This window comes from Caballeronia sp. PC1 (assembly GCF_021353155.1).
In the GTDB taxonomy this organism is placed as follows: Bacteria; Pseudomonadota; Gammaproteobacteria; order Burkholderiales; family Burkholderiaceae; genus Caballeronia; species Caballeronia cordobensis.
In genome coordinates this window covers 624428-739770 of the sequence record NZ_JAJUBH010000001.1, presented here as the reverse complement: position 1 = coordinate 739770, position 115343 = coordinate 624428, and the positions used below count along the sequence as shown (strand labels likewise).

Here is a 115343-nt window from a genome sequence, read left to right as displayed (position 1 = left end):
CGCCGCCGGTCCGCTCACCGTGACGCGACAAGGCGTAGGGCTCGTGGAAGGCATCGACGTGCTGCCGATGGTCGATCCGCGCGGCATCGAGTATCACTGGCTGCGCTTTCAGCGCGGCCCGCGCCCGAACTCGCCCGATAGCGAAACGGCGGTGGTCGCGTCCGGGCGCGTGTCCGTCACGCCGCTGCATTTCGATCGCACCGACGAACGCACTTTCGCCACGCTCGAAGCGGCTCTGCGCTAGAACGTTTCCTCTCGGCCGAGTGCGGGCGCTTTCCCGTAAGCTCTCCCACGTCCAAACGAAGAACAAGGAGATGCAGATGAGCGGTTTCATCGGAGCGCGCCGGGTGGCCGGCGTGCTGCTGGCGATCGTGTCGGTGAGCGCCTTTGCGCAGACGACACCGGCGGGCACCTGGCAAACCATCGACGATGCCTCCGGCCAGCCGAAAGCGATCATCGAAATCACCGACAACGGCAGCGGTGAGTTGTCGGGCAAGATCGTGCGCGGCATCGGCAAGCTGGATCAGCCGGATAAGCGCTGCACGGCGTGCACCGGCGAGCGCAAGGATCAACTGCTCAGAAACATGACGATCATCAGCGGCATGCGCCGCGACGGCGATACGTGGCAAGGCGGGCAGATTCTCGACCCGGAAAGCGGCAAGCTCTACAAGTGCAAGATGACGCTCGAAGACGGCGGGCAGAAGCTCGTAGTGCGCGGATATATCGGCGTGTCGCTGCTAGGGCGCTCGCAGACCTGGCTGCGCCAGCCGTAAAGTCGCGAAAGGACATAAACGACAAAGCCGGCGGAAGACAAATGTCTTCCGCCGGCTTTGCTCATTTCGTCGCGGCTTGCTACGCGATCATGCGGCGCGCCGCCGATGTGCCGCATCCGCGGCTGCCTCTGCAGTGGCATCGTCGGGCAGGTCCGCGTTCTCGGGCCTGTGTTCACCCGGCACGCGCATGCGCGAGGTCATCAGCGAATAAAGCGATTCACCGGACGGCCCGAACAACTGCGTCATGACACGCAGCAGCACGCCCGACTCGTGCCATGCCTTGAACCGCCGGTGACACGTCTGATACGAAGGATATTTGCGCGGCAGCGTGGCCCACGACGCCCCGCTGTACATGACCCAGAGCACACCGTTCAGCACGGCGCGCGTGTTTGCGAGGGGCCGGCCTCGCAGCTCCGAACGGGGACGCAGTTCGGGAAGCAGCGGTGCGACCATCTGCCATTCCTCGTCGGACATGTCGCGATAGGGCTTCACGATAAAAATCTCCAATTAGCTGACTGATAACTGGTATCGACGATACCGAGTACCCCCAAGCCAGCAAATCGGAGTGGTCCGAATCTCTAAATTACCCGGAAAGGCTTACGCCGTTTGGCTAACCGCCTGTTTTTGATTCTCGTATTAAGTCAGCGAGATATCCGTGACGCGTCGCGGCGCCTCCAGATATTCCTTCGACTGCATTTCGACGATGCGCGAGACGGTCCGCGCGAACTCGTTGGCCATCGGGCCTTCCACGTAGAGTTCCTCGGCGGGCACGGCCGCGGACATGAGCAGTTTCACCTTGTGGTCGTAGAACACGTCGATGAGCCACGTGAACCGGCGCGCTTCGGACGCCATGCGCGGCGTCATCTGCGGAACGTCCGAGAGAATCACCGCGTGAAAGCGGTTCGCCAGTTCCAGGTAGTCGTTCTGCGAGCGCGGGCCGCCGCATAGCGTCGCGAAATCGAACCATACGACGCCGTCTGCCTTGCGCAGCGCCTTGATCTCGCGCTTTTCGATATGCAGGATCGGGCTTTCGTCGGGCACTGCCGCGAGCTTCGCGAAATCCGCGCGCAGCGCTTCGCTCGCCGCCGCGCCGAGCGGCGTGTGATACGCCTTCACCTGCGAGAGCGTTTGCCGGCGGTAATCGGTGCCGGCATCGACGTTGAGCACGTCGAGATGCTCCTTGATGAGTTCGATCGCCGGCAGCAGCCGATCGCGATGCAGCCCTTCCGGATACAGCGTGTCGGGCTCGTAGTTGGACGTCATCACGAACTGCACGCCGTTCTTGAAAAGCCGGTCCAGCAGGCGATAGAGAATCATCGCATCGGCGATATCGGAGACGTGGAACTCGTCGAAGCAGATCAGCCGGAAACGCCTGGCGATGCGTTTGGCCAGTTCGTCGAGCGGATCGGCCTGCCCTTTCAGCTCCTCCAGCTCGCGATGCACTTCCCGCATGAACTCGTGAAAATGCAGACGCGTCTTGCGCTGCACGGGTACGACCGCAAAGAAGCTGTCCATCAGGAAGCTCTTGCCACGCCCGACGCCGCCCCACATGTAGACACCGCGCGGCAGATCCGGATGCACGAGAAACTTCTTGAGCGCGTTGGAGCGGCGCGACTTGTACGCGACCCATTCCTCGTAGCAGCGCTGCAGGCGCGCGACGGCCGCGAGCTGCGCCTCGTCGGATCGATAGCCGCGCGTGCGCAGTTCGTTTTCGTAATACTCGGTGACGTTCATCTTCTGCCGTTTGAAGTGACGAAGGCGAGCGGTTTGATCCGCTCGCCTTCGTTTAGCGATGCCTATCGAAGGCGGGTCTTACATGTTCAACGCGCGCTTGTCGACGGCGAGCGCCGCTTCACGCATCACTTCCGACAGCGACGGGTGCGGATGGCAAATGCGGCCGATATCTTCCGACGCCGCCTTGAACTCCATCGCGACGACCGCTTCCGCGATCAGGTCCGATGCGTCCGCAGCGATCACGTGCACGCCGAGGATCTCGTCGGTCTTGGCATCCGCGATCATCTTGACGAAGCCTTCCGCCTTGCCGATGCCCAGCGCGCGGCCATTGGCCATCATCGGGAACTGGCCGGTCTTGATCTCGCGGCCCTCGGCCTTGAGTTGCTGTTCCGTCTTGCCGACCCACGCGATTTCCGGTTCCGTGTAGATGACCCACGGCACGCAGTTGTAGTCGATATGCGGCTTCTGGCCGTCGATGATTTCCGCCACCGCCACGCCTTCGTCTTCCGCCTTGTGCGCGAGCATCGGGCCGCGCACCACGTCGCCGATCGCGTACACGCCCGGCACGCTCGTCGCGCAATGGTCGTCCACGTCGATGAAACCGCGCTCGTTGGCCTTCAGGCCGATGCTTTCCAGACCGAGGTTGTCGGTGTTCGGCACGCGGCCGATCGACACGATCAGGCGATCCGCTTCCAGCGTCTGAGCGTTGCCCGCGCTGTCCGTGTAGGCGATCGACACGCCGTTCGCGGACGTCTTCACTTCGCCGATCTTCACGCCGAGATGAATGTCGAGGCCTTGCTTCTTGAACTGCTTCGCGGCCTCCTTGGCGAGCGATTCGTCCGCTGCGCCGAGGAATTGCGGCAGCGCTTCGAGCACGGTCACGTCCGCGCCGAGACGCCGCCACACCGAGCCGAGTTCCAGACCGATCACGCCCGCGCCGATGACGGCGAGCTTCTTCGGCACGGCGTCGAACGACAGCGCGCCTTCGTTGTCGGCGATCAGCGTGTTGTCGACCGGAATGCCCGGCAGATGACGCGCCTTCGAACCCGTCGCGATGATCACGTTCTTCGCCGTGACGACTTCCGTCTCGCCTTCGCCCGACACTTCGATCTGCACGCCGGAAGCGTTCTTGCCGGTGAACTTGCCGTGACCCTTGAGCCACGTGATCTTGTTCTTGCGGAACAGGAACTCGATGCCCTTCGTCATCTTTTCGACGATGCCGTCCTTGCGCGCGAGCATCTTCGACACATCGAGCTTCACGTCCGACACGCTGATGCCGTGATCGGCCAGATGCTTCGACGCATTCTCGAATTCTTCCGACGACGCGAGCAGCGCCTTCGACGGAATGCAGCCCACGTTAAGGCACGTGCCGCCGAGCTTCAGCGCGCCGGCCGGGTTCTTCCACTTCTCGATACACGCAACCGACTTGCCGAGCTGCGCTGCGCGAATCGCCGCGATATAGCCGCCAGGGCCCGCGCCGATCACGACGACATCAAATTCTTTGGACATGACTTTCCTTGGTCTATCTCCGCTCTTGCGGAGGAGCCTTTTAGAAAGGCGCGCGCGAGCCTATCGCGCGCGCCCGAAGGCACTGTGCTCTTACAGGTCCAGCAGCAGGCGGGCCGGATCTTCCAGCGCGTCCTTCATCGCGACGAGCGACAGCACGGCTTCGCGGCCGTCGATGATGCGGTGGTCGTACGACAGCGCGAGGTAGTTCATCGGGCGGATCACGATCTGGCCGTTTTCGACGACCGCGCGTTCCTTCGTCGCGTGCACGCCGAGAATCGCGGACTGCGGCGGGTTGATGATCGGCGTCGAGAGCATGGAGCCGAACACGCCGCCGTTCGAGATGGAGAACGTGCCGCCGGACATTTCTTCGATCGACAGCTTGCCGTCCTTCGCCTTCTGGCCGAATTCGGCAATCTTCTTTTCGATGTCGGCGAGGCTCATCTGATCTGCATTGCGCAGGATCGGCACCACCAGACCGCGCGGCGAACCAACCGCGATACCGATGTCGAAGTAGCCGTGATAGACGATGTCGTTACCGTCGATCGATGCATTCACGAGCGGGAACTTCTTGAGCGCGTGCACGGCCGCCTTCACGAAGAACGACATGAAGCCGAGCTTCACGCCGTGTTCCTTCTCGAAGCGGTCCTTGTACTTGTTGCGCAGGTCCATGACCGGCGCCATGTTGACTTCGTTGAACGTCGTCAGGATGGCGTTGGTTTGCTGCGATTCGAGCAGACGCTCGGCGATACGCGCGCGCAGGCGCGACATCGGCACGCGCTGTTCCGGACGGTCCTTGAGCCACTGATCGGCCGATGCCGGCGCGGCAACCGACGGCAGCGAAGGCTTCGCAGCGCGCGCGGGTGCGGCGGCGGGCGCAGCAGCCTTCGCGGAGGCGGGTGCGCCCGCCTGTGCGGCGAGCGCGTCGCCCTTCGTGATGCGGCCGTCGCGACCCGAACCCGGCACCTGATCCGCCGACACGCCCTTCTCGGCCAGAATCTTGGTCGCGGCAGGCGACGCCGCGCCGCCCACAGCGCCCGCTTGCGCGGCGACCGGGGCAGCGGCGACCGGCTCGGCTTGCGGAGCCGGCTTCACTTCGGCGTCGCCTGCAGCGGCGACGGCTGCCGGCGCTTCGCCCGCTTTCGCTTCGGTGTCGATCTTCGCGATGAGTTCGTCGGCGGTGACGATATCGCCGTCGTGCTTGATGACTTGCGCGAGCACGCCAGCCGACGGCGCGGGCACTTCGAGCACGACCTTGTCGGTTTCGATCTCGATGAGGATTTCGTCCTGGGCGACAGCCTCGCCCGGCTTCTTTTTCCACTGCAGCATGGTCGCTTCCGAGACCGACTCGGAAAGCTGGGGAACCTTGACTTCTACGATAGCCATTTCTGTATTGTCCTGATGCGTGTCTGGGTGGTCGAACATCGGGACGGGAAGCGCTTCGCCTCTGCCGTCCCGATCAAGCCGAATTACTTCGCGATGGTCTGCGCGCCCTTCAGGCGGCCGAACGCGCCTTCCACGAGCGCCTTTTGCTGCTCGTAGTGCTTCGCGTAGTAGCCGACCGCAGGCGACGCCGAAGCCGGACGGCCGCTATAGGCCAGCTTCATGCCCTCGCGCATGCCTTCGCGCAGATGGTGCTCGATGTAGAACCAGGCGCCCTGGTTCTGCGGCTCGTCCTGCACCCACACGACTTCCGTTGCGTTCTCGTACTTCTTCAGCTCCGCGTCGAACTGCTTGTGCGCGAACGGATACAACTGCTCGATACGCACGATGGCGACATCGTTGCTCTTCGCTTCGCGGCGATGCGCAACGAGGTCGTAATACACGCGGCCCGAGCACGCGACCACGCGCTTGACCTTCTTCGCTTCGATGGCTTCGTCGACTTCGCCGATGACCGGCTGGAACGAGCCCTTCGCCAGTTCCGACAGATCCGACACGGCTTCCTTGTGACGCAGCAGCGACTTCGGCGTGGCGATGATGAGCGGCTTGCGGAACAGGCGGATCATCTGGCGGCGCAGCAGATGGAAAATCTGCGCCGGCGTGGTCGGCTGAACCACTTGCATGTTGTGATCCGCGCACAGTTGCAGGAAACGCTCGATACGCGCCGACGAGTGCTCCGGACCCTGGCCTTCGTAGCCGTGCGGCAGCATCATCGTGAGGCCGGAGACGCGGCCCCACTTCACTTCGCCCGACGAGATGAACTGGTCGATCACGACCTGCGCGCCGTTCACGAAGTCGCCGAACTGCGCTTCCCACGCGACGAACGTGTTCGGCTCGGCCGTCGAATAGCCGTACTCGAAACCGAGCACCGCTTCTTCGGACAGCACGGAGTCGATGACCGTGAACTTGGCCTGGCCTTCCGCAATGTTCTGCAGCGGAATGTACGTGCCGTCGTTCCAGCGCTCGCGGTTCTGGTCGTGCAGCACCGCGTGACGGTGCGTGAACGTGCCGCGGCCCGAATCCTGACCGGTCAGGCGCACGGCGTAGCCCGACGCCACCAGCGACGCGAACGCGAGATGCTCGCCCATGCCCCAGTCGAGCTTGGCTTCGCCCAGACCCATTGCGCGGCGATCGTTGATGACGCGCTCGACCAGCGGGTGAACCTTGAAGTTCTCGGGAATCGTCGTGATGCGCTCGGCCAGACGCTTCAGTTCAGCGAGCGGGACAGCGGTATCCGCGGCATCGGTCCACTTGCGGTTCAGGAACGGCACCCAGTCGACCGCGTACTTGCTCTTGTAGTTCGAGAGCACCGGATCGACCGTGTGATGGCCTTCGTCCATCGCCTGGCGATATTCCTTGATGAAGGTGTCCGCGTCTTCGGCCGTGATCACGCCTTGCTGCACGAGCTTTTCGGCGTAGACCGCGCGCGTGCCCGGGTGCTTGGCGATGGTCTTGTACATCAGCGGCTGCGTGACCGCCGGCGTGTCCTGCTCGTTGTGACCCAGCTTGCGGAAGCAGATGATGTCGACGACCACGTCCTTGTGGAACTTCATGCGGAAGTCGATCGCCAGTTGCGTCGCGAGCACGACGGCTTCGGGATCGTCGCCGTTGACGTGCAGCACCGGCGCTTCAATCATCTTGACGACGTCCGAGCAATACAGCGTCGAGCGCGCATCGCGCGGGTCCGACGTGGTGAAGCCGATCTGGTTGTTGATGACGATATGCAGCGTGCCGTGCGTGCCGTAACCGCGCGTCTGCGCGAGGTTCAGCGTTTCCATCACGACGCCCTGGCCCGCGAAGGCCGCGTCGCCGTGCACTTGCACCGGCAGCACTTGCAGGCCTTCCTCGTCGCCGCGGCGGTCCATGCGCGCCTTGGCCGAGCCTTCGACCACCGGATTCACGATTTCCAGGTGCGACGGGTTGAACGCGAGCGACAGGTGAACCGGGCCGCCTTCGGTCGCGACGTCCGACGAGAAGCCCTTGTGGTACTTCACGTCGCCGGCCGGCAGGTCATCGACGTGCTTGCCTTCGAATTCGGCGAAGAGGTCCGCCGGCATCTTGCCGAGCGTATTGACCAGCACGTTCAGACGGCCACGGTGCGCCATGCCGATGACGATTTCCTGCACGCCGTTCTTGCCCGCGTGACGCACGACTTCGTCCATCGACGCGATGAAGCTCTCGCCGCCTTCCAGCGAGAAGCGCTTCTGGCCGACGTACTTGGTATGCAGGAAACGTTCGAGGCCTTCGGAAGCCGTCAGACGGTTCAGGATGTGCTTTTTCTTCTCGTTCGAGAAGTTCGGCGTCGAGCGGATCGACTCCAGCTTCTCCTGCCACCAGCGCTTCTGCTCCGGGTCGCTGATGTACATGAATTCAGCGCCGATCGTGCCGCAGTAGGTGTCGCGCAGCGCCTTGACGATGTCGCGCAGCGACGCCTGCTCGAAGCCGAAGTACAGGTTGGTCGAGTTGAACACCTGGTCCATGTCGGCTTCGGTGAAGTCGTAGAAACCGGGTTCGAGCTCGGGAATGGCGGGACGCTCGCGGCGCTTCAACGGGTCCAGATTGGCCCATTGCGTGCCCATGAAGCGATACGCGCCGATGAGGGACTGAACGTGGACTTGCTTGCGCGCGGTCGTGAGATCGCCGGTGCCTTCGCGGGGAATGAAGGCATTCGCCTTCGCACGCTGGGCGAAGGATTCGACGATGGGGCCGTGAGCCACGTCGTTGTGCGCCGTGCCGTCGGAGGCAGGCACGTTCTGCAACGCGTCGAAGTAGGCGCGCCAGGTCTCGGGCACTGACGCAGGATTATCGAGATATTGCTCGTACAACTCTTCGACGTACGGAGCATTACCGCCGAACAGATAAGAGTTCGACTGGAATTGCTTCATCATTTTACGCTCACCTTTCTTCGAGTTTCTCGAGGAAGTGCGGGTTACGAAACCTTCCGCGCCACGGCCTGACCGTTTAGCGGATTGCGCGAATCAAGTCTGCTTGGAAGGACCTAAAAAGCGACAGCTAATCTGCGAAGCATAGCACAGAACCAATGGTCATATGACCGAAGGTCGCATGTGCGCCCTGCCCGCGTTCCTTCTGCAACGGGCATTTGCGGGCGTTTTCGGGATTAGCAAGAGGCGGCGGCGGATAAACAAAAGCCGCCCGAAGGCGGCTTTTGTGCACCGAAACGCGCAGCTTACTCAGCGTTGGCTTCGCGGCTCGCGCGGCGACGCTCGTGCTCTTTCAGATGGCGCTTGCGCAGGCGAATGGACTGCGGCGTGACTTCCACGAGTTCGTCGTCGTCGATGAACTCGACCGCGTATTCCAGCGAGAGCTGGATGGGCGGCACGAGACGCACGGCTTCGTCAGTGCCCGATGCACGCACGTTGGTCAACTGCTTGCCCTTGATCGGGTTCACGACGAGGTCGTTGTCGCGGCTATGAATGCCGATGATCATGCCTTCGTACAGCGCATCGCCCGGCGACACGAACATGCGGCCACGATCTTGCAGCTTCCACAGTGCGTAGGCGACCGCCGCGCCATCGTCCTGCGAAATCAGCACGCCGTTGCGACGCTCGCCGACCGAGCCTTCTTTTACCGGCGCGTACGAATCGAACGTGTGGCTCATCAGGCCCGTGCCGCGCGTGAGCGTGAGGAATTCGCTCTGGAAGCCGATCAGGCCCCGCGCCGAAATCTTGTACTCGAGACGCGTGCGGCCACGGCCATCGGAGGTCATGTCGAGCATTTCGCCCTTGCGGCGGCCGAGCTCTTCCATCACGCCGCCCTGATGCTGGTCTTCGATATCGACAGTCAGGTTTTCATACGGCTCGCACTTCACGCCGTCGATTTCCTGCAGCACCACGCGCGGACGCGACACCGCGAGCTCGTAACCTTCACGGCGCATGTTCTCGACGAGAATCGTCAGATGCAGTTCGCCCCGGCCCGACACTTCGAACGTGGTTTCGTCCCCGGTGTCTTTCACGCGCAGCGCGACGTTGTGATTCAGTTCCTTCGTGAGACGGTCGCGAATCTGGCGGCTCGTCACGAACTTGCCTTCCTTGCCCGCGAGCGGCGACGAGTTCACGAGGAAGTTCATCGTGAGCGTCGGTTCGTCGACGGTGATCATGGGCAGCGCTTCGGGATTGTCCGGCGAGCAGATGGTCACGCCGATGCCGATTTCCTCGATGCCGTTGATCAGCACGATATCGCCGGCCTGCGCCTCTTCCACTTGCACGCGCTCCAGGCCGTGGAACGACAGCACCTGGTTGATCTTGCGGTTGATGATCGCGCCGTCCGGACCCGAGCGCACGGCAACCTGCATGCCGGGGCGGATACGTCCGCGCGCGACACGGCCCACGCCGATACGGCCGACATACGAGTTGTAGTCGAGCGACGTGATCTGCAGTTGCAACGGACCGTCCGGATCGGCCGGGCGCACCGGCACGTGCTCGAGAATCGCTTCGAACAGCGGACGCATGGTGCCTTCGCGCACGTCCGGATTCAGGCCGGCAAAGCCGTTCAGGCCCGATGCGTAGACGATCGGGAAATCGAGCTGCTCTTCGGTCGCGCCGAGTTTGTCGAAGAGATCGAACGTCTGGTTGATCACCCAGTCGATGCGCGCGCCCGGACGGTCCACCTTGTTGACGACGACGATCGGCTTCAGGCCGAGCGCGAGCGCCTTCTTCGTGACGAAGCGCGTTTGCGGCATCGGGCCTTCGACGGCGTCGACGAGCAGCAGCACGGAATCGACCATCGACAGCACGCGCTCCACTTCACCGCCGAAGTCCGCGTGTCCGGGCGTATCGACGATATTGATGTGCGTGCCTTCGTATTCGACGGCGCAGTTCTTCGCCAGAATCGTGATGCCGCGTTCCTTTTCGATGTCGTTCGAGTCCATGACCCGCTCGGCGACCTGTTGATTTTCCCGGAACGTGCCCGACTGGCGGAGCAACTGGTCGACGAGCGTGGTCTTGCCGTGGTCGACGTGGGCAATGATGGCGATATTGCGGAGGGCGCGAGTCATAGAAAGATGTCTTGGTTGTGCGCCGTCGGAGCGAGTCTCCTGAATGAGACTCCATGGCTCGGCAAGCCCCTCTCGATAGCGTCATGCAAGCATGACAAAACGGGCCCGGCGCGGTGAGAACCGTAAATTATAGCACGCACGAATGACGGTTCCTCGCAATAGGACGCAACCCGCAAAATCCGCCCGCCCTGCGCACGACCGCGGCGCCCGGGGATTGTTAAGCGTTTTCATAAATACTCTTGCCGTTTTCGATATACGGCGACTATAATGCTGCCTAGTCAACTATTGCATCCGCACCGTTATTTCGATGAGCGACACCCCGAAATCCTCGGCGATCGGCGATTACGTGCTTGCTGAAAGCGTCGGCTATCTGATCGGCCGAGTACGCTCGACCATGTGGAACATGGTCACGCAGCACACGTCGTCGGAGCTTGGCATCACCGGCACACAGGCAAGCATCGTCTTCATGCTGGCCGTCGGCAAGTGCTGGACAGCGGCGGATATCGCGCGCGAATACGGCATCGACGCCAGCGCGGTGACGCGCCTGATCGACCGGCTCGAAAAGCGCGGCCTGCTCTCACGCGTGCGCAGCGAGGAAGACCGGCGCGTCGTGCGCCTCGCGCTCACCGACGAAGGCCAGGCGACCGCCGAAAAGATTCCCGCCATCTTCGCGCGCGTGCTCGATCATCTGCTTCTGGGCTTCACGCCCGAGGAAGTCGGCTTCCTCAAGAGCATGATGAGGCGCATCCTCGCGAATTCCTGCGATCCGTCCGTCGCATCGCTGGTCGGCGGAAACGATAAGCCTGGTACGTAATTGCGGCGTCAAGCAAATCGTCGGCCCGAAGCCTACAAATTCATTGCAACGTCCACTTTTAACTCTCATCCCGAGAGACGAGTTATGAACTTCATCTCCCAGTCCGCGCAACGCTCGCGAAGCCGTGTGAAAAGCGCCGCGGCCGCGGCCGTCACGGCGTTCGCCATCGCCGGCTGCGCGAACTACGCGGGCATTTCGAGCGACAAGCAGATCGCGTCGGCGGACCATTTCGAAGCCGCGCAAAGCGTGCCCGGACAAGGCGGTCAGTGGCCGACGCTCGACTGGGCAAAGCAGTTCGGCGACCCGCAGTTGCCGCAGCTCATCGACGAGGCGCTCGCGGACAGCCCGAGCATCGCGCAGGCGCAGGCGCGCATCGCGAAGGCGTCTTCGTATATCGAAAGCTCGCGCTCGGCGCTTTATCCGAAAGTCACCGGCTCGTATTCGTGGACGCGCGAGCTGTACTCCGCCAACGCCCTCTTTCCGCCGCCCTACGGTGGCACGTGGTTCAGCGAGAACAACGCGCTCGCGAGCGCGTCGTGGGAACTGGATCTCTGGGGCAAGAACCGTTCGCGCCTGAACATGGCGGTATCGCAGCAAAAGGCCGCCGAGGCCGACATGCAGCAGGCGCGCGTGACGCTCGCGGCGTCGGTGGCGCGCACGTACAACCAGCTCGCGCTGCTCTACGCGCTGCGCGATGTCGCCGCGCGCGAGATCGCCAACCGGCAGGACGTGGGACGCATCACGGACGGGCGCGTCGCGGCCGGGCTCGACACCAACGTCGAGCGCCGCACGGCGGAAGGCAACGTCGCGACGAGCCAGACCAATCTTTCCGAACTCGACGGCCAGATCGAAACCGTCCGCTATCAGCTCGCCGCGCTGCTCGGCAAAGGCCCGGACCGCGGCCTGCAGATCGCCAAGCCGGTGATCGATCCCAAAGCGAACGTGACGCTGCCCGACAACGTGCCCGCCGATCTCGTCGCGCGCCGCCCGGATATCGTCGCCGCGCGCTGGCAGGTCGAGGCCGCGACGCACAACATCAAGGAAGCGAAGGCCGAGTTCTTCCCGGACGTCAATCTCGCCGCAGCCTTCGGTTTCGACGCGTTCGGCTGGAGCCGCTTCCTGCAGGCGAGCAGCCGGCAGATTCAGATGGGGCCCGCAATTCACCTGCCGATCTTCGACGCCGGCGCGTTGCGCGCGCAGTTGAAAGGCCGTTACGCCGATTTCGAAGGCGATGTCGCGAACTACAATCAGACGCTCATCAGCGCGCTGAACGATGTCGCGACCAACATTTCCGCGATTCGCGCGCTCGACCGGCAGGCGGCCGACGCTCAACGTGCGCTCACGGCGGCGACGAGCGCCTACCAGCTCGCGGTGATCCGCTACAAGGCCGGTCTGTCGCCGCAGTTGCAGGTGCTCAATGCCGACGAAAACCGGCTCGCCAACGAGCAGACCGTGACGAACCTGCGCCTGAAACGCACCGACCTGCAGATCGCGCTGATCAAATCGCTCGGCGGCGGCTTCGACGCGACGAGCACGAATCTCGCGATCGACGGCAGCGGGCAGCCCCAGGCATCGAATCAGGCCGCGCCGCAGTAAGCGACACGCAAGAACACGCATCAAGACCAATACGGAATATTCGGAGTCTTTCATGAGCGACCCTCAACAAACCGCAGCCGCGCCCGCGCCGAAGCAAAGCAACGGCAAACGCCGCCGGCTGATGACGCTGATCGTGCTCGTCATCATCATCGCCGCCGTCGCGTACGGGCTGTACTACTTCCTCGTCGCGCGCTTTCACGAATCCACCGACGACGCCTACGTGAACGGCAACGTCGTGCAGATCACGCCGCAGGTCGTCGGCACGGTGATCTCCGTGAACGCGGACGATACGCAAACCGTGAAGATCGGCGATCCGCTCGTCTCGCTCGATCCGGCCGACTCCAAGGTCGCGCTCGATCAGGCCGAGGCGAATCTCGCGCAGACCGTGCGTCAGGTGCGTACGTTCTTCGTCAACAACAACCAGTACGAAGCGCAGATCGCGCTGCGCCGCTCGGATTTATCGCGCGCGCAGGACGATCTTAAGCGCCGCATGCAGGTGGCGCAGACCGGCGCGGTCTCGCAGGAAGAAATCTCGCACGCCCGCGACGCGGTGCGCGGCGCGCAGGCCGCGCTCGACGCCGCTGAGCAGGAACTCGCGTCGAACCGCTCGCTGACCGCGAACACGACGATCGCCGATCACCCGAACGTGCTCGCCGCCGCCGCCAAGGTGCGCGACTCGTACATCAACTTCGCGCGTAACACGCTGCCCGCGCCGGTGACGGGCTATGTCGCGAAACGCTCGGTACAGGTCGGCCAGCGCGTGTCGCCCGGCAATCCGCTGATGGCGATCGTGCCGCTCAACGCCGTGTGGGTCGATGCGAACTTCAAGGAAGTGCAGTTGAAGCACATGCGCATCGGCCAGCCGGTCGAACTGACCGCCGACCTGTACGGCTCGGGCGTCGTGTTCCACGGCAAGGTGATCGGTTTCTCGGCCGGCACGGGTTCGGCGTTCTCGCTCCTGCCCGCGCAGAACGCGACGGGCAACTGGATCAAGGTCGTGCAGCGCCTGCCGGTGCGTATCGAACTCGATCCGAAGGAACTGGAGCAGCATCCGCTGCGCATCGGGCTGTCGATGAATGCCGACGTGACCATCAAGGACGAGCAAGGCGGCCAGTTGGGCAACGCGCAGAACACGGTCTATCAGACCAACGTGTTCGACAACTACGGCGCGCAGGCCGATCAGGAAATCGCGCGCATCATTCAGCAGAACGCGGGCACGGGCGCGGGAACGTCGTCGTCGGCCGCGCGCGGCAAGGCGACGAAGTCCGCATCGGCCGCGAAGCTGATGTAAGCGGACTCGCCTCATGTCTTCGCAAAACGTCGTTCATCCGCCGCTTTCGGGCGGCAAGCTCGTCATCGGGACGATCGCCGTGTCGCTCGCGGTGTTCATGAACGTGCTCGACACGTCGATCGCGAACGTCTCGATTCCGTCGATTTCGGGCGATCTCGGCGTGTCGTCGGACCAGGGCACGTGGGTCATCACGTCGTTCGCCGTCGCCAATGCCATTTCGGTGCCGCTCACCGGCTGGCTCACGCAGCGCATCGGGCAAGTGAAGCTGTTTCTCGGCTCGATCATCCTGTTCGTGATCGCGTCGTGGCTCTGCGGTCTCGCGCCGACGCTGCCCTTCCTGCTCGCCGCGCGCGTGTTTCAAGGCGCGGTCGCCGGCCCGATGATTCCGCTGTCGCAAACGCTGCTGCTCGCGAGCTATCCGCGCGAAAAGGCGCCGATGGCGCTCTCCATGTGGTCGATGACCACGCTGATCGCGCCCGTCGCCGGTCCGGTGCTCGGCGGCTGGATCTCGGACAACATTTCGTGGCCGTGGATCTTCTACGTGAACATCCCGGTGGGCATCGCGGCGGCCATTGCAACATTCGCGATCTTCCGCGACCGCGACTCGGCGATCCGCAAGGCGCCCATCGACAGCGTGGGTCTCGGGCTGCTCGTGATCTGGGTCGGCTCGCTGCAGATCATGCTCGACAAGGGCAAGGATCTCGACTGGTTCAACTCGACGACGATCGTCGTGCTCGCGCTGATCGCGGTGATCTCGTTCGCGTTCTTCATCGTGTGGGAGCTGACGGCGGAGCATCCGGTCGTCGATCTTTCGCTCTTCGAACTGCGTAATTTCACGGGCGGGACGATCGCGCTGTCGATCGGCTACGGACTCTACTTCGGCAATCTCGTGCTGCTGCCGTTGTGGCTGCAGACGGATATCGGCTATACGGCAACGAACGCCGGTCTCGTGATGGCGCCCGTCGGTCTCTTCGCAATCCTGCTTTCGCCGATCACGGGCAAGTTCCTGCCGCGCACCGACCCGCGCTATATCGCGACGGCCGCGTTCCTCGTGTTCGCGCTGTGCTTCTGGATGCGCTCGCGCTATACGACCGGCGTCGATACGTGGGCGCTCACGGTGCCGACGCTGATTCAGGGTATCGGCATGGCGGGCTTCTTCATTCCGCTCGTGTCGATCACGCTGTCGGGTTTGCCGGGGCATCGCATTCCAGCGGCGTCGGGGCTGTCGAACTTCGTGCGGATCATGTGCGGCGGCATCGGCACGTCGATCTTCTCGACGGCGTGGGAACATCGTTCGATCGTGCATCACGCGCAACTGGTCGAAGGTGCGAATTCGTATAACCCCGTGTTCGCGAACTCGATGCAGCAGATGCACGCGCTTGGCTACTCGCAGGAGCAGACCTACGGCCTGTACAACAGCATGGCCACCCAGCAGGCCGCGCAGCTCGGCGTGAACGACATGTTCTATATCTCGGCGGGGATTTTCGTCGCGCTGATCGTGCTGATCTGGATCACGCGGCCCGAGCGTTCTGGCAGCGGGGATTCCGCGGCGGCGGCTTCGGCGGCACATTGATCGCTCACTGCGCCTCGCCTTCGTCGGTATCGGCGTTGGCTTCGTGATCCATGGCCGTCGCAGCGAGTGTCCTTGCCTGCTCACCGCCCGATTCCTTGCGTTCGCTGTAACGATCCGTGAGGTAGTCGGAACGGTCGCGAATCAGCAGCGTGAACTTCACGAGTTCCTCCATCACATCGACGACGCGATCGTAGTAGGACGAAGGCCTCATTCGTCCTGCCTCGTCGAACTCCTGCCAGGCCTTGGCGACCGATGACTGATTGGGAATGGTCACCATGCGCATCCAGCGGCCGAGCACCCGCAACGCATTCACCGCATTGAAAGACTGCGAACCGCCGCAAACCTGCATGACCGCGAGCGTGCGGCCTTGCGTCGGCCGAATGCCCGCAGACTCCAATGGCAGCCAGTCGATCTGATTCTTGAACACGGCGGTGAGCGTGCCGTGCCGCTCCGGACTGCACCACACTTGCCCTTCGGACCACTCGGAGAGCTTGCGCAGTTCGACGACCTTCGGATGATCGGCCGGCACGCTATCGACCATCGGCAGGCCGGAGGGATCGAAGACGCGCGTTTCGGCCCCGAACGTTTGCAGCAGGCGTTCGGCTTCGTGCGTGAGCAGGCGACTGTAGGACGTCGGTCGCAGCGACCCGTACAGCAACAAGATGCGCGGCGCGTGCGTGGAGACCCATCGAGGGCGCAACTTCTCGTTGTCCGGGATGTCAGTGTGGGCGGCGCACAGGTTCGGGAGATCTGAAAACATGTCTTTGATAATCGATCAAGTGGCTTCGTACCAGCGTCGAGAGCGATTGACGACGCCCACCACCAGCAGCATGACGGGCACCTCGATGAGCACGCCGACGACCGTGGCGAGTGCCGCGCCCGAGTGAAAGCCGAAGAGGCTGACGGCGGTGGCAACGGCCAGTTCGAAGAAGTTGCTTGCGCCGATCAGACTCGACGGTCCGGCGACACAATGCGCGACGCCGAGGCGGCGATTGAGCAGATAGGCGAGGCCCGAGTTGAAGAACACCTGAATCAGGATCGGCACGGCCAGCATCGCGATGACGAGCGGCTCCCGCACGATCGCTTCGCCCTGAAAACCGAACAGCAGCACGAGCGTCGCGAGCAGCGCCGCGATCGACCACGGACCCAGGCGGGCGACCGTGTGCCGGAAGTGCGCTTCACTGCGTGCCAGCAAGCGCTTGCGCAGCCATTGTGCAAGCAGTACCGGAATGACGATGTACAGGCCAACCGAGGCGATCAGCGTTCCCCAGGGCACCGTGATCGAAGAAAGCCCGAGCAGCAGCGCGACCAGCGGTGCGAAGGCAACGACCATGATCGCGTCGTTGAGCGCCACCTGCGAGAGCGTGAAATAAGGATCGCCCTTGCACAGTTGCGACCACACGAAAACCATGGCCGTGCAAGGCGCGGCCGCCAGCAGAATCAGGCCCGCGATGTAGCTGTCGAGCTGGTCGGCAGGCAGCCAGCCGACGAAGAGGTGGCGCACGAAGATCCATCCGAGCAAGGCCATCGAAAACGGCTTGGCGAGCCAGTTCACGAATAAGGTCACGCCGATGCCCCGCCAGTGACGGCCGACTTGCGCGAGCGCGGCAAAGTCGATCTTGACCAGCATCGGGATGATCATCACCCAGATCAACACGCCGACGGGAAGATTGACCTGCGAGACTTCCATGCTGCCGAGCGCGCGAAAGAATCCCGGAAAGCGTTGCCCGAGCCCGATGCCCGCGACGATGCACAGCGCCACCCACAGTGTCAGGTAGCGCTCGAAAAAGCCGATGGACGGCTCGGTGTGACTGCGTGGCGTGTCGGTCGTGCTCATCGGTTTTTCGACGGGTTGCTTCTCGGTCTGCATGGCGCTGCGCTTCACGCCGAATCGCCGCAGCAGTTCGACGGCTTGCCGAGCTCGCATGGCGCGCCCGCGCAACAGTTTTCGGTCAGAAAACCGATCAGGCTGCTCATGGCCCCGAAGTTCGCCGTGTAAAAAACATAGCGCCCCTCCTGACGCGCGGTGACGAGTTCCGCGTGCGACAGATCCTTGAGGTGGAATGACAGGCTCGATGGTGCAAGGCCAACCTGCTGAGCGATCTCGCCGGCGGCCATGCCTTCTGGGCCGGCCACGACGAGCGCTCGAAACACCGCGAGTCGGGATTCATGAGCGAGCGCGCCGAGCGCGCGTACGACGAGGTTCGAGTCCATGTTCGCAACGTTAGCGTAGATGATTCGACATTTCAACAAATATCGAAACATCAATCGCGTTTCACAATGGAACAGACGAGAGACATATCTCTCGCCTTCTCTACACAGCCTGAATCATTGCGCCGTGACGACCAGTCTTTCCGGCGCCAGCACGCCCTCTCCGGCTTTCGCCACGCCCAGCAGGCGGCCGTCATTTTGCGCATAAACCCGCACGCGGCCTTCGTCGAGCCGCGTCGTCGCGACATCCGCGAGACGAAGGCGCTGGCCGTGGAGGAAGCGTCTCGCCGCTTCTTCGTCGAGACGGATTTCGGGAAACGTGGATAACAGCGCGTCCACCGGTTGCAGACGTTCGTCGCGCTCGGCTTCGCTCAGGATCGCCAGCTCATCGAGCGTCACGGCATGGTCGACCGTCAGTGCGCCGACGCCCGTGCGCCGCAACGCCGTCAGATGCGCGCCGCAACCGAGCACCTCGCCGATGTCCTCGGCAAGCGTGCGCACATAGGTGCCCTTGCTGCACGTCACGCGAAACGTCACGAGCGGCAATGCGCACGCGATCAACTGCAATGCGTGGATCGTCACCGGCCGGCCTTCGCGCTCGACGGTCTGCCCGGCGCGCGCGTATTCGTAGAGCGGTTTGCCGTCGCGCTTCAAGGCCGAGTACATCGGCGGCACTTGCACGATGTCGCCGAGAAACTTCGTCATCGCGTCGCTAACTGCCGCTTCGTCGCACGTCACGTCGCGCGTGTCGATGGCTTCGCCTTCGGCATCGCCGGTCGTCGTGCGGATGCCCAAACGCATCGTCGCTTCGTAGGTCTTGTCGGCGTCGAGCAGGTCTTGCGAGAACTTCGTCGCTTCGCCAAAGCACAACGGCAGCAAACCGGTCGCGAGCGGATCGAGCGTGCCGGTGTGGCCCGCCTTCTTCGCGAGATAGATGCGCTTCACCTTGATGAGCGCATCGTTGCTCGACAGCCCGAGCGGTTTGTCGAGCAGCAACACGCCGTCGAGCGCGCGGCGCGGAATCTTCGGACCGCCTTTCACTTATGCGCCTTCCTGATCGTCTTCAGCGTCTTTCGCGCGCGTCGCGTTCGCTTCGTCGATGAGGCGCGACATCTCGACGGCCTTTTCGATCGTCTGGTCGTAGTGGAAATGCAGCGTCGGCACCGTGTGAATGTGCAGGCGCTTGAACAGCAGATTGTGCAGATGACCCGCCGCGTGATTCAGCCCTTGCTCGGTCGCCTTCGGATCGCCTGTCAGCGTCGTGAAGTAGACCTTCGCGTGGGCGTAATCGGGCGTGAGTTCGACGCTCTGAATCGTCACGAGGCCGATGCGCGGGTCTTTCACCTCGCGCATCAGCTCCGAGAGATCGCGCTGGATCTGATCCGCAATCTGCACGTTGCGGTTGGTGGATGTCTTTCTTTTAGCCATGATGTCGTTCCGTTTTCTTAGCCGCCGCCGCTTCAAATGAAAAGGGCGGAGCGAGCCGCCAGGCCCACCCCGCCCTTTTCTCAGCGGCTAGCGCATTACAGCGTGCGCGCCACTTCCGTCACTTCGAAGACTTCGAACTGATCGCCTTCGACGATGTCGCTGAAGTTCTTGATCGACATACCGCACTCGAAGCCCTGACGCACTTCCTTGACGTCGTCCTTGAAGCGCTTGAGCGAATCGAGTTCGCCGGTGTGGATCACGACGTTGTTGCGGATCACGCGCACCGACGAGGAACGCTTGACCACGCCGTCCGTGACCATACAACCCGCGATCAGGCCGACCTTCGGCACGCGGATGACCTGACGCACCTCGACCGTGCCCGTCACCGTCTCGCGCTTCTCCGGCGCGAGCATGCCGGACATCGCCGCCTTCACTTCATCCACTGCGTCATAGATGATGTTGTAGTAGCGGATATCGATGCCGTTCGCCTCGGCCACCTTGCGCGCCTGTGCATCCGCACGCGTGTTGAAGCCGATGATGACCGCCTTCGAAGCGGTTGCCAGGTTGACGTCCGATTCGCTGATCGCGCCGACCGCGCTGTGCACGATCTGCACGCGCACTTCGTTGGTCGAGAGCTTCTGGAGCGATTGCACCAGCGCTTCCTGCGAGCCCTGCACGTCCGCCTTGACGATGAGCGGCAGGTTCTGCACTTCGCCTTCGCCCATTTGCTCGAGCATGTTTTCGAGCTTCGCGGCCTGCTGCTTCGCGAGCTTGACGTCGCGGAACTTGCCCTGACGGAACAGCGCGATTTCGCGCGCCTTGCGCTCGTCCGGCAGCACGATGACTTCCTCGCCCGCGGCCGGCACTTCCGACAGACCCTGGATTTCCACCGGGATCGACGGACCCGCCGACTTGGTCGACTTGCCGGTTTCGTCCAGCATGGCGCGCACGCGGCCATAAGCGCTGCCCGCCAGCACGACATCGCCGCGGTTCAGCGTGCCCGACTGCACCAGAATGGTCGCGACCGGGCCCTTGCCCTTGTCGAGCTTGGCTTCGATCACGAGACCCTTCGCGGCCGCTTCGACCGGCGCGGTCAGTTCCATCACTTCTGCTTGCAGCGACACGTTTTCCAGCAGATCGTCGATGCCCTTGCCGGTTTTCGCCGACACTTCGAGGAACGGCGAATCGCCGCCGTACTCTTCCGGCACCACGCCTTCCGCGACGAGTTCCTGCTTCACGCGGTCGGGATTGGCGTCCGGCTTGTCGATCTTGTTGATCGCGACGACGATCGGCACGCCGCCCGCCTTCGCGTGAGCGATCGCTTCCTTCGTCTGCGGCATCACGCCGTCATCGGCTGCAACGACCAGAATGACGATGTCGGTTGCCTTCGCACCGCGCGCACGCATCGCCGTAAAGGCTTCGTGACCCGGCGTGTCGAGGAAGGTGATGACGCCGCGCGGCGTTTCGACGTGGTAAGCGCCGATATGCTGCGTGATGCCGCCCGCTTCGCCCGCCGCCACTTTCGCGCGACGGATGTAGTCGAGCAGCGAAGTCTTGCCGTGGTCGACGTGACCCATCACCGTAACGACCGGCGGACGCGGCAGCTTTTCCGCCGTGTCTTCGGTAGCTTCGCCTTCGATCAGCAACGCTTCCGGATCGTCCAGCTTCGCCGCGACCGCGCGATGGCCCAGTTCTTCGACGACGATCATCGCCGTTTCCTGGTCCAGCACCTGATTGATCGTGACCATCTGGCCGAGCTTCATCATCACCTTGATGACTTCCGAAGCCTTCACCGACATCTTGTGCGCGAGGTCCGCCACCGAAATGGTTTCCGGCACGTGGATTTCGCGGATGATCGGCTCGGTCGGCGCCTGGAACGACGTCTGTTCCTGATGCTTGCCGCGTCCCTTCGGACCGCCGCGCCAGCCGCGATCGACGCCGCCGCTGGAGTCGCCGCGCGTCTTGATGCCACGGCGCTTCGATGCGTCGTCCTGCGACCAGCCGCCCTTGCCGCCGGCCTTCTTCTTGTCGCCAGCGCCTGCCGGAGCCGTCGATGCGGGCGCTGGCGCGCCGCCAGCCGCCGGCTTCTTCGCAGCGGGACGCGCAGCCTGCGCGCCTTCCGGCTTCGCGGGCTTGTGCAGCGTGCCCTTCGCTTCGGCTGCCTTCGCTTCCGCCGGCTTCGCAGCGGCAGGCGCGGGTTCCGGCGCCTTGACCTGCGCCTTGCGCGGCGTGTTCATCATTTCGCGGATCGCGCGCGCTTCCGCTTCCGCGGCCGCACGGCGCTTCGCGATGGCTTCCTGTTCCAGACGCGTCTTTTCGGCGGCGGCCTTCGCTTCCTCTTCCGCCTTCTTCGCGGCTTCGCGCTGCGCGGCGCGCTCGCTCGCGGCCTTTTCTTCCGCGGCCTTCTCGGCCTTGGCGGCGGCTTCGCGTTGTGCGTCTTCCGCTTGCTTGTCGGCCTGCTTGTCCGCTTGCTTATCGGCCGGCTTCGCTTCCGCCGCCGGCTGGGTGCGCGCTTCCTGACGCGCGGCCTGCGCCGCACGCGAGATTTCCGCTGCCTGAGCCGCAGCCGCAGCACGGCGCGCCGCCTCTTCTTCCTGCTTCTTGCGCTCGGCTTCCGCCGCTTCCTCGCGGGCGCGGCGTTCGGCTTCCTCGCGTTCGAGTTGCGCCTGGCGCTCCTTCAGCTCGCGCTCTTCGCGCTCGAGCTGCTCGGCGGCGTGGCGCGCTTCTTCTTCGCGGCGCTGCAGTTCGGCTTCGTCGACTTCCGGCTCTTCGACGTGATTCGCCGCCGCTTCGGTCTGCTCCAGACCGGCTTCGTCACGTTTCACGAAAACACGCTTCTTGCGCACCTCGACCTGAATGGTGCGAGCTTTACCCGTTGCGTCGGATTGCTTGATTTCCGACGTATGCCGGCGGGTCAAAGTGATCTTGCGCTTGTCGGCGTCGGCGGAACCGTGCGACTTGCGCAAATGATCGAGCAGACGCGCCTTGTCCGTCTCGGACAGGTCGTCGTTCGCGCTCGCTTTCTGGACGCCAGCCGCCTGCAACTGCTCGAGCAGGACGCCCGCAGGCATTTTGAGTTCCGCGGCAAATTGGGCTACGTTGTTACTCGCCATTCATTCCTCTTGATGCAAGGACATACCCTTGCGGTTAGATCGGGGTCACGCGGCCGAACTGGCCGCCAAATTTCAGTGCGCCATGGTCATTTCTCACTGGAACCAGTGTTCACGTGCTTTCATGATCAACGCCTTAGCGGCATCCTCTTCCATACCGGTCATTTCGACCAGTTCATCTACAGCCAGCTCCGCGAGGTCGTCGCGGGTCTGAATCTGGTGCTCCGCGAGCTTGGCCAGCAGCTCGTTGTCCATGCCGTCGAGACTCTTCAGATCGAGCGCGACGCCTTCGACTTTCTCTTCGTTGGCGATGGCCATCGTAAGCAGCGCGTCACGCGAGCGATTACGCAGCTCGTGCACGGTGTCTTCGTCGAAGGCTTCGATTTCGAGCATTTCGTTGAGCGGCACGTAGGCGATCTCTTCGAGGCTCGTGAAGCCTTCGTCGATCAGGATGTCGGCGACTTCCTCGTCCACATCCAGACGCGCCATGAACAGCTCGCGCAACTTGCCACGCTCTTCGTTCTGTTTCAACGCCGATTCGTCCGGCGTCATGATATTGATTTGCCAGCCCGTGAGCTCGCTGGCGAGCCTGACGTTCTGGCCGGCGCGGCCGATGGCGACCGCGAGTTCGTTCTCGTCCACGACGACGTCCATCGCGTGCTTTTCTTCATCGACGACGATGGACTGGACGGCTGCCGGCGCAAGGGCGCCGATCACGAACTGCGCGGGATCTTCCGACCATAGCACGATGTCGACGTTCTCGCCACCGAGCTCATTGCGCACGGCCTGCACGCGCGAACCGCGGATGCCGACGCAGGTGCCGATCGGGTCGATCCGCTTGTCGTAGGCGATCACCCCGATTTTCGCACGCACGCCGGGATCGCGCGCGGCGGCCTTGATTTCGAGCAGGCCCTGTTCGATTTCCGGCACTTCGAGTTCGAAGAGCTTCATCAGGAACTCGGGCGCGGTGCGCGAGAGCTCGATCTGCGGACCGCGCGCGGTGCGGTCGACCTTCGCGATGTACGCGCGCACGCGGTCGCCCACGCGCAGGTTTTCCTTCGGAATCAGCTGATCGCGGCGCAGCAGCGCTTCCACGCGGCCCGATTCGACGATGAAGTTGCCCTTGTCCAGGCGCTTCACCGAGCCGGTCATGATCTTTTCGCCGCGCTCGAGGAAGTCGTTCAGGATCTGCTCGCGCTCGGCGTCGCGCACCTTCTGCAGAATGACCTGCTTGGCGGCCTGCGCGCCGATGCGGCCAAATTCGATCGACGGAATCGGCTCTTCGATGAAGTCGTCGATTTGCGCGTCCGGCTTCTGCTCTTTCGCTTCGAACAGCAGGATTTCCTGATCCGGCTCCTGCAGGCCGGCCTCGTCCGGCACCACGCGCCAGCGGCGGAAAGTTTCGTGCTCGCCGCTTTCACGGTCGATCGCGACGCGGATATCCACGTCTTCCTCGAAGAGCTTCTTCGTAGCGGAAGCAAGCGCAGCTTCCAGGGCTGCGTACACGACGTCCTTGTTGACGTTCTTTTCGCGTGCCAGCGCATCCGCCAGCATCAGTACTTCGCGACTCATTGTTTGCGGCTCCTAAAGTCAACCTTGGGGACGAGACGAGCTTTATCGAGGTCCGCGAGCGTGAAATCGAGCATCGCGGCGCCGTCCTTCCCTTCAAATTCCAATCCGATCTTGTCGCCTTCGGGGGCGTGCAGGATGCCGCGGAACGATTTGCGTCCGTCCAGCGGCTTTTTCAATGTAATGGAGACTTCGCTTCCCGCGAAGCGCTCGAAATCGGCGAGCTTCTTGAGCGGGCGGTCGAGCCCCGGCGACGAAACCTCGAGCCGGTCGTAGTCGATGTTCTCGACTTCGAGCAGGTATTGGAGCTGGCGCGTGACCTTCTCGCAGTCTTCGATGGCGATACCGGCCGGCTGGTCGATATACACACGCAACATGCCGCCTCCCGAACGCTCGAGATCGACAAGCTCGTAGCCCAGGCCCGAGACCGTGGTTTCTATCAATTCCGTCAGTTGCACAGTAACTCCAAGGTGTTCGCGCGCTCCACGCCGAAAACACCTGCGGGCGAGCGCCTCTCATGCGGGCGCGCACCCCTCTCTCCCGAGATGCCGAACCGAAAAGCCAAAAAAAAATGGGCGCAACGCCCATCTTTTTCAACCGAGATCGCACTCAGGGCAGAAAGAAAACTACGTGCCCAGCGACTTCATGATTTTAGCCATTTTTCAGGATAAACGCAAACGTAAAGCGCGCTTTCGAGCGTGTTGAAGCCCGTTTCGCGCCAATTCCGCCTGCGTGGTCCCCGAACCGAAGCGCACGATTTTGCACCGCCGAAAGCGCGGCCGGGCGGAATGCTTTGCCCAAACACTGCTTCACGGCAGCTTTTTTGCACTTCGTTACGCTTCCCGTTCGCTCAACGACCGCGCGAGCGATTACGCGCGCCGCGCCCGGCGCCGGCCTTGCCCTGCCCCGTGCCTTGCTGCGCGCCGCCCTGACGATTGCCGCGCTGCGCGTTGCCGCCGGCCGTGCGCTTGCCCGCGCCGCCGCCCATGCCCTGCGGCGCGCCTTGCGGGCGGGCGCCGCGCGGGGCCGGACGGGCGCCATTCGCACGATTGCCGTTCGGTTCGTTGCCGATGCGGTTGCCGTTCGGTTCGCGTCCGCCGCGACGGCCCGTGCCGCCGGCATTGCCGGGACCCGCATTGCCGCCGCCAAAACCTCCCATGCCGCCCAGTCCGAAGCTGCCCGGCATGCCGCCGCCCGGTTGACCGCGCCGGCCGCCGCGTCCCGGCGTCTGCTGCGTCATGCGCGAATGCGAACTCAGCACCGGCTCGCGCGTGATGAAGCCCATCGACGTCTGCATCGGATCGGGTTGCACGCGCGGCGCGGCGCTGCGTCCGCCCTTCTCGGCCGTGGGCACTTTCAGCCCGACCGATTCCAGCAGGCTGCGCACCTGATTGTCTTCGAGCTCTTCCCAGCGGCCGCGCTTGAGTCCGCGCGGCAGGGCGATCGGACCGTGACGCGTGCGGATCAGCCGGCTCACCATGAGTCCCGCCGCTTCGAACATGCGGCGCACTTCGCGATTGCGGCCTTCCGCCAGCGCGACGTGATACCAGTGATTCGTGCCCTCGCCGCCGCCGTCCTGAATACGCAGGAAGTTTGCGGGACCGTCGTCGAGTTCGACGCCTTTCAGCAGCTTCTGCTTCATCGCTTCCGACAGCTGGCCGACCACGCGCACCGCGTATTCACGCTCGACGCTGTAGCGCGGATGCATGAAGCGGTTCGCCAGATCGCCCGACGTCGTGAGCAGCAGTAGGCCCTCGGTGTTGAAGTCGAGACGCCCGACCGCGAGCCACTTGGCCGTTTTCATCGACGGCAGCTTGTCGAACACGGACGGACGGCCTTCCGGGTCCGCGTGGCTGACGATCTCGCCCGTCGGCTTGTGATACAGCAGAATGCGCGGCGGCTTGCTCGCGAGCTTGCGCTTGAGCGGCTTGCCGTTGATGCGCACCTGGTCCGTCGGCATGATGCGCTGGCCGATGTGCGCCGGCTCGCCATTCACCGACACCCGCCCGGCGATGATCAGTTCTTCCATGTCGCGGCGCGAGCCCATGCCCGCGTCGGCGAGCACCTTGTGCAGCTTCGGCGCGTCCTCGTCCGGTTCCAGCACGCGCTTTTGCTGGGGCGCATTGCGGCCACGGCGCAGCATCGGCGCGCGCACGCCGCCCGAGCCGTTGTCGGCGTCGAAGGCGGGCGAGGTCACATAGGCGAAGACATCGTCGACGGCGGCGTGCGCGGCGCTCTCGACCGTCGCGGGGCCCGCGTCGTTGCGCTTGCCGCGCTTTTGCTGCGCGCCCTTGCGTTGTCCGCCTTCGCGGGGCGCGGGCGCGGCGACCTGCGCCACGGCTTCGTCGGGAGCACCGGCGCCGGCCTCAGCGGCGTCGGGGCGCGCGTTCTTGCGGCCACGCGGATTCGCGCCTTCGCTCTTGCGCGGCCGTGCGTTCGGGTCCTTGCGCGGCGTGCGCACCTGCGCGGCGACGACGCCATCGGGCGGCGTCTCGTTCACCGCGCCCGGAGCCGCGGGTTCGCCTTCGCCGCCCTTCGTCTTTGCGACAGCGCGTCGCCGCGCGATCAGGCTGCGCGGTCCGCGGCGCAGTCCGCGACGCGGACGGTCATCGCCCTCGCCGCCTTCCTCGGTGCGATCGGTGCGCGTGCGTTCGCCGGCGTCGGCCGACTCAGGGGCGTCCGCGGCGTGCACGGGGCGCGCGGATTCGGGCGAATCGCTGTCGTGGGAGTGTGTCAAAACAACCTCAAATGTCGAATCGCGCGCCCGTCGCGGGCGCGTCTAAAAATCCGCTGATCGCACCGGCTGGTCGTCTCGAAATGATCTTTATGGAGAGCCGGTTTGCGAAATCAGGGGCCATGCAATCTGCGTCAGGCGCGGCGCGCCCTCGGTTCTTCGGAGTCGTCGTCCAGTTCGTCGTCGTTCGATGGACTCGTGTCTTCCTGCTCTTCACGCGGCATCGGCATGGGCGCGGCCTGCGCCTCATGCACGTCGGGCGCATCTTGCGCGGCGCTCGACGGTTGCGCGTGAATCCCGGTAGGCAATGCGGCGCGCTCATCCTGCGCGTGCGCATGTTCCATTCCGGGCGTTTCCTGCGGTTCTTCTGTCTCTTCTTGGTCAGCGGCGATCACAACGGCCATGCTCGTACCGCGCTGATCGCTGTCGGGCGTCGCGGCTTCGGCCGGCGCAACCGCCTCGAGAGCGTTGACCTGCGCGGCGGCGTCGCGTTCCCCAACGGCCGGCGTTTCCTGCGGCTCGCTCGCCACGGGTTGCGCATCCCCCGCCACGCTGTCGGGGAATTCGATCGAATGCTGCGCGAGCAACGATGCTTCCAGTTGCGCCGACGGATTATCCAGCGCGGGCAACTCGTCGAGCGCGGTCAGTCCGAGGTCGTCGAGGAACTGCTTGGTCGTCGCGTAGAGCGCCGGGCGGCCCGGCACGTCGCGATGACCAATCACTTCGATCCAGCCACGGTCTTCGAGCTGCTTCACGACCTGCGTGTTGACCGTCACGCCGCGAATCTCTTCGATATCGCCCCGCGTTACCGGCTGCCGATACGCAATGATCGCCAGCGTTTCGAGTACGGCCCGCGAATACTTGGGCGGCTTCTCCGGATGCAGCCGGTCGAGATAGGTCCGCATCGCGGGCTTGCTCTGAAAGCGCCAGCCCGAAGCGAGCGCCACCAGTTCCACGCCGCGGCCCGACCAGTCGGCCTTGAGCGCTTCGAGCAGCGCGCGCACGGTATCCGCCGAAATGTCGTCGGCGAAGAGCTTGCGCAATTCATTCAGCCTGAGCGGTTCCTGCGCGCAGATCAAAGCAGTCTCGAGGACGATCTTCGCCTCTTGGGTATTCATGCAGCTTGAGTCAACCCTGTATGGTCAATGATTCAATTCAAAACGAGCTTGCGCGGGACCGAACGCAACCAAAATGGTGCGAACGATAAAACTGGACGCGGAGTTTCAAGACGCGCTCGCCCGATTGTAATCGGTCATATTGATTGGGAGCACGCACCGGGGAGAGGCGTATCGGGCGATCGGTGAGCGAATCGCGGGGCCATCCCAGCCGGACGAGGTGGCGCTTTCATAGGCGAAAGCGCGTGACTGAGCGCCATATTACGCAAAAACAACCGGGGCGTAAAGGTGATCGATTGATCACGCCCGGGCTCACTCGACGCCAGCTCCGCATGCCTGACGCCGAGCAGTGAGTTTCAGGCGGCGGCGCGCGACGCCAGGAAGCGCCGCAGACGCTCGACGCCAGCGTCGAGCCGCGCGGGGTCGCACGCGTAGCACCAGCGCACGAAGCCTTCGCCCTCCGGACCGAACGCGCTGCCCGGCGCGAGCCCGAGACCGACTTCGCGCACGAGCGCCTTGCACAGGTCGAGACTGTTTCGCGCTCCCGGCAGCGAAAAGAACACGTACATCGCGCCGTCGGGGGCGCGCACATCGACGCCGTCGATCGTCTGCAAGGCCTTCACGAGATGATCGCGACTCGCGCGCAGATCGGCGACGAGCGCCTCTGTGAAACGCCCGCCTTCCTCGACCGCGACGACGCCCGCCTGCTGCACGAACGACGGCGCGCACGAGGTGTTGTATTCGACGAGCTTGCCGAGATCGTCCATCAGCTGCGTCGGCGCGACGAGCCAGCCGAGCCGCCAGCCCGTCATGAGCCACGCCTTCGAAAACGAATTCACCGCGATCACGCGTTCGTCGCGCGCGGCGAGATCGAGAAAGGACGGCGCCGCCTGGCCGGGCGCGCCGTCGCCGTAATACAGGCGTTCGTAGACCTCATCGGCGACGATCCAGATGCCATGACGCCGGCAATGGTCGAGCACGATGCGCTGCTCGTCGCGCGTCATCGTCCAGCCGGTCGGGTTGTTCGGCGAGTTGATCATCAGCATGCGCGTGCCCGGCGTGAGTGCGGCGAGCAGGCGTTCGAGATCGAGCGTCCAGCCGCGCGGACCGTAGTCGAGCGCAACCGTGTCGACGCTCGCGCCCAGAATCTTCGGGATCTCGACGAGGTTCGGCCACAGCGGCGTCACCGCGACGACGCGATCGCCCGCGCCCGCGACGAGTTGCGCGGCCAGCATCAGCGCGTTCACGCCGGCGCTCGTCACGGCGATGTGCTCGCGCCCGGTCGGGCCGTGCAGCGCGCTCACGTAACGGGCAAGTGAATCGCGCAGCGGCGCGATGCCAAGATTGTGCGTGTAGAAGGTCGCACCGTCGGCGAGCGCGCGGCTGGCGGCATCGCGAATGAACTGCGGCGTCACGCGATCGGATTCGCCGAACCAGAAAGGCAGCACGTCCGCAATGCCGAAGCCCGCGTTCGCGACCTCGCGAATTTGCGACGGCCGCAGCGCGCGCACGGCGTCGCGCGCATTCGGCGCACCCGCTCCGTGGGCACCCGCCAGTTGGCTCAGTTCGCTGATCACCGCCCCTTCCGATTCACTCATCGCCGGCCCCGTCGACTTGTCTAAAAAATGAAGTCTAACGCGCGCGCCATCTTTTCGAGATGTGAAGACGCGTCATTCGAGGTCTTCCGCACGTCTCGGCAATGACGCGATCAGCGACCAGACGGACTCCGCCGCGGGCGAGAGCGAGCGATCCCGCCGCCGCACGAGCTCCACGGTGCGCTCGGCGCGCGGCTCGATCGGCAGCGCGACGAGGGACGATTCCGCCGGAAGCGGCAGCGCGAGCCACGGCAGAACGCTCACGCCGACACCCGCCTCGACGAGCCCGAACACCGTCGCCGAATGCCCGAGTTCCTGCACGACCTGCGCTTCGACGCCGTGCTCCTGCATCACGGCGTCGATGATCGGCCGGCTGCCGGACGCATGATCGAGCATCACGAGGCGCTCGCCGGCGAGCGCTTCCCACGGGACCGCCGTTTCGCGCCCGAGCGGGTGATCGCGCCGCGCCACGAGACAGAAGGAATCTGTCATCACGGGTTCGCCGTGCAATTCATCCGATGAAAACGGGCCGATCACGACGCCGAAATCGACCTCGCCGGATTTCACCTTGCGCAGGACATCGGATTGCACGTCGTCGCGCAGGCTCAGCGTCACCAGCGGAAATTGCCGCATGCAGGATGCAATGACGCGCGGCATCAGCCGGCAGGCCACCGTCGGGCTGGCCGCGACGATCACGCGTCCGCGCCGCTGCTGGCTCAGATCGCGCACTTCGCGCAGCGCTTCGTCGAGGTCGGCCAGAAGGCGCGATACGGTGCCGACGAGGTTCAGACCGACGTCGGTCAGTTGGACCTCGCGCGTGGTCCGGTCGATGAGCTTCAGGCCCATCTCGCCTTCCAGTTCGCGCACGCACCGGCTGACGGCCGACTGGGTGAGACCGATCTCGTCGCCTGCGCGACTGAAGCTGCGCAGCCTGGAGACTTCGATGAAGACGCGCAGTTGCCGCAACGTCACGTTAAAAGGCGCGTTCATTCGGAATGTTCATCAATGACACTGCTCTATGAGAAATCGTAACAGAGAAATGATCCGACTTGAGGCGCGAACGTACGTTTCGCTGCAGTGCAGCAGATTGCGGAAACGCACGTCAGATGGGCCTATTGCACTTGATTGGTGATTGTCCCGATTTCTTAATCAGTCTGTTTCGGGTCTGATACGGGCCATGCTGGCATCGCGTCAGCCTACTGCCATGCGGGTCTCCCGGATTTCGCGACATGCATGGCACGGTTCTCGCATTTCATTGCGCACAGAAGTCGGAGTCAAACGCGGTTACATCGAACAACGTCCGCCGCAACCGCTCCGGCCTTCCCTGGTATTCGTTCATCGGATTCCGACCAGAGTGCGCGGCGCGGGGCAGCGCACCGGGGTTAGCTTCGCTGAGGTGAGATATGGTGCTGTTCGACGATTTGAGAGATAACGAGTGGGCGCTGGTTGAGGCATTGTTTTGTGCCGAGCCGGCCCGTAGCGAACGGCGTGGACGTCCGCGCGTCGAGGCGCGCGCCGTGGTCAACGCGGTTCTGTGGGTATTGTCGACGGGCGAAGGCTGGTCGAAACTGCCCGGGCGGTATCCTTCGCCCCCGACCTGCCGCCGTCGCTTCGACGAATGGCAGGCGGACGGCACGCTGGCCGAGATCGTGAAGCGCCTTTCCAGCAACGGCCGCGAGGTGTCGCTGCGCGGGCGCATCGGATCGAGCGCTGCGAAGCCGCCTGCGCCGCCGAGCCGCGACCGCCTGCGTGGCGCTTTCTGGACCAACCCGGAATCCTGGCGCGCGCCGGCCAAGATGGCCTGAGCGATTTCGCTTGCAGCACCGAGGCCGGCGCTCGCCGGCTTCGCTCGACATGTCAGTTCTCGTGCGGGCCGCGGCCCGCGCGCCTCTCCACTTATTCCGCTCGACGCGCCCGGTCACGCTTTAACACAGCGGCGCGCCGCGCGTCCGGCACGAAACAACTCTTTACCATTCCTTACAGCGCTTTGGCGGCTCGAAGCTTAGCGTGGTGGTGATCGAACAAGCCTCACAAAGGCTTCGAGGATTTCGCCATGAAGGCATCGACTCTGCTCGTCAATGGCGCTCTTGCCGCACTCACGAGCACCGCGGCGATGAGCCAGGCCCAGCCGCCGCCTCCGGCATCCGATTTTCATGTGAGCACGAAGGCGTCGATGGCCGCTTCGCAGAATGCCGGCCGCACGCGCGATGCGTCGCCACCCGCGCCGCGCGGCGATCTGCGTGGCGACATCGCGAGTAATGTGCGCGCTCGCCCCGATTCGGATCGCGACGGGCGTTCCCGGCATCATTAAGCGCGTAGCGCGAGGTGGTTGCGCACTTGCGCGGAACCACTGCGGCGCATGTCAGTCACACCCTATGCCATGAGCACAGCGTGGCAACAGTGAGATCCGGTCTGCCCGTGTCCTTCGCGATACGGGCATTTTTTTGCTGGCTAGCGTAGGCCGATCGTCGGCGTCTTTCATACGGCGACAAGGCCCCCTCGACCCATGCGTCGACCGTCGACCGCACCCGGCAGTATCAGACGCGCGCCTCCAGAACCGCTTCCTGACCGCCAAAGGTGTAACGTTCCGAGCGGCGCAAATCCCAGTCGGTGGAGCGCTCGTCGCGGGAGAGCCGCGAGAATTCCTGCTTGCCGCGATCGGTGACGACCGCGATATCGACCGGCGCATGGAATCCGGGCGCGGGAGCCACGGTGCGTTGCCGGGCGAGTTCGAGCAGTCCGAGCGCGCGCAGAAGATCGAAAACGTTGGGGCGTTTCGCCCAGGGAACCTGACGATACTGCGCTCGGCGAAGTGCTTCGAGTACAACTTCGTTGGAATACGTGGTCATCTCGTTCTTTCTTCCTGTGCAGCCATGACGACGCTCGTGACGGTCGCAAGACGGTCCGCGACGTCGACTAAACGCGGCGCGCCGAATTTCGTCTGCCAGGTGAATTCATGCAGTCGAATGTTTGGCCGCCGCTTGCGTTAGGTGCTGCTTTCTATTACAAGCCCCCGTTGACAGCGCGCTGATCACGCGCTTTGCTGCGACACCCCGCCGATGCGTTCCGAAGCACGCGATGACGGAACGAATTGCCCTAAAACCAATACGTTACCCCAATCAAATTGGTTTCATTCACTTTATTGCTGCTTTTTTTTGCACTATTCGCGCTGTGGCGACGCCGCCGCATGCAAATCGCCATCGTCGTGGCGGCGCTTGTGTGGGCCATCGGCTCGGGGTGGTTCGCCAATCCTCTGCTCGATCTCGCCCAGCTCGGCTATCGTTACACGGACACGCCGACGTTCGCGCCGAAGACGACAATCGTGCTGATGGGCGCCGGCACCAGCCGCCGCGCGTCGGGCCTCGTTCCGAAGTCCGATGCGATGCCGCGCATCGCGGCCGTGGCGACGCTTTATCGGCAGTGCCGCGAAACCGGCGCGTCCTGCAAGGTGATCCTGAGCGGCGGGGATCCGCAGGATCACGGGCAAGCCGAAGCCGACAATTACGCGCCCTACGTGCTCGCGCTGGGCGTGCCTTCAGGGGATCTCGTGCGCGAGAACCAGAGCCTCAACACGTACGAAAACGCACGTAACGTGGCGAACATTCTGGGCCCTTCACATGACAATCGTTTGATCCTCGTCACATCCGCCTATCACATGCGGCGCTCGGTGCGCGCTTTCGAGGCGTTCGGCTATGCGCCCGTGCCCTATGTCTCGGATGTGCGGCATTACGGCGTCACGCTCTTGCCGCATAGGTGGGGCTTCTCGAACAGCGAACTCGCCTTGCACGAACTCGTCGGACTCGCGCGTTTCGACGTGTATCGCTGGCTGCATCTCTATTGAAGCAGTTGTGACCGGACACCCGCAATAGTAAGCAGTCTGAAATAACTGGAGCTTTGCGCATCATCATGAACTGCTAGCTGCAAATGAACGCGCGACACACCGATGCCCGATTCCGGGCTTATGATTGAGATTGTCTGACCGTCGAGTGCGGCGTCCGCGCCGACGGCTCGCGCTGCAGCGGGAGCGTTTTTTGCTCAGACTGACACCGTCGTTCCACCGGATCGGACAGGCGATTCCCGGGTTCAACTGCTATTAGGAGGTAAAAATGAAGAAAGTGTCCCTGGCTGTTCTGTTGTCCCTTGGCGTGGTCGCATCGGGCGCATTTGCCCAGAGCGATCAAGGCGTGACGATGAGCACCGATCCTTCGAAGATCGCTGACATCGAATCGCGCGCGCAGACTTTGCAATCGCAGCAGGACAACATGCAAAACACGCGCACGCAGACGCCTTCACACAAATCGACGCATCACAAGAAGTCGCACAGCAAGCCGATGTCCAGCTCCGGCCAATAACGCCGGGCTCGATATAGCGGCTTTACTTGCTCGGGCGCGGGGCCAATCACGCCGCCCTGGAGTCGACACACCGGCTTCAGGGCGGCGCGAGCATTTTCACTCGCCGCACGCGGCCGTTACGCTCGCGTCGCGCGATGCGTGACCCAGTCGCCACTCTCGATGCGCGGCAAACCTGAGACCGCCGAGGCCGCGACCGGATAAATCAGGCAGTCGATCCTGTCTTTCGTCCCCTCCACATCCACTTCGACATGCAGACGATGCGCGCGGAATAACCCCTCCACGCCCGGATACACGTCCTCGATTTCATCCAGCACGGGCACGAGCGCATCCTCGATCCGATACACATCGCCGCGAATCGGTGCGCCCTCCTCGTCGATCACAAGTCCCGGATACGTGCCGAAGTCGAAGAGCCGCCCCCGGACGTGCGCCGCGCCGATGCATTCGGGCGTTGCAATCGCGTGCCGCTCGGCCGCGCGGCTGATATCGTTGACTTCGCCCGCTCGCAGCGTGCCGTAGACAAAAACGTATTGCATCGGGAATCGCGCTCCTGTTATCCGAAAGTTGACCAATGGCATTATGCGCTGCACTTTCGGCTAACATCGGGCGTGAAACACATCATCCGAGCGAACATGCCTACGTTTGTCGAAGCGAGATCGTCGAGCGAAGAAGTCGAACATCTCGACATCCCCATCGAGCATTCGCCGACGCTCGATCATCCGATTCGCGTGCGCTCGCGGCCGGTTCCCTACGGCGTGCGCATTGCGCTGCATACGCACCCGTGGGCGCAGGTCGCCTATACGTCGCGCGGCGTGCTGCGCGTCGCGACCGTCGATTCGACATGGATGGTGCCGCCCTCGCGCGCGATCTGGGTACCGCCCAACGTGACGCATGAGGTCGTGATCGTCGAGGACGCGTATCTTCGCACGCTGTATGTCGATGCCAGCGTCGTGCCGGCCGGGCTCGGCGCGTGCCGGGTCGTCGAGGTGTCGCCGCTCCTGCGCGAGGTGATCGCCGCGCTCGACGAAGAGTCGATCTCCCGGCAGCGCGAACGGCTGCTTGGCACGCTCGCGCTCGATGAGATCATCCGTTCGCAGCCGCTGCCGCTCTCCGTGCCGATGCCCAACGAGAAGCGCCTGCGCGCGCTGTGTAATGCCGTCCTCGCCGATCCATCGCACTCGGATCTCGAACGATGGTCCTCGGAAGCCGGCGCAAGCACGCGCACGATCGCGCGGCTCTTTCGGCGTGAACTGGGCGTGAGCTTTTCGCAATGGCGTCAGCAGGCCGTGCTCGCGCGCGCAATTCCCCTGTTGAGTCAGGGGCGCCCGCTCGCGCAAGTGGCGCGCGAACTGGGCTATCAGAGCCAGAGCGCCTTCTCCGCGATGTTCCGCCGTGCGTTCGGTGAAAGCCCGCGCGCCTTTTTCGCGCGTGACGGCGGCGACAATCGTGATGGACGTGAAGAACGCGATACGGACGGCGCCTAGCACACGCCCGACGCGCTTCCATCAGATGCGCCGGACCATGTGACGGATCGCGCCGAGTTGCGCGAGGCGCGGCCCGGCCGGCCGGTAGCCGAGACGTATGTAGAGACGCGCCGCCGGGTTATCGACGAACACGCGCAACTGACACTCGGCGAGGCCGCGCGCCCTCGCCCAGCGATGCGCGGTGTTGAGCAGGAATGTGCCCGCCCCGCGCCCTCGATATCCCTGCGCGATCTGCACGTCGCGGATATGCAGCGAATTGTCTTCCTCGGTCACACGCATGACGCCGATCGGCATGCCGTCGGCCTGCAGGATGAAGTTCTCGGATTCGCGCCAGCTGGAAAGAAAGAGATCGCCGCGCCAGACGAGGTTGTGACGCCGGTAATAGCCGACCATGTTGTCGTGCGTGAGCGCTTCGGCGAAGGCGAAGTCCGCCATGGTCGCCTGGCGCAGTTGGTAGAGCGAGAGGTCTTCGGTCGGGTCGAGCATCGCACGGGCACGCGAACAAGTGCCTAAACACTAAGGCAGCGCGCGCGGGCTTGCAATGGGCTTATTGCCGTCGAGTGCGGATGGAACGTGTACGAAAGGGCGTTCGCCCGATTGACGGCGAGCGCGCCGGGAATGAAATGGCCAAAAAAAATCCAGCCCGAAGGCTGGATTTTTCTACGACTTTGGCGGAGCGGACGGGACTCGAACCCGCGACCCCCGGCGTGACAGGCCGGTATTCTAACCAACTGAACTACCGCTCCACTTCTTTTCATCGGATCGCAGTGTCGCCCGCGAACCTTGCAGCGCTTCTACTAGCAGCCGCCGATGTTCTGGCGTCCCCTAGGGGATTCGAACCCCTGTACTCACCGTGAAAGGGTGATGTCCTAGGCCTCTAGACGAAGGGGACTTCAACTTCTACTCACCTGCAACCAAGCCGCGGCGAAAAAAAACCGGCTCTCATTAGCCGGAGTGTTCCTGCTCGCAATCTTAGTACAACTGTTGGCGGAGCGGACGGGGCTCGAACCCGCGACCCCCGGCGTGACAGGCCGGTATTCTAACCAACTGAACTACCGCTCCACTTCTTTCCATCTGTTCGCGATGTCACTTGCGAACTTGCAGCGCTTTTCTAGCAGCCGCCGATGTTCTGGCGTCCCCTAGGGGATTCGAACCCCTGTACTCACCGTGAAAGGGTGATGTCCTAGGCCTCTAGACGAAGGGGACAGAAACTTGTGAATCTGTCTTTTACTACTGCTTCGCGTATCTGCCGACTTACTTGCCGCCGATCAGCGAAGACCGAAATTCTATACAACTTTGTGTTACTTGTGAAGTATTTTTTGCGGCTTCCGATCTTCCGGAGAAGATCTTCGCGCTACTTCAACTGTTCTTTGGTGGAGGTAAGCGGGATCGAACCGCTGACCTCTTGCATGCCATGCAAGCGCTCTCCCAGCTGAGCTATACCCCCTTGCAGAACAGAAACGAGATTGTATAGGGCGTTTTCGAAGATGTAAATACTGTCTAACGACTTAATCGAAATTTTTTTCGCCCGCTTCAAGCGATCGCGCGCAATGGATGACGCGCCGCTGCTTCGCGGAGGAAATTGGCGCGTCATCCATCCCTCGACTTCACCCTGCGGCCTTCTCCAGGCGCTTGCTCACGACATCGCGGCCGAACAGCATCAGCACCGCGTCGATCGACGGCGTGTGCGTCGTGCCCGCAACCAGCAGGCGCACCGGCATCGCCAGTTGCGGCATCTTCAGCTTGTGCGCGGCGAGCGTCGCCTTGAGCGCCGCCGAGATCGCCTCCTTGCTCCACTCCACGCTTTCGAGCGCCGCGCGCAACTCCGCGATGGCCGGCCGCACCGCATCGGTCACATGCTGCGCGAAAGCGTCCGGGGCGATGACGGGTTCGCGATAGAACATCGCGGCGTTATCGGCGATCTCTTTCACAGTCGATGCGCGGTCCTTCAGCAGCCCGATGACCTGATCGAGCGGCGCGCCGGCATCGATCGCGGCGGCGTCGATGCCCGCCTGCGCCAGGAACGGCTTCGTCAGTTCCGCGAGCCGGCCGTTGTCCGCTTCCTTGATGTAATGCGCGTTCAGCCAGTTGAGCTTGTCGTGGTCGTACTGCGCGGGCGATTTGCCGAGATGCTCGAGATCGAACCATTCGACGAACTGCTCGCGCGAGAAGATCTCCGCGTCGCCATGCGACCAGCCAAGACGCGCGAGATAGTTCACCACGGCTTCGGGCAGATAGCCGTTGTCGCGGTAGCCCGTCACGCTCATCGCGCCGTGACGCTTGCTCATCTTCTCGCCCTGCTCGTTCAGCACGGTCGGCAAGTGAGCGTAGACCGGCGCCTCGCCGCCCAGCGCGCGCAGGATGTTGATCTGACGCGGCGTGTTGTTCACGTGATCGTCGCCGCGAATCACGTGCGTGATCTTCATGTCGAGATCGTCGACGACCACGCAGAAGTTATAGGTCGGCGTGCCGTCCGGACGGGCGATCACGAGATCGTCGAGCTCTTCGTTCGAGATTTCGATATGGCCTTTCACCGCGTCGTCCCACGCGACCGCGCCCGAGAGCGGGTTGCGAAAGCGCACGACCGGCGCGACGCCCTCCGGAACCGGGGGCAGCACCTTGCCCGGCTCGGGGCGCCACGTGCCGTCATAACGCGGCTTCTCGCCCGCGGCGCGCTGGCGCTCGCGCAGTGCGTCGAGCTCTTCCGTCGACATGTAGCAGTGGTACGCGAGGCCCTTCTCCATCATCTGCGCGACGACCTCGCGATAACGGTCCATGCGCTGCATCTGATAGAACGGGCCTTCGTCGAAGTCGAGGCCGAGCCACGCCATGCCTTCGAGAATCGCATCGACGGACGCCTCGGTGGAGCGCTCCAGATCGGTATCCTCGATGCGCAGCACGAAAGTGCCCTTCATCTTGCGCGCGAACGCCCACGGATAGAGCGCGGAGCGGATGTTGCCGAGATGGATGAAGCCGGTCGGGCTCGGTGCGAAGCGTGTACGGACTTGGGTGGTCATTGCTGTTTGCTCGATGGTGGGCCGCGCGCGCCTTCTTGCTCGAATCGCGCTCGAAACCCGCTCAAAATGAGACGAAATTATACTCGCCGCCCGCATCGTGTCGGCCCGGGCGCCTTTTGTTTTATGATGTGCGCGCTTTTCCCGATCTCCCGGCACGCCCGCGAAGCCAAGCTTTTCGCGGACAGGTCGTCCGGGACCGCTGCATCGCCGGAGCACATCTTGAATTCATCTTCACCCCGTCTTTCGCGCCGCGCGTTTTCGCTCGCGGCCGTCTCGTCCGTTCTCGCCGCCTGCACGACCACGGGCGGCGGCTCATCCGTGTCGTCGGGCGGACCCGCAACCGGCGCGCCGGCCACGCCGACGAAGACCGAACCGCCGCGCCCGATGCGCATCGGGCTCGCGCTCGGCGGCGGCGCCGCGCGCGGCTTCGCGCATATCGGCGTGATCAAGGCGCTGGAGGCGCGCAACGTCCGCGTCGATCTCGTCGCGGGCACGAGCGCGGGCTCGGTCATCGCGGCGCTGTACGCGTCGGGGATGAACGGCATCGCCATCAACAAACTCGCCCTGACGATGGACGAAGCCTCGATCAGCGACTGGGCGATGCCCTTTCGCACGCGCGGCATCCTGCAGGGCGTGGCGCTCCAGAACTACCTGAACAAGACGCTCGACAACCGTCCGATCGAAAAGATGGCGAAGCCGCTCGGCATCGTCGCCACCGATCTGAAAAGTGGCCAGCCGATTCTCTTTCAGCGCGGCAACACGGGCGTGGCGGTGCGGGCGTCGTGCAGCGTGCCGTCGATTTTCGAGCCGGTGAAGATCGGCGAGCGTGAGTATGTCGACGGCGGTCTCGTCAGCCCGGTGCCGGCGGCGTTCGCGCGCAAGATGGGCGCCGATTTCGTCATCGCGGTCGATATTTCGGCGCGTCCGGAAAGCGGGCTCACGTCGAGTTCCTTCGACGTGCTGATGCAGACGTTCACGATCATGGGCCAGACCATCAAGGCCTATGAACTCGACAAATACGCGAGCGCGGTCATTCGCCCGAATCTCGCCGCGATGAGCAGCAGCGATTTCAGTCAGCGCAATGCGTCGATTCTCGCCGGCGAGGAAGCGGTCGCGAAGATATGGCCGACGCTGCAGCGTCAACTGGCGGAAAGCGGCGCGCGGGTGTGAGCGCTCTGGGACGCTGAATACGAAGAGGCCACGCGAATTGCGTGGCCTCGATCGTTTTAACGCAGGGACTTCACCTTGTCGGCGGTGACGTCGCCGGGCTGGCCGCCCCACGTCGCGCGCAGATAGTTCGCAAGCTGCGCGATCTGTTCGTCGCTATAGACATCGGCGAAACCCGGCATGCGCTGCATGTTCTCCACGCCCGCAAACCGCTGCGCCTCGATGCCGTCGAGCATCGACACGATCAGGTTGCGCGGGTCCGTGTGACGCAAGGTCGAGTTGCCGTCCATCGCCACCGCGACATGCGGCTTGCCCTGACCATCGAAGCCATGACAGCCCGCGCAGGAATCGAGAAACAGGTTCCGCCCCGCCGCCAGCCGCGCGGGATCGTCGATCTTGACGGTCGAGCGCGGCGCGGCGTTGGGCGGCACATCGCCGAGCAGATACGTCGCGAGCGCGCGCAGGTCGTCGGCACTCAGATGCTGCGTGCTCAGGTAGACCACGGGATGCATCTCGCCGAACGCCGAGCCCTGCCTGGCGAAACCGGTTGCAAAGAACGCCTGCAGGTCCGCGCCCGTCCAGCCGCGCGCGGCGAGTGCGGCGGGCGTGATCTCCGGCGCGCCGATGCGGCCGAGCGCGCCGCCCTGCAAGGTCTTCGCGCCGTCCATCTGGCCGAATGCGCCGCGCGGCGTGTGGCACTCCGCGCAATGACCCAGCGCGTTGGCGAGATAGCGGCCGCGCTTCCAGTCGGCGGATTGCCCCGGCGACGCATCCGGCAGCGTGTCCTTCAGGAACAACATGTCCCAGAAGCGCACGGCGAAGCGCATGTTGTACGGAAACTTCACATCGGCGTCGATGTTCGGCGTCGCTGCGGGCTTTTGCGCCATCAGAAAGGCGTAGATCGCGTCGCTATCTTCGCGCGACATCTGCCGGTACGACGTGTAGGGCATTGCCGGGTAAAGCTTGTGCTTCGGCGTCACGCCATCGTGCAGCGCGCCGTAAAAATCGTCGGTGCTCCATTTGCCGATGCCGTGCTTCGGATCGGGCGTGATGTTGGTGCCATAGAACGTGCCGAACTGCGATTCGAGCTTCACGCCGCCCGCGAACGGCGCGCCGTTGGACGCGGTATGACACGCGGCGCAATCGGCGGCATGCGCGAGATAACGGCCGCGCGCGATCTGTTCGGGTGAACTTTTCGGCGGCGTCGCGCCGTCGCCCGCGCCGCCGCATCCGGCGAGCACGAAGGACGCAACCGCGAGCAGCGCAACGAGGCGAGCGAGGATGGATCTCTTCATGCTGCGTCCTTCACGAGTCCGGGCGTGCCAAGCACGAGATCCTTCACTGCTTCGTAGTAGCGCACATAGCCGGTGCAGCGGCAGATGTGTCCGTCGAGCGCGTTCATGATCGTCGTTTCGATCTGGTCTTTCGCGATCGGCTCGCGTTTGAGCTTCTCGATCAGCACCGTCGTCGCATTGACGAAGCCCGGCGTGCAATAGCCGCACTGGAAGCTGAAGTGCTCCAGGAACTTCTGCTGCACTGGCGCAAGCTCGACGACCTCGCCGTGCTCGTTGCGCTTCGCGTGGCCCTCGACGGTGCGCACCGTCTTGCCGTCAAAGAAATGCGCGCCGTTGATGCAGGTGCGCACTTCCTCGCTCGTGCCGTCGGCTTTATCGACGATCACGACGCACGCGTGGCAGATGCCCTGCCCGCAACCGAGACGCGAGCCGGTGAGCCCGACATACTCGTGCAGGAAATCGATCATCGGCAGACCGGCGGGCACCTGCATCGGCCCGACCTTCTGGCCGTTGATCGTCATCGAGAGCGCGCGCGATTCGAGTCCCGCGGCGGTTTGGGTCGCCGTCATGCGAGCACCTCCTGAATGTTTTGCGACGTCACCGGCAGATCGGTGAAGCGATGTCCGATCGCATGCGCGATCGCGTTGACGATGGCGCCGACGACCGGAATCATCACCACTTCGGCGATGCCCTTCGGCGGATCGGTTTCGGTGAGCGGCGGCAGGACTTCGCTCGTCTGCTTCCACACGGCGACGTCGCTCGCGAGCGGCAGGTGATAGCGGTTGAAGTTCCACGTGCCGTTGCCCGGACCGTCTTCATAGAGCGGCAGATACTCGTGCAGCGCGTGACCGATGCCCATCGCGATGCCGCCCTGCACTTGTCCCGACACGAGCGCCGGCGAGAGCTGATTGCCGCACTCGAAGATCGAGTGATGCGCGAGCAGGTCGACCTTGCCGCTTCCTTCGTCGATCGCGAGCTCGACGAGCGTGCCCATCGCGCTGTAGTACGTGACGGCCGCGTTGTTGCGGCTCACCGGCGCGATGAACACCTTCTTGCGATCGAGCACCGCGTAGCCGTTGGGCGTGAGCGCGCCGTGCTTGACCGCGCCCGAGCGCAGCGAAAGCCCGTCGATGGGCAGACGCTCCGTGTTGCCGGCGATATCGAACAGCGCCTCGCTCCACTGCCAGCGGTTGAACGTGTGCACCGCCGCGCCCGTCGCGAGGCCAAGCTCGTGCGCCTTCTTCGCGAGCTGCTCGAAGGGCAACGGCGCCATGCCGCCGGCGGAGAGTGCGCCGTCGACCCAGCGCGCATCCTCGATACGCACCACGAACGACGCCGCCTGCCCGCCGCCGATGCCCTGCCCCCACAGCGCCATTGCGGCCGGCCAAAGTCCCTGGCGGAAGACGGCGCGCGCCGCTTCGCGCGTGGCGTGCGTGTAGTAGTAGGCCGAGTTCGTCGCGCTGGCGGGCGACGCGTAGGTCGGCGACCAGCGCGGGTTGGCGCTCAGACGATCCTGCTCGGCCTGCGACATGATGTACGGATCGCCGCTCGACACGACCGGCAGATCGGACCAGTCGGTGACGGCCATATGGACATCGACGGCCGGCTTGCCCAGCCACTTCGCGACCGCGAGCGCCTGCGCCGTCGAAGAACCCGTGCCGATTTCCGCGCCCGAATGGAACAGCGAGATGCGGCCGTCGGCGGTGAACTCGACCTTCGCGAACGCGCTTTCCGCGCCCGTGCCGAAGTCCTTCTGCACGCACGAGAAGCCCACGCCGTATCGCTTGCCCGGATGCGTGGCCTCGAAGTCGGTCTTGCGCTTCACACGGTCCGTCCACAATGGATGAACTTGCGCCTTCTTCAGCACTTCCTCGGCGCGCAGCACGCCCGCGGGAATCGCGCCTTGCGTGTTCTTCATGCCGGTGCGGAACACGTTCTTCACGCGCAGTTCGATCGGGTCGATACCGAGCTGCTCCGCGATATCGTCGATCATCATTTCGGTCGCGGCCATGCTTTGCAGCGTGCCGTAGCCGCGCGCCGAGCCGGCGTCGACCGCGCGCGAGGCCGTGGCGACCGCCGTCAGATCGCTCTTCGGAATGTTGTAGATCGATTGCGCGGCCGTGGCGCCGACCATCGCGACCGAAGGCGAGAAGTTGCAGCGGCCGCCGCCGTTCGCCGCGAAATCGCCCTTAAACGCCTGAATGAGACCGGTCTTTTTGTCGATCGCCATGCGATAGCGCATGTCGAACGCATGACGCTTGAGCGACGACTGAAACTGCTCGAAGCGGTCGTTGGCGAGACGCACCGGGCGGCCGTCGCCGTACATCGCCGCAACAAGGCCGTAGAACGGCATGTTGTAGTGATCTTTCGAACCATAGCCCACCGTGTAGCACGGATGCAGGAACAGCTTCTTCACCGCGAAATGCGACTTCGACGTCATTTCGATGACGCTCTGCGTGACTTCGGTCGGCCCCTGCGTCGGGATGACCATGTGCAGCGATTGCGTCGCGGCGTCGTACCAGCAGTTCGCATTGTCCGGTTCGAGCGCGGCCGTATCGACGGATTGCGTGCGATAGTGGCGATCGACGACGAGCCAGTCTTCCGGCGGATGGTCGAGCGCGTCGGCGATGTGCTGCGCGTGGAACATGCCCTGCTCGTCGAGCTTGCCGTGCTCGGCGGCATCGGCCCAGACCGGCTCGCGCTTTTTCATCATGTGCGGGAAAAGCGACGTGTCCTTGAGGCTCGAGAACGTGTCGTCGTCGTAAGGCGTTGTGCCGCCGACGCGCACGAAGCGAAACGCGGCCCACGGATCGCGTTCCAGCGGTCCGGTCGTCGCGCCGTAGCGGATCACGCCGTCGCGGAACTGGAGCTTTTCCTTCGCGAAGCGAAAGCGCGCGAAGTCGTGAAAGATCAGGATCGCGACGGCCTGCCCGAGATAGGCGGGTGTCTTGCCCGCGGGCAGCAGCATGTCGTCGCCATAGAAGGCCGGGAACGCGAGCTGGTCGCGCGCGAGGACATCGGCGGTGACGACGCGGTCCGGCGCGAGCCCGGCCGCATCGAGCAACGAGAGATCGATGCCTTCGTAGAGGCGGTCCGCGAGCGTCGTGCGCAGGATCAGCGCGTGCGCCTGCTCCTTGGGCCAGTGCGGCATGTCGGATGCGCGGATGTCGCGCGCGAACACCTTCGCGCCCGTCACTTTCGCAATGCCGTCGATGCGGAATCGCGCGTCGCCGTTCTTCGCATCCCACTGCACGGGCGTCAGGATTTTCTCTTCGAACAACGCGGCGAACGCGCGGCTGCCGAGCGGCGCGACAAACACCGAAACGCCCGCGAGCACGCTCGCTTTCAGAAAGCCGCGCCGGGACAGGCCGGGTTTCCCCATGAATTTCTCCTCAAATGATCGCCCGAAGGCCGTCTGCGCGCGACCCGGCCTCACGTCGCACGATCGGGGACGCGAGATTGATTTGCATTGCAAATTAGTGTTACGGGATTTCCGGATGCCGGTCGCGTAACGAGTGGATGCCTGGCGCTTCTTGCCAGGTCGCAGCGGCCGCGATTCTAAGTGCGTGACACTTCGACAACAACGCTCGGGGCGTCAAGTTTCGTCAAATCGGAAGTGACCGAAGTACGCAGGGTGCCGGAGATGGCGCACGTGCGCCCAAAAACAAAGCGGCGGCTTCTTGCGAAGCCGCCGCTCTTTGGCCGGCGCGTTCAGGCCGGCGCGGGAAATTTGCGATCGACGGATCAGTAGTCCGCGTCCTCGATCCAGGCCGCCTGGATCGCCTCCAGAATCTTCTCGTTGGATTTTTGCGGATCGTCGTCGAATCCGTCGAGTTCCGTCACCCAGCGATGCAGGTCGGTGAAACGCACATATTGGGGATCGATATCCTGATGCGCGTCGGTGAGTGCCATCGCGATCTCTTGAGTATCCGTCCACTTCATGGCGATTGCTCCTGTCAGTGATTTTCTTTGGCGTGATTGATGGAGTACCGCGGGATCTCGACCACCAGATCCTCGTCGGCAGGCACCATTGCCTGACATGATAACCGCGATGTCGGTTCGAGACCCCACGCTTTGTCGAGCAGATCGTCCTCGTCCTCTTCGGACGGTTCGAGCGCATTGAAGCCTTCCCGGATGATGACGTGGCACGTCGTGCATGCGCACGATTTCTCGCAGGCATGCTCGATTTCGATGCCGTGATCCAGCAGGTTGTCGCAGATGCTCTTGCTGACGTCGGCGTCGATCACCGCGCCGTCCGGGCACAGCTCCACGTGGGGCAGCACAACGATTTGAGGCATGTTCCGTATTTCTCGAATGGGGGTGATTTAGACGTCGTCGAGCTTGCGGCCCGCGAGCGCGCGGCGAATGCTCTTGTTCATGCGGCGCGCAGCGAATTCGTCGGTGCCGGTGGCGAGCGTCTTCGTGGCGTCTTCGATCTTTTCGACCGAATCGCCGTTCGCGATGGCCGCGAGGCCGGCCACGAGCGTCTGGATCTCTGCGCGCTCGTCGTCGTCGAGCAATTCGCCGTCGGCTTCGAGCGCGGCGTGCGTCGCCTCGATGAGACGTTCCGCTTCGACCTGCGCCTCGCGCAAGGCACGCGCGCGCATGTCGGTGTCCGCGGTCTTGAAGCTTTCTTCGAGCATGCGCGCGACTTCGTCGTCAGCCAGCCCGTACGACGGCTTCACGACCACCGACGCCTCCACACCGGAAGTCTGCTCACGCGCGAACACGGAGAGCAGCCCGTCCGCGTCGACCTGATACGTCACACGGATGCGCGCCGCGCCCGCCGCCATCGGCGGAATGCCGCGCAACTCGAAGCGGGCGAGCGAGCGGCAGTCGGAGACGAGCTCGCGCTCGCCCTGGACGATGTGAATCGCCATGGCCGTCTGGCCGTCCTTGAACGTCGTGAAATCCTGCGCGCGCGCCGTCGGGATGGTCGAATTGCGCGGGATGATCTTTTCGGTGAGACCGCCCATCGTCTCGACGCCGAGTGACAGCGGAATCACGTCGAGCAGCAGCCAGTCGTCCCCTTCGCCGCGACGGTTGCCGGCGAGCAGATCGGCCTGCACCGCCGCGCCGAGCGCGACGACCTGATCCGGATCGAGATTGACGAGCGGCGGCTGGCCGAAGTAACCCTCGACGGCGCGGCGGATCACGGGCATGCGCGTCGCGCCGCCGACCAGCACGACGCCCTTGATGTCCTTCGCTGCGACCTTCGCGTCGCGCAGCGCCTTTTTGGTCGGCGTAAGCGTGCGCGCGACGAGCGCCTCGGTGAGCGCGGCGAATTGCGTTTCGGTCACGGCGACGTCGATTTCGACGCCCGTGGACAGCGTGGCCTGCACGCGCGTTTCGGGCGTGGACGAGAGCGCTTCCTTCGCCGAGCGCACGCGGTCGAGCATGAGGCGCACGTCTTCCGGCGTGTCGATCGCGACGCCCGCCTGCGCCACGACATGGCGATACAGCGCGTGGTCGAAATCGTCGCCGCCGAGCGCGGAATCGCCGCCCGCCGCGAGCACTTCGAAAACGCCTTTCGTGAGCTTCAGGATCGACAGGTCGAAGGTGCCGCCGCCGAGATCGTAGACGGCGTACAGGCCTTCGGCGCCGTTATCGAGACCGTAGGCGATGGCCGCCGCGGTTGGTTCGTTGAGCAGCCGCAGCACGTTCAGGCCGGCGAGCTTCGCCGCGTCTTTCGTCGCCTGGCGCTGCGCTTCATCGAAATAGGCCGGCACCGTGATCACCGCGCCGACGAGATCCTCGCCGAGGGTGTCTTCCGCGCGATAGCGCAGCGTCGCGAGAATTTCCGCGGACACTTCGACGGGGCTCTTCACGCCATCGACCGTGCGGATCTGCACCATGCCGGGCGTGTCCAGAAACTCGTACGGCGCGTTCTCCGCGCCCTCGACCTCGCTCTTGCCGCGGCCCATGAAGCGCTTGACTGAAACGATCGTGTTGCGCGGATCGATGACGGCTTCTTCCTTCGCGGTGCGGCCGATGCGCCGTCCGCCCTTCTCCAGATAGCGCACGACCGACGGCAGCAGCACATGGCCGTCCTCGTCGGGCAGCGCTTCGGGCACGCTGTTGCGCACGGCCGCGACGAGCGAATTCGTCGTGCCGAGATCGATGCCGACCGCCACGCGCCGCTGATGCGGCGCCGGCGCCATGCCGGGTTCTGAAATTTGCAGTAAAGCCATCGTTGATCTTGTGGGGTGTGGTGCGGCGTGTTTATACGTGTTCGAGCCGCTCGATTTGCGCGCCGATCTCATGCGCCACGCGTTCGATGAACATCAACTGACGCACCGCTTCGCCCGCCGCCTGATCCGAGTTGCTGTCGATCAGCGCCGCGAGCTTCGTGAAGCGCACGCGCTCTTCGTCGCGCAGTTCGTCGAGCAATGCTTCGAGCGCGCCGATATTCTTCGCGCCCGCCGCATCCTCGATATTTTCGCGCCATTCCATCTGCTGCATGAGAAAAGCCGGTTCCATCGCGGTGTTGTTCTCCGCGCCGACATCGACGCCGCGCTGCTTCAACATGTAGCGCGCGCGCTTCAACGGATCGCGCAGCGTCTGATACGCCTCGTTTGCGTGCGTCGCCCATTGCATCGCGACGCGCTTCTGGGCGTCGCCGGCCGCGGCGAAACGGTCCGGATGCACTTGCGCCTGCACGGTGCGATAGGCGTCGTCGAGCTTCTCCTGATCGACGGCGAAGGTCGGCGGCAGATGAAAGAGATCGAAGTGACTGTCGGTGAGCGAGGCCATGCTGTCTTAAGGTTTTCAGTGTGCGCGAATGAAAAAGGCGGCACGCGCCGCCTCTTTTGCCGATGCCGCCGGCGTCTTGCACGTCATATGCGGAACGATTCGCCGCAGCCGCACTCGTCCTTCGCGTTCGGGTTATTGAACTTGAAGCCCTCGTTCAGGCCTTCGCGGGCGAAGTCCAGTTCGGTGCCGTCGAGATACGGAAGGCTCTTCGGATCGATGATGATCTTCACGCCCGCCGACTCGAACACGGTGTCCTCCGGCGCGAGCTCATCGACGTATTCGAGCTTGTAGGCCAGACCCGAACAGCCCGTCGTGCGCACGCCCAGCCGAAGGCCGACGCCCTTGCCGCGCCGCGTCAGATACTTTTGCACGTGTTGTGCCGCTTTATCCGTCAACGTGATTGCCATAGTCATCCGCTTCTCTTCGCGCTTCTCTTCGTCGGGGCGCCGCGAACGGCGCCCGTCGCTTACATTACGCTGCCGCTTGCTTGGCTTGCGCCGTCGCTTCCGGCGCCGCGGCGCCATGACGCTGCTTGTAGTCGGCGACCGCTGCCTTGATCGCGTCTTCCGCGAGGATCGAGCAGTGGATCTTCACCGGCGGCAGCGCCAGTTCTTCGGCGATCTGCGTGTTCTTGATCGTGAGCGCCTGATCCAGCGTCTTGCCCTTCACCCATTCAGTGACGAGCGAGCTCGATGCGATCGCGGAGCCGCAGCCGTACGTCTTGAACTTCGCGTCCTCGATCACGCCGTCCGCGCCGACGCGAATCTGCAGCTTCATCACGTCGCCGCATGCGGGCGCGCCGACCATGCCAGTGCCGACGGTGTCGTCGTCTTTCGAGAACGAGCCGACGTTGCGCGGGTTTTCGTAATGGTCCAGAACCTTGTCGCTATAAGCCATGATTCAAACTCTCCTTTATTCGGTGACGCGTGTCGCTTAGTGCGCGGCCCACTGGATGGTCGAGATGTCGATGCCGTCCTTGTGCATTTCCCAGAGCGGCGACAGATCGCGCAGCTTCGCGATCTTGCTCTTCAGCAGGTTGATCACGTAATCGACGTCCTGCTCGGTGGTGAAACGGCCGACCGTGAAACGGATCGAGCTGTGCGCGAGTTCGTCGTTGCGGCCGAGCGCGCGCAGCACGTAAGACGGCTCCAGCGACGCCGACGTGCACGCCGAACCCGACGACACCGCGACGTCCTTCACCGCCATGATCAGCGATTCGCCTTCGACGAAGTTGAAGCTGATATTGAGGTTGTGCGGCACGCGGCGCTCCATGTCGCCGTTGACGTACACCTCTTCGATATCCTGCAGCCCCTTGAGCAGGCGATCGCGCAGCATGCGGATTCGCTCGTTCTCGGTGGCCATTTCTTCACGCGCGATGCGAAACGCCTCGCCCATGCCGACGATCTGATGCGTAGCCAGCGTGCCCGAACGCATGCCGCGCTCGTGACCGCCGCCGTGCATCTGCGCTTCGATGCGCACGCGCGGCTTGCGACGCACGTACAGCGCGCCGATACCCTTCGGGCCGTAGGTCTTGTGCGCCGAGAACGACATCAGATCGACCTTGAGCTTTTGCAGGTCGATGGTGATCTTGCCGGTGGCCTGCGCCGCATCGACGTGGAAAATGATGCCCTTCTCGCGCGTGATCTCGCCGATCGCCTCGATGTCCTGGATCACGCCGATCTCGTTGTTCACGCTCATCACGGAAACGAGGATCGTGTCCGGGCGCAGCGCCGCCTTGAACTTGTCCAGGTCGATGAGACCGTCGTCCTTCACGTCGAGATACGTGACTTCGTAGCCTTCGCGCTCGAGCTCACGCGTGGTGTCGAGCACGGCCTTGTGCTCGGTTTTCACGGTGATGATGTGCTTGCCCTTGCTCTTATAGAAGTGCGCCGCGCCCTTGATGGCGAGGTTGTCCGATTCCGTCGCACCCGAGGTCCAGATGATCTCGCGCGGGTCGCAGTTGACGAGCGCCGCGACGTTCTCGCGCGCTTCCTCGACTGCACGCTCCGCATCCCAGCCGTACTGGTGGCTGCGCGAGGCCGGATTGCCGAACTGCTCGCGAAGATACGGGATCATCTTGTCCACCACGCGCGGATCGACGGGCGTCGTCGCGCTGTAGTCCATGTAAATGGGCAGGTGGGGAATATCGTTGTTCATCAGTCGCTCCGGAAAATCGGTCAAAGCTCTTGGCTGGGACGCTCGTTGTCTCTCGCGCACGGCGCGTGCCGGCGCGACGCGGTGGTCATCCGGCCAGGTTGAAAATGGAATTCGGGCCCTTGGGCACGACGCGCGCGGCTTCGGCGCCAGCGGATTCGGTGCGCCGGTCGCGCAGCACCGCCGACGAGCCTTCGCGTGCGCGCTGCTGGTCGACGAGATCCTTCAGCGAGACGGAGTCGAGATACTCGACCATCTTCTGATTGAGCGTCGCCCAGAGCTCGTGCGTCATGCAATGGCCGTCGTGCTGCTTCGTGCCTTCGCACGTGCCCTTGCCGCCGCATTGCGTAGCGTCGATCGGCTCGTCCACCGCGATGATGATGTCGGCCACCGTGACGTTCTCGGCGCGACGCGCGAGGTTGTAGCCGCCGCCCGGCCCGCGGACCGATTCGACGATCTCATGCCGCCGCAGCTTGCCGAAGAGCTGTTCGAGGTAGGAAAGCGAGATGCGCTGGCGCTGACTGATGCCTGCCAGCGTCACCGGGCCCTGCTCCTGGCGCAACGCCAGGTCGATCATCGCCGTGACGGCGAAACGGCCTTTCGTGGTGAGTCTCATAATTGGGGGCTACCGCTAATACTCGATGATTTTCGTCAAGTATAAATATCCCACAGTTTTAGTCAAGTATCTCGGGCGCGATAAGTAGTTTTTTAATTGAGTTTTTTCATGCCTGCGCGCGAGGCGTGCGCTAAGGCTGTCAACTCAAGCCGTCAATTGAGCGCGCAACGCCTTCAGCAGGCCTTCGCAGGCGTCTTCGCACTGATCGAGCACTTTTTCGAAGCCTTCCTCGCCGCCAAAGTACGGATCGACGACCACGCGGCTGTCGTCGCGCGTCGCGAATTCCATCAGCAGACGAATCTTGTCTCGATGCTCGGGCGGGCAGACCGCCGTCAGCGCGGTCGCATTAGCGTCGTCCATGACGATGAAGAGATCGAAACGCGCGAAATCGTCGGGGGCGACCTGCCGGCCGCGCAGGTTCGACAGATCGTAGCCGCGCTTTTTCGCCGCCTTGCGGGCGCGCTCGTCGGGCGGCTCGCCAATATGCCAGTCGCCGGTTCCCGCCGAGTCGATCACGATACGCTCGGCGAGCTTCGCGCGCTCGACGAGATCGCGCATCACCGCTTCCGCGCTGGGCGAGCGGCAGATGTTGCCGAGACAGACGAAGCAGACCGCGATCGATTTCATCAGGCAGAAAAAGTGGTTATGCGCGGCGCCCGGACGATGCCCGGAAGCGCCGCAATGCGTCCCGGATTATACAAAGCGGCACACTTTTCCGCCCGAACGCCCCTATTCGCCGCGGTGAATGTCGTGCGTGACGAAGCGCGATTCGCCGTTGGGCATGTCCAACCAGTCGCGGTGCGCGAGGGTGCGGCGAATGTCGGCGAGGCCGCTTTCCCAGTGCTCGCGCATCGTCGAGAAGCCGAACTGATAGTCCTTGTAGTGGCCCTCGTATTCTTTGTGCCGATAGATCAGGTGAATGATGTTGTAGCGCTTGGAGCACGCAAGGTCGGCGGCGAGCCGGCACCATTCGTCACGCTTGCGGACCTCTTCGGGCACGAGATCGAGCACGTGCTGCAAGACGTTGCGGTAGCGCTGGGCGCGCTGCATCTGATCCGTGACGAGGCGCGTGCGACTCGAAAACTGCACGTCCTTCATGCGCCCCATCACGTCGACGATGCTGTCCGGCAGCGGCCCGCGCGCGCTCCACAGATCGACCTGGAAAGCGAGCGTATCGCGGCGCGGCGTGGTCTGCGCGACCTCGTAGAGCGGCGTATTCGACATCAGGCCGCCGTCCCAGTAGAACTGGCCGTCGATCTCCACGGCGGCGAAACCCGGCGGCAGCGCGCCCGAAGCGATGAAATGCTCCGCCCGCAAGGTGATCTGTGTGTTGTCGAAGTAGGCGAAATTGCCTGTCGCGACGTTCACCGCACCGACCGACACCCGCGTCTCGCCGGAATTGATGCGATCGAAGTCACAAAGACGCTCGAGCGTCGCCTTGAGCGGCGTCGTATCGTAATAGCTCGCGGTTTGAGGCGAGCTCGACGTGATCGGCGATGGCGGCGGAAATCGCGGAACGAAAAAGCCCTTTTGCCCTTCGACGAGCGCGCCGAACGCCTGCAGCGCCGTGAACGCCTTGCGCACGTCGTCGGCGGAATCGAACAGCGCGCGCTCGATGAACGCCGGGAGCGGGAAACCGAAGGCGGGCTGGCAGATCGTCTCCCAGAATTCCAGAAGACGCGTCACGCGATGCTCCGGCGCATTGCCGGCGATGATCGCGGTGTTGAGCGCGCCGATCGAGATGCCGGCGATCCAGTTCGGGTGGATGTCCGCCTCGTGAAGCCCCTGATAGACGCCCGCCTGATAAGCGCCGAGCGCGCCGCCACCCTGAAGCATCAGCGCGATCGTTTCGTAGGGCGGCAAGTGGATGCATTCTTGCGGCTGCGTCCCTTGCAGGACGCCGGTTTGGTCGTTTTCTGCCATGCGTCCTCGCCTTGTTACTGCATGAACCAGCCGTGACTGACGACGAACGATTGCCCCGTCAGCGCCGCAGTCTCGAATGCGGACAGGAAGAGCACCGTCTGCGCGACATCCTCGACGGTCGTAAACACGCCGTCCACCGTGCCGCCCAGCATCACGCGCCGGACGACTTCTTCTTCGCTGATCTTCAGTTCCTTCGCCTGCTCGGGAATCTGCTTGTCGACGAGCGGCGTGCGCACGAAGCCCGGACAGACGACGTGCGAGCGCACGTTGTGCCGCGCGCCCTCTTTCGCGAGCACGCGAGCGAGGCCGAGCAGTCCGTGCTTCGCGGTCACATAGGCGGACTTGAGCGGCGAGGCTTCGTGCGAGTGCACCGAGCCCAGGTAGATCACGACGCCGCCGCGATCGTCCTTGTACATGTGCTTCAGCGCGGCTTTCGTGGTGAGGAACGCGCCGTCGACATGGATGGCCATCATCTTCTTCCAGTCGGCGTAGGCGTAGTTTTCGATGGGATTGACGATCTGGATGCCCGCGTTCGACACGAGAATATCCACCGCGCCGAATTCCGCGGCGACCCGATCGATGCCCTGATTCACCGCGTCCTCGTTCGTCACGTCCATCGCGAGGCCGATGGCCTTGCCGCCTTTGCCGCGGATTTCGGCCGCGACCGCGTCCGCGCCCGTCTGATTCAGATCCGCGATGGCGATTGCAGCGCCGGCATCCGCGAGCGTCAATGCGATCGCGCGGCCGATGCCGCTCGCCGCGCCCGTGACGACCGCGGTCTTGCCGTCGAGCTTACCGTTTGATGACATGCGAACCTCCTTAAGTCTGGTGGGACTTCCGAGTTTTCCGTTTGGCCGGCTATTGCGATCGTACGCGAGCGGCTATTGTGCATAAAGACGCGGTGCGCCGCAGCAAGGTACTGCGCACGGCGACATCGAACCGGAATGACGTCGGCTAAAATAGACCTCTTTCCTGCACGCCTTCATTCCGGCTTTTCATGCTTAGTTATCGTCACGCCTTTCATGCGGGCAATCACGCCGATGTGCTGAAACACGCGATCGTCATTCAGATGCTTCGCTATCTCGGCCTCAAGGACAAATCGTACTGGTACATCGACACGCACGCCGGCGCGGGCGTCTACTCGCTGACGGAAGGCTTCGCCACGAAGAACGCGGAGTTCGAGACGGGCATCGGAAAGCTATGGGATCGGGACGATCTGCCGCCGCTGCTGGCGGATTACGTCGATGAAGTGAAGGCGCTGAATCCCGACGGCGGTCTGCGTTTTTATCCCGGTTCGCCGTATCTCGCCTGGCGCACGATGCGCGAGCAGGATCGCATGCGTCTTTTCGAACTGCACAGCACGGAGATCGATGTGCTGCGCCACAATTTTCGCGACGCCGGCCGCCGCGCAATGATCTACGACGGCGACGGCTTCGACGGCATCAAGGCGATTCTCCCGCCGCCGCCGCGCCGGGCGCTCGTGCTGATCGACCCTTCGTACGAAGACAAGCGCGACTACGCGCGCACGCTCACGTGCCTCGAAGAAAGCCTCAAGCGTTTCGCGACGGGCACGTATGCGGTGTGGTACCCGATCGTCACGCGCATGGAATCGCAGCGCTTCGCCGATCAATTGAAAGCCGTGCAGCCGGACAACTGGCTGCACGCGTCCCTGACCGTGAAGAAACCGCCGACGGACGGCTTCGGCCTCTTCGGCAGCGGCATGTTCGTCGTCAATCCGCCGTACACGCTGACGAAGGCGCTGAAAGAGTCGCTCCCGTATCTCGTCGACGCGCTCGGTGAGGACGGCAACGCCTCATTCAGGCTGGAGCATCAGGGATAAGGCGTGCGCGGAACCCTGGGACGCCCCGGATATCCGGGCTGTACCGGGACGCTGTTCTGCCCGCCATATTCCACATAAGGCGAGACCACGATGGGTGGGTCCGGCTGCTGCGGCAGTCCGGGCAGCGTGGCCATCGGCACCATGCCGGGTCCGCCGAGCGGTCCGCTTTGAAGTACGGTTCCGCTCACGCCGCTGTGAATGCCGGTTTGCGTATCGAGCACGAGCGGCTCGCCGCCCGGCTTGGCCAGCGCCAGTTGCGAGCCGAGCAAAGCCACCGCGAACGCGGGGGCGATGCGCGCAATTCGCGCAAGGGAGTTACGCAAACGGCTATTCGTCGTGTCGTTGATGTGGCCTGGCATCGCGCGCTCTTTATATAGACGAAACCGCTTTACCTTACCCCGATGGCAAGCTTTAAGCTAGGCGTTCTAGCTCGGTACGAGCACGCGATCCGCCCCTCACAGGAGAAACGATGAAATCAACGAGAATTGCGCTTGCCATCTTCACCGCCCTCTGTAGCGCCAGCGCTCTCGCGCAAACCGCCGCGCCGGCAAGCGATGCGATGCCCGGCATGAACATGGAGCAACACGCGCCCAAGCCCACGGACACCTCGTCCACCGCGGCATTCCAGGCCGCCGATCAGAAGATGATGACGGGCATGTCCAGCATCGAATACACGGGCGACGCCGATCGGGATTTCGTCGCGCACATGATCCCGCACCATCAGGGCGCGGTGGAAATGGCGAAGGTCGAGCTGAAGTACGGCAAGGACGCGAAGCTGCGCAAGCTGGCGAAAGACGTCATCGCCGCGCAGAACAAGGAAATCGCGTTCATGAAGCAATGGCTGGAGCAGCATCCGCCAAAGCATTGAGGCCAAAGGCCCGCGTTGCGCCCGCCGCTGAACGGGCACCAAAACAAAAGCCCCGCGTTGCGGGGCTTTTCGATTTTACGTTCGGCGCCTGGCGCCAGGAACGAAACGCTTACGCGTTGTAGCCGTTCGTTTCGAGCGAGCGGATGCGCTGTTCGAGCTGGACGATGTCCGTCGATTGCGCAAGGAACGCTTCGCGGCGGCGCTGCTCGGCGGCTTCAAACCAGATGCTCAGTTTTTCGATCAGGAATGCAAACATGATGTTCTCCAAGGTCTTTAAAAGTCCCTGGCATTTCGGGGTCAGGGATTACCCGTACTAGGGAATACCCGGATTATAGAGGAGAACATCTGCGTTGTGGTAGTGAAATGCTTGAATAGTGTGCATTCGGTTTCGGAATGGTGCAGGCCGGATCCTTGCTTCAAGCGGCTGATTTCTCGGAGGATTACCCGTTTTTTCGCTCATCCATTGCACCCAATTTGGGCATCACTGCGCGAGCCCATCCAAAATCGGGCAATCCGGCCGCGTATCGCCGTGGCAGTTCTTTGCCAGATGCGACAGCGTGTCGCGCATTTCGGTCAGTTCGGCAATGCGCCGGTCCAGTTCCGCGACATGCTCGAGCGCGATGGACTTGACCTCGGCGCTCGCCCGCGACCGGTCCTGCCAAAGCGCCAGCAACTTCCGAATATCCTCGACGAGAAAACCGAGCCTGCGCGCCTGCCGCACGAAGCGCAGCGCGTGCACCTCCTGGTCGCCATAAACGCGATATCCCGACGACGTCCGGCCGACCGGATTGAGCAAGCCGACGCTCTCGTAGTAGCGAATCATCTTCGCCGTGACGCCCGAGGCGCGGGCCGCTTCGCCAATGTTCATGGTCTGCTCCGAAAAAATGTCATTCCGACTCTACACCTTCCCACGATGGCAAGGTATACGATGTCATCGATCGACGTCTTTTCAAGAGGAAACCGCAATGACCGAATTCGAAGTTCAAGGCATGAGTTGCCAGCACTGCGTCGCGGCCGTGACGCGCTCGATTCAGGAAATCGATCCGCAGGCGCAGGTTCGCGTCGATCTGGAGCGCGGCCGCGTCGCGGTCGAGTCGGCGCAATCGAACGATGCGCTGAAAGAGGCCATCGACGAGGCCGGTTATACGGTCGTCGGTATCGCGTCGGCATGAGGACGGGCGAGCGCTTTACTGTCGCACTCATCGGCGCGTCGGGGCTGCTCGGCCGCGCCATTGCCGGCGAACTGACGAGCGCGCCCGGCGCGAAGGACTGGCGCGTCGTGCAGACCGCCCGCAGCCGCGCCGACGCCCGGCGCGTGAAACTCGATTTGCTGGACCACGACGCGGTGCGCGCGTTTCTTCGCGAACTTGCGCCCGACGCGATCGTCGTCGCGGCAGCGGAGCGGCGTCCGGATATCTGCGAGAACGATCCGGCGCTCGCGCGCGCGTTGAACGTCGATGCCTTGCGCGTGATCGCGGCCGAAGCGCGCATGCTCGGCGCGTGGGTGTTGTCGATCTCGACCGACTACGTCTTCGACGGTGCCGCCCCGCCCTATCTCCCCGACGCCACGCCCGCGCCGCTCAACGCGTACGGGCAAAGCAAGCTGGACGGCGAACGCGCCCTGCTCGCGAGCGATCCCGCCGCCTGCGTGCTGCGCCTGCCGTTGCTCTACGGGCCGTTCACCGACTGGAACGAGTCGGCGGTGACGTGCCTCACGCCCGCCATCGTCAGATCCGCCGATCCGGCAAACCCGCCCGCGCCGATGGATGCCTGGGCGACGCGCTATCCCACCTTGACGTGCGATGTCGCCGTCGTGATCCGCGGCCTGCTCGAACATCACGCGAAAGGCGCGACGATCTCCGGCATCACGCACTGGTCCGGCGATGAACCGATGACGAAATTCGATATCGCCAGGCGCATCGCGCGTGTGCTGAACGTGGACGCGAAGCTCGTCGCGCAACACACGCCAACCGATGCGACGCCGCGCCCGCGCGACTGTCATCTCGATTCCGGCCGCCTGGAGACGCTCGGCATCGGCCGGCGCACGGCGTTCGACATCGCGATCGCCGGGCTGCTCGCAAATTATCCGGACGTGCCGGATCAGTGAAAATCGCGGCTCGGCGCGGCCAGGCGGCCGAGCAGCGCGCTATGGTCTTCGAGCCGCTGCGCCACCAGATGCCGCACCTCGCCTTCCATTTGCCAGACGCCGTGCACGCCGAGCAGCGACGCCCCTAGCAGCACCTTGCGCTGCTTCTCGACGAGCCCCGGCCAGACGATCACGTTGATCGCGCCGGTTTCGTCTTCGATCGAGACAAAGATCGTGCCGTTCGCCGTGCCCGGCCGCTGCCGCACCGTCACGATGCCGCATGCCCGCACGAAGCGCCCGCTCTTGTGATGAGCGAGTTCCTCGGCGGTCTTGAAGCGCATGCGCGCGAGTTTCGAGCGCAAAAGCGCAAGCGGATGACGATTGAGCGTGAGCCCGAGACTCGCGTAGTCATCGACGATTTCGCGGCCTTCCGGTGCTTCCGGCAGCAAAAGCGGCGCTTCGGTCATCGGCGCGTCGCGCAGCAATTCCGGCGCGCGCTGCTGCGCCGTGACCGCCCACCACGCCTGACGCCGATGCCCTGCGATGCTCGCGAGCGCATTGCCCGCCGCGAGCGCTTCGAGATCGCGGCGCGACAAGGCGGCGCGGCGCGTGAGATCGTCGACATCGATGAATGGCGCCTGTGCGCGCGCGGCCATGATGCGCTCGGCGGCGGCTTGCTGCAGACCCTTGATGAGACTCAACCCGATGCGCACGCCCGGCCCGCTCGCGCCGTATCGGCGCCCATCCAGTTCGACGCGCTTTCTGAGCCTGCGCGCGCCGCGCCGCACGGTCTTGCGAAACACCTGATCCGGCAACGGCATGCCATAGAACTGCTGGCGCCGCCGCTCCTTGCCGTCATCGAACGCGATGCGCTCGCCTTCGCCCGCGCGCGTTTCCAGCACCGATTCCCAGTCGCTCAGTGAAACATCGGGCGCGAACACCGCCACGCCGTGACGCCGCGCGTCCTGCACGAGTTGCGAAGGCGAATAAAACCCGAGCGGCTGGCTGTTCAGCAGGCCGGCCAGAAACGCCGCGGGTTCGTAACGCTTGATCCACGCGCTGAGATAGACGAGCAGCGCGAAGCTCGCCGAATGACTCTCCGGAAAGCCGTATTCGCCGAAGCCCTCGATCTGCTTGCACACGCGCGAGGCGAAATCGTGCTCGTAGCCGCGTGCGAGCATCTTCTTCATCAGATCGGCCTGATAGGCTTCCAGGTAGCCGCCGCGACGCCAGGCGGCCATCGCGCGGCGCAATTGATCGGCCTGTTCCGCCGTGTAGCCCGCCGCGACCATCGCGAGCTTCATCACCTGTTCCTGAAAGATCGGCACGCCGAGCGTGCGGCCGAGCACCGGCCGCAATTCCTCTTTCGGATACTCCTCCTCTTCGAGCCCCTGCTTGCGACGCAGATACGGATGCACCATGCCGCCCTGAATCGGGCCGGGCCGCACGATCGCCACTTCGATCACGAGGTCGTAGTATTTCTGCGGCCGCAAGCGCGGCAGCATGCTCTGCTGCGCGCGCGATTCGATCTGAAACACGCCGATCGTGTCCGCGCGGCAGCACATCTCGTAGACGGCTTTGTCTTCGCGGCGGATGTGCTGGATGCCGAAGCCCGGCACGCCGCGCCGCAGCGCGACGAATTCGAGCGCGCGCCGGATCGCCGAGAGCATGCCGAGCGCGAGCACGTCCACTTTCAGAAGTTTCAACTGATCGATATCGTCCTTGTCCCACTGGATCACGCAGCGGTCTTTCATCGCCGCGTTTTCGATCGGCACGAGCCGCGACAGACGTTCCCGCGCGATCACGAACCCGCCGACGTGCTGCGACAGATGCCGCGGAAAACCGCGCAGTTCGCGCGTCAGCCGGATGAGATGCTTCGTGACGTGCGAGTCCTCGCTAAAGCCCGCTTCCCTGAGATAGCCCGCCACCGCCGACGGCCCGTCCCACCACTGCTGCGACTTGCCGATCCGCTCGATCAGCGATGCATCGAGCCCGAGCGCACGGCCGACATCCTTCAGCGCGCTGCGCGTGTGATACGTGATGACCGACGCTGCCAGCGACGCGCGATGTCGTCCGTACTTCCGATAGATGTACTGGATGACCTCCTCGCGCCGCTGATGCTCGAAGTCGACGTCGATATCGGGCGGCTCGTTGCGCGCCTGCGAAATGAAGCGTTCGATCAGCAGGTCCATTCGAACCGGGTCGAGCTCGGTGATGGAAAGGCAATAGCAGATGATCGAATTCGCCGCCGAGCCGCGCCCCTGACACAGAATCCCCTGACTGCGCGCAAAAGCGACAATGTCGTAGACCGTCAGAAAGTACTTCTCGTATTCCAGCTTCGCGACGAGCGCCAGCTCCTTTTCGATGAGACCGATGGTCTCGGCATCCATGCCGTTCGGCCAGCGCCTGAGCGCGCCCGCGATCACCTGTTTGCGCAGATAGCTCGCGGGCGTTTCGCCGGGCGGCACCAGTTCTTCGGGGTATTCGTACTTGAGCTCGTCGAGTTTGAAAGTGCAACGAGCGGCCACCTTCAGCGTTTCCCTGATCGCCTCTTTCGGATACAGCGCGCCGATGCGCAGCCGCGTGCGCAGATGCCGCTCCGCGTTCGCTTCGAGCGCATAACCGCATTCGGCGAGCGACCGGTTCAGGCGAATCGCGGTCAGCGTGTCCTGCAAAGGCTTGCGCGAACGCGCATGCATGAGCGCGCCGCTTGCCGCGACGAGCGGCAATCCGCTTGCTTCGGCGATTACGCGCGACGAGGCGAGACGCTCGTCGTCGCTGCCGTCCTGCCACAACTCCAGCGCGAGCCACGCGCGGCCCGCCGCAAAACCGGCCAGCCAGTGCGCGCGATCGAGCGTGTCGGCGAGCGTCGCTGCGCGCTGCGGCACGAGAATCAGCAGGCAATCGGGCAAGTGCTTCAGATGCGCGATATCGCCCCGCAGGTCTGCCGTATCGGAGGAGGCGGCGGGATTGGTGAAGTCTTCCGGACCGATCCTGTATGTGCCCTTGGGCGAGCGCGAGCGCGCAAGCGAAATCAGCTCCGACAGATTGCCGTAGCCCGCGCGATTCGTCGCGAGCGCGACGAGCGTGCAGAACGGCTCGCCGTTGGCATCGGTGAGATGCAACTCGCTGCCGATGATCAGCTTCAGGTTCTGCTTCTTCGGCGGCGGCTCGCCGGCCTCCCGCGCCGCGTCAGCTGCGGCTTGCGCTTTCGCTTCGATGTCCTTGATCGCGGCATGCGCGCGCACGACACCCGCGAGCGAGCATTCGTCCGTGATCGCGAGCGCGGTATAGCCGTGTTCGAGCGCGGCCGCGGCCAGCTCCTGCGGATGCGACGCGCCGCGCAGGAACGAGAAGTTGCTCAGGCAATGCAGCTCGGCATAGTCGGGCAATAGCGCCGACGCCGACATCGAGCCGGGAAACCCAGTGTCTTCATCCAGTCCGATGATGTCGTTCAGATCATCCATCACGCATCATCCGAAAAAACCGTGCAGGAACCAGTCACCGCTGAGACGCTCGCGATACAGCCAGAACATGCGGCCGCGGTCGTCGGCGGCGACGTAGTAATCGCGCTGCACGCCGTTGCCGTCCCACCATCCCGCCTCGATGCGCTCGGTCCGGCTGATCAGCTTCAACGGACGGCGATAGAACGGCCGCTCGTTGCGCAACATCAGCTTTTGCGGCATTTCGAGTATCCACGCCGGGCGCGGTTGCTGAGGCACCGCGACATCGGGGAGTTCGAGTGGTTCGCCGGGTTGGATTTGCGTTTCCTCCGGTTCGGGCTCACTGGCTTGTGTTGCGATTGTTGCCGGCGTCTTTTTTCCGCGTTTCGGCTTGGTCTCACGCGCAGGCTTATAGGCTTCGACCGTCATCGCCGCTTCGGGCCTGTGATCGTCCCGCGCGACCAGTTGCACGACATTCTCCGCGCCGAGCCGCGCGCTCAGGCGTTCGAGCAGTTGCGCCATCGATTCGCTGTCGGAACCGGGCATCGGAAACAGGGTGTCGGGCGGCGGTGCGTGCTCGCTGATTTTGTCGGCAAGAAGCCTCATCTCGATCACGGGCGCTGCGAGCGCCGTCTGATTCAGCTTCTCGCGCAGCAGCCAGAGGATGTGATCGGCTTCGCGCGTCGGCACGGCCCACGCGACTTTGAACATCGATGTTTTCGGCGCATGGCGAGCAGCCAGTTCATGTTCGAGCAGCAACGAAAATTCACTGACCGCCGCATGATGCGCGCAGAGCCAGCCGGAGAGTTGCAGCACGAGACGGCGGGCGGCGAACAGCAGCGCGTCGGCGCTTTCCACGCGCGCCTGCAATTCGAGGCGCGCTTCGAAGGACGCTGGCGCGCAGAACGCCTCGCGCGGATCGGGCGCCTGCCCGTACGCTTGCGCGAGCCATTGCAGGACGCCTTGCCCGAAGCGCCGCGCGACGCCCTTGCGCGGCAAACGGCGCAAATCGGCGAGCGTCGCGCAGCCGATCTGCTCGAACACGTTGCCGTGCGAATGCGCCGACGGGACGAGCGACACGGGCAGCGCATCGAGCACATGTATCAACGTCGTCTCTTTCACGATCCGCACGCGCCGCGCGACACGGCGCGTGCGTGCGTGCGCCAGCAACCACGCGCCCCACGCGGTCGGCGCGCAGCCTGAGCGCGAAGTGAAACCGCATCCTTTCACCGTCGATGCGACCTTGGACAGCAACGCGCGCAATCCACCGAAGAGCCGCATGCTCGCACCGACTTCGAGCAGCACCGTATTCGCATGCGCGAGCACGACCTTGGGCGTGAACGCGAGCAGCGCCAGCGCGACGGCTTCGAGCGCGCGTTGCTCTTCGCGGATATCGACGGCGAGCAGCGTCAGTTGCGGCGCCAGCGCGAACGCATGCGCGCGCGTGCTGCCGGGCCGCACGCCGAGCCGAAACGCGACGAGATCGGGCATCAGGATGCGAGCGTGATCGGCAAGCGCGAAGCATGGCTGATCGATATCGTCATTCGCCGTCGAGCTCGCTCCAGGCGATGTCGAGTTCGCCGGCGCTGAGGGCATCGAAGGCGGCTTGACGGCTTCGAGCGATAAAAGCGGCAATGTCACCGCTATCCACAACATGTTTGACCTCTCGTGCTTTCCTGCCGACGTGCGCGCGGCGAATAGGTTCGGGCAGCGCGGGCAACTGCAACGGCAAGTTCAACCGCAACGGCTTTTCCAGCAGCGGACCACGCCGCTTGATGATGTCGATTTCGAGCATGACGGCCTGCATCCATTCGCGGCGATTCATCGTCTGCGCGTTGGCGGGAAGGATCGGCTTGCAGACCATGCGCAATGGCGCGGCGGACGATTGCTTCGCCGCTTTGAGCGGGCGAAAGAGAAACGCCAGCGACTGCGCTTCCTGAGCCGCTACTTGCAGCCTTCGCAGCGCTTCGGGACGCACTTGCGGCAGCCAGATCAACACAGCGCCGATGCCGTCCTGTTTCAAGGATTGCTCCGCAGCCCAGAGCACCTGATCCTCGGGCGCCTTGACCCAGACCAGTTTCTCCACCGTGATGTTCATCGTCCGAAACGCAGCCAGATTGGGCTTCCACGGCGGCGCAACGAAGATGACCGAGCGGCCTTTGTTCGCCGTCAGTTCCCGAAGCGTGCGAGCGAGTAGCCTGATTTCGCCTACGCCGCTTTCCTCGATCAGCAATTCGGTGACTGAACCGGGCATCCAGCCCGCACCGGGCAAGGCGACATCGAGCGCCGGAAAGCCGCTCGATGTGATGTTCGAGTCAGGGTCGTGGATCGGATTGCCCTGCCAGACCTGACGCTGCAGATGCGATGTCAGCCCGATATCGAGCAGTGAAAGTGCGGCACCCATGAGTTTCCCCCGTCCAGCGCGAATGCAAGGGCCTGCTCATGGCTTCGAGCATACAATGGCCTATGGCTTTTACTGTATATTTATACAGTATTTTGACGGGGGAAGGTAAACCGCTGACAGGCGTGCGCTGACGGAGGGAAGGAGCACGCTGGAGAGTCGCGCAAACGGCGCGCCCAACGCAAAAACCCCACCTTTGCGGGGTGGGGTTTTTGTTTGCGGCATGAGGAGCCTGACGATTACCTACTTTCACACGGGTATCCGCACTATCATCGGCGTGGAGTCGTTTCACGGTCCTGTTCGGGATGGGAAGGGGTGGTACCGACTCGCTATGGTCATCAGGCATGACTTGTTGCTGTGTCGTCTTGGGGACGCGACAGCCAATCTGGGAAGAAGTAGCAGTGTTTGGGGTGGTGATCGTGGCACAACGATACTCAACCAGGAAGACACACTGGTTATAGGATCAAGCCTTACGGGCAATTAGTATCAGTTAGCTCAATGCATTACTGCACTTACACACCTGACCTATCAACGTCCTGGTCTGGAACGACCCTTCAAGGGGCTCGAAGCCCCGGGGATATCTCATCTTAAGGCGAGTTTCCCGCTTAGATGCTTTCAGCGGTTATCTCTTCCGAACATAGCTACCCGGCGATGCGACTGGCGTCACAACCGGTACACCAGAGGTTCGTCCACTCCGGTCCTCTCGTACTAGGAGCAGCCCCCTTCAAATATCCAACGCCCACGGCAGATAGGGACCAAACTGTCTCACGACGTTTTAAACCCAGCTCACGTACCTCTTTAAATGGCGAACAGCCATACCCTTGGGACCGGCTACAGCCCCAGGATGAGATGAGCCGACATCGAGGTGCCAAACACCGCCGTCGATATGAACTCTTGGGCGGTATCAGCCTGTTATCCCCAGAGTACCTTTTATCCGTTGAGCGATGGCCCTTCCATACAGAACCACCGGATCACTATGACCTGCTTTCGCACCTGCTCGACTTGTCGGTCTCGCAGTTAAGCACGCTTATGCCATTGCACTATCAGCACGATTTCCGACCGTACCTAGCGTACCTTCGTACTCCTCCGTTACACTTTGGGAGGAGACCGCCCCAGTCAAACTGCCTACCATGCACTGTCCCCGATCCGGATCACGGACCAAGGTTAGAACCTCAAACAAACCAGGGTGGTATTTCAAGGACGGCTCCACCAAGACTAGCGTCCTGGTTTCATAGCCTCCCACCTATCCTACACAGATCGGTTCAAAGTCCAATGCAAAGCTACAGTAAAGGTTCATGGGGTCTTTCCGTCTAGCCGCGGGGAGATTGCATCATCACAAACACTTCAACTTCGCTGAGTCTCGGGAGGAGACAGTGTGGCCATCGTTACGCCATTCGTGCAGGTCGGAACTTACCCGACAAGGAATTTCGCTACCTTAGGACCGTTATAGTTACGGCCGCCGTTTACCGGGACTTCAATCAAGAGCTTGCACCCCATCATTTAATCTTCCGGCACCGGGCAGGCGTCACACCCTATACGTCCACTTTCGTGTTTGCAGAGTGCTGTGTTTTTATTAAACAGTCGCAGCCACCAGTTTATTGCAACCCTTTCACCCTCCTGGCGCAGGCCAGTCAAGCTACAAGGGCGTACCTTATCCCGAAGTTACGGTACCAATTTGCCGAGTTCCTTCTCCCGAGTTCTCTCAAGCGCCTTAGAATACTCATCTCGCCCACCTGTGTCGGTTTGCGGTACGGTCACTATTAGACTGAAGCTTAGAGGCTTTTCTTGGAACCACTTCCAATTGCTTCGCTTCCGAAGAAGCTCGCGCCACACCCTTGAATTACGTGCCCGGATTTGCCTAAGCACCTTCTCCAATGCAGCGACCGGGACTTCCAACACCCGGACAACCTTCCGCGATCCGTCCCCCCATCGCATCTAACAATGGTGCAGGAATATTGACCTGCTTCCCATCAGCTACGCATTTCTGCCTCGCCTTAGGGGCCGACTCACCCTACGCCGATGAACGTTGCGTAGGAAACCTTGGGCTTACGGCGAGGGGGCTTTTCACCCCCTTTATCGCTACTCATGTCAGCATTCGCACTTCCGATACCTCCAGCATGCCTTTCGACACACCTTCGCAGGCTTACGGAACGCTCTCCTACCACACGCACTTACGTGCGCATCCGCAGCTTCGGTGACTGGCTTGAGCCCCGTTACATCTTCCGCGCAGGACGACTCGATCAGTGAGCTATTACGCTTTCTTTAAAGGGTGGCTGCTTCTAAGCCAACCTCCTGACTGTTTTAGCCTTCCCACTTCGTTTCCCACTTAGCCAATCTTTGGGACCTTAGCTGGCGGTCTGGGTTGTTTCCCTCTTGACACCGGACGTTAGCACCCGATGTCTGTCTCCCGTGATTGCACTCTTCGGTATTCGGAGTTTGCTATGGCGTAGTAATCCGCAATGGACCCCACAACCATGACAGTGCTCTACCCCCGAAGGTGATACACGAGGCACTACCTAAATAGTTTTCGGAGAGAACCAGCTATTTCCAAGTTTGTTTAGCCTTTCACCCCTATCCACAGCTCATCCCCTAACTTTTCAACGTTAGTGGGTTCGGTCCTCCAGTACGTGTTACCGCACCTTCAACCTGGCCATGGATAGATCACTTGGTTTCGGGTCTACGCCCAGCAACTGATCGCCCTATTCGGACTCGCTTTCGCTACGCCTGCCTTAATCAGTTAAGCTCGCTACTGAACGTAAGTCGCTGACCCATTATACAAAAGGTACGCCGTCACCCCTTGCGAGGCTCCGACTGTTTGTATGCATGCGGTTTCAGGATCTATTTCACTCCCCTCCCGGGGTTCTTTTCGCCTTTCCCTCACGGTACTGGTTCACTATCGGTCGATCACGAGTATTTAGCCTTGGAGGATGGTCCCCCCCCATCTTCAGACAGGATTTCACGTGTCCCGCCCTACTTGTCGTACCCCTAGTTCTTCCATCCTATTTTCGTCTACAGGGCTATCACCTGCTATGGCCGCACTTTCCAGAGCGTTCGACTAATACGATAGATAAAGAGTACAGGCTGGTCCCATTTCGCTCGCCACTACTTTGGGAATCTCGGTTGATTTCTGTTCCTGCGGTTACTTAGATGTTTCAGTTCACCGCGTTCGCTCCACGCAACCTATGTATTCAGTTGCGGGTGACCCATACGGGCCGGGTTTCCCCATTCGGATATCGGAGGATCAAAGCTCGTTTGCCAGCTCCCCTCCGCTTTTCGCAGGCTACCGCGTCCTTCATCGCCTGTGATCGCCAAGGCATCCACCACATGCACTTGTTCGCTTGACCCTATAACGAGTGTGTCTCTCGACTCACCACGTCATAGGCTGAGTATTCGCGTTGTGCCGTATTCCAAAGCAATCTTTCGATTACCTTTTCATACTTGATACAATCACTACCCTGACTACCCGACTCGCACCCATCTCTAAGTGCTTTTAGATAGTCTCTTTACTACTTCTTCCAGATTGTTAAAGAACGTTTAGCCGACAGGATCACTTCAATTCCTGCAGCATCAACTGGCTTCAATCGCCAATGCGCAGTGCTTCACGAAACACTGTGCATTGAGGATTGGTGGAGGATGACGGGATCGAACCGACGACCCCCTGCTTGCAAAGCAGGTGCTCTCCCAGCTGAGCTAATCCCCCAAGTCTCTCGAGTCTGCTCGATCACGCGATCGACTCATCCTGACCGTGGTGGGTCTGGATGGATTCGAACCATCGACCCCCGCCTTATCAAGACGGTGCTCTAACCGACTGAGCTACAGACCCAAAGCCTGTCTTAAACAACAGCCGATAAGCGTGAGCGCTTAACTTAAAGTGCGAAGCTCGAGAAAGGAGGTGATCCAGCCGCACCTTCCGATACGGCTACCTTGTTACGACTTCACCCCAGTCATGAATCCCACCGTGGTAAGCGCCCTCCTTGCGGTTAGGCTACCTACTTCTGGTGAAACCCACTCCCATGGTGTGACGGGCGGTGTGTACAAGACCCGGGAACGTATTCACCGCGGCATGCTGATCCGCGATTACTAGCGATTCCAGCTTCACGCAGTCGAGTTGCAGACTGCGATCCGGACTACGATCGGTTTTCTGGGATTGGCTCCACCTCGCGGCTTGGCAACCCTCTGTTCCGACCATTGTATGACGTGTGAAGCCCTACCCATAAGGGCCATGAGGACTTGACGTCATCCCCACCTTCCTCCGGTTTGTCACCGGCAGTCTCCTTAGAGTGCTCTTGCGTAGCAACTAAGGACAAGGGTTGCGCTCGTTGCGGGACTTAACCCAACATCTCACGACACGAGCTGACGACAGCCATGCAGCACCTGTGCGCCGGTTCTCTTTCGAGCACCCCCACCTTTCAGCAGGGTTCCGACCATGTCAAGGGTAGGTAAGGTTTTTCGCGTTGCATCGAATTAATCCACATCATCCACCGCTTGTGCGGGTCCCCGTCAATTCCTTTGAGTTTTAATCTTGCGACCGTACTCCCCAGGCGGTCAACTTCACGCGTTAGCTACGTTACTAAGGAAATGAATCCCCAACAACTAGTTGACATCGTTTAGGGCGTGGACTACCAGGGTATCTAATCCTGTTTGCTCCCCACGCTTTCGTGCATGAGCGTCAGTATTGGCCCAGGGGGCTGCCTTCGCCATCGGTATTCCTCCACATCTCTACGCATTTCACTGCTACACGTGGAATTCTACCCCCCTCTGCCATACTCAAAGCCTGCCAGTCACCAATGCAGTTCCCAGGTTAAGCCCGGGATTTCACATCGGTCTTAACAGACCGCCTGCGCACGCTTTACGCCCAGTAATTCCGATTAACGCTCGCACCCTACGTATTACCGCGGCTGCTGGCACGTAGTTAGCCGGTGCTTATTCTTCCGGTACCGTCGTCCTCCATCCATATTAGGGACGAAGTTTTCTTTCCGGACAAAAGTGCTTTACAACCCGAAGGCCTTCTTCACACACGCGGCATTGCTGGATCAGGGTTGCCCCCATTGTCCAAAATTCCCCACTGCTGCCTCCCGTAGGAGTCTGGGCCGTGTCTCAGTCCCAGTGTGGCTGGTCGTCCTCTCAGACCAGCTACAGATCGTCGCCTTGGTAGGCCTTTACCCCACCAACTAGCTAATCTGCCATCGGCCGCCCCTATAGCGCGAGGTCCGAAGATCCCCCGCTTTCTCCCTTAGGTCGTATGCGGTATTAATCCGGCTTTCGCCGGGCTATCCCCCACTACAGGACACGTTCCGATGTATTACTCACCCGTTCGCCACTCGCCACCAGGGTTGCCCCCGTGCTGCCGTTCGACTTGCATGTGTAAGGCATGCCGCCAGCGTTCAATCTGAGCCAGGATCAAACTCTTCAGTTCAAACCTGTTACTGTTTTCGGTTCCGTTAAGAACCGGTCGCTCACTCAACGTACTGACGATGATTATTCTGTCCTAAAACAGAAAAACCTTCCTCTGATACTTCGTGTGAGACTCTTGATACTTTTGCTATGACTGATCCCGAAAGACCAGCCGCACTCGCTATCAAGCGCCCACACTTATCGGCTGTTAGTTTTTAAAGAGCACATCGCAAGACATCCAACCTCACCACCGTCTTGCGTCGCTGCGTTGTCTGCAGCAGAGAAACGAGATTATGAACAACGCTTCGGTTACTGTCAACAAGAATTTCGAAGTTTTCTTGCCGACTGACTGCGCCTCAAACCACCGCAAGGCACACCAACCGATGCCGCTCTCCCGCTCCCTTCGCGTTCATCGAATCGCGAAGGAACGGAATTCTAGTGAGTGATTCGAGCCTCCGCAAGGGGTGTGGAAAAATAACTTTTCGATCCTTCCAAGAACGCGATCCCGTACGGCAGATGGCCCCGCTGCAGCGCCATACGGTAAAAGCGCGCGCGGAGCGACTACAATTAAAGGTTCACCGCACCAATAACTCTCGTATCGATATGCGCTCGCGAATCGCAAAACGTATTCCCCCGGATGCCGACAAGCTCGTCAGCCTCTCTCTCGCGCTTTTCGCGTCCGGCAGCCGTGTCGAGGACCGCTTCTGGGAAGCGCGCCTCGACACCCTCATCGCCAAGCTCGTGCGCAACGGCAATCAGACGACGCTCGACGCCGCGCTCGACCATCTGCAGCAGAATCATCCCGATGCCTACGGGGCGCTCGCCGACATGGCCGAGACGCACAGCGAGTCGTTCAGGATCGACATCGACGGTGCGCCTCACGAAGCGTTGCTCATGGCGGCGCCCGTGCTCGCGTGGACGCGCTATGCGATCCCCTCGGGCGCGCTCAAGGGCGACGCCGTCGATGCGCTGCGCACGCAGATGCAGGCGCACGTCCTGGCCGCGGGCGCGCGCGTGGCGATCGCGCCTTATCTCTACAGCATCGATCAGTTGCCGCGCCACCACGTCGACACGGCGCGCCTCGCGCAACAGCTGCTGCAAACCGTCCTGACCGGCAACGCCGCGCGCCTGAACCTGGCCGATCTTCCCGAGACCTCGCCGATTCTCGCCGACCCGCGATTCCTGCTGGCGCTGGTCGTCGTGCCAGCGGGCGGGGCCTTGTTCCGCTGGCAGGAAGACGAAAACGGCGGCCGCGTCGAACGAAGTCAATGTCTTGAGCAGTGGGCCGCGCAAGGCGGGCCGAGCTTCGCCGCCATCCTGCCCGGCTGCGAATTCGAGTGCCTGCTTCCCGACGCCTACTATTCGGCCTGCCGCGACGCGGACGAACAGGTTCGCCCGCACACCGTGCGCACCGCCGTGCGATATCTGTTCGATACGCTCGGCACCGCGCCGCAGGATCTGCGCGCGGTCATCGCCGGTTTCGGCGAGCGGCGCATCGACGAATATCGCATCGGTTTCACGCGGCGCGGCAGCAACGACGTGATCTACGGCGTCGTGTGGCCGCTCTACGGGCGTGAAAACGGCGAGCTGGGCATGGAAGAGGATGCGGTCGATCTCGAAGGCGCCAACGGCCCGGTCGAAGAGATCGTCGAATTGCTGAAGAAGGCAGGCGTCTCCGATGTGCGCCGTCACGCCGGACGCTTCGAACCGGAGTTCTGCGACGACTGCGGCGTGCCGCTTTATGCCGATCCGCTGGGCGAGATCGTCCATGCCGAGATGCCCGAAGACGCCGAGCCCGCGCAGCCTCATTTTCACTGAGCCCATAAGGCTGCCTAAAAGCAACAAACCCCGCCCTCGCGCGGGGTTTTGTGTATTTATGCCTATGCCGTTCGGATAGGGGGCCAAATCACCGGAAATTTGTCAATATAGCTATTGCCGCCGGCAAGTCTGGCGGCATGAAGTCCCGAAGCCGTTGGCTACGGGTGTATTGACAAGAGGTAAAGCATGATAATCAACATTATTGGTGCCGACGCGGAGCGCCGGGCGGGCCTTAAAACATTGCTGCGCCGTATTGCGCGCCAGGCGCAATTCACCGAGGCAAAGGACTGGAGACAAGCCCGCACCGCCTTGAAACGCTCCACCCCAGACATGATCGTGGTCGACTGGGCCCCCAACCTGCGCCTCGGCGACTTGCAGAACCTGCTCGACGAAGTGCCCCGCGTGCCCGCGTCCATCATGGTCGACCGCTGCGGCGCCGCGCTGGTCTATGCGCTTCTGAATGCCGGCGCAATGGGCGTCATTCCTCGCGCGCTCGACCCGATCCTGATTCTTCGCGCGCTGGAGATGGTCCTGCTCGGTGGCCATTACATCCCATCCGACGTCGTCGACCCGGAGCTGACACTCGAACTCGCCGCGCGCCGTGCACAAGGCGTCGCAAGGCTTCCGCGCACGACTCGCCTTCTTCCGACCTTATCGCCCCGGCAGCAGCAGATCATGCGCTGCGTACACATGGGCAGCACGAATAAGGTGATTGCAAAGACGCTGGGCATCAGCGAAGGCACGGTGAAGATTCACCTTGCGAGTATCTTCCAGCAATTGGGCGCGGCGAATCGGGCCGCCGCGGTCGCGATTTACAACGGCGTGCAGAACTCGCACCTCGAAATCCTGCGCAGCGGCAACGAGAGATCGAGGCGCGTGATATCGGGCGAGCCGGGAATCATTCCGCTGCGCAGACCGAAGACGCGTTATCCGTCGCTTCTCGACAACGACGCGGCCGCGCTCCCGATGGCCGCTGAGCCGGAAGCGACGTTCTAGCAACAAACGAGGCAAACGGGTCCGTCCTTTGCGCACACGTTTTACGCGCAACGAGTAATATGCAAGGCATGGGGTTCTTCTACACACCGCTACCGCTTTGGCTTACCGTCGGCAGCTGGATCGTCGCCGCGGGACTGCTCGCGCCCGCGCTGCTGCAGCGCCCCTTCGCGCGCCTGCAGGACGCCACCTTGCAGAATGTGTGGCTCGGCATCATCGTCGCGGTTTCGGTGCTGTGGGCATGCAACGCATGGTTCGACGACGGACCCGTGATTCATCTGCTCGGCGCGACGCTCATGGTCACGCTGTTCGACTGGCGGCTCGCGCTCATCGGCACGGCAGCGACCACGGGACTCGCCGCCGTCGTGCTCGACGCTTCATGGCTCTCGGTCGCGACCACGTACATCCTCTTCGGCGCGCTGCCGGTTGCGGTCTCCACCCTTCTGCAACGCCTGAGCAACGTCCTGTTGCCGCGCAACCTCTTCACGTTCATCGCCGGGCACGGCTTCATCACGTCGGCGGCCGCGGTCGCGGCGGCATGCGGCGCGACCGTGCTGCTCGAGATGGCGCTTGCGGGAGGACCGGTCGTGATTCCTGCGGCATTTACGCGCGGCTCCCTCTTGCTCGGTGCAGGCGAAGCGCTTTTCACCGGCCTGCTCATCATTCTGATCACGGTGTACAAGCCCGCGTGGATCACCACGTATGACGTGCGCCGGTATCGCCTCGATCGCGGTCCGCGCGTCTAGTTTTCGCGAATCGAAGCGCGCCATCGTCACGGGCATCGCCGGTTATCGGATTTCCGGCCATCGGCATGCGCGCAAAGTACGATAAGATTGAACTCCTCCCCTACACGGCGCATCTTACTTGCCCGTGTCTTCTTAGCGCCCAGACTTGATGGAAAGTAACTACGCACCGCGCCGGCTATTGCGGCTCGTCGGCCGGTTGGCGGTATGCGCATCGTTGGCATGCGCGGTGTCCGCTTTTGCCGATTCGCTCGACGAGCGCAATGAACTGATTCACCACTTCGTCATCGACTTCGAGGCCAATCCGCTCATCGCCGATTGCGCTGCGCATGGCAACTTCATCGCCAGCACATCTTCGGCCTTCGATCGCGTCGAGTTTCCCGCCACCTCGTTCGACGCCGCTCATTCCAGCATCGAACCGTGGAACGATTCGTTCGACGAGAAGAAGCAGCGAATCAAGGTGGACAACGTCGTGACCGTCGAAGGTCAGGGCATGCCGAAAAGCGGCGAGCGCGATCCCACGCCGCTCAAGTTCCGCTGCGGCTATGTGGGCAGTCAGATGCTCGCCTTCGGCTGGAACGATCCCGTGCCGCCGCTGCGCGCACGCGCCGAGCCGCATCCGGCGCGCAGCACGAAGGGCAAGCATGGCGCGAAGAGCACGGCGTCATCGGGCGAGACGAAGAGCGCGGCCAAGAGCACGTCGAAGTCTTCGACCAAGTCGACGAAGAAGACAACCAAGAAGCACTGACCGCTGCTCATCCGCGCAAATCCGCGCGCAAGACATCGCGAAAAAGGGCGTGGCCGCACGAAGCGGCCACGCCCTTTTCACATGCCCCGAAAGCGCATGCCCCGAAAGTCGCCGGCCTTCAGGCGTCGAACGATTGAAGATGCCACAGGATCGCCTGAAGCATCGACGCGCCGAGCGCCGCGCTGCGCGCGCCGTTCCAGCCGACGCTCTCATCCGGCAGATTGGCGTTGTCCTTGAACGGCATCTCCAGCGTGAGCGAAAGGCACTTGTACTCGTTACCGATGTACTTCGACGCGAGCTTGAGCGCATCCGTCTGATACTTGCTCGACTCGTAACCGTACACGGTCTGGAAATCCGGGCTCGCCTGCTTGAAGAAATCGACGAATGCCTTCTGCTCCTTCGCCTGCTGCTCGGTGAAGCCCGGCAACATCTCCGAACCCGCGACGAACACATACGGAATGGCTTCATCGCCGTGGATATCGAAGAACAGGTCGCAGCCGGTCTCCTCGATGGCCTCGCGCACGGCAAGCACCTCCGGGCTGCGCTCGGCACTCGGTTCCATCCATTCGCGATTCAGGTTCGCGCCCGCCGCGTTGGTGCGCAGGTTGCCGAGCACGCTGCCGTCGGGATTCATGTTCGGCACGATATGGAAGATCGCGCGATCGAAAAGCGTGCGCGCAACCGGGTCGCCCGCCCAGTCGCCAAAGCCCGCGAGCCGCTTCACGAGTCCTTCGACGAACCATTCCGCCATCGTCTCGCCGGGATGCTGGCGCGCGATGATCCAGACTTTCTTCTTCGGCTCGGCGTCGCCAAAATCCGGTATGCCGAGCGAGAGCACCGACATCGGCCGGCCCTGCACCGTGCTGCCGAGCTCGGTCAGCGTCGCGAGCGGCATCTGCTGAACCGCGCCGAGAAATTCCGAATGGCGCTCCTCGCTGTACGGCTCGAAATACGCGTAGTAGATGCGGTCGAAGTCCGGCGTGTGATCGATCTTCATCACCTGGCCGTCGTACTCGGTCGATACGCGGAACCAGTTCACGCGGTCATAGCTCGCAACCGCTTCATAGTCGCGCCAGCCTTCGGGAAACGCGCACTGCGCCGCGTTCTCGAAGGTCATCACGAGACGCTCGCCGCGCGCGCCGGACACTCGGTAGTAAAACCATTGCGCGAAATCGGCGTGCGAGTCGGGGCGCACGCGCAGACGGATGTCCGCGGGATCGTCGGCGTTGATGACTTCGATCGCGCCCGCGTCGAAGTTGCTGGAGATGGAGAGGCTCATGTGCGGTTCCTTGCGTGCTTGCCGTGCGGGTCTCATTCCGCGACGCGGCGTCGAAATACGTATGTCGTGTCGTTCGACGCCTTCGCGTCGAACGTATAGCCTTCGCTGTCGAAGCCTTTGAGCGCCTGCGGCTCGTCGATGCGGTTCTCGACCGCATAGCGCGCCATCAGGCCGCGCGCGCGCTTCGCGTGAAAGCTGATGATCTTGTAGCGCCCGCCCTTCCAGTCTTCGAACACCGGCGAGATGACGGGCGCGGTGAGCAGCTTCGGCTTGACGGACTTGAAATATTCCTCTGACGCGCAATTCACCAGCACGCGCGCGCCGCGCTGCTTCTTGAGTTGCTCGTTGAGCGCCGCCGTGATGCGGTCTCCCCAGAACGCGTACAGATCCTTGCCGCGCGCGTTCGGAAATCGCGTGCCCATTTCGAGCCGGTACGGCTGCAGCAGATCGAGCGGCCGCAACAGGCCATACAGCCCCGACAATACGCGCACGTGGCTCTGCGCGAAATCGAGATCGCTCGCCGAGAGCGTCTTCGCGGCGAAGCCTTCGTACACGTCGCCGTTGAACGCCAGCACCGCCTGCTTGGCGTTGCTCGCATCGAACGTCGTCGACCAGTCGGCGTAGCGCTGGAAATTCAGCGCCGCCAGTTGATCGGAAATGCTCATCATGCCGCCGATCTGCTGCGGCGAGAGTTCGCGCAGGCCCTCGATCAGCTCGGCCGCGTCATCGACGAATTGCGGCAGCGTGTGCTTCTTGATATGAGGGGGCGTCTCGTAGTCGAGCGATTTGGCGGGCGAGAGAACGATTATCATGGAGGCTCGCCGGCACGCCGCCGGCGATCATTGGCATAAACCCCCGATTGTATCGAATGGACAATTCCGCCGCGCCGCCGCCACCGATGCGCGTGGTGCTCGATTCGAATGTGTGGATCGACATCCTCGTGTTCGACGACCCCGCCACGCGCCCGATTCACGCGGCCCTCGTTGCCCGCACGCTCGAAGCGCTGATCGACGAGCGCTGCTTGAGGGAGCTCACGCACGTGCTCGACTACCCGCAGTTCGTGCGCATGGAAGTCGATAAGGCCGCCGCGCTCGCGACCCTCGCGCGTCTGTCGACGCTCGTCGCCGCGACGCTCGATGAAAGCGAACGTCCGTTACCGAAATGCAAAGACCGCGACGATCAGAAGTTCCTGGAACTCGCGCACGCGTCGGGCGCCGCCTGGCTCGTGTCGAAAGACCGCGCCGTGCTGAAGCTCGCGCGGCGCATCGCGCGCGACTTCGCGTTTCGCATCGCCGAGCCCAGGCCGTTCGTCGTCGAACTCGACGCGACCACGGCCATCGGCTGACGCTGTCTTAAAATAACCGCGTGCCACTTTTCGCCCACACGACCATGAACGCCACGCACGAATTGCCGCCGACACCGCCCGAGCTTTCTTTCCCGTCGCGTCTGCCCGATGTGGGCACGACCATCTTCACCGTGATGAGCGCGCTCGCGACGCAAAAAGGCGCCGTGAACCTCGGTCAGGGTTTCCCCGATTTCGATTGCGACGCGCGCATCGTCGATGCCGTCGCGAACGCGATGCGCGAAGGCCACAACCAATATCCGCCGATGGCGGGCGCCGCGCCCTTGCGCCATGCGATCGCGCGCAAGATCGACGCGCTCTATGGCCGCGCGTACAACCCCGACACCGAGATCACCGTGACCGCCGGCGCGACGCAGGCCCTGCTCACGGCCATTCTGTGCTGCGTGCATCCGGGCGATGAAGTCATCGTGATCGAGCCGATGTACGACAGCTACGTGCCGTCGATCGAGCTCGCGGGCGGCAAGCCGGTATTCGTGTCGCTCGAAGCGCCGGACTACGCGCTGCCGTTCGACAAGATCGCCGCCGCGATCACGCCGAAAACGCGCCTTCTGATGATCAACACGCCGCACAATCCGACCGGCCGCGTGTGGCATGCGGACGACATGAAGAAGCTCGAAGAAATCGTGCGCGGCACCAACGTGCTGATCGTCTCCGACGAAGTCTACGAGCACATGGTCTACGACGGCGCGCCGCACGAGAGCGTCGCGCGCTATCCGGAACTCGCCAAACGCAGCTTCGTGGTGTCGAGCTTCGGCAAGACCTTCCACGTGACCGGCTGGAAAGTGGGCTACGTGGCCGCGCCCGCCGCGCTGAGCGCCGAATTCCGCAAGGTGCATCAGTTCAACGTGTTCACGGTGAACACCCCCATGCAGATCGGGCTCGCGCATTACCTCGAAGACCCGAAGCCGTATCTGGATCTGCCCGCGTTCTATCAGAAGAAGCGCGACTTCTTCCGCGCGGGCCTGGCGAAGACGCGCTTCTCGCTGTTGCCGTCCGAAGGCACGTATTTCCAGTGCGTCGATTACTCGAAGATCAGCGACATGCCCGAGGCCGAATTCTCGCAATGGCTCACGAGCGAGATCGGCGTGGCCGCGATTCCGGTCTCGGCGTTCTATCACGAGAGCCATGAATCGGGCGTCGTGCGCTTTTGCTTCGCGAAGAAGGAAGAGACGCTCGCGCTCGCGCTCGAACGTCTCGCCAAGCTCTAACGCAACGGCGCGTCTCGCCGGATCGGTTCACCGCCGGGACGCGCGCACACCGCGCGCGTTCCATCCTTTTGAGGAGCAGAGCCGCATCATGAGTCAGCACGAATACAGGATCGAGACGCTCGGTATTGTCGGCAGCGGTGCGATGGGGCGCGGCATCGCGCAGATCGCCGCGCTCGCCGGGCTCGACGTGCGCCTCTACGATACGAACCCGAACGCGCTCGCCGCCGCGCGCGCGTATCTCGCCGAGACGTTTGCGAAACTCACCGCGAAGGGCAAGCTCAAGGAAGCGGACGCGCACGCGGCGCTCGCGCGCATTCGCGATGCGGGCGACAAGAGCGAACTGTCCGATTGCGACGCCATCGTCGAGGCGATCGTCGAGAATCTCGACATCAAGCGCGAACTGTTCCGCGAGCTCGAAGCGGTGGTCGGCGAGCATTGCGTGCTCGCGTCGAATACGTCGTCGCTGTCGATCACCGCGATCGCCGCGGGTTGCGCGCATCCCGAACGCGTCGCGGGCTTTCACTTCTTCAACCCCGTGCCGCTGATGCGCGTCGTCGAAGTCATCGACGGACTGCGCGGCGACCCGCGCGCGGGCGATGCCCTGATGGACCTCGCGCGCCGCATGGGCCACACGCCGGTGCGCGCGAAGGACATGCCGGGCTTCATCGTCAATCACGCCGGGCGCGGCATGAACACCGAAGGCCTGCGCGTGGCGAGCGAAGGCGTCGCGAGTTTTGCGGATATCGACCGCATCATGCGCGAACAAGCGGGCTTTCGCCTCGGGCCGTTCGAGCTGCTCGATCTCACCGCGCTCGACGTCTCGCATCCGGTGATGGAATCGATCTATCACCAGTTTTATGAAGAGCCGCGCTTCAAGCCGTCGCCGATCACGGGCACGCGGCTCGCGGGCGGGCTCATCGGGCGCAAGGCGGGCGAAGGGTTTTACCGCTATGTCGACGGCAAGCAGGAAGTGCCGCCCGAGCCCGCCGCGCCCACGCAACTGCCGACGCGCGTGTGGATCAGCCGCGCCTCGCACGCCGGTCGCGAGGACGTGCTGAAGCTGATCGCCCGCTGCGACTGCTCGGTGCATATCGACGGCGGTCACACGCCGGAGCCGGATTCGCTGATCATCGTGACGCCGCTCGGCCTCGATGCGACGACCGCCTCCGTCAACGAGCATCTCGACGCGACGCGCGTCGTCGCCGTCGATACGCTGTTCCCGCTCGATACGGTCGCGCGGCGCACCATCATGACGACGCCCGCGACCACGCCCGCGATGCGCGACGCCGCGCACGCCCTCTTCGCCTTCGACGGCGTGCCCGTCACCGTGATCCGCGATTCGGCCGGTTTCGTCGCGCAACGCGTCGTGGCGACGATCGTGAACATCGGCTGCGATATCGCGCAGCAGGGCATCGCGACGCCCGAGGATATCGATCTCGCCGTGATGCTCGGCCTCGGTTATCCGCACGGCCCGCTCGCGCTCGGCGACACGCTGGGCGCGCCGACGATTCTCACGATCCTGCGCAACATGACCGCCGTGCTCGGCGATCCGCGCTACCGGCCGACGCCTTGGCTCACGCGCCGCGCGCAGCTCGGACTTTCGCTTACCCATACCGAGGAGCTCAGATGAGCGCCGAACTACTGACAGACCGTCCCGCGGGCAGCGACACCACGCTCGTTCTCAAGCTCTCCAATCCCGGCGCGCGCAACGCGCTGCATCCGGACATGTACGCGGCGGGCATCGAAGCGCTCAACACCGCCGAGCGCGACAACAGCGTGCGCGCGATCGTGCTGACGGGCGCCGACAACTTCTTCTGCGCGGGTGGCAACCTGAATCGCCTGCTGGAAAACCGCGCGAAAGATCCGTCGGTGCAAGGCGACAGCATCGGTCTGCTCGGCGAGTGGATCAGCGCGCTGCGCGCTTCGACCAAACCGGTGATCGCCGCCGTCGAAGGCGCGGCGGCCGGTGCGGGCTTTTCGCTCGCGCTCGCCTGCGACCTGATCGTCGCCGCCGATGACGCGAAGTTCGTCATGTCGTATGCGCGCGTCGGCCTCACGCCGGATGGCGGCGCATCGTGGCTGCTGGCGCGCGCGGTGCCGCGCACGCTCGCGAGCGAAGTGCTGCTCGAAGCGAAGCCGATCGGCGCATCGCGGCTGCATGAAGTCGGCGTCGTGAACCGGCTGACGAAAAAAGGCATCGCGCTCGATGCGGCCATTGCGTGGGCCGACGATCTCGGCAGCGTGTCGCCCAAAGCGATGGCGCGCATCAAGTCGCTCATCAACGCCGCCGACGTGCAGCCGCTCGCCGCGCATCTCGACATGGAGCGCGACAGCTTCGTCGATGCGCTCCATCACGGCGACGCGCTCGAAGGCATCAGCGCGTTTCTGGAGAAACGCCAGCCGAACTATCGGTAACGCACACATGGCCCATTACGAACTGCCGAAGCGCCGGCGCATCTTCCTGATGCGGCATGGCGACGTCACTTATTTCGACGATAGCGGCCGCGCGATCGACCCTGAAAGCGTGCCGCTCAACGAGCAAGGCCGCGAGGAAGCGAGCGCGGCGGGACGCGAGTTCGCCGCGCAGAACGTGCGCTTCGATCGTGTGATCGCAAGCGGCCTGCCGCGCACGATCGAAACCGCGCAACGCGTGCTCGAAGCGACGGGACAGCGCATCGACATCGAAACGTGGCCCGAATGGCAGGAGATTCGCGGCGGCAAGCTCAAGGACCTCACGGTGTCGGACATCGAACGCGCGTTCCTCTCGGTGTTCGACGGCGTCGTGGCGGAAGAGACGCGGTTTCTCGGCGGCGAGACCATCGGCGAGTTGCTCGATCGCGCGCTGCCCGCGATCGCGCGCCTGCGTGAAGACCGTTCGTGGGACACGGTGCTGCTCGTGTTGCACGGCGGTGTCAACCGCGCGCTGCTCTCGCATGCGATCACCGCGGGCGGGCGGGCTTTCTTCGGGCATCTGTCGCAAGCGACGGGCTGCATCAACGCGCTCGATGTGGGCGACAAACCCGGCGACTGGGTCGTGCACGCGATCAATCATTCGCCGCCCTCGCCGCTTCACGCCGGCGTGCGCAACACGACGATGGAACTGCTCTACGCTCAATTCGTACGCTACAAGGCCGGCGGCATGTCCTGACCAAGCCGCCTGGAGGAGACGATGCAAAACAACGAGACACGCAGCAACGAGACACAGACGCCGTCCGATTTCTCCGCGTTCGAAGGCACGCGCCCCGTGCAGGACGCACAGCGCTTCGATACCGGCGCGCTGACCTCATGGCTCGCGGCGAATGTCGATGGCTTCGACGGCCCCTTGAGCATCGAGCAATTCGCCGGCGGCCAGTCGAATCCGACGTTCAAGCTGGTCACGCCCGGCCGCAGCTACGTGATGCGCGCGAAGCCCGGCCCCGCGGCGAAGCTGCTGCCCTCCGCGCACGCGATCGAGCGCGAGTATCGCGTGATGGACGCCCTCGCCCCGACCGATGTGCCCGTCGCGCGCATGCTCGCGCTGTGCGAGGACGAAAGCGTGATCGGCCGCGCCTTCTACGTGATGGAGTTCGTGCAGGGCCGCGTGCTGTGGGATCCCTCGCTGCCCGGCATGACGCCCGCCGAACGCGCGGCGATCTACGACGAAACGAATCGCGTGATCGCCGCGCTTCATACCGTCGATGTCGAAGCCGCCGGCCTGTCGACGTATGGCAAGCCGGGCAATTATTTCGAGCGTCAGATCGGGCGATGGAGCAAGCAGTACATCGCCTCGGAAACGGAAAAGATCGACGCGATGCATCGTCTGATCGAGTGGCTGCCGCGGCGCATTCCTGTGTCACACAAGGCGAAGGTCAGCGTCGTGCATGGCGATTTCCGGCTCGACAACCTGATCTTCCATCCGCACGAGCCGCGCGTGCTCGCCGTGCTCGACTGGGAGCTCTCGACGTTCGGCGATCCGCTCGCCGATTTCGCGTACCACTGCATGGCGTGGCATGTCGATCCGTCGCAGTTTCGCGGCATCGCGGGACTCGACTGGGCCGCGCTCGGCATTCCGGACGAGAGCGATTACGTGAAACGCTATTGCGAGCGCACCGGTTTCACGATCGAAGGCGACTGGAACTTCTATCTCGCCTACAACATGTTCCGCATCGCGGCGATTCTGCAAGGCATCATGAAGCGCGTCGTCGATGGCACCGCCGCGAGCGCGCAAGCCATCGATGCGGGCAGGCGCGCGCGTCCGATGGCCGAGCTCGCATGGCAGTACGCGCAAAAGGTGGAGAGCCAGGCATGAACTTCGACTACACGCCCAAAGTAGCGGCATTGCGCGAGAAGCTGCTCGCCTTCTTCGATGCGCACATCTATCCGAACGAGCGCGCCTATGCCGACGAGATCGCCGCGAACCGCGCGTCGGGCAATGCCTGGGTTCCGACGCGCCTCATCGAAAGCCTGAAAGAACGCGCGCGCGCCGATGGCTTGTGGAATCTCTTTCTTCCGTCATCGGAACGCGGCGCGGGTCTCACGAATCTGGAATATGCGCCGCTCTGCGAAATCATGGGCCGCGTGCCGTGGGCGCCGGAAGTGTTCAATTGCAGCGCGCCGGACACCGGCAACATGGAGACCATCGAACGCTACGGCACCGATACGCAGAAGGCGCAATGGCTCGAACCGCTGCTGCACGGCGAGATCCGCTCGGCGTTTCTGATGACGGAACCGGAAGTCGCTTCGTCGGATGCGACGAACATCCGGTGTAGCATCGCGCGCGACGGCGACAGCTATGTGATCGACGGCCACAAGTGGTGGTCATCGGGCGCGGGCGATCCGCGCTGCAAGGTCTATATCGTGATGGGCAAGACCGACACGCAAGCGCCGAAGCACGCGCAACAGTCGATGATCCTCGTGCCCGCCGATGCCCCCGGGATCACGGTGCATCGTCCCTTGAACGTCTTCGGTTACGACGACGCGCCGCACGGCCATATGGACATCACGCTCGACAACGTGCGCGTGCCCGCGGCGAACCTGCTGCTCGGCGAGGGCCGCGGCTTCGAGATTGCGCAGGGCCGCCTCGGGCCCGGACGCATCCACCATTGCATGCGCCTGATCGGTCTCGCGGAACGCGCGCTCGAACTGATGACGAAGCGCACGCTTGCGCGCGTCGCGTTCGGCAAGCCGATCGCGCAGCATGGCGTGACGCAGGAGCGCATCGCCGAAGCGCGCATCATGATCGAGCAGGCGCGGCTTCTGACGCTCAAGGCCGCGTACATCATGGACACCGCCGGCAACAAGGGCGCGCGCGGCGAGATCGCGATGATCAAGGTGGTTGCGCCGAACGTCGCGTGTCAGGTCATCGACTGGGCGATTCAGGCGCACGGCGCGGGCGGCGTCTGTGACGATTTTCCGCTCGCGTATGCGTATGCATCGGCGCGCACGCTGCGTCTCGCCGACGGTCCCGACGAAGTGCACCGCAATGCGATCGCGAAGCTCGAACTCGGGAAGTACGCGTCAGGCGCTTGAAGAATCCGGATTGCGCAGACCGAAGAGCGCGGCGGAATCCACCGTCAGCACGAGCTCGCCGCGCTGATTGTGCGCCTCCCAGCGCGTCTGCACGATGCCGCGGTCCGGCTTGCTCTTCGACACGCGCTTGTCGAGCACGCGCACGGTGAGCCGCACCGTGTCGCCGACGCGCACGGGTTTGATCCAGCGGATGTTGTCGAGGCCGGGCGAGCCCATCGAGGTCGAATCGCCGACCATGTCGCGCACGAGAATGCCCATCATCGCGGAACACGTGTTCCAGCCGCTCGCGACCAGCCCGCCGAAATGCGAGGCTTCGCCCGCCGCGTCCGACAGATGAAACGGCTGCGGATCGTAACGCGTCGCGAATTCGACGATCTCCTCGCGGGTGAACGTGTGCGCGCTCAGCGTCACCGCGCTGCCGATGTCGAAATCTTCATAAGCGTAGGTCATGCGGTTCTCCTTCCCGTGACGGCGAATGTTGGCGACGAAAAAATGGAGAACGGCGGTGCGCGGCGTCTCCAGTCCTGGCTCGCTCCGGAGCCTGTGGAGACGCCGCGCGCAAGCGTTACTGCAGCGGCTCTTTCAATGCGTCCGGAACAGGCAACGGCATCACGTCGATGCCTTCTTCGAGCAAGGCATGTGCATCTTCCGGCGTCGTGACGCCGCGAATGTTGCGCGCCGGCGCCTCGTTGTAGTGAATGCGCCGCGCCTCTTCGGCAAACCGGTCGCCCACGTTTTCGGTCTTCTCGATCAGTTCGCGCATGAACTTCAACGCGCGCGCCTGCAAGGCGGCCGCTTCAGGCGCGGCCGCCGCCTGCGCTGCATTCGGCGCGTGTTGCGCCGGCGACGCATCGCCTCGCGCCGACGACAAATTCAGGCGCGGCGCGGACGGCATGCGGCTCACATCGGTCGCCGCGCACACCGGACATGCGACCAGCTTGCGCGACAACTGCGACTCAAACTCTTCGGTCGAGGCGAACCAGCCTTCGAACCGATGTTCATGCGAGCACTTTAAATCGAGGACCTTCATGCTGATGGGCTTCGCTGAAGTTTATCTCAAATTCGAGATTTTTGAACGGTCGTTCGCAACGTCGGACGAATGGAACGGCGCGGTCAATAGGTTAAACATCCATTCTAGCCGCTCGCCCCTGACGACGCTTTTGGTGGCGCAAATACGACGAAAGCGGCCATCGAGGCCGCTTTCGCTGAGTGCATGTTCTTGCGACGAGCGTTTCAGTCGAGCTTCCACGCGCCCGAGCGGATCTTCTCCAGCCAGAACACGCCGATGATCGTCTTCACGTCGCTGATGCTGCCGTCCTTCACCCAGTCCATCAATTGTGTTTCGTCGGCAATGAAGGTTTCGAGAAACTCGCCTTCGTCGAGTCTCGCATCGCCGGCGGTGAGGCCGCGCGCAAGATAGATATCGATGAATTCCGTCGAATACGAAATCACGGGGTGAATGCGCGTCAGGAAGGTCCATTCACGCGCCGTATAGCCCGTTTCCTCCTGAAGCTCGCGCTTCGCGCACGTGAGTTCGTCTTCGTTCGGATCGAGCTTGCCTGCCGGAAACTCCAGCAGCACGCGGCCCACCGGATAGCGGAACTGGCGCTCGAGCAGCACGCGGCCGTCGTCGAAGACCGGCAGGATCATCACCGCGCCGGGATGCTCGACAAACTCGCGCGTCGCGTGCTTGCCATCGGGCAACTCGACGGTATCGCACTTGAGCGTGAGGAATTTCCCTTCGTGCAGCGTGACGCTCTCGACCTTCTTTTCGATGAGGCCGTCGTCCGTGCCGGGAATCGAGGAATGATCTGCCATCTTGAGCCCTGTGCTTTGAAGCAAACAAGCCGCCAAGGGCGCGAGCCCTTAGCGGCGTTTGACGAGATACTGGAACGTGAAGCCCGGAAAGGCGAGCACCACGAAGAGACTGAAGGTAATGGCGTAGAACTGCCATTCCTGATCGAACCGGTTGCCGGCGCGCGCTTCGAGCATGAAGCCGAGCGCGCCGACCACGAAGTACAGGACGATCAGTTCGCCGATGCGAATCCAGGCGCTCTTCTTCGCCGCCTTGTGTCCCGTCGGCGCCGGAAGCGGCAACGGGACAACGGCGAAGAGGCGCTGATTCAGGAACGGCACGTTGGCGAAAACGAGCGCCAACAGCACGATGAACCAGCCTGCCGCCGACATTACAGCGGCAGCGTGTGCGAGATCGCCGTGAGGCAGGCCGTCATCAGCGGACCCGGCACCAGGCCGAGCACGAGCACGGCAAGACCATTGAACGCGAGAAGCGAACGGTTCAGGCTGCCGGCGACGATCGGCGATGCGTCGGTCGGCGCATCGAAGTACATCAGCTTCACGACGCGCAGGTAGTAGAACGCGCCCACGAGCGAGGTCATCACGGCGAGCACGGCAAGCCACGTGAGGCCCGCGTTCATCGTCGCTTCGAGCACGGCGAGCTTCGCGTAGAAGCCGACCGTCGGCGGAATGCCGGCGAGCGAGAACATCATGACCATCATGACGAATGCGAACACCGGGCTGCGCTGGTTCAGGCCTTTGAAGTCTTCGAGCATTTCGGCTTCGAAGTCCTTGCGTGCGAGCAGCATGACCACGCCGAAGCTGCCGAGCGTCGTGACGAGATAGATGATGCTGTAGAACATCGCGGAGCTATACGCGCCCGCCGCGCCATCGACCTTGTCGTTCACGACGCCGGCCAGAAGCCCGAGCAGCACGAAGCCCATGTTGGAGATGGCCGAGTAAGCCAACATCCGCTTGATGTTCTTCTGCACGATACCCGTGATGTTGCCGACGATCAGCGACAGCGCCGCGAGGATCACGAGCATCTCCTGCCAGTCCACCGCGAGCGGCAGCAGGCCCATCACGAGGAAGCGCAGACCCCACGCGAACGCCGCGACCTTCGGGCCGCCGCCGGTGAGCAGCGTCATCGCGGTCGGTGCGCCTTGATAGACGTCGGGCACCCACATATGGAACGGCACCGCGCCCATCTTGAACGCCACGCCCGCGACCACGAAGATCACGCCGAACAGCAGGACCGCGTCGTTGATGCGGCCGGACGCCACCGCCTTCAGCACTTCGTTCAGTTCGAGCGAGCCGGTCGCGCCGTAGAGCATCGAGATGCCGTAGAGCAGGAAACCGGAAGCGAGCGCGCCAAGCACGTAATACTTCATCGCCGATTCGTTCGACTGCGGCGCGTCCTTGCGCAGCGCGATGACCGCGTAGAGCGACAGCGACATCAGTTCGAGGCCGAGATACAGCGTGAGGAAGTTGTTGCCCGAAATCATCACGCACTGGCCGAGCAGCGAGAACAGGCCGAGCAGGAAGAAGTCGCCGCGGAACAGGTCGCGGTCTTCGAGATACTTCTTCGAGTAGATGATCGACACCGCGTAGCCGAGGCAGACCACCGCCTTCATCGCGCTCGCGAACGGATCGACGATATACATGCGCGTGAAGAAGTAAGCCGGCGTCGGATTGAGCGCGGTGAAGGCGAACCACACGCCGACGACGATCGTCGAGACGAGCGCGATCAGATACGTCGTGCCACGGCTCTTCGGGCCGAATACCGTGTCATTGAGCCAGGCGATGACGACCGCGGCCATCAGGATCGCGTCGGGCCACAACATACTCATGGGAGCGTTTTGCATGATCTTTTAGTTCCTCCTCACGACGTTACTGAGCCAGCGGCAGCTTGGACTGCGCGACGTGGGAGAGCAGGTTTGCCACCGATTCGTGCATCACGTCGGTGAAAGGCTTCGGATGCAGGCCCATGTACAGCGTGAACACCGCAAGGATGGCGAGCATCAGGAATTCGCGCTTGTTGATGTCCGCGAGCTTCGCGACGTGGTCGTTCGCGACCGCGCCGAAATAAACGCGCTTGTACATCCACAGCGTGTACGCCGCGCCGAGAATCAGCGTGAACGTGGCGAGGAACGCGATCCAGAAGTTGTACTTCACCGCCGCGAGAATCACCATGAATTCGCCGACGAAGCCCGAGGTGCCCGGCAAGCCGCAGTTGGCCATCGCGAACAGCATCACGAACGCGGCGAACTTCGGCATCGTGTTGACGACGCCACCGTAATCCGCGATCTGACGCGAGTGCACGCGGTCATACAGCACGCCGATGGAAAGGAACATCGCGCCCGACACGAAGCCGTGCGAGATCATCTGGATGATCGCGCCTTCCATGCCGAGCTGGCTCGACGGGCCGAACATGAAGAAGCCGAGCGTGACGAAGCCCATGTGCGCGATCGACGAATACGCGACGAGCTTCTTCATGTCGGTCTGCACCATCGCGACCAGGCCGATGTAGATCACCGCGATCAGCGACAGCGTGATGACCACGGGCGCGAGGAAATGGCTCGCGTCCGGCGCGATCGGCAGCGAGAAGCGCAGGAAACCGTACGCGCCGAGCTTCAGCATGATCGCCGCCAGCACGACCGAGCCACCCGTCGGCGCTTCGACGTGCGCGTCCGGCAGCCACGTGTGCACCGGGAACATCGGCACCTTCACGGCAAACGCCAGGAAGAACGCGATGAAGAGCAGCACCTGCGGCGTCATGTCGAGCTTCGCGGCCTGCCACGTCGCGAGATCGAACGTGTGCGTCTGCGTGTAGAGATACAGCAGTGCGACCAGCATCAGCAGCGAACCGGCCAGCGTGTACAGGAAGAACTTGAACGCTGCGTACACGCGATTCGGGCCGCCCCACACGCCGATGATGATGTACATCGGAATGAGCGTGGCTTCGAAGAACACGTAGAACAGCAGGCCGTCCGCCGTCGAGAACACGCCGATCATGATGCCCGAGAGGATCAGGAACGCGGCCATGTACTGCGACACGCGCTCGGTGATCACTTCCCAGCCGGCGATCACGACGACCACCGTGATGAGCGCGGTCAGCACGACGAACCACATCGAAATGCCGTCGACGCCGAGGTGATACGTGATATTGAAGCGCTCGATCCACGGCGACAATTCGACGAATTGCAGCGCGGCCGTCGACGTATCGAAGCCGGTGATGAGCGGAATCGTGACGATCAGCCCGAGCACCGAGCCGATCAGCGCAATCCAGCGCGCCGGCGCCGGATTGCGGTCGTTGCCTACAGCGAGAACCAGCAAACCGAAAACGATCGGCAGCCAGATCGCGACACTGAGAATCGGAAAAGAGTGCATAGGTCCCCTCGCCTTATTTGCCGCCGAGCGTCACAAACAGGGTCAAGAGCCCCAGCATGCCGATAATCATGGCGAACGCGTAGTGATAGATGTAACCGGATTGAAGGAAGCGGATCACACCGGCGAACCAGCCCATGAACCGCGCACTGCCGTTGACGATGCCGTCGATGACGACCACATCGCCTTCTTTCCACAGACCGCGGCCGATCGCGACCGCGCCCTTCGCGAACACGACTTCGTTGATCTTGTCGCAGTAGTACTTGTTGTCGAGCAACACGTAGATCGGGCGGAACGTGCGGGCCACGACGGCCGGCAGGTCCGGGCGCTTCATGTAGAAGAACCACGCGACGATCACGCCGAGTGCCGCCAGCCACACCGGGCCCGGCGTGATGATGCCGTGCAGCGCCATCGCAACCCAGCCGTGGAACTCTTCGGCCATTTCCTTCAGGCCTTCGTGGTTCTCGGCGATGTAGATCACCTTGTCGAACACCACGCCGTGAGAGAAGAAGTCGCCGTAGATCATCGGGCCGATCATGATCGCGCCGATGATGATCGACGGAATCGCGAGCAGCACGAGCGGCAGCGTCACCACCCAGGGCGTTTCGTGCGGCACATGAGCGTGACCGTGGCCATGATCGTCGTGACCGTGACCGTCGTCATGACCATGACCGTGACCATGCGCTTCGGCCTGGCCCATCGGCGAGTCGGGATGCTTCGGACCGCGAAAGCGCTCTTCGCCGTGGAACACCATGAAATACATGCGGAACGAGTACAGCGACGTGACGAACACGCTCGCGACCACCGCGAAATAGGCGAAGCCCGAGCCCGCCAGATGCGAGTACTTCACGGCCTCGATGATCGAATCCTTCGAGTAGAAGCCCGAGAAGAACGGCGTGCCGATCAGCGCGAGCGAACCGATCAGCGAGGTGATCCACGTGATCGGCATGTACTTGCGCAGGCCGCCCATGTTGCGCATGTCCTGATCGTGGTGCATGCCGATGATGACCGAGCCCGCACCGAGGAACAGCAGCGCCTTGAAGAACGCGTGCGTGCCGAGGTGGAACACGGCAACCGGATACGCCGACACGCCGAGCGCGACCGTCATGTAGCCGAGCTGCGAGAGCGTCGAGTACGCGACCACGCGCTTGATGTCGTTCTGCACGACGCCGAGAAAGCCCATGAACAACGCCGTAATCGCGCCGATGACCGTCACGAACGACAGCGCCGCATCCGAATGCTCGAAGAGCGGCGACATGCGCGTCACCATGAAGATGCCGGCCGTCACCATCGTTGCCGCGTGAATCAGCGCGGAGATCGGCGTCGGGCCTTCCATCGAGTCGGGCAGCCACACGTGCAGCGGGAATTGCGCCGACTTGCCCATCGCGCCGATGAAGAGGCAAATGCACGCGACCGTCAGGAGGCCCCAGTCCGTGCCGGGGAAGGTCATCGCCGCGAGCTTGTCGCCTTGCGCGAAGACGTCGCCGTAGTTCAGCGATCCCGAGAACGCGAGCAGCAAGCCGATGCCGAGCAGAAAGCCGAAGTCGCCCACGCGGTTCACGATGAACGCCTTCATGTTGGCGTAGATCGCGCTTTCACGCGTGAAGTAGAAACCGATCAGCAGATACGACACGAGACCCACCGCTTCCCAGCCGAAGAACAGCTGCAGGAAGTTGTTGCTCATGACGAGCATCAGCATCGAGAACGTGAAGAGCGAGATGTACGAGAAGAAGCGCTCGTAGCCGACTTCCTCGTCCGCCATGTAGCCGATCGTGTAGATGTGCACCATCAGCGAGACGAAGGTCACGATGACCATCATCATCGCGGTGAGCGAGTCGACCAGGAAGCCGACTTCCATCTTCAGCGGGCCGACGTTCATCCATTCGTAGATGGTCGCGTTGAAGCTCGCGCCGTGCATCACGTCGTTGAAGACGATCGCCGAGAGGATGAACGAGATGAAGACGCCGAGGATCGTCACGCGATGCGCGCCCTTGCGCCCTACCCACTTCGCGAACAGCCCCGCGATCAGACAGCCGGCCAGCGGCGCCAGCGGAACCGCGAGCAGGAGGTTTTCATTGAGTGTCGTGGACATAACAGCCTTGCCTGAAATTAACCTTTGAGCTGATCGAGGTCCTCGACGTTGATCGTGTCGAGGCTACGGAACAGGGTCACGAGAATCGCGAGACCGATCGCGGCTTCAGCCGCGGCCACGGTCAGCACGAAGAACACGAAGATCTGGCCGTGCACATCGCCCAGATAGTGTGAGAACGCGACGAAATTGGTGTTCACCGCGAGCAGCATCAGTTCGATCGCCATCAGGATGATGATGACGTTGCGGCGGTTCAGGAAGATGCCGACGATGCTGATCGCAAAAAGGATCGCACCGAGCACGAGGTAATGGGCAAGACTCAACATATTCGATTTCTCCTTCGCGCTCAGCCCTTGTTGTCGACCGCGCCCGCGCCGATGTTGCCGGTCACGGCCGGTTCCGTGGTGGCATCGGGCGCATCTTTTTCCGCCTGCATCTTCACGAGACGCACGCGGTCTTCGCGGCGCACCTTGACCTGCTGGCTGACGGTTTGCGTCTTCTTGTCCTTCTTGTCGCGGATCGTGAGCGAGATCGCCGCGATGATCGCGACGAGCAGCACGAGGCCCGCGATTTCGAACGCGAAGATGTAGTCCGTGTAGATGACCTTGCCGATGAGCTGCGTGTTCGGCATCAGCGCCGCGCCGGAGACGCCCGCGCCGGCGGATGCGTCGCGCAGCGGCGTAGTCGTCGCGCCGTAGCCGTGCCACAGGATCAGTGCCGTTTCGATCACGATGATGGCGCCGACGATGCTCGCGATCGGCACGAAACGCTTGAAATCGCGCCGCAGGACATCAATGTTGATATCGAGCATCATCACGACGAAGAGGAACAGCACCATCACCGCGCCGACATAGACGAGAACCAGCAGGATCGCGAGGAATTCGGCTTGCAGCAGCATCCAGATCGCGGCCGCGTTGAAAAACGCGAGCACGAGAAAGAGCGCGGACGACACCGGGTTGCGCGAGGTGATCACCTTCAGCGCGGACACGGTCAGCAGCAGCGCGAAGATATAGAACAGTACGGTTGTGAATTCCATGATTACCGGTTCATCGTTAGGCCATCATCAGGCATGGTGTGTCGGCGTTTTCGGGCAGGAGCCGCCCTCGGCGCGCGCCGCAGTGTGCCAAACAGCAACAACAAAATCGCTTCGGCCCGACGCCGGAACCCAGAGGCTAAAGCCCAAGGCTCCGGCATCTGCCTTCAATCAACGATAAGGCGCGTCCGCTGCCTTCGATGCGGCGATTTCCGTTTCGTAACGGTCGCCCACCGCGAGCAGCATGTCCTTCGTGAAATACAGGTCGCCGCGCTTCTCGCCGTGATATTCGAGGATGTGCGTCTCGACGATCGAATCGACCGGGCAGCTTTCTTCGCAGAAACCGCAGAAGATGCACTTGGTCAGGTCGATGTCATAGCGGGTCGTGCGGCGCGTATTGTCCGCGCGCGTTTCCGATTCGATCGTGATCGCCATGGCCGGGCATACCGCTTCGCACAGCTTGCAGGCGATGCAGCGCTCTTCGCCGTTTTCATAACGGCGCAGCGCATGCAGGCCGCGGAAACGCGGCGAGATAGGCGTCTTCTCTTCCGGGAACTGCACGGTGATCTTGCGCTGGAACGTGTAACGGCCCGTCAGCGCGAGACCCTTCAGCAGCTCGGTCAGGAAGAAGGTCTTAAAGAAGTTTTGGATTGCGTTCATGATGGTTTCGTGTGCGCGCTTCTCGTTACTTCCAGATGTTGAGCGGCGACATGATCCAGAAACCGACCACGACCACCCAGATCACCGATACCGGCAGGAACACCTTCCAGCCCAGACGCATGATCTGGTCGTAGCGGTAACGCGGGAATGTCGCGCGCGCCCAGATGAAGACCGACAGCAGCAGGAAAACCTTGAAAACGAACCAGAATACGCCCGGAATGAACGACAGGAAGCCGAACGGCGCATCCCAGCCGCCGAGGAACAGCGTCGTGGCGATCGCGGAGATCACGATCATGTTGATGTACTCGGCGAGGAAGAACAGCGCGAACGCCATGCCGGAGTAATCGATCATGTGGCCCGCGACGATTTCCGATTCGCCTTCAACCACGTCGAACGGGTGACGGTTCGTTTCGGCGATGCCCGAGATGAAGTACACGACGAACATCGGCAAGAGCGGCAGCCAGTTCCACGACAGGAAGTTGACGCCCCAGCCCGCGAACATCCCGCGCTGCTGCGAGTGCACGATTTCCGACATGTTCAGCGTGCCCGCGACCATCAGCACCACGACGAGCGCGAAGCCCATCGAGATTTCGTAGGACACCATCTGAGCCGCCGCGCGCATCGCGCCGAGGAACGCGTACTTCGAGTTCGACGCCCAGCCGGCCAGAATCACGCCGTACACGCCGATCGACGAAATCGCCATGGCGTACAGCAGACCCGCGTTGATGTTGCCGAGCACCGCTTCCGCCTGGAACGGAATGACCGCCCACACGGCGAAAGCCGGAACCACGGTCATGATCGGCGCGATCATGTAGATCCAGCGGCTTGCCTGCGTCGGCTGGATGACTTCCTTCAGCAGCAGCTTCAAGACGTCCGCGATCGGCTGCAGCAGACCCGCCGGGCCGACGCGGTTCGGGCCGAGACGCACGTGCATCCAGCCGATGAGCTTGCGTTCCCACAGAATCAGGTACGCCACGCACAGCAGAATGACAACCGCCACCACCAGGATGCGGACCAGCGCCCACACCGTCGGCCATGCGACGCCCAGAAGCTGCGTGCCACCTGCGTTGATCGTATCGAACAAGCCCATTTTTACGCCTTCTCCACTACCAGTTCACCGAACAGGCCGCCGAGCGCGGCGCCAGCCGTCGTGCCCGCCGACACGCGGACCACCGATTCCGCGAGATTCGCATCGCGGACCGCGGGCAACGTCACCGACAGGTTGCCCTGCTTGATACGCACTGCTTCGCCATCTTTCAGGCCGAGCTTGTCGTAGAGCGCGGTCGGCAGGCCGGCCACGTTCGCATCGCGGGCGGCCGCCGTCAGATGCAGCGACGGCGCGCGGCGCACGAGTGCGTCGGCGTGATAGATCGGCACATCGGCGAGACGCTGCAGGCCGCTGCCGTTCAGCACGACGTTCGACGCGGCGCGCTTTGCCTGCACCGACGTCTTGTTCGACAGACGCGCGGACAGATCGCCCGTGCCGAGTGCGGCGATGCGCACTTCTTCAGCCGTGTCGTAGTCGAAACCGGACAGGCCGAGGATCGTGCCCAATACGCGCAGCACCTTCCAGCCCGGACGCGTATCGCCCAGCGCGCGCACGACGCCGTTGAACGACTGTGCCGTGCCTTCCGCGTTGACGAACGTGCCCGACGTTTCCGTGAACGGCGCGATGGGCAGCAGCACGTCCGCGTAGTCCATACCGTGCTTGAACGGCGACATCACGACGACCATTTCCGCCGCCTTCAGCGCGGCGATGGCTTGCGCCGGGTTCGCGGTGTCGTATTCCGGCTCGGCGTTCAGCAGCACGTAACCCTTGCGCGGCTGCTCGAATGCTTCGCGTGCGTTGAGACCGCCCTCGCCCGGCAGCGCATCGACGAGATGCGCGCCGACCGAATTCGCGCCTTCCGTGAGGAAGCCGAGCGTCGCGCCGGTATTGTCGGCGATCCACTGGGCGGCTGCCTGAATCTGTGCAAAGTCCGGATGCTGAACGGCGAGATTGCCGAGCAGCACGACGCGCTTTTCGCCCGCCGACAGCGATGCCGCCACGTCCTTCGCCGCCGCCGATACTTCGCGGCCCGCGAACGCGTCCGGCAGCGCGACGCCGCGCGCTTCGGATACGGCCGCCGCGATACCCGCGAGCTGATCGAGCCATGCCGACGGCGCCGCGACCAGGCGATGCGCGGTCGGGATCAGCGAATCGTCGTTGCTGGCGTTGAGGAACGTGATCTTGGCGCCGCTCTTTGCGGCCTGACGCAGACGCGCGGCGAACAGCGGATGATCGCGGCGCAGGAACGAGCCGATCACGAATGCGGTGTCGACGAGCGACAGATCTGCGATCTTCGAGCCGAGCCACGGCGCACCGACGCCCACCGGCGCGGAGAAATCGTTCTGGCGCAGACGGAAATCGACGTTCGGCGTACCGACGCCTTCCGCCAGTTGCTTCAGCAGATGCAGTTCTTCGACCGTGCTGTGCGGCGTGGCCAATGCGGCGATCGCGTTCGCGCCGTGGTCGGCCTTGATGCCCTTGAGACCCTTCGCCACGTATTCGAGCGCGGTCTGCCAGTCGGTTTCGATCCAGTTGCCGCCCTGCTTCAGCATCGGCGTGGTCAGACGCTCGTCGCCGTTGAGGCCTTCGTACGAGAAGCGGTCTTTGTCCGAGATCCAGCATTCGTTGATGGCTTCGTTTTCCATCGGCAGAACGCGCATCACGCGGTTGTTCTTCACCTGCACCACGAGGTTCGCGCCGACGGAATCGTGCGGGCTCACCGACTTGCGGCGCGACAGTTCCCACGTACGCGCGCTGTAGCGGAACGGCTTGCTCGTCAACGCGCCGACCGGGCACAGGTCGATCATGTTGCCCGACAGTTCCGAATCCACGGTCTTGCCGACGAACGAGGTGATTTCCGAATGTTCGCCGCGGCCCAGCATGCCGAGTTCCATCACGCCGGCCACTTCCTGGCCGAAGCGCACGCAGCGCGTGCAGTGGATGCAGCGCGACATCTCTTCCATGGAGATGAGCGGACCGACGTTCTTGTGGAACACCACGCGCTTTTCTTCGCTATAGCGCGACTGCGACTTGCCGTATCCGACGGCCAAGTCCTGCAACTGGCATTCGCCGCCCTGATCGCAGATCGGGCAATCGAGCGGATGGTTGATCAGCAGGAATTCCATCACCGACTGCTGGGCCTTCACGGCCTTGTCGGAGGTGGTGCGCACGATCATGCCGGCCGACACGGGCGTCGCGCAGGCGGGGACGGCCTTCGGCATCTTCTCGACTTCGACGAGGCACATCCGGCAGTTCGCCGCGATCGATAGCTTCTTGTGATAGCAGAAGTGAGGAATGTACGTATCGACCTTGTGCGCAGCCTGGATCACCATGCTGCCTTCAGGCACCTCGACCGTCTTGCCGTCAATTTCTAGTTCAACCATGATGGATAGAGATCCTCAACCCTTGTCTCTCGACTACTTTCCGCGCATCTGACTGTGCGCGCCTGATTACGCGGTAAGCGCTTCGGTGCGCGCGTGATGCGCATGCCCGCCGACGAGACAATGCTTGTGCTCGACGTGATACTCGAATTCGTCCCAGAAGTGCTTGAGCATGCCGCGCACGGGCATGGCCGCCGCATCGCCGAGCGCGCAGATCGTGCGGCCCATGATGTTTTCCGCGACCGAATTCAGCAGATCCAGATCTTCCTTGCGGCCGAGACCGTGCTCGATGCGATGCACCACGCGATACAGCCAGCCGGTGCCTTCGCGGCACGGCGTGCACTGGCCGCACGACTCTTCGTAATAGAAGTACGAGAGGCGCAAGAGCGAGCGCACCATGCAGCGCGTCTCGTTCATCACGATGACCGCGCCCGAGCCGAGCATCGAGCCTGCCTTCGCGATCGAATCGTAGTCCATGTCGGTGGCGAGCATCATGTCGCCCGGCACGACCGGCGCGGACGAACCGCCCGGAATCACCGCCTTGATCGACTGGCCGCGCACGCCGCCCGCCAATTCCATCAACGTCGAGAACGGCGTGCCGAGCGGAATTTCGTAGTTGCCCGGACGATTCACGTCGCCCGACACCGAGAAGATCTTCGTGCCGCCGTTGTTCGGCTTGCCGATCTCGAGATAATTCTGCGGCCCGATTTCCAGCAGGAACGGCACCGCGGCGAACGTCTCGGTATTGTTGATGGTGGTCGGCTTGCCGTACACGCCGAAGCTCGCCGGGAACGGCGGCTTGAAGCGCGGCTGGCCCTTCTTGCCTTCCAGCGATTCGAGCAGCGCGGTTTCCTCGCCGCAGATGTACGCGCCGTAACCGTGGTGCGCATACAGTTCGAACGAAAAGCCCGAGCCGAGGATGTTCGCGCCGAGATAACCGGCCTGGCGCGCTTCTTCGAGCGCCGCCTCGAACACGCGATAGACCTCGAAGATCTCGCCGTGGATGTAGTTATAGCCGACGGTGATGCCCATCGCGTACGCGCCGATAGCCATGCCTTCGATCAGCGAATGCGGGTTCCAGCGCAGGATGTCGCGATCCTTGAACGTGCCCGGCTCGCCTTCGTCCGAATTGCAGACGAGATATTTCTGGCCCGGGAACTGACGCGGCATGAAGCTCCACTTCAGGCCGGTCGGGAAGCCCGCGCCTCCGCGGCCGCGCAGACCCGACGCCTTGACGTCGGCAATGACCTGCTCGGGCGGAATCTTTTCTTCGAGAATGCGGCGCAGCTGCTTGTAGCCGCCGCGCGCGACGTAATCTTCGAGATGCCAGTTCTCGCCGTTAAGGCCAGCGAGGATCAGCGGCTTGATGTGACGATCGTGGAGTGACGTCATTTCGAAAGGTCCTCGATCAACTGGTCGATCTTCTCGCGGCTCATGAAGCTGCACATGCGATGGTTGTTCACGAGCATCACGGGTGCGTCGCCGCACGCGCCGAAGCATTCGCCTTCTTTCAGCGTGAATTTGCCGTCCGGCGTGGTTTCGCCGAAATCGATGCCGAGCTTCTGCTTGAGATACTCCGCGGCGCTGTCCGAACCGCCGTCCGGACCGAGCTGGCAAGGCAGGTTCGTGCAGAGCGTGATCTTGTGCTTACCGACCGGCTTCAGTTCGTACATCGTGTAGAACGTGGCGACTTCCTGGACCGCGACGGGCGGCATGCTCAGGTAATCGGCCACGAACTGCATGATGTCGGGCGAGAGCCAACCATGCTCTTCCTGAGCAACGGCGAGCGCCGCCATCACCGCCGATTGCTTTTGCTCGGCGGGATACTTCGCGACCGCGCGATCGATTTCTTTCAGGCCTTCAGCTGAGATCATTTTCAGACACGACTCTTTCAATTCCTACCGAACGAAAACCCGCCGCGTCCTTCGTGTTGCGGCAGACCTGGCGTTCCTGCGGGTTCCTGTAATTGCATTCGCGCTTGGCGCGCATGGGGCCTTCGCAGCGCGCCATGCGGCCGGCGGTGAGATCAGCGATCGATCTCGCCGAACACGATGTCTTGCGTACCGATGATCGTCACAGCGTCGGCGATCATGTGGCCTCGCGCCATTTCGTCGAGCGCTGCGAGGTGCGCATAGCCCGGCGCCCGAATCTTCAGGCGATACGGCTTGTTCGCGCCATCCGACACCAGGTAGATGCCGAACTCGCCCTTCGGATGCTCGACCGCCGCGTACGTTTCGCCTTCCGGCACATGGAAGCCTTCGGTGAAGAGCTTGAAATGGTGAATCAGCTCTTCCATGTTGCTCTTCATGCCGACGCGCGACGGCGGCGCAACCTTGTGATTATCGACCATCACAGGGCCAGGATTCTTGCGCAGCCACGCAATGCACTGTTCGGCGATGCGCGTCGACTGGCGCATTTCTTCCACGCGCACCAGATAACGGTCGTAGCAATCGCCATTCACGCCGACGGGGATATCGAAATCGAGCTGGTCGTACACTTCGTACGGCTGCTTCTTGCGCAAATCCCACTCGATGCCCGAGCCGCGCAGCATCGCGCCGGAAAGGCCCATCTGCAACGCGCGCTCCGGGCTCACGACGCCGATGCCCACGAGACGCTGCTTCCAGATGCGGTTGTCGGTGAGCAGCGTTTCGTACTCGTCGACACAGCGCGGAAAGCGCTTGAAGAAGTCTTCGATGAAGTCGAGCAGCGAACCCTGACGGGTCTCGTTCATCCTGTCGAGCGCCTTGGCGTTGCGGATCTTCGACGCCTTGTACTGCGGCATGGCGTCCGGCAGATCGCGGTACACGCCGCCCGGACGGTAGTACGCCGCGTGCATGCGCGCGCCCGACACCGCCTCGTAGACGTCCATCAGATCTTCGCGCTCGCGGAACGCGTAGAGGAACACCGCCATCGCGCCGACGTCGAGCGCGTGCGAGCCGATCCACATCAGGTGGTTCAGCACGCGCGTGATTTCATCGAACAGCACGCGGATGTACTTCGCGCGAATGGGGACGTCGATGCCGAGGAGCTTCTCGATGGCGAGCACATAGCCGTGCTCGTTGACCATCATCGACACGTAGTCGAGACGGTCCATGTACGGCACGGACTGAATGAAGGTCTTGGTTTCGGCGAGCTTCTCGGTCGCGCGATGCAGCAGACCGATGTGCGGATCGGCGCGCTGGATCACTTCGCCGTCGAGTTCGAGCACGAGGCGCAGCACGCCGTGCGCTGCCGGGTGCTGCGGGCCGAAGTTCAGCGTGTAGTTTTTGATCTCTGCCATGACGCTCTCTTAATGTTTCAGACCGCCATAGCGATCTTCGCGAATCACGCGCGGCGTGATTTCGCGCGGCTCGATCGTCACAGGCTGATACACGACGCGCTTCTCTTCCGGGTCGTAACGCATCTCGACGTAGCCCGAAACCGGGAAGTCCTTGCGGAACGGATGGCCGATGAAGCCGTAGTCCGTGAGAATGCGGCGCAGGTCCGGATGACCTTCGAACACGATGCCGTAGAGATCGAATGCCTCACGCTCGTACCAGTTCGCCGACGACCAGACATCGACCACCGAAGGCACGATAGGCACTTCGTCGTCCGGAGCGAATACGCGCACGCGCACACGCCAGTTATGCGTGATGGAAAGAAGATGGCTGACCGCCGCGAAACGCGGACCGTCGTAGACGCCGTCGCCGTAGGTCGAATAATCGACGCCGGACAGGTCCATGAGCTGTTCGAAGCGCAGCGAGGTGTCGTCGCGAAGCTGCTTGCAGACGTCCAGATAATTGGCCGCCTTGACGACGATTGTCACTTGCCCAAGCGACTCCGTAACGCTCTGGAGACGGTCGCCAAACGCCGTCTCGAGGTTCGCTTTGAGGGTCTCGAGTTTGCTTGCCATAATTGGGGAGGCTCAGCCCTTACTGACGGGCGATGGTGTTGGTGCGGCGAATCTTCGCCTGCAGCTGGATCACGCCGTAGACCAGGGCTTCGGCGGTCGGAGGGCAACCGGGGACGTAGACATCGACCGGCACGATCCGGTCGCAACCACGCACGACGGAATACGAGTAGTGGTAATAGCCGCCGCCGTTCGCGCACGAACCCATGGAGATAACCCAGCGCGGCTCGGCCATCTGGTCGTACACCTTACGAAGCGCGGGCGCCATCTTGTTGCACAGCGTGCCAGCGACGATCATCACGTCGGACTGGCGCGGGCTCGGACGGAACACCACGCCGAAACGGTCCAGGTCATAACGGGCGGCGCCCGCATGCATCATCTCGACCGCACAACACGCGAGACCGAACGTCATCGGCCACAAGGAGCCGGTGCGCGTCCAGTTGATCAGCTTGTCAGCCGTGGTGGTGACAAAGCCTTCCTTCAAGACCCCTTCGATACTCATTTGTTTTCCACTCCAGATGAGCAGCCAGCCAAAGCCGCCCATGAATCCGGTGATCTAACTGTCATTCCCAGTCGAGTCCGCCTTTTCTCCAGATGTAGGCGAAACCGAGCAAAAATTCGAGCAGAAAAATCATCATTGCGATGAAGCCAGGCCAGCCGATATCGCGCAGGGAAACACCCCACGGAAACAGGAACGCCGTCTCAAGATCGAAAATGATGAAAAGAATCGCGACGAGATAGTAACGCACATCGAACTTCATACGCGCGTCTTCGAACGCTTCGAAGCCGCACTCGTACGGCGCGTTCTTTTCGGTGTCGGGCTTGTTGGGACCGAGAATCTTGCCGATACTGACCAACGCTATACCTAAACCAAGGCCCACCACAAGAAACAAGAAGACGGGGTAATAGGGTGCGAGGTTCAAGGCTATCCTCAGATCGGTAGATATGGTCTGTTATTGATTGGAGCGCTTCAGCCGGGACGGACCACCCGGCGGGAGAATCACTTGGGACCGCTCACGATATCAGCACACTGTGACATCTGCTTTGACGATGCCGGTGCCGCTATGAAAACGTAAGCGTACTCCAGAAGTGACAATGCCAGCCGAAGCGATGCAAGCGGCTGGCATTGGATAACTGTTGGTGCCGACGGCGAGACTCGAACTCGCACAGCTTTCGCCACTACCCCCTCAAGATAGCGTGTCTACCAATTTCACCACGTCGGCACTGTACTGCAATCCGGGAAAACTACTTCTTAATTGCCGCGAATCGCTTCAAGACTTGAATTATAACTGGGCCCTACGAATTGTTCAACGCACAAAATGCAGATTTCGCGAAAAATTCGTTCTGCCGTTATTTGGGCACATCGGCGCCCGGCGCGGACGATGCAACCGGTGCCGATACAGGCGCGGATGCCGCCGCGGCCGGCGCGGAGGCAGGCACGGGGGCCGCGCCGCCGAGCACGCCCGCCGACGTCTGCGGCTTATAGCTGCCGAGATAGGTCAGCGCGAGCGTCGTGATGAAGAAGATCGCCGCCAGCACCGCCGTGGTACGCGACAAGAAGTTGGCCGAGCCGGTCGCGCCGAAAAGGCTACCCGACGCGCCGCTGCCGAAGGCCGCGCCCATGTCCGCGCCCTTGCCATGCTGAAGCAGCACGAGGCCGATAACGCCCAGCGCCGACAACAACTGAACGACGATAATCAATGTCTTCAAATACAGCATTTCAACTCACCTGGTTCCTGATGTTTCCGTGACACCTTCGTGTCGCAATGTAGTCTTTCGCCTGCCCTGCCCGCTCGCCGTTCGATGCTCAATGCAACACGGTTTGCGCGGCCCGGCAGATCGCCAGAAAATCCTTCGACTTCAGCGACGCGCCGCCGATCAGCCCGCCGTCGATGTCCTTCTGCCCGAACAGTTCTTCCGCGTTCTCGGGCTTCACGCTGCCGCCGTACAAGAGCGGCACGTGCGCTACCGACGCCCCCTTCTCCAGCAGCTTGCGGCGCAGGAATGCGTGAACGTCCTGTGCCTGCAGCGGCCGCGCGGTCTTGCCCGTGCCGATCGCCCAGACGGGTTCGTAGGCGACCACGATGCCAGCCGCCTGCTCTTCCGTCAGCACGAGCAGAACGGCGTCGAGTTGCGTGCCGATGACCTGCTCCGTCTGCGCGGACTCGCGTTCTTCGAGCGTCTCGCCGACGCAGACGATCGGCGTGAGACCCGCCTCGATCGCGCGCTTTGCCTTCGCCGCGACGAGTTCCGGACTTTCGCGATGATACGCGCGTCGCTCCGAATGCCCGACGATCGCGTAGGTCACGCCGAAGTCCGCCGCCATTTCGGCTGCGACTTCGCCGGTGTAGGCCCCACCCTCATGCGCCGACACGTCCTGAATGCCCCACTGCACGACCGAACCCGCGAGGAGCGCCTGCGATTGCGCGAGATACGGGCACGGCACGCACACACCGACGCGCACGCCCTTTTGCAAAGCCGATGCACCTGCGGCGACTTCGGTCAGCAAGGTCGCGTTGTCACCGATGCGGCCGTGCATCTTCCAGTTGCCCACCACCAGTTTCGCTCGTTCTCTGGACATAAGTCTCGTCAGTCGGCGGCGGCTTCGATGAGCCGCCCTGTTATAGGAATGAACCCGCTACGAACTGCAAACTGCTTGCAAAACAGGCGATTTTACTGTGTTAAGAGGAAACCGGTCAAACCGCCAAAAGCGGGCCGCAACGCTTTGGCGTCGCGGCCCGCGAACGAGCTCACGCTTTCTCGCGCCAGTCCAGCACGATCTTGCCGACGTGCGTGCTGCTTTCCATGAGCGCATGCGCGGCGGCAGCTTCGGCTGCCGGGAAGACCTGGTGAATCACCGGCTTGATGCGTCCCGCCTCGATCTCCGGCCAGACGCGCTCCTTGAGCTTCGCCGCGAGCTTCGCCTTGAACGCGACAGGACGCGGACGCAGCGTGGAACCGGTGATGACGAGACGCCGGCGCAGCACGTCGTTGAGATTGATCTCCGCCTTCGCGCCGCCAAGAAGCGCGATCACGCAAATGCGTCCGCCGTCGGCCAGCGCCTTGAGCTCGCGCTGAAGATAATCGCCCGCGACCATGTCGAGAATCACGTCGACGCCGCGATCGTTCGTCAGCGACTTCACCACGTCGACGAAGTCTTCCGTCTTGTAGTTGATCGCGCGCTCCGCGCCGAGCGCTTCGCACGCGCGGCACTTTTCATCGGTGCCGGCCGTGGCGAAGACGCGAAAGCCGAGCGCCTTCGCGATCTGAATCGCCGTCACGCCGATCCCGCTCGAACCGCCCTGAACGAGCAGCGTCTCTTCCTCGCCGTTTTCGCCCAAACCGAGCTGGCCGCGCTCGAAGACATTGCTCCACACGGTGAAAAACGTTTCGGGCAACGATGCCGCTTCGATATCCGACAGGCCCTTCGGCGCCGGCAGGCATTGTTCGAGCGGCGCGACGGCGTACTCGGCATAACCGCCGCCCGCGAGCAGCGCACACACGCGATCGCCCTTTTTCAGACCGAACGGGTTGTGCTTCGGATCGAAATCACCGTCGACGATTTCACCCGCAACCTCCAGCCCCGGCAGATCCGACGCGCCCGGCGGCGGCGCATAGGCGCCCTTGCGCTGGAACACGTCCGGGCGGTTCACGCCGGAGGCCGCCACCTTGATGAGAACCTCGCATTTTCCCGGCGTCGGGGTCGGCCGCTCGCCCAGCTTCAGAACTTCGGGTGCGCCAAACTCGGTGATTTCGATGGCCTTCATGACATCTCCCTGTGCCGATCAGAGTTAGTGTGCATCCGAACCGGATGGCACTGCGCGCGCTTAAAGCAATCCGCGCTCCACACTGCCATCGGGTCCGACGACGCATCGGACAATGCATAGCGTCCCAAGCGTCATACATGAAAACGGCCGGCTCGCATCCGCGGCCGGCCGTCTACACATTACCGCATTACTGCTGCGGGTGCGTGGGTTCCGCCTGCTGCGCGCCTTCGTTCAGCAGCGCCTTCGCCGACAAGCGCACGCGGCCCTTTTCGTCCGTCTGGATGACCTTGACCTTCACGATCTGGCCTTCCTTCAGGTAGTCGTTGATGTCCTTCACGCGCTCGTTGACGATTTCCGAGATGTGCAGCAAACCGTCCTTGCCCGGCAGGATGTTCACGATCGCGCCGAAGTCGAGCAGCTTGAGCACCGGGCCTTCGTAGACCTGACCCACTTCCACTTCCGCCGTGATGTTCTCGATGCGCTTCTTGGCTTCCGCCATGCCTTCGCTCGACGTGCTCGCGATCGTCACGACGCCGTCGTCCGAAATGTCGATGGTCGTGCCGGTTTCTTCCGTCAGCGCGCGGATCACCGAGCCGCCCTTGCCGATCACGTCGCGGATCTTCTCCGGATTGATCTTGATGGTGATCATGCGCGGCGCGTAGTCCGACAGTTCCGTGTTCGTGTGCGGCACCGCGGCCGTCATCTTGCCGAGGATATGCATGCGGCCTTCCTTCGCCTGCGCGAGCGCAACCTGCATGATTTCCTTCGTGATGCCCTGGATCTTGATGTCCATCTGCAGCGCGGTCACGCCTTGCGCCGTGCCGGCCACCTTGAAGTCCATGTCGCCGAGGTGATCTTCGTCGCCGAGGATGTCGGTCAGAACCGCGAACTTGTTGCCTTCGAGGATCAGGCCCATCGCGATGCCCGCGACGTGCGCCTTCATCGGCACGCCGGCGTCCATCAGCGCGAGGCAGCCGCCGCAGACCGAAGCCATCGACGACGAACCGTTCGATTCCGTGATTTCCGACACGACGCGGATCGAGTAGCCGAATTCGTCGGCGCTCGGCAGGCACGCGACCAGCGCGCGCTTGGCGAGACGGCCGTGGCCGATTTCACGGCGCTTCGGCGAACCGACGCGGCCGGTTTCGCCCGTCGCGAACGGCGGCATGTTGTAGTGGAGCATGAAGCGCTCGCGGTATTCGCCTTCGAGCGCGTCGATGCTTTGCTCGTCGCCCTTCGTGCCGAGCGTCGCGACAACCAGCGCCTGCGTTTCGCCACGCGTGAACAGCGCGGAACCGTGCGTGCGCGGCAGGACGCCCGTGCGGATTTCGATCGGACGGACCGTGCGCGTGTCGCGGCCATCGATGCGCGGCTCGCCGTTCAGGATCTGCGTACGGACGATCTTCGCTTCGATGTCGAACAGAACGTTGCCGACCGTTGCCTTGTCGGCGGCGACCGTGCCGCTCGCGGCGGCATCTGCTTCCAGCTTCGCCGACGCCGCTGCGTACACTTCCTTCAGCTTGGCCGAACGCGCCGACTTGTTGCGCAACTGGTAAGCGGCTTCGAGTTCCGGCTTGGCGATCTCGGTGACGCGCGCGATCAGCGCTTCGTTCTTCGGTGCGGGCGCCCAGTCCCACTCCGGCTTGCCGCCTTCGCGCACGAGTTCGTGAATCGCGTCGATGGCGGTCTGCATCTGGTCGTGGCCGAACACGACCGCGCCAAGCATCACTTCTTCGGACAGCTGCTGCGCTTCCGATTCCACCATCAGCACCGCACGTTCCGTACCGGCGACCACCAGATCGAGCGCCGACTCCTTCATCTGCGCACGCGTCGGGTTCAGCACGTACTCGTTGTTCAGATAGGCGACGCGCGCAGCGCCGACCGGGCCGTTGAACGGCAGACCGGAAATCGCGAGCGCGGCGGACGCGCCGATCAGCGCCGGGATGTCCGCGGGGATTTCGGGGTTCAGCGACAGGACGTGGATCACGACCTGCACTTCGTTATAGAAGCCTTCCGGGAAAAGCGGGCGCAGCGGGCGGTCGATCAGGCGCGAAATGAGCGTTTCGCCTTCCGACGGACGGCCTTCGCGGCGGAAGAAGCCGCCCGGAATCTTGCCGGCGGCATAGGTCTTTTCGAGGTAATCGACGGTCAGCGGGAAGAAATCCTGGCCCGGCTTGGCGGTCTTCGCGCCGACGACGGTCGCGAGCACGACGGTATCTTCGATATCGACGATCACCGCGCCGCTTGCCTGACGAGCGATCTCACCCGTTTCGAGGCGGACGTTGTGTTGTCCCCACTTAAATTCTTTGACGATTTTATTGAACATTGTGACTCCTTTCACGTTGCGCCGCGCCGGCCCGATGGCGCTGGCATGGACGGTCGCGAGCCACGCGTGAGAGGTGTGTTATGCCATTCCAGCGCGGGGCTTGCCCGACGTGCGCGCGGCACGCGCCGCGGTGGAATGACACAAAGCTCTGCTGCGAGGCCGGACCGGGTGTCGAACCGGATGATGCATCCGGGTGAATCAAACTGCGCTGCGGCAACTGAACCGCTGAAACTGCCGACTACATCGTCGTGATCGCGGATATCGCGATCGCGCACCACTTCGCGGCCGAAACGCACAAAAACAAAGTGCCTGTATCAGCGGACTGACACAGGCACCTTCGGTCTAACAGCGGCCGCGAAGCCACATATGCGCCAATTACTTGCGCAGACCCAGCTTCTCGATCAGCGAGCGATAACGATCCGCGTCCTTACCCTTCAGGTAGTCGAGCAGCTTGCGACGGCGGCTCACCATGCGCAGCAGACCGCGGCGGCTGTGGTGATCTTTCGAATGCGACTTGAAGTGGACGGTCAGTTCGTTGATGCGGCTCGTGAGCAGTGCGACCTGCACTTCGGGGGAGCCGGTGTCGTTCGTGCCGCGCGCGTATTCTGCGACGATGTCGGACTTCTTGATTTCTGCTACGGACATTTGCATTTCCTTTGATACAGACAGGCGGTCACGGAAGAAAGGCCGTGCCGTGGGGGTTTTGCAATTCAGCCAGTTGGCCAATTCAGATTTTTCGCAACGGACAAGCCGAAGACGAAGCGTGGAGTATAGCACACCGCACGCCGGCAAAGACGCGGTTCCGGACTAACGCGCGGGGCGCGTCATCTTGCAGGTCGTCGGCGGGACGGTCTTGTCGGCGGAAACGGCCAGTAACGTGCGAAAGCCGTAGCCGGAGCCTTCGTTGTCGAAGCCCACGCCCTTCGTGCCCGCCTTGTCCATTTCCAAGACATAAAGGGGCTGCATCACCTGGTGATCCTCGGCGCGCATCGTCATCGCATGGAAGTTTTCGCCATCGAATTTCATGCCTTCGAGCGCACGCGCCACCGCGAGCGGGTCCGCACTGCCGGCGCGCGTCATCGCCGAGGCGAGCATGTCGATCATCAGCGGCATGCGCGCCACGAGGTAGTCGTCGGCCGCGGCGGGATAGCGCGCGCGAAACGCCCGATAGTACGCGTCCGATGCCGCCCCGCCCGCATTCGGATGCCAGTCCGCGACCGCGATCACGCGCTTCACGCCCGCGTCGCCGAGCGCCGCCGGCGCGCCGAGCCCATTGCCGTAAAACGTGTAGAACTTGGTGTCGAGCCCCTGCTCGCGCGCCGCTTTCACGAGCAGCGTCAGATCGTTGCCCCAGTTTCCGGTGATGACCGCATCCGCTCCGCTCGTGCGGATCTTCGCGATGTACGGCGCAAAGTCCTTGACGCGCCCGATCGGATGAAACTCATCGCCGGCGATCGCGACATCCGGCCGCCGCTCCTTGAGCGCACGCTGCGCTTCGCGGCTCACATCGTGGCCGAAGCTGTAATCCTGATTCAGCAGATAAACCTTCTTCACCGCGCGATCGTCCTTGAGCGCGTCGGCGAGCGCGTCCATGCGCATGCCGGCGTGGGCGTCGAAGCGGAAATGCCAGAAGCTGCAGGCGTCGTTGGTGAGCGCGGGATCGTCCGCGGAATAGTTCAGGAACAGCACGCGCCGCTCGGGTTCGCGCGCGTTCTGCTTGTCGATCGCCCCGACGAGCGCCGCCGCCACCGCCGAACTGTTGCCCTGCATGACGAAACCGATTTTGTCGTCGATTGCCGCGCGCAACTGCACGAGCGTCGCCTCGCTGCTGCCCTTGCCGTCGAACACGACGAGTTGCAGCGGATGCATGCCGTCGGCGAGCTTCACGCCGCCGTTCGCGTTCACGCGCTCGACGCCGAAGCGCAGATTGCGCTCGACCATCGCGCCCGCGTTCGCGAACGGCCCGGACATGCCTTCGATCAGTGCGAGCTTGACGGGCGGCAGATCGGCCGCCTGCGCCGCGCACGACAAAGCGACGCACGTCGCCGTCAGGATGCGCAGCCATTGCATCACACGCCCGCCGGTTTCATTCTTCATGGGTTTTCGCCGATCCGCTGAAAGCGCGGATCATAGGCCGCGCGGCGCTCACCGCGCAAGCCCGGCATTGCCGACACTTCCGCTCGAATGCCGCGACGCCGTGGAGAATGTTTTGTCGCGCGCGCATGTCAAAATCACCACAAACAACGAACGAATCAGCACGTGGAGGCTGCCATGCTGCACACATTCCATCGCCTGCGCGGCGCACTCGCGGTCGCGGGCGCCGCCCTGCTGCTCTCGGCCTGCGCGCAGCCGTGGCAAAACTACCAGACCGGCGCGGATGCATCGGCGATCACGACCCGCCTGGGCCCGCCGCGCGAAGTCTACGATCTGCCCAACGGCGGCAAGCGCCTGATGTGGCCGACGCAGCCGCTCGGCGAATTCACCACCGCTGCCGATATCGACGCATCCGGCAAAATCGTGAGCGTGCGGCAGGTACTCGACGAAAACGAGTTCTACAAAGCGCAGATCGGCACCTGGACGCGAGCCGACGTACTCGTGAATTTCGGCCGGCCGGTGGAGACGTCGTACTTTCCGCTGATGAAGCGCGAAGTCTGGACCTATCGTTATATGGAAGCCAACATCTGGTATCTGATGTACAACTTCTACTTCGACGATCAGGGCATTTTGCGCATGACGCAGAAGACGCCCGACCCGCTGCACGACCCGGACAGGCGCAATCTCTTCTGAGCGCCGCGCCATGAAAAAAGCCCTCTCGCGAGGGCTTCAGACTGCTGACAAAGCCCTGGCTCTTGCCGGGGCTTTGTCGTTAAATGAGCGTCATGCTCAAGAAACCGACGCCTACCCAGCACGAACTCGAGATGGTCACGCTCGAGGAACTCGTGCCCAAGGACCACTTGTTGCGCAAGATCGATGCAGCGGTGGATTTCGAGTTCATCCGCGAGAAGGTGGCGCATCTTTACTGCGCCGACAACGGCCGTCCGGCGCTCGATCCGGTGGTGCTGTTCAAACTGCTGTTCATCGGCTACCTGTTTGGCGTGCGCAGCGAGCGCCAGTTGATGCGCGAAGTGCAGGTCAACGTCGCCTATCGCTGGTTCGCGCGCTTTCGCCTCACCGATAAGGTGCCCGATGCGTCGACCTTCTCGCAGAATCGTCGGCGGCGCTTCACCGATACGAGCGTGTATCAGGAGATCTTCGACGAGATCGTGCGTCAGGCGATCGGTCACGGCATGGTCGATGGCCGCGTGCTCTACAGCGACAGCACGCATCTGAAGGCCAACGCCAACAAGAACAAGTTCGATGTGGTGCGCGTGGAGCAAACGCCGTCGGCCTATCTGGCCGAGCTGGATGCGGCCATCGACGCGGACCGCGCCGCGCACGACAAGAAGCCGCTCAAGCGCGACGACGATGACACGCCGGGGCCCGGCAAGGACATCAAGGTTAGCCGCACCGATCCCGAAAGCGGCTACATGGTGCGCGACGACAAGCCCAAGGGCTTCTTCTATCTGGATCATCGTACGGTGGACGCCAAACACGCGATCATCACCGACACGCACGTCACGCCTGCCTCAGTGCATGACAGCCAGCCGTATCTGGCGCGGCTGGATCGCCAGCGCGCGCGCTTCGGGTTCGAGGTGCAGGCGGTGGGGCTGGACGCGGGCTACTTCACGCCGGCGATTTGCCAGGGTCTGGAGCAGCGCGGCGTGGCCGGGGTGATGGGGTATCGCACGCCCAATCACAAGCCGGGCAGGTTTTATAAGCGCGAGTATCGGTACGACGCGTATCGCGACGAATACGTGTGTCCGCAAGGCCACGCGCTGTCGTACAGTACGACCAACCGGCAGGGCTATCGGCAATACAAGTCCGATCGTGCGATCTGCGAGCGTTGCCCGGTACGCGAGCGCTGCACGCAAAGCGCCAACGCGGTGAAACTCGTGGTGCGCCATGTCTGGGAGCGCGCCAAGGAGCGCGTGGATGCGCGGCGGCTGAGCGAATGGGGCCGACGCATCTACGCGCGTCGCAAGGAGACGGTGGAGCGCAGCTTCGCCGATGCCAAGCAGTTGCATGGGCATCGCTACGCGCGCATGCGAGGGCTGCGCAAACTCGCCGAGCAGTGCCTGCTGGCGGCTGCGGCGCAAAACATCAAAAAGATTGCCCTGTTGCTGGCCCGCCTGCGGCGGCTTTTACGTCGTCTAAGCCACTGCGAAGCGCGCCACACACCGCCGAGGAGGCAATTCCGAGCGTCACGGGGGTGCTTCGATCCGGTGAGCCCTCAAATCGCCTTCGGGTGAAAAAGAAAACCCCACGTTGAGAAAACGTGGGGTTGGTCAGCAGTCTGAAGCCCTCTCGCGAGGGCTTTCTTGCGTTCGAAGCGAAAAAATCAAAGCTGCGGATTGAGCTTCTCGACCTTCGAGTGCAGCTTGTTCAACGCGGCGATATACGCCTTGGCGGACGCCGCCACGATGTCCGGATCGGTGCCGACGCCGTTCACGATGCGCCCGCTCTTCGACAGACGCACCGTCACTTCGCCCTGCGCCTGCGTGCCGGTGGTGATCGCGTTGACCGAGTACAGCACGAGTTCCGCGCCGCTTTCGACCTTCGATTCGATCGCGTGCAGCGTCGCATCGACCGGGCCGTTGCCGCGCGCCTCGCCCGTGACCTCGGCGCCTTCCACCGCGAACACGACTTTCGCCTGCGGCTGTTCGCCGGTTTCGGAGTGCTGCTTCATCGATACGAAGCGGAAGTGCTCTTTCGCCTGCGCCTCGGCGGATTCCTCGGAGACGATCTGCATGATGTCTTCATCGAAGATTTCGGCTTTGCGGTCGGCGAGATCCTTGAAGCGCGCGAACGCGGCGTTCACGTCGGCTTCGGATTCGAGCGTCACGCCCAGTTCTTCGAGGCGCTGCTTGAACGCATTGCGGCCGGAGAGCTTGCCGAGCACGATCTTGTTCGCGCTCCAGCCCACGTCTTCCGCGCGCATGATTTCGTAGGTGTCGCGCGCCTTGAGCACGCCGTCCTGATGGATGCCCGACGCGTGCGCGAACGCGTTCGCACCGACCACTGCTTTGTTCGGCTGGACGACGAAACCGGTGATCTGCGAGACGAGCTTGGACGTCGGCACGATCTGCGTCGTGTCGATGCCGACATCGAGGCCGAAGTAATCCTTGCGCGTCTTCACGGCCATCACGATCTCTTCGAGCGAGGTATTGCCCGCGCGCTCGCCCAGACCGTTGATCGTGCATTCCACCTGGCGCGCGCCGCCGATCTGCACGCCCGCGAGCGAATTCGCGACCGCCAGGCCGAGGTCGTCGTGGCAGTGCACGGACCAGATCGCCTTGTCGGAATTGGGCACGCGCTCGCGCAGCGTCTTCACGAGATTGCCGTAGTGTTCGGGAATGCCGTAGCCGACCGTATCGGTGATGTTGATCGTGCGCGCGCCTTCGTTGATCACGCCTTCGAGCACGCGGCAGAGGAAATCGATATCCGAGCGGCTGCCGTCTTCCGGCGAAAACTCGACGTCATCGGTGAACTTGCGCGCGAAACGCACCGCGAGTTTGGCCTGCTCGTAGACCTGTTCCGGCGTCATGCGCAGCTTTTTTTCCATGTGCAGCGCGGACGTGGCGATGAACGTATGAATCCGGAACTGATTCGCGGGCTTAAGTGCGTCCGCGGCGCGCTGGATGTCCTTGTCGTTCGCGCGGGCGAGCGAGCAGACCGTGCTGTCTTTCACGAGCGACGCGATCGTGTTGATCGCGTCGAAGTCACCGTTCGAACTGGCGGCGAAGCCCGCTTCGATGACATCGACCTTCATGCGCTCCAGTTGCTTCGCGATGCGGATCTTCTCTTCCTTCGTCATCGACGCGCCGGGGGACTGCTCGCCATCGCGCAAGGTCGTGTCGAAGATGATCAACTTGTCTGCTGCCATGTTGGGCTCCTGTGGGGAGATTTATCGATTGTTGGAAATTTCGGGATCGAAATAACGATAAGGCAAAAGGGAATTCGGGTGTTCGCGCCACCGCTGGCGTCGAAAACCTGAATGGACGAGCAGACGGGAGGCGAGAAGAATCAGCGCGGTAGGCGCGCTAGTAGCGATAGCGCGCGCGCCGTCGAAACAGCGAACGCACCAGCCGGGAACAGCGAGAAGGGGAACGGCAGAAAGTTCATTCAAAAACTATAACGGCTTTTGCAGGCGCGTGCAATGAGGCTTTCCGATCGCGCCGATTGACGCATCGCCCGCTTCGGGCGGGCGCGAAAAAAAAGCCTGCGTCCCGAAGGAGGCAGGCTTTTCTTCAAGCTGGCAGGACCGGTCAGTAACCGCCGATCGAAGCGCTGACGCGCTGACGCAGTTCCGAACCGTCGCCGACTTGCGCGTTATCGATACGGCGCGCGCCCTGGAAGCGCTTTTCCCAGTAGCCGTCTTCCATGTCGTCGACACGGATCGTGCTGCCGGTGGACGGCGAATGCACGAACTTGTTGTCGCCAATATAGATGCCGACGTGCGAGAACGAGCGGCGCATTGTGTTGAAGAACACGAGGTCGCCCGGTTTGAGATCGGCGACGGTCACTTTCTCGCCGACCCGGCTCATTTCCTCGGCGCGACGCGGCAGGGTCATGCCGAGCGTGTCCTGAAACACGTAGCGCACGAAGCCGCTGCAATCGAGGCCGGAATCCGGCGTGTTGCCGCCCCAGCGATAGCGCACACCGATCATGTTGAGCGCGCCGACGACGACGTCGCCCGCCTTGCTCGCGACGCCCGACAGAAACGACTTCGCGCCGCCCGGATTGCTGGCGGCATCTGCGCTTGCTGCGTCGGTGGACTTGCTGGAGGAAAAAATGCCATTGCGGGCATTTTGGCTACTACTGCTGACTTCGTCGGCGAACGCGCCGGAAGCTGTTGTCATCAGGAGGCCGATTAACATGCCCGCGGCGGCGCGCGCGCATGTCTGAGTCATCGTTAGTGGCTGCATCGGTCGGTAGGTTTTACAATTAAAGGCTGCTAAATCAGGAAGATACGTGAAAGTTTGGAGGGATACTAGCCACAAATTATTTAACTGTCAAAAGAAATAGAAAAATACAATTGAGATACCTACCCAATTGATTAAAAAGAAAGATTTTTAGGAAACCAACGCTGCTTTCAGAAGCTTTCTTGTGTATTCGTCGGAAGGGTTCGAAAAAATTTTCTCCGCATCCCCGGATTCGACGACAACTCCATTTCGCATGACCGCAACACGGTGCGCCATCGCACCGATCACCTGCAGATCATGGCTGATGAAAACGTAGCCGAGATTGTGTTTCTTCTGAATGTCGGCGAGCAGCGCAAGTACTTGAGTCTGAATGGAAACATCGAGCGCGCTGGTGGGCTCGTCGAGGATCAGGATGCTCGGCTCCAGGACCAGCGCGCGTGCGATCGCGATGCGCTGCCGCTGCCCGCCCGAAAATTCGTGCGGATAGCGCTCGAGCGCCGAGCGTTCCATGCCGACTTCGCGCAGCACGGCGATCACCTTCGCGCGCCGCGCGGCCGCGTCCAGCTCCGGGCGATGCAGCGCGAGCCCTTCTCCGACGATCCGCTCGACCGTCTGACGCGGCGAGAGCGAACTGAACGGGTCCTGAAACACCACTTGCAGATTCGAGCGCAGCACGGTTTTTTCGCGGCCGCGAAATTCGCCGAGCGCGCGGCCCTGAAACTGCACGCTGCCGTTCGAGATGCGTTGCAGGCCGAGCAGCGCCATCGCGAGCGTGGATTTCCCCGAGCCCGATTCCCCGACGATGCCGAGCGTTTCGCCCTGGCGCACCGTCAGCGACACGTCGTCGACGGCCCTGAAGCGGCCGCGCCGGAACCAGCCTTCGAGCCCGCGCAGTCGCGTCGGGTATTCGACGGACACGTCCTTCGCGTCGAGCAGGACGGGCGCGATCGGCAGCACCGGCAGCACCGCGCGCTTCGGCTTGCTGGCGAGCAGGCGCTGCGTATAGGGATGCTGCGGCGACGTGAAAATCGCCTCCACCGTGCCGCTTTCGACGAGCACGCCCTTTTCCATCACCGCGACGCGCTCGGCGAAGCGCCGCACGAGATTCAGATCGTGCGTGATGAGCAGCACGGCCATGCCGCGCTTTTCCGCTTCGTCGCGTTGCAGTTCCAGAAGCAGTTCGACGATCTGCGCGCGGATCGTCACGTCGAGCGCCGTGGTGGGCTCGTCGGCGAGCAAGAGGCGCGGACGGCACGCGAGCGCCATCGCGATCATCACGCGCTGGCGCTGCCCGCCCGATAGCTGATGCGGATAGCTGTCCACGCGCCGTTCGGGCTCCGTGATGCCGGTGCGCGCGAGCAGCGCGATCGCCCGTTGCCGCGCCTCGCGCGGGCTCGCGCCGTCGTGCAGCTGGATCGTCTCGCCGATCTGGTCGCCGACGGTGTAGAGCGGATTGAGCGCGGTCATCGGCTCCTGGAAGATCATCGCGATATCGGAGCCGCGCAGGCCGCGCATCGCGTGCTCGCTCTTCGACAGCAGTTCGTCGCCGGCGAAGCGGATCGAGCCGGTCACTTCGGCATCGCCAGTCAGGCGCAGGATCGACAGCGCCGTCACGCTCTTGCCCGAGCCCGATTCGCCGACGAGCGCCACGCGCTCGCCTGCGCGGATTTCGAGATTGGCGCCATCGACCGCGAGCGTATCGCCGAAGCGCACGCGCAGGTCTTGAATCGAAAGCAGCGGCTCGTTCATTGCCCGCCTCCCGCTTTCACCGCGTCGGCGATGCGCGTGTCGAGCGCGTTGCGCAACGCATCGCCCATGAACGTGAGCAGAAGCAATGTCGCGACGAGTACGCCGAAGGTCGAGAGCGAAATCCACCATGCGTCGAGATTCGCCTTGCCCTGCGCGAGCAACTCGCCGAGCGACGGCGTCGGCGACGGCACGCCCAGGCCGAGAAAATCGAGGCTCGTCAGCGCGAGAATCGCCCCGCTCATGCGAAACGGCAGAAACGTGATGACCGGCGTCAGGCTATTGGGCAGCACGTGCCGCGAAATGATCTGCCAGTTTGAGAGGCCCATCGCTCGCGCCGCACGCACGTAGTCCTGCGTGCGATTGCGCAGAAACTCCGCGCGCACGTAATCCGACAGGCCGATCCAGCCGAACAGCGACAGCAGGATGATCAGCAGGATAAGACTCGGCTCGAAGATCGAAGCGAAGATGATGAGCAGATACAGCTCCGGCAACGCGCTCCATATTTCGATCAGCCGCTGTCCCGTGATATCGATCCTGCCGCCGAAATAGCCCTGCACCGCGCCCGCGACGACGCCGAGCACGGTGCCGATCGCCGTCAGCACGAGCGCGAACAGCACCGACACGCGAAAGCCGTAGACGAGCCGCGCGAACACGTCGCGGCCGCGATCGTCGGTGCCGAGCCAGTTTTCGCGCGAAGGCGGCGCGGGATTCGAGCCTTTCGAAAAATAGTTGAGCGTGTCGTAGTAGTAGTGATTCGGCGGATAAATGGCGAAGTTGCCCGGCGCGCCGAAGCGGTCGCGCACGAACGGATCGAGATAATCGGCGGGCGTCGGAAAGTCGCCGCCGAACGTCGTCTCCGCGTAGGTCTTCACGAGCGGAAAATAAAAGTGGCCCTGATAGCGCACGACGAGCGGCTTGTCGTTCGACCAGAGCGGTCCCGCGAGGCTGATGACGAACGCCGCGACGAACACGATCAGGCTCCAGTAGCCGAGCCTGTTTCGCTTGAAGCGCAGCCACACGCGCCGTCCGGGCGAGACCGACGCTTCCGCGCGCAACGGTTGCGCGTCGCTGCCGTTGGCGGCGCGCCGTGACGATTCCGATGAAGCGGCTCGATTCAAATCAGCGCTCCAGTTGTTCGAATTGGATGCGCGGATCGACCCAGACGTAACAGAGGTCCGAGATGAGCTTCGTCGCGAGGCCGATCAGCGTGAAGAGATAAAGCGTGCCGAGCACGACGGGATAGTCGCGCCGCACGACGGATTCATACGAGAGCAGCCCGAGCCCATCGAGCGAGAACAATGTTTCGATCAGCAGGCTGCCCGTGAAAAACGCGCCGATGAACGCCGCCGGAAAGCCGACGATCAGCGGCAGGAGCGCATTGCGAAACACATGCTTCCAGAGCACGCGCCGTTCGGAGAGGCCTTTCGCCCGCGCGGTCAGCACGTATTGCTTGCGGATTTCGTCGAGAAACGCGTTCTTCGTGAGCATCGTGACGATGGCGAAGCTGCCCACCACCGACGCCACCACCGGCAACGTGATGTGCCACAGATAATCGAGTATCTTGCCGCCGAGCGAGAGCGTCGCCCAGTTGTCGGAGGTGAGGTTGCGCAGCGGGAACAGTTGCCAGAACGTGCCGCCGCCGAACAGCACCAGCAGCAGCACGCCCAGCACGAAGCCCGGAATCGCAAAGCCGACGAGCACGACGAGACTCGTCGCGACATCGAACTTCGAGCCGTTCTTGACCGCCTTCGCGATGCCGAGCGGCACCGATATCAGATACGTGATGAAGAACGTCCACAAGCCGATGCTGATCGACACCGGCAGCTTCGACACGATCAGCGACCACACGCTCTGATGCCTGAAGTAGCTCTCGCCGAGATCGAAGCGCGCGAACTTGCCGAGCATCGAGACGTAGCGTTCGAGCGGCGGCTTGTCGAAGCCGTAGAGCTTCTTGAGCTGCTCGACCTGCTGCGCGTCCACGCCGGTATGCGTGCGCAAGCCAAAGCCGCCGCCACCGCCTTCGGTCTGGCCGCGGCGCAGATCGTGCACAGCCTGTTCGACCGGACCGCCCGGCACGAACTGGATCACGACGAACGTGAGCGTGAGCACGCCGATGAGCGTCGGGATCATCAACAGAATGCGTTTAAGGATGTAGCTCCACATGGCGCGCGGTCCTCGTCACTTCGCGGCGTGCGCGGGCTTCGCCCACCACGTCGATATCACCCACTCCTCGGCGCCGTAATAG

At 63.0% G+C, this 115343-nt stretch carries 103 protein-coding genes, 8 tRNA genes and 3 rRNA genes (2 of these 114 running past the window's edge); 29 read left to right on the top strand and 85 right to left on the bottom strand.

Annotation, left to right across the window (positions count from 1 at the left end; translation table 11 throughout):
* Both surE and LY284_RS03605 read left to right on the top strand, forming a co-directional pair.
* A protein-coding gene (surE, locus tag LY284_RS03610; protein ID WP_014191675.1) for a 5'/3'-nucleotidase SurE crosses the window boundary here: on the top strand, positions 1–244 show its final stretch. 536 nt of this gene lie to the left of the window's left edge; the window shows 244 of its 780 coding nt (coding positions 537–780); the start codon falls outside the window, past its left edge; it ends in the stop codon at positions 242–244.
* 70 nt (positions 245–314) lie between these two features.
* Entirely contained in the window at positions 315–773 is a 459-nt protein-coding gene (locus LY284_RS03605; protein WP_014191676.1) for a DUF2147 domain-containing protein, read from the top strand.
* A gap of 87 nt (positions 774–860) precedes the next feature.
* Here the strand turns inward: LY284_RS03605 and LY284_RS03600 are convergent, their stop codons facing one another.
* The 6 genes from LY284_RS03600 to typA all read right to left on the bottom strand — a co-directional run bounded on the left by LY284_RS03600 (position 861) and on the right by typA (position 10467).
* The gene (locus LY284_RS03600; protein ID WP_014191677.1) at positions 861–1265 is read right to left on the bottom strand and encodes a transposase; all 405 of its coding nucleotides are present in this window, start codon (positions 1263–1265) and stop codon (positions 861–863) included.
* 144 nt (positions 1266–1409) lie between these two features.
* Positions 1410–2507: a cell division protein ZapE gene (gene zapE / locus LY284_RS03595; protein ID WP_014191678.1), complete on the bottom strand. Its 1098-nt coding sequence runs from the start codon at positions 2505–2507 to the stop codon at positions 1410–1412.
* 78 nt (positions 2508–2585) lie between these two features.
* A complete protein-coding gene (gene lpdA, locus LY284_RS03590) occupies positions 2586–4016 on the bottom strand; it encodes a dihydrolipoyl dehydrogenase (RefSeq protein ID WP_014191679.1) in 1431 nt (476 codons plus the stop codon).
* Positions 4017–4106: 90 nt separating this feature from the next.
* A complete protein-coding gene (gene odhB / locus LY284_RS03585; RefSeq protein ID WP_014191680.1) occupies positions 4107–5399 on the bottom strand; it encodes a 2-oxoglutarate dehydrogenase complex dihydrolipoyllysine-residue succinyltransferase in 1293 nt (430 codons plus the stop codon).
* Positions 5400–5482: 83 nt separating this feature from the next.
* Complete coding sequence (locus LY284_RS03580) at positions 5483–8341, bottom strand: 2-oxoglutarate dehydrogenase E1 component (protein ID WP_045450738.1); 2859 nt, start codon at positions 8339–8341, stop codon at positions 5483–5485.
* A 299-nt stretch (positions 8342–8640) separates the two neighbouring features.
* Positions 8641–10467 (bottom strand): translational GTPase TypA, encoded by a 1827-nt coding sequence (typA, locus tag LY284_RS03575; RefSeq protein ID WP_014191682.1) that lies wholly within the window; start codon positions 10465–10467, stop codon positions 8641–8643.
* Between the two features lie 307 nt (positions 10468–10774).
* Between typA and LY284_RS03570 the strand changes: the two genes are divergently transcribed.
* The 4 genes from LY284_RS03570 to LY284_RS03555 all read left to right on the top strand — a co-directional run bounded on the left by LY284_RS03570 (position 10775) and on the right by LY284_RS03555 (position 15741).
* A complete protein-coding gene (locus LY284_RS03570; protein WP_014191683.1) occupies positions 10775–11281 on the top strand; it encodes a MarR family winged helix-turn-helix transcriptional regulator in 507 nt (168 codons plus the stop codon).
* An 84-nt stretch (positions 11282–11365) separates the two neighbouring features.
* Positions 11366–12877 (top strand): efflux transporter outer membrane subunit, encoded by a 1512-nt coding sequence (locus LY284_RS03565; protein WP_233384522.1) that lies wholly within the window; start codon positions 11366–11368, stop codon positions 12875–12877.
* Between the two features lie 52 nt (positions 12878–12929).
* A complete protein-coding gene (locus LY284_RS03560) occupies positions 12930–14168 on the top strand; it encodes an EmrA/EmrK family multidrug efflux transporter periplasmic adaptor subunit (protein ID WP_014191685.1) in 1239 nt (412 codons plus the stop codon).
* A 13-nt stretch (positions 14169–14181) separates the two neighbouring features.
* The gene (locus tag LY284_RS03555; protein ID WP_014191686.1) at positions 14182–15741 is read left to right on the top strand and encodes a DHA2 family efflux MFS transporter permease subunit; all 1560 of its coding nucleotides are present in this window, start codon (positions 14182–14184) and stop codon (positions 15739–15741) included.
* 4 nt (positions 15742–15745) lie between these two features.
* Here LY284_RS03555 and arsH read toward each other — a convergent pair whose 3' ends face one another.
* The 12 genes from arsH to LY284_RS03495 form a co-directional block, all read right to left on the bottom strand.
* Entirely contained in the window at positions 15746–16501 is a 756-nt protein-coding gene (gene arsH, locus LY284_RS03550) for an arsenical resistance protein ArsH (protein WP_014191687.1), read from the bottom strand.
* Positions 16502–16516: 15 nt separating this feature from the next.
* Positions 16517–17578, bottom strand: a complete 1062-nt coding sequence (gene arsB / locus LY284_RS03545) for an ACR3 family arsenite efflux transporter (RefSeq protein ID WP_014191688.1) — start codon at positions 17576–17578, stop codon at positions 16517–16519.
* 44 nt (positions 17579–17622) lie between these two features.
* Positions 17623–17955, bottom strand: coding sequence for a helix-turn-helix transcriptional regulator (locus tag LY284_RS03540; protein ID WP_041730478.1), 333 nt, complete (start codon positions 17953–17955; stop codon positions 17623–17625).
* A 114-nt stretch (positions 17956–18069) separates the two neighbouring features.
* Positions 18070–18993, bottom strand: coding sequence for a tRNA pseudouridine(55) synthase TruB (gene truB / locus LY284_RS03535; RefSeq protein ID WP_014191690.1), 924 nt, complete (start codon positions 18991–18993; stop codon positions 18070–18072).
* Positions 18994–19380, bottom strand: a complete 387-nt coding sequence (gene rbfA, locus LY284_RS03530) for a 30S ribosome-binding factor RbfA (protein WP_014191691.1) — start codon at positions 19378–19380, stop codon at positions 18994–18996.
* 95 nt (positions 19381–19475) lie between these two features.
* Positions 19476–22493, bottom strand: a complete 3018-nt coding sequence (gene infB / locus LY284_RS03525; protein WP_041730479.1) for a translation initiation factor IF-2 — start codon at positions 22491–22493, stop codon at positions 19476–19478.
* Between the two features lie 93 nt (positions 22494–22586).
* On the bottom strand, positions 22587–24062 hold the full coding sequence (gene nusA, locus LY284_RS03520; RefSeq protein ID WP_014191693.1) for a transcription termination factor NusA: 1476 nt from the start codon (positions 24060–24062) through the stop codon (positions 22587–22589).
* Positions 24059–24517 carry a ribosome maturation factor RimP gene (gene rimP, locus LY284_RS03515; RefSeq protein WP_014191694.1) on the bottom strand — a complete coding sequence of 153 codons (459 nt, stop codon included), beginning with the start codon at positions 24515–24517 and terminating at the stop codon, positions 24059–24061. The genes nusA and rimP overlap by 4 nt, the downstream gene beginning before the upstream one ends.
* 392 nt (positions 24518–24909) lie before the next feature.
* Positions 24910–26796: a 23S rRNA pseudouridine(2605) synthase RluB gene (gene rluB, locus LY284_RS03510; RefSeq protein WP_041730481.1), complete on the bottom strand. Its 1887-nt coding sequence runs from the start codon at positions 26794–26796 to the stop codon at positions 24910–24912.
* 131 nt (positions 26797–26927) lie between these two features.
* Positions 26928–27911, bottom strand: a complete 984-nt coding sequence (gene scpB / locus LY284_RS03505; protein ID WP_014191696.1) for an SMC-Scp complex subunit ScpB — start codon at positions 27909–27911, stop codon at positions 26928–26930.
* 353 nt (positions 27912–28264) lie between these two features.
* On the bottom strand, positions 28265–29506 hold the full coding sequence (locus LY284_RS03500; RefSeq protein WP_233384520.1) for a pyridoxal phosphate-dependent aminotransferase: 1242 nt from the start codon (positions 29504–29506) through the stop codon (positions 28265–28267).
* A 72-nt stretch (positions 29507–29578) separates the two neighbouring features.
* Positions 29579–30493: a LysR family transcriptional regulator gene (locus tag LY284_RS03495; RefSeq protein ID WP_014191698.1), complete on the bottom strand. Its 915-nt coding sequence runs from the start codon at positions 30491–30493 to the stop codon at positions 29579–29581.
* A gap of 413 nt (positions 30494–30906) precedes the next feature.
* Here LY284_RS03495 and LY284_RS03490 point away from each other — a divergent pair, with 413 nt between their 5' ends.
* Together LY284_RS03490 and LY284_RS03485 are read left to right on the top strand one after the other, a co-directional pair.
* Positions 30907–31308 (top strand): transposase, encoded by a 402-nt coding sequence (locus LY284_RS03490; RefSeq protein WP_014191699.1) that lies wholly within the window; start codon positions 30907–30909, stop codon positions 31306–31308.
* A 248-nt stretch (positions 31309–31556) separates the two neighbouring features.
* A complete protein-coding gene (locus LY284_RS03485) occupies positions 31557–31814 on the top strand; it encodes a hypothetical protein (RefSeq protein ID WP_014191700.1) in 258 nt (85 codons plus the stop codon).
* 226 nt (positions 31815–32040) lie between these two features.
* Here LY284_RS03485 and LY284_RS03480 read toward each other — a convergent pair whose 3' ends face one another.
* Positions 32041–32352 carry a hypothetical protein gene (locus LY284_RS03480; RefSeq protein WP_014191701.1) on the bottom strand — a complete coding sequence of 104 codons (312 nt, stop codon included), beginning with the start codon at positions 32350–32352 and terminating at the stop codon, positions 32041–32043.
* 338 nt (positions 32353–32690) lie between these two features.
* Between LY284_RS03480 and LY284_RS03475 the strand changes: the two genes are divergently transcribed.
* Together LY284_RS03475 and LY284_RS03470 are read left to right on the top strand one after the other, a co-directional pair.
* A complete protein-coding gene (locus tag LY284_RS03475) occupies positions 32691–33344 on the top strand; it encodes a YdcF family protein (RefSeq protein ID WP_041731098.1) in 654 nt (217 codons plus the stop codon).
* A 265-nt stretch (positions 33345–33609) separates the two neighbouring features.
* Entirely contained in the window at positions 33610–33855 is a 246-nt protein-coding gene (locus tag LY284_RS03470) for a hypothetical protein (RefSeq protein ID WP_014191703.1), read from the top strand.
* Between the two features lie 116 nt (positions 33856–33971).
* Here LY284_RS03470 and LY284_RS03465 read toward each other — a convergent pair whose 3' ends face one another.
* Positions 33972–34388, bottom strand: coding sequence for a gamma-glutamylcyclotransferase (locus tag LY284_RS03465; RefSeq protein WP_014191704.1), 417 nt, complete (start codon positions 34386–34388; stop codon positions 33972–33974).
* A gap of 96 nt (positions 34389–34484) precedes the next feature.
* On the opposite strand from LY284_RS03465, the gene LY284_RS03460 reads away from it, so the two are divergent.
* Positions 34485–35336: a helix-turn-helix domain-containing protein gene (locus LY284_RS03460; protein WP_050878290.1), complete on the top strand. Its 852-nt coding sequence runs from the start codon at positions 34485–34487 to the stop codon at positions 35334–35336.
* Between the two features lie 21 nt (positions 35337–35357).
* On the opposite strand, the gene LY284_RS03455 is transcribed toward LY284_RS03460, so the two are convergent.
* The 7 genes from LY284_RS03455 to gltX form a co-directional block, all read right to left on the bottom strand.
* The gene (locus tag LY284_RS03455; RefSeq protein ID WP_014191706.1) at positions 35358–35822 is read right to left on the bottom strand and encodes a GNAT family N-acetyltransferase; all 465 of its coding nucleotides are present in this window, start codon (positions 35820–35822) and stop codon (positions 35358–35360) included.
* Positions 35823–36005: 183 nt separating this feature from the next.
* A tRNA-Asp gene (locus tag LY284_RS03450) sits at positions 36006–36082 on the bottom strand.
* A gap of 70 nt (positions 36083–36152) precedes the next feature.
* Positions 36153–36228: transfer RNA gene (locus tag LY284_RS03445), tRNA-Glu, on the bottom strand.
* 93 nt (positions 36229–36321) lie between these two features.
* Positions 36322–36398, bottom strand: a tRNA-Asp gene (locus tag LY284_RS03440).
* A 68-nt stretch (positions 36399–36466) separates the two neighbouring features.
* Positions 36467–36542 (bottom strand) — tRNA-Glu (locus LY284_RS03435).
* Positions 36543–36707: 165 nt separating this feature from the next.
* A tRNA-Ala gene (locus tag LY284_RS03430) sits at positions 36708–36783 on the bottom strand.
* A 160-nt stretch (positions 36784–36943) separates the two neighbouring features.
* Complete coding sequence (gene gltX / locus LY284_RS03425) at positions 36944–38353, bottom strand: glutamate--tRNA ligase (protein WP_014191707.1); 1410 nt, start codon at positions 38351–38353, stop codon at positions 36944–36946.
* Positions 38354–38572: 219 nt separating this feature from the next.
* Between gltX and LY284_RS03420 the strand changes: the two genes are divergently transcribed.
* The gene (locus tag LY284_RS03420) at positions 38573–39523 is read left to right on the top strand and encodes a patatin-like phospholipase family protein (protein ID WP_041731102.1); all 951 of its coding nucleotides are present in this window, start codon (positions 38573–38575) and stop codon (positions 39521–39523) included.
* A 56-nt stretch (positions 39524–39579) separates the two neighbouring features.
* Here the strand turns inward: LY284_RS03420 and LY284_RS03415 are convergent, their stop codons facing one another.
* The 14 genes from LY284_RS03415 to LY284_RS03350 all read right to left on the bottom strand — a co-directional run bounded on the left by LY284_RS03415 (position 39580) and on the right by LY284_RS03350 (position 53070).
* Positions 39580–40815 carry a cytochrome c gene (locus LY284_RS03415; RefSeq protein WP_014191709.1) on the bottom strand — a complete coding sequence of 412 codons (1236 nt, stop codon included), beginning with the start codon at positions 40813–40815 and terminating at the stop codon, positions 39580–39582.
* Positions 40812–41384 (bottom strand): (2Fe-2S)-binding protein, encoded by a 573-nt coding sequence (locus tag LY284_RS03410; RefSeq protein ID WP_014191710.1) that lies wholly within the window; start codon positions 41382–41384, stop codon positions 40812–40814. The genes LY284_RS03415 and LY284_RS03410 overlap by 4 nt, the downstream gene beginning before the upstream one ends.
* The gene (locus LY284_RS03405) at positions 41381–44197 is read right to left on the bottom strand and encodes a xanthine dehydrogenase family protein molybdopterin-binding subunit (protein ID WP_014191711.1); all 2817 of its coding nucleotides are present in this window, start codon (positions 44195–44197) and stop codon (positions 41381–41383) included. Before LY284_RS03405 ends, LY284_RS03410 begins: the two co-directional genes overlap by 4 nt.
* Positions 44198–44559: 362 nt before the next feature.
* Positions 44560–44757: a Fe-S cluster assembly protein IscX gene (gene iscX / locus LY284_RS03400; protein ID WP_014191712.1), complete on the bottom strand. Its 198-nt coding sequence runs from the start codon at positions 44755–44757 to the stop codon at positions 44560–44562.
* A gap of 14 nt (positions 44758–44771) precedes the next feature.
* Entirely contained in the window at positions 44772–45113 is a 342-nt protein-coding gene (gene fdx / locus LY284_RS03395) for an ISC system 2Fe-2S type ferredoxin (RefSeq protein ID WP_014191713.1), read from the bottom strand.
* A 27-nt stretch (positions 45114–45140) separates the two neighbouring features.
* Entirely contained in the window at positions 45141–47006 is a 1866-nt protein-coding gene (gene hscA, locus LY284_RS03390) for a Fe-S protein assembly chaperone HscA (RefSeq protein ID WP_014191714.1), read from the bottom strand.
* Between the two features lie 31 nt (positions 47007–47037).
* Complete coding sequence (hscB, locus tag LY284_RS03385; protein ID WP_014191715.1) at positions 47038–47568, bottom strand: Fe-S protein assembly co-chaperone HscB; 531 nt, start codon at positions 47566–47568, stop codon at positions 47038–47040.
* A gap of 83 nt (positions 47569–47651) precedes the next feature.
* Positions 47652–47975 (bottom strand): iron-sulfur cluster assembly protein IscA, encoded by a 324-nt coding sequence (gene iscA / locus LY284_RS03380; protein ID WP_014191716.1) that lies wholly within the window; start codon positions 47973–47975, stop codon positions 47652–47654.
* 64 nt (positions 47976–48039) lie between these two features.
* Positions 48040–48465, bottom strand: coding sequence for a Fe-S cluster assembly scaffold IscU (gene iscU, locus LY284_RS03375; protein ID WP_014191717.1), 426 nt, complete (start codon positions 48463–48465; stop codon positions 48040–48042).
* Between the two features lie 36 nt (positions 48466–48501).
* Positions 48502–49725, bottom strand: coding sequence for an IscS subfamily cysteine desulfurase (locus tag LY284_RS03370; protein WP_014191718.1), 1224 nt, complete (start codon positions 49723–49725; stop codon positions 48502–48504).
* Positions 49726–49810: 85 nt separating this feature from the next.
* Entirely contained in the window at positions 49811–50338 is a 528-nt protein-coding gene (gene iscR / locus LY284_RS03365) for a Fe-S cluster assembly transcriptional regulator IscR (RefSeq protein WP_014191719.1), read from the bottom strand.
* A gap of 144 nt (positions 50339–50482) precedes the next feature.
* Positions 50483–50965 carry a low molecular weight protein-tyrosine-phosphatase gene (locus LY284_RS03360; RefSeq protein WP_014191720.1) on the bottom strand — a complete coding sequence of 161 codons (483 nt, stop codon included), beginning with the start codon at positions 50963–50965 and terminating at the stop codon, positions 50483–50485.
* Positions 50966–51067: 102 nt separating this feature from the next.
* On the bottom strand, positions 51068–52261 hold the full coding sequence (locus tag LY284_RS03355) for a patatin-like phospholipase family protein (protein ID WP_233384518.1): 1194 nt from the start codon (positions 52259–52261) through the stop codon (positions 51068–51070).
* Between the two features lie 14 nt (positions 52262–52275).
* Positions 52276–53070 (bottom strand): 3-hydroxybutyrate dehydrogenase, encoded by a 795-nt coding sequence (locus LY284_RS03350; RefSeq protein WP_014191722.1) that lies wholly within the window; start codon positions 53068–53070, stop codon positions 52276–52278.
* Positions 53071–53258: 188 nt separating this feature from the next.
* Between LY284_RS03350 and LY284_RS03345 the strand changes: the two genes are divergently transcribed.
* Positions 53259–54101: a 23S rRNA (adenine(2030)-N(6))-methyltransferase RlmJ gene (locus LY284_RS03345; protein ID WP_014191723.1), complete on the top strand. Its 843-nt coding sequence runs from the start codon at positions 53259–53261 to the stop codon at positions 54099–54101.
* Here the strand turns inward: LY284_RS03345 and LY284_RS03340 are convergent.
* Positions 54092–54460 (bottom strand): hypothetical protein, encoded by a 369-nt coding sequence (locus LY284_RS03340; RefSeq protein ID WP_050878292.1) that lies wholly within the window; start codon positions 54458–54460, stop codon positions 54092–54094. The two genes, LY284_RS03345 and LY284_RS03340, sit on opposite strands and share 10 nt — an antisense overlap.
* A gap of 110 nt (positions 54461–54570) precedes the next feature.
* On the opposite strand from LY284_RS03340, the gene LY284_RS03335 reads away from it, so the two are divergent.
* Positions 54571–54969: a DUF305 domain-containing protein gene (locus LY284_RS03335; protein WP_045450761.1), complete on the top strand. Its 399-nt coding sequence runs from the start codon at positions 54571–54573 to the stop codon at positions 54967–54969.
* 109 nt (positions 54970–55078) lie between these two features.
* On the opposite strand, the gene LY284_RS03330 is transcribed toward LY284_RS03335, so the two are convergent.
* Positions 55079–55225 carry a DUF3563 family protein gene (locus tag LY284_RS03330; RefSeq protein WP_014191726.1) on the bottom strand — a complete coding sequence of 49 codons (147 nt, stop codon included), beginning with the start codon at positions 55223–55225 and terminating at the stop codon, positions 55079–55081.
* Positions 55226–55450: 225 nt separating this feature from the next.
* Positions 55451–55837: a Cu(I)-responsive transcriptional regulator gene (gene cueR / locus LY284_RS03325; RefSeq protein ID WP_014191727.1), complete on the bottom strand. Its 387-nt coding sequence runs from the start codon at positions 55835–55837 to the stop codon at positions 55451–55453.
* Positions 55838–55934: 97 nt separating this feature from the next.
* On the opposite strand from cueR, the gene LY284_RS03320 reads away from it, so the two are divergent.
* Positions 55935–56141, top strand: a complete 207-nt coding sequence (locus LY284_RS03320) for a heavy-metal-associated domain-containing protein (protein ID WP_014191728.1) — start codon at positions 55935–55937, stop codon at positions 56139–56141.
* Complete coding sequence (locus LY284_RS03315; RefSeq protein ID WP_014191729.1) at positions 56138–57076, top strand: SDR family oxidoreductase; 939 nt, start codon at positions 56138–56140, stop codon at positions 57074–57076. Before LY284_RS03320 ends, LY284_RS03315 begins: the two co-directional genes overlap by 4 nt.
* Here the strand turns inward: LY284_RS03315 and LY284_RS03310 are convergent.
* The 8 genes from LY284_RS03310 to LY284_RS03275 all read right to left on the bottom strand — a co-directional run bounded on the left by LY284_RS03310 (position 57070) and on the right by LY284_RS03275 (position 68315).
* Positions 57070–60522: an error-prone DNA polymerase gene (locus tag LY284_RS03310; protein WP_375294227.1), complete on the bottom strand. Its 3453-nt coding sequence runs from the start codon at positions 60520–60522 to the stop codon at positions 57070–57072. The two genes, LY284_RS03315 and LY284_RS03310, sit on opposite strands and share 7 nt — an antisense overlap.
* 6 nt (positions 60523–60528) lie before the next feature.
* Positions 60529–62094: a DNA polymerase Y family protein gene (locus LY284_RS03305; protein WP_041730485.1), complete on the bottom strand. Its 1566-nt coding sequence runs from the start codon at positions 62092–62094 to the stop codon at positions 60529–60531.
* Positions 62039–62902 (bottom strand): translesion DNA synthesis-associated protein ImuA, encoded by an 864-nt coding sequence (gene imuA / locus LY284_RS03300; protein ID WP_014191732.1) that lies wholly within the window; start codon positions 62900–62902, stop codon positions 62039–62041. The genes LY284_RS03305 and imuA overlap by 56 nt, the downstream gene beginning before the upstream one ends.
* A gap of 227 nt (positions 62903–63129) precedes the next feature.
* Positions 63130–63242: ribosomal RNA gene (gene rrf / locus LY284_RS03295) — 5S ribosomal RNA — on the bottom strand.
* Positions 63243–63358: 116 nt separating this feature from the next.
* Positions 63359–66243 (bottom strand): 23S ribosomal RNA (locus LY284_RS03290).
* Positions 66244–66523: 280 nt separating this feature from the next.
* A tRNA-Ala gene (locus LY284_RS03285) sits at positions 66524–66599 on the bottom strand.
* A 46-nt stretch (positions 66600–66645) separates the two neighbouring features.
* A tRNA-Ile gene (locus LY284_RS03280) sits at positions 66646–66722 on the bottom strand.
* A 62-nt stretch (positions 66723–66784) separates the two neighbouring features.
* A 16S ribosomal RNA gene (locus LY284_RS03275) occupies positions 66785–68315 on the bottom strand.
* Together the 16S, 23S and 5S rRNA genes with 2 tRNA genes alongside form the textbook arrangement of a ribosomal RNA operon.
* A 581-nt stretch (positions 68316–68896) precedes the next feature.
* Here LY284_RS03275 and LY284_RS03270 point away from each other — a divergent pair.
* From LY284_RS03270 to LY284_RS03255, 4 genes are all read left to right on the top strand, one after another.
* Positions 68897–70111 carry a DUF2863 family protein gene (locus LY284_RS03270; protein ID WP_014191733.1) on the top strand — a complete coding sequence of 405 codons (1215 nt, stop codon included), beginning with the start codon at positions 68897–68899 and terminating at the stop codon, positions 70109–70111.
* 186 nt (positions 70112–70297) lie between these two features.
* Positions 70298–71107, top strand: coding sequence for a response regulator transcription factor (locus LY284_RS03265; RefSeq protein ID WP_014191734.1), 810 nt, complete (start codon positions 70298–70300; stop codon positions 71105–71107).
* 68 nt (positions 71108–71175) lie between these two features.
* Positions 71176–71850, top strand: a complete 675-nt coding sequence (locus LY284_RS03260) for an energy-coupling factor ABC transporter permease (protein WP_014191735.1) — start codon at positions 71176–71178, stop codon at positions 71848–71850.
* Between the two features lie 148 nt (positions 71851–71998).
* On the top strand, positions 71999–72595 hold the full coding sequence (locus tag LY284_RS03255) for a BspC domain-containing protein (RefSeq protein ID WP_233384515.1): 597 nt from the start codon (positions 71999–72001) through the stop codon (positions 72593–72595).
* A gap of 118 nt (positions 72596–72713) precedes the next feature.
* On the opposite strand, the gene LY284_RS03250 is transcribed toward LY284_RS03255, so the two are convergent.
* Both LY284_RS03250 and yaaA read right to left on the bottom strand, forming a co-directional pair.
* A complete protein-coding gene (locus tag LY284_RS03250) occupies positions 72714–73874 on the bottom strand; it encodes a M14-type cytosolic carboxypeptidase (RefSeq protein ID WP_014191737.1) in 1161 nt (386 codons plus the stop codon).
* Between the two features lie 32 nt (positions 73875–73906).
* On the bottom strand, positions 73907–74686 hold the full coding sequence (gene yaaA, locus LY284_RS03245) for a peroxide stress protein YaaA (RefSeq protein WP_014191738.1): 780 nt from the start codon (positions 74684–74686) through the stop codon (positions 73907–73909).
* A gap of 56 nt (positions 74687–74742) precedes the next feature.
* Between yaaA and LY284_RS03240 the strand changes: the two genes are divergently transcribed.
* The 7 genes from LY284_RS03240 to LY284_RS03210 all read left to right on the top strand — a co-directional run bounded on the left by LY284_RS03240 (position 74743) and on the right by LY284_RS03210 (position 81953).
* Entirely contained in the window at positions 74743–75219 is a 477-nt protein-coding gene (locus tag LY284_RS03240; protein ID WP_014191739.1) for a putative toxin-antitoxin system toxin component, PIN family, read from the top strand.
* 44 nt (positions 75220–75263) lie between these two features.
* Positions 75264–76445 (top strand): pyridoxal phosphate-dependent aminotransferase, encoded by a 1182-nt coding sequence (locus LY284_RS03235; RefSeq protein WP_014191740.1) that lies wholly within the window; start codon positions 75264–75266, stop codon positions 76443–76445.
* Between the two features lie 88 nt (positions 76446–76533).
* Entirely contained in the window at positions 76534–78075 is a 1542-nt protein-coding gene (locus LY284_RS03230) for a 3-hydroxyacyl-CoA dehydrogenase (RefSeq protein ID WP_014191741.1), read from the top strand.
* On the top strand, positions 78072–78860 hold the full coding sequence (locus LY284_RS03225) for an oxepin-CoA hydrolase, alternative type (RefSeq protein ID WP_014191742.1): 789 nt from the start codon (positions 78072–78074) through the stop codon (positions 78858–78860). Before LY284_RS03230 ends, LY284_RS03225 begins: the two co-directional genes overlap by 4 nt.
* A gap of 7 nt (positions 78861–78867) precedes the next feature.
* Positions 78868–79593, top strand: coding sequence for a histidine phosphatase family protein (locus LY284_RS03220; RefSeq protein ID WP_014191743.1), 726 nt, complete (start codon positions 78868–78870; stop codon positions 79591–79593).
* Between the two features lie 21 nt (positions 79594–79614).
* Positions 79615–80733 (top strand): phosphotransferase, encoded by a 1119-nt coding sequence (locus tag LY284_RS03215; RefSeq protein WP_233384512.1) that lies wholly within the window; start codon positions 79615–79617, stop codon positions 80731–80733.
* A complete protein-coding gene (locus LY284_RS03210; RefSeq protein WP_014191745.1) occupies positions 80730–81953 on the top strand; it encodes an acyl-CoA dehydrogenase family protein in 1224 nt (407 codons plus the stop codon). Before LY284_RS03215 ends, LY284_RS03210 begins: the two co-directional genes overlap by 4 nt.
* Here the strand turns inward: LY284_RS03210 and LY284_RS03205 are convergent.
* The 25 genes from LY284_RS03205 to LY284_RS03085 all read right to left on the bottom strand — a co-directional run bounded on the left by LY284_RS03205 (position 81942) and on the right by LY284_RS03085 (position 106424).
* On the bottom strand, positions 81942–82403 hold the full coding sequence (locus LY284_RS03205) for a MaoC family dehydratase (protein WP_014191746.1): 462 nt from the start codon (positions 82401–82403) through the stop codon (positions 81942–81944). The genes LY284_RS03210 and LY284_RS03205 overlap by 12 nt on opposite strands.
* A gap of 115 nt (positions 82404–82518) precedes the next feature.
* Positions 82519–82983, bottom strand: a complete 465-nt coding sequence (locus LY284_RS03200; RefSeq protein WP_014191747.1) for a DUF1178 family protein — start codon at positions 82981–82983, stop codon at positions 82519–82521.
* Between the two features lie 203 nt (positions 82984–83186).
* On the bottom strand, positions 83187–83771 hold the full coding sequence (locus tag LY284_RS03195) for an NUDIX domain-containing protein (protein WP_014191748.1): 585 nt from the start codon (positions 83769–83771) through the stop codon (positions 83187–83189).
* 48 nt (positions 83772–83819) lie between these two features.
* On the bottom strand, positions 83820–84140 hold the full coding sequence (locus LY284_RS03190; RefSeq protein ID WP_014191749.1) for a DUF2818 family protein: 321 nt from the start codon (positions 84138–84140) through the stop codon (positions 83820–83822).
* Positions 84140–85612, bottom strand: coding sequence for an NADH-quinone oxidoreductase subunit NuoN (gene nuoN, locus LY284_RS03185; RefSeq protein ID WP_014191750.1), 1473 nt, complete (start codon positions 85610–85612; stop codon positions 84140–84142). Before nuoN ends, LY284_RS03190 begins: the two co-directional genes overlap by 1 nt.
* Before the next feature lie 25 nt (positions 85613–85637).
* Complete coding sequence (locus tag LY284_RS03180) at positions 85638–87137, bottom strand: NADH-quinone oxidoreductase subunit M (protein WP_014191751.1); 1500 nt, start codon at positions 87135–87137, stop codon at positions 85638–85640.
* Positions 87138–87150: 13 nt separating this feature from the next.
* Positions 87151–89226: an NADH-quinone oxidoreductase subunit L gene (gene nuoL / locus LY284_RS03175; RefSeq protein ID WP_014191752.1), complete on the bottom strand. Its 2076-nt coding sequence runs from the start codon at positions 89224–89226 to the stop codon at positions 87151–87153.
* 17 nt (positions 89227–89243) lie between these two features.
* Positions 89244–89549: an NADH-quinone oxidoreductase subunit NuoK gene (gene nuoK, locus LY284_RS03170; protein WP_007588140.1), complete on the bottom strand. Its 306-nt coding sequence runs from the start codon at positions 89547–89549 to the stop codon at positions 89244–89246.
* A gap of 20 nt (positions 89550–89569) precedes the next feature.
* On the bottom strand, positions 89570–90259 hold the full coding sequence (locus tag LY284_RS03165; protein WP_014191753.1) for an NADH-quinone oxidoreductase subunit J: 690 nt from the start codon (positions 90257–90259) through the stop codon (positions 89570–89572).
* Positions 90260–90427: 168 nt separating this feature from the next.
* A complete protein-coding gene (gene nuoI, locus LY284_RS03160; RefSeq protein WP_008341734.1) occupies positions 90428–90916 on the bottom strand; it encodes an NADH-quinone oxidoreductase subunit NuoI in 489 nt (162 codons plus the stop codon).
* 25 nt (positions 90917–90941) lie between these two features.
* On the bottom strand, positions 90942–92006 hold the full coding sequence (gene nuoH / locus LY284_RS03155) for an NADH-quinone oxidoreductase subunit NuoH (protein ID WP_014191754.1): 1065 nt from the start codon (positions 92004–92006) through the stop codon (positions 90942–90944).
* A gap of 2 nt (positions 92007–92008) precedes the next feature.
* Positions 92009–94348 (bottom strand): NADH-quinone oxidoreductase subunit NuoG, encoded by a 2340-nt coding sequence (nuoG, locus tag LY284_RS03150; RefSeq protein ID WP_014191755.1) that lies wholly within the window; start codon positions 94346–94348, stop codon positions 92009–92011.
* Between the two features lie 66 nt (positions 94349–94414).
* Positions 94415–95737 (bottom strand): NADH-quinone oxidoreductase subunit NuoF, encoded by a 1323-nt coding sequence (gene nuoF, locus LY284_RS03145; protein ID WP_014191756.1) that lies wholly within the window; start codon positions 95735–95737, stop codon positions 94415–94417.
* Positions 95734–96219 (bottom strand): NADH-quinone oxidoreductase subunit NuoE, encoded by a 486-nt coding sequence (gene nuoE, locus LY284_RS03140; protein WP_014191757.1) that lies wholly within the window; start codon positions 96217–96219, stop codon positions 95734–95736. The genes nuoF and nuoE overlap by 4 nt, the downstream gene beginning before the upstream one ends.
* 152 nt (positions 96220–96371) lie before the next feature.
* Positions 96372–97625, bottom strand: coding sequence for an NADH-quinone oxidoreductase subunit D (locus LY284_RS03135; protein ID WP_014191758.1), 1254 nt, complete (start codon positions 97623–97625; stop codon positions 96372–96374).
* 9 nt (positions 97626–97634) lie between these two features.
* A complete protein-coding gene (locus tag LY284_RS03130; RefSeq protein ID WP_014191759.1) occupies positions 97635–98237 on the bottom strand; it encodes an NADH-quinone oxidoreductase subunit C in 603 nt (200 codons plus the stop codon).
* 19 nt (positions 98238–98256) lie between these two features.
* A complete protein-coding gene (locus tag LY284_RS03125; protein WP_006052903.1) occupies positions 98257–98736 on the bottom strand; it encodes an NADH-quinone oxidoreductase subunit B family protein in 480 nt (159 codons plus the stop codon).
* Between the two features lie 61 nt (positions 98737–98797).
* Entirely contained in the window at positions 98798–99157 is a 360-nt protein-coding gene (locus LY284_RS03120) for an NADH-quinone oxidoreductase subunit A (protein WP_041730499.1), read from the bottom strand.
* 215 nt (positions 99158–99372) lie between these two features.
* Positions 99373–99457 (bottom strand) — tRNA-Leu (locus tag LY284_RS03115).
* Positions 99458–99584: 127 nt separating this feature from the next.
* The gene (secG, locus tag LY284_RS03110; RefSeq protein WP_014191762.1) at positions 99585–99953 is read right to left on the bottom strand and encodes a preprotein translocase subunit SecG; all 369 of its coding nucleotides are present in this window, start codon (positions 99951–99953) and stop codon (positions 99585–99587) included.
* Between the two features lie 88 nt (positions 99954–100041).
* The gene (tpiA, locus tag LY284_RS03105; RefSeq protein ID WP_014191763.1) at positions 100042–100815 is read right to left on the bottom strand and encodes a triose-phosphate isomerase; all 774 of its coding nucleotides are present in this window, start codon (positions 100813–100815) and stop codon (positions 100042–100044) included.
* 169 nt (positions 100816–100984) lie between these two features.
* Entirely contained in the window at positions 100985–102001 is a 1017-nt protein-coding gene (locus LY284_RS03100; RefSeq protein WP_014191764.1) for an NAD(P)H-quinone oxidoreductase, read from the bottom strand.
* Between the two features lie 187 nt (positions 102002–102188).
* A complete protein-coding gene (gene pnp / locus LY284_RS03095; RefSeq protein ID WP_041730501.1) occupies positions 102189–104327 on the bottom strand; it encodes a polyribonucleotide nucleotidyltransferase in 2139 nt (712 codons plus the stop codon).
* Between the two features lie 375 nt (positions 104328–104702).
* The gene (rpsO, locus tag LY284_RS03090; RefSeq protein WP_014191766.1) at positions 104703–104972 is read right to left on the bottom strand and encodes a 30S ribosomal protein S15; all 270 of its coding nucleotides are present in this window, start codon (positions 104970–104972) and stop codon (positions 104703–104705) included.
* 162 nt (positions 104973–105134) lie between these two features.
* Complete coding sequence (locus LY284_RS03085) at positions 105135–106424, bottom strand: branched-chain amino acid ABC transporter substrate-binding protein (RefSeq protein ID WP_014191767.1); 1290 nt, start codon at positions 106422–106424, stop codon at positions 105135–105137.
* Positions 106425–106598: 174 nt separating this feature from the next.
* On the opposite strand from LY284_RS03085, the gene LY284_RS03080 reads away from it, so the two are divergent.
* Together LY284_RS03080 and LY284_RS03075 are read left to right on the top strand one after the other, a co-directional pair.
* Entirely contained in the window at positions 106599–107114 is a 516-nt protein-coding gene (locus tag LY284_RS03080) for a hypothetical protein (protein ID WP_014191768.1), read from the top strand.
* Positions 107115–107206: 92 nt separating this feature from the next.
* Entirely contained in the window at positions 107207–108676 is a 1470-nt protein-coding gene (locus tag LY284_RS03075) for an IS1182 family transposase (protein WP_014191769.1), read from the top strand.
* Positions 108677–108765: 89 nt separating this feature from the next.
* Here LY284_RS03075 and LY284_RS03070 read toward each other — a convergent pair whose 3' ends face one another.
* The 6 genes from LY284_RS03070 to LY284_RS03045 form a co-directional block, all read right to left on the bottom strand.
* On the bottom strand, positions 108766–110310 hold the full coding sequence (locus tag LY284_RS03070; RefSeq protein WP_014191770.1) for a 2-isopropylmalate synthase: 1545 nt from the start codon (positions 110308–110310) through the stop codon (positions 108766–108768).
* 382 nt (positions 110311–110692) lie between these two features.
* Positions 110693–111352, bottom strand: a complete 660-nt coding sequence (locus LY284_RS03065; protein ID WP_014191771.1) for a C40 family peptidase — start codon at positions 111350–111352, stop codon at positions 110693–110695.
* A 147-nt stretch (positions 111353–111499) separates the two neighbouring features.
* Entirely contained in the window at positions 111500–113098 is a 1599-nt protein-coding gene (locus LY284_RS03060; protein ID WP_014191772.1) for an ABC transporter ATP-binding protein, read from the bottom strand.
* Complete coding sequence (locus LY284_RS03055) at positions 113095–114216, bottom strand: ABC transporter permease (RefSeq protein WP_014191773.1); 1122 nt, start codon at positions 114214–114216, stop codon at positions 113095–113097. The genes LY284_RS03060 and LY284_RS03055 overlap by 4 nt, the downstream gene beginning before the upstream one ends.
* Position 114217: 1 nt before the next feature.
* Positions 114218–115261 carry a microcin C ABC transporter permease YejB gene (locus tag LY284_RS03050; RefSeq protein WP_014191774.1) on the bottom strand — a complete coding sequence of 348 codons (1044 nt, stop codon included), beginning with the start codon at positions 115259–115261 and terminating at the stop codon, positions 114218–114220.
* 15 nt (positions 115262–115276) lie between these two features.
* A protein-coding gene (locus LY284_RS03045) for an extracellular solute-binding protein (RefSeq protein ID WP_041730503.1) crosses the window boundary here: on the bottom strand, positions 115277–115343 show its 3' portion. 1802 nt of this gene lie beyond the right edge of the window; 67 of the gene's 1869 nt are visible here — the last part of the coding sequence; its start codon lies off the right edge, out of view; the stop codon is at positions 115277–115279.

Bases quoted from the DNA above. Each gene is read 5' to 3' on its own strand.
- LY284_RS03605 (WP_014191676.1), top strand. From the start codon at position 315: ATGCAGATGAGCGGTTTCATCGGAGCGCGCCGGGTGGCCGGCGTGCTG.
- zapE (WP_014191678.1), bottom strand. From the start codon at position 2,507: ATGAACGTCACCGAGTATTACGAAAACGAACTGCGCACGCGCGGCTAT.
- lpdA (WP_014191679.1), bottom strand. From the start codon at position 4,016: ATGTCCAAAGAATTTGATGTCGTCGTGATCGGCGCGGGCCCTGGCGGC.
- odhB (WP_014191680.1), bottom strand. From the start codon at position 5,399: ATGGCTATCGTAGAAGTCAAGGTTCCCCAGCTTTCCGAGTCGGTCTCG.
- LY284_RS03580 (WP_045450738.1), bottom strand. From the start codon at position 8,341: ATGATGAAGCAATTCCAGTCGAACTCTTATCTGTTCGGCGGTAATGCT.
- typA (WP_014191682.1), bottom strand. From the start codon at position 10,467: ATGACTCGCGCCCTCCGCAATATCGCCATCATTGCCCACGTCGACCAC.
- LY284_RS03570 (WP_014191683.1), top strand. From the start codon at position 10,775: ATGAGCGACACCCCGAAATCCTCGGCGATCGGCGATTACGTGCTTGCT.
- LY284_RS03565 (WP_233384522.1), top strand. From the start codon at position 11,366: ATGAACTTCATCTCCCAGTCCGCGCAACGCTCGCGAAGCCGTGTGAAA.
- LY284_RS03560 (WP_014191685.1), top strand. From the start codon at position 12,930: ATGAGCGACCCTCAACAAACCGCAGCCGCGCCCGCGCCGAAGCAAAGC.
- LY284_RS03555 (WP_014191686.1), top strand. From the start codon at position 14,182: ATGTCTTCGCAAAACGTCGTTCATCCGCCGCTTTCGGGCGGCAAGCTC.
- arsH (WP_014191687.1), bottom strand. From the start codon at position 16,501: ATGTTTTCAGATCTCCCGAACCTGTGCGCCGCCCACACTGACATCCCG.
- arsB (WP_014191688.1), bottom strand. From the start codon at position 17,578: ATGAGCACGACCGACACGCCACGCAGTCACACCGAGCCGTCCATCGGC.
- LY284_RS03540 (WP_041730478.1), bottom strand. From the start codon at position 17,955: ATGGACTCGAACCTCGTCGTACGCGCGCTCGGCGCGCTCGCTCATGAA.
- rbfA (WP_014191691.1), bottom strand. From the start codon at position 19,380: ATGGCTAAAAGAAAGACATCCACCAACCGCAACGTGCAGATTGCGGAT.
- infB (WP_041730479.1), bottom strand. From the start codon at position 22,493: ATGGCGAGTAACAACGTAGCCCAATTTGCCGCGGAACTCAAAATGCCT.
- nusA (WP_014191693.1), bottom strand. From the start codon at position 24,062: ATGAGTCGCGAAGTACTGATGCTGGCGGATGCGCTGGCACGCGAAAAG.
- scpB (WP_014191696.1), bottom strand. From the start codon at position 27,911: ATGAATACCCAAGAGGCGAAGATCGTCCTCGAGACTGCTTTGATCTGC.
- LY284_RS03500 (WP_233384520.1), bottom strand. From the start codon at position 29,506: ATGAGTGAATCGGAAGGGGCGGTGATCAGCGAACTGAGCCAACTGGCG.
- LY284_RS03495 (WP_014191698.1), bottom strand. From the start codon at position 30,493: ATGAACGCGCCTTTTAACGTGACGTTGCGGCAACTGCGCGTCTTCATC.
- LY284_RS03490 (WP_014191699.1), top strand. From the start codon at position 30,907: ATGGTGCTGTTCGACGATTTGAGAGATAACGAGTGGGCGCTGGTTGAG.
- LY284_RS03485 (WP_014191700.1), top strand. From the start codon at position 31,557: ATGAAGGCATCGACTCTGCTCGTCAATGGCGCTCTTGCCGCACTCACG.
- LY284_RS03480 (WP_014191701.1), bottom strand. From the start codon at position 32,352: ATGACCACGTATTCCAACGAAGTTGTACTCGAAGCACTTCGCCGAGCG.
- LY284_RS03475 (WP_041731098.1), top strand. From the start codon at position 32,691: ATGCAAATCGCCATCGTCGTGGCGGCGCTTGTGTGGGCCATCGGCTCG.
- LY284_RS03470 (WP_014191703.1), top strand. From the start codon at position 33,610: ATGAAGAAAGTGTCCCTGGCTGTTCTGTTGTCCCTTGGCGTGGTCGCA.
- LY284_RS03465 (WP_014191704.1), bottom strand. From the start codon at position 34,388: ATGCAATACGTTTTTGTCTACGGCACGCTGCGAGCGGGCGAAGTCAAC.
- LY284_RS03460 (WP_050878290.1), top strand. From the start codon at position 34,485: ATGCCTACGTTTGTCGAAGCGAGATCGTCGAGCGAAGAAGTCGAACAT.
- LY284_RS03455 (WP_014191706.1), bottom strand. From the start codon at position 35,822: ATGCTCGACCCGACCGAAGACCTCTCGCTCTACCAACTGCGCCAGGCG.
- gltX (WP_014191707.1), bottom strand. From the start codon at position 38,353: ATGACCACCCAAGTCCGTACACGCTTCGCACCGAGCCCGACCGGCTTC.
- LY284_RS03415 (WP_014191709.1), bottom strand. From the start codon at position 40,815: ATGAAGAGATCCATCCTCGCTCGCCTCGTTGCGCTGCTCGCGGTTGCG.
- LY284_RS03410 (WP_014191710.1), bottom strand. From the start codon at position 41,384: ATGACGGCGACCCAAACCGCCGCGGGACTCGAATCGCGCGCGCTCTCG.
- LY284_RS03405 (WP_014191711.1), bottom strand. From the start codon at position 44,197: ATGGGGAAACCCGGCCTGTCCCGGCGCGGCTTTCTGAAAGCGAGCGTG.
- iscX (WP_014191712.1), bottom strand. From the start codon at position 44,757: ATGAAGTGGACGGATACTCAAGAGATCGCGATGGCACTCACCGACGCG.
- fdx (WP_014191713.1), bottom strand. From the start codon at position 45,113: ATGCCTCAAATCGTTGTGCTGCCCCACGTGGAGCTGTGCCCGGACGGC.
- hscA (WP_014191714.1), bottom strand. From the start codon at position 47,006: ATGGCTTTACTGCAAATTTCAGAACCCGGCATGGCGCCGGCGCCGCAT.
- hscB (WP_014191715.1), bottom strand. From the start codon at position 47,568: ATGGCCTCGCTCACCGACAGTCACTTCGATCTCTTTCATCTGCCGCCG.
- iscA (WP_014191716.1), bottom strand. From the start codon at position 47,975: ATGGCAATCACGTTGACGGATAAAGCGGCACAACACGTGCAAAAGTAT.
- iscU (WP_014191717.1), bottom strand. From the start codon at position 48,465: ATGGCTTATAGCGACAAGGTTCTGGACCATTACGAAAACCCGCGCAAC.
- LY284_RS03370 (WP_014191718.1), bottom strand. From the start codon at position 49,725: ATGAACAACGATATTCCCCACCTGCCCATTTACATGGACTACAGCGCG.
- iscR (WP_014191719.1), bottom strand. From the start codon at position 50,338: ATGAGACTCACCACGAAAGGCCGTTTCGCCGTCACGGCGATGATCGAC.
- LY284_RS03360 (WP_014191720.1), bottom strand. From the start codon at position 50,965: ATGAAATCGATCGCGGTCTGCTTCGTCTGTCTCGGCAACATCTGCCGC.
- LY284_RS03355 (WP_233384518.1), bottom strand. From the start codon at position 52,261: ATGGCAGAAAACGACCAAACCGGCGTCCTGCAAGGGACGCAGCCGCAA.
- LY284_RS03350 (WP_014191722.1), bottom strand. From the start codon at position 53,070: ATGTCATCAAACGGTAAGCTCGACGGCAAGACCGCGGTCGTCACGGGC.
- LY284_RS03345 (WP_014191723.1), top strand. From the start codon at position 53,259: ATGCTTAGTTATCGTCACGCCTTTCATGCGGGCAATCACGCCGATGTG.
- LY284_RS03340 (WP_050878292.1), bottom strand. From the start codon at position 54,460: ATGCCAGGCCACATCAACGACACGACGAATAGCCGTTTGCGTAACTCC.
- LY284_RS03335 (WP_045450761.1), top strand. From the start codon at position 54,571: ATGAAATCAACGAGAATTGCGCTTGCCATCTTCACCGCCCTCTGTAGC.
- LY284_RS03330 (WP_014191726.1), bottom strand. From the start codon at position 55,225: ATGTTTGCATTCCTGATCGAAAAACTGAGCATCTGGTTTGAAGCCGCC.
- cueR (WP_014191727.1), bottom strand. From the start codon at position 55,837: ATGAACATTGGCGAAGCGGCCCGCGCCTCGGGCGTCACGGCGAAGATG.
- LY284_RS03320 (WP_014191728.1), top strand. From the start codon at position 55,935: ATGACCGAATTCGAAGTTCAAGGCATGAGTTGCCAGCACTGCGTCGCG.
- LY284_RS03315 (WP_014191729.1), top strand. From the start codon at position 56,138: ATGAGGACGGGCGAGCGCTTTACTGTCGCACTCATCGGCGCGTCGGGG.
- LY284_RS03310 (WP_375294227.1), bottom strand. From the start codon at position 60,522: ATGGATGATCTGAACGACATCATCGGACTGGATGAAGACACTGGGTTT.
- LY284_RS03305 (WP_041730485.1), bottom strand. From the start codon at position 62,094: ATGCCCTCAGCGCCGGCGAACTCGACATCGCCTGGAGCGAGCTCGACG.
- imuA (WP_014191732.1), bottom strand. From the start codon at position 62,902: ATGGGTGCCGCACTTTCACTGCTCGATATCGGGCTGACATCGCATCTG.
- LY284_RS03270 (WP_014191733.1), top strand. From the start codon at position 68,897: ATGCGCTCGCGAATCGCAAAACGTATTCCCCCGGATGCCGACAAGCTC.
- LY284_RS03265 (WP_014191734.1), top strand. From the start codon at position 70,298: ATGATAATCAACATTATTGGTGCCGACGCGGAGCGCCGGGCGGGCCTT.
- LY284_RS03260 (WP_014191735.1), top strand. From the start codon at position 71,176: ATGGGGTTCTTCTACACACCGCTACCGCTTTGGCTTACCGTCGGCAGC.
- LY284_RS03255 (WP_233384515.1), top strand. From the start codon at position 71,999: ATGGAAAGTAACTACGCACCGCGCCGGCTATTGCGGCTCGTCGGCCGG.
- LY284_RS03250 (WP_014191737.1), bottom strand. From the start codon at position 73,874: ATGAGCCTCTCCATCTCCAGCAACTTCGACGCGGGCGCGATCGAAGTC.
- yaaA (WP_014191738.1), bottom strand. From the start codon at position 74,686: ATGATAATCGTTCTCTCGCCCGCCAAATCGCTCGACTACGAGACGCCC.
- LY284_RS03240 (WP_014191739.1), top strand. From the start codon at position 74,743: ATGGACAATTCCGCCGCGCCGCCGCCACCGATGCGCGTGGTGCTCGAT.
- LY284_RS03235 (WP_014191740.1), top strand. From the start codon at position 75,264: ATGAACGCCACGCACGAATTGCCGCCGACACCGCCCGAGCTTTCTTTC.
- LY284_RS03230 (WP_014191741.1), top strand. From the start codon at position 76,534: ATGAGTCAGCACGAATACAGGATCGAGACGCTCGGTATTGTCGGCAGC.
- LY284_RS03225 (WP_014191742.1), top strand. From the start codon at position 78,072: ATGAGCGCCGAACTACTGACAGACCGTCCCGCGGGCAGCGACACCACG.
- LY284_RS03220 (WP_014191743.1), top strand. From the start codon at position 78,868: ATGGCCCATTACGAACTGCCGAAGCGCCGGCGCATCTTCCTGATGCGG.
- LY284_RS03215 (WP_233384512.1), top strand. From the start codon at position 79,615: ATGCAAAACAACGAGACACGCAGCAACGAGACACAGACGCCGTCCGAT.
- LY284_RS03210 (WP_014191745.1), top strand. From the start codon at position 80,730: ATGAACTTCGACTACACGCCCAAAGTAGCGGCATTGCGCGAGAAGCTG.
- LY284_RS03205 (WP_014191746.1), bottom strand. From the start codon at position 82,403: ATGACCTACGCTTATGAAGATTTCGACATCGGCAGCGCGGTGACGCTG.
- LY284_RS03200 (WP_014191747.1), bottom strand. From the start codon at position 82,983: ATGAAGGTCCTCGATTTAAAGTGCTCGCATGAACATCGGTTCGAAGGC.
- LY284_RS03195 (WP_014191748.1), bottom strand. From the start codon at position 83,771: ATGGCAGATCATTCCTCGATTCCCGGCACGGACGACGGCCTCATCGAA.
- LY284_RS03190 (WP_014191749.1), bottom strand. From the start codon at position 84,140: ATGTCGGCGGCAGGCTGGTTCATCGTGCTGTTGGCGCTCGTTTTCGCC.
- nuoN (WP_014191750.1), bottom strand. From the start codon at position 85,612: ATGCAAAACGCTCCCATGAGTATGTTGTGGCCCGACGCGATCCTGATG.
- LY284_RS03180 (WP_014191751.1), bottom strand. From the start codon at position 87,137: ATGCACTCTTTTCCGATTCTCAGTGTCGCGATCTGGCTGCCGATCGTT.
- nuoL (WP_014191752.1), bottom strand. From the start codon at position 89,226: ATGTCCACGACACTCAATGAAAACCTCCTGCTCGCGGTTCCGCTGGCG.
- nuoK (WP_007588140.1), bottom strand. From the start codon at position 89,549: ATGTTGAGTCTTGCCCATTACCTCGTGCTCGGTGCGATCCTTTTTGCG.
- LY284_RS03165 (WP_014191753.1), bottom strand. From the start codon at position 90,259: ATGGAATTCACAACCGTACTGTTCTATATCTTCGCGCTGCTGCTGACC.
- nuoI (WP_008341734.1), bottom strand. From the start codon at position 90,916: ATGAACGCAATCCAAAACTTCTTTAAGACCTTCTTCCTGACCGAGCTG.
- nuoH (WP_014191754.1), bottom strand. From the start codon at position 92,006: ATGGGCTTGTTCGATACGATCAACGCAGGTGGCACGCAGCTTCTGGGC.
- nuoG (WP_014191755.1), bottom strand. From the start codon at position 94,348: ATGGTTGAACTAGAAATTGACGGCAAGACGGTCGAGGTGCCTGAAGGC.
- nuoF (WP_014191756.1), bottom strand. From the start codon at position 95,737: ATGACGTCACTCCACGATCGTCACATCAAGCCGCTGATCCTCGCTGGC.
- nuoE (WP_014191757.1), bottom strand. From the start codon at position 96,219: ATGATCTCAGCTGAAGGCCTGAAAGAAATCGATCGCGCGGTCGCGAAG.
- LY284_RS03135 (WP_014191758.1), bottom strand. From the start codon at position 97,625: ATGGCAGAGATCAAAAACTACACGCTGAACTTCGGCCCGCAGCACCCG.
- LY284_RS03130 (WP_014191759.1), bottom strand. From the start codon at position 98,237: ATGGCAAGCAAACTCGAGACCCTCAAAGCGAACCTCGAGACGGCGTTT.
- LY284_RS03125 (WP_006052903.1), bottom strand. From the start codon at position 98,736: ATGAGTATCGAAGGGGTCTTGAAGGAAGGCTTTGTCACCACCACGGCT.
- secG (WP_014191762.1), bottom strand. From the start codon at position 99,953: ATGCTGTATTTGAAGACATTGATTATCGTCGTTCAGTTGTTGTCGGCG.
- tpiA (WP_014191763.1), bottom strand. From the start codon at position 100,815: ATGTCCAGAGAACGAGCGAAACTGGTGGTGGGCAACTGGAAGATGCAC.
- LY284_RS03100 (WP_014191764.1), bottom strand. From the start codon at position 102,001: ATGAAGGCCATCGAAATCACCGAGTTTGGCGCACCCGAAGTTCTGAAG.
- pnp (WP_041730501.1), bottom strand. From the start codon at position 104,327: ATGTTCAATAAAATCGTCAAAGAATTTAAGTGGGGACAACACAACGTC.
- rpsO (WP_014191766.1), bottom strand. From the start codon at position 104,972: ATGTCCGTAGCAGAAATCAAGAAGTCCGACATCGTCGCAGAATACGCG.
- LY284_RS03085 (WP_014191767.1), bottom strand. From the start codon at position 106,424: ATGAAGAATGAAACCGGCGGGCGTGTGATGCAATGGCTGCGCATCCTG.
- LY284_RS03080 (WP_014191768.1), top strand. From the start codon at position 106,599: ATGCTGCACACATTCCATCGCCTGCGCGGCGCACTCGCGGTCGCGGGC.
- LY284_RS03075 (WP_014191769.1), top strand. From the start codon at position 107,207: ATGCTCAAGAAACCGACGCCTACCCAGCACGAACTCGAGATGGTCACG.
- LY284_RS03070 (WP_014191770.1), bottom strand. From the start codon at position 110,310: ATGGCAGCAGACAAGTTGATCATCTTCGACACGACCTTGCGCGATGGC.
- LY284_RS03065 (WP_014191771.1), bottom strand. From the start codon at position 111,352: ATGCAGCCACTAACGATGACTCAGACATGCGCGCGCGCCGCCGCGGGC.
- LY284_RS03060 (WP_014191772.1), bottom strand. From the start codon at position 113,098: ATGAACGAGCCGCTGCTTTCGATTCAAGACCTGCGCGTGCGCTTCGGC.
- LY284_RS03050 (WP_014191774.1), bottom strand. From the start codon at position 115,261: ATGTGGAGCTACATCCTTAAACGCATTCTGTTGATGATCCCGACGCTC.